This is a genomic window from Sphingomonas ginsengisoli An et al. 2013 (genome assembly GCF_009363895.1).
Taxonomy (GTDB): Bacteria; Pseudomonadota; Alphaproteobacteria; order Sphingomonadales; family Sphingomonadaceae; genus Sphingomicrobium; species Sphingomicrobium ginsengisoli.
In genome coordinates this window covers 2,871,935-2,981,504 of sequence record NZ_CP045434.1, presented here as the reverse complement: position 1 = coordinate 2,981,504, position 109,570 = coordinate 2,871,935, and the positions used below count along the sequence as shown (strand labels likewise).

Genomic DNA, 109,570 nt, shown 5'->3' with positions numbered 1-109,570 from the left:
CGAGCGACCGGCCTTCGGTCTGCGCCAGCAATTGGCCAAGGAGAATATCACCCGTCGCGCCGACGGGGCTCATGCCACGGGCTCCGCGCTGAAGCCCAATTGTTCCCGCTTCTCCGCCCGTGACAGGAAACTCGCCGCCTCAATTCGCTGCCATAGCCTCTCGCGGTCCTCGGTCAGTTCGCTGACCCGGTCGAGGTCGATCGCGAAGCCGACCGGCCCAAACCAGGCGCTCAGCCCTTCGGTGAGCGTCTCGAGAATGCGCTCCGACAAGGGGAGCACGGTCTGCCGGTAAAGTGCCCGTCCGGCCTCGCGCAGATTGGCGTAAGCCGTGTCGCCAGGCAGGCCGAGCAGGACTGGCGGCACCCCGAACGCCAGGGCGATGTCGCGGACCGCCGCTTCCTTGAGCGACACGAAGTCCATGTCGTTGGGCGACAGTCCGAGGGCCTGCCACTTTAAGCCGCCCTCCAGCAACAAGGGTCGCCCGGCGTTGATCCCACCGGCGAAATGCTGGTCGATCTGCTCGCGCAGCCGGGTCAGCTGCTCGCCGGTCAGGCTCGAGCCGTCGCCGGGATCGTAGACCATCGCGCCCGACGGCCGCGCGGCATTGTCGAGCAGCGAGCGATTCCAGCGGGTCGCCCGATTGTGAAGGCATGCGGCGCTGATCGCCGCGTCCATGCAACCCAGCCCGACATGATCATCAGTCGGGTTGAGCGCCCGCAGATGCAGGACCTGCGGCCGCGCCAGCGCGTCGCGCGCGGCATAACGCGCGGTGCGATTGGGACCGCTGCGGTAGACATAGCCAGACGGCCACCCGCGCTCGTCGAGCGTCACCGACACTTTTTCGGGCCGAAGCGGGACCAGCTCGCTCAGCCCGCGCTCGGTCGCCACGCAATAGAGGTAGGCATTGCCGTGCAGCAGCAGCTGCGTCGCCACCGTTTCCAGCAGGCGCGGCCGAAGCCCGACCTTGGCGGCCTGTTCATCCCCCTCGATCTGGTCGATCGGCAACGCCGCGACCGTCCCCGCGACCAGCCGCACCGAGCGCTGGCCGACCGGATTGCTCAGGAACACTTCGTTGATCCGGGCCTGATAGCTCCGGGGACCGACATCGTCATTCGTGCCGGCAAGCGTCGACCACGTCGGAAGCGCGGCCGGCGCAGGCGCCGACTTACGACCAAACCAGTTCATCTGGGTTCCAATATGTGAGGCGGCGGGGGCCCGCGAACCGGTCCGACCGGCTCAGTGGGTGATTCGCCCAGTGTCCATATCTTTGCCAGATGAGCGTGACGATGTCAAGCGTTTTGAACCATTGAGGTTCGTAATACTTACCATCCTGCTGGCTGACCGCCGCGCACTTGCCTTTGCCGCCCCCTTCGGCCATAGGCGCCGCGGACCGGAGTGGGGCAAGTCCCCGCGCCGATCCTCGCCTACCGAAGACAGCCGGAGGGGCGGTGCGCATGGGGCGCCCGTCAGCGATCGGCCAACATGTGAGTTTGACATGCCGCTTTACGAGCATGTGTTTCTCGCGCGGCAGGACCTGGCGCAAGCCCAGGTCGATGCCCTCGCGGAGAACGCAACCAAGATTCTGACGGACAATGGTGGTTCGGTCGTCAAGACCGAGACCTGGGGCCTGCGCGGCCTCGCCTATCGCATCGCGAAGAACCGCAAGGCGCATTATGTGCTGCTCGACGTCGACGCCCCCGCCGCGGCGGTCGCCGAGCTCGAGCGCCAGACCGGCCTCAACGAAGACGTCATCCGCTTCATGACCGTCCGCGTCGACGAGCATGAGGCCGGCCCGTCGGCGATGATGCGTCGTTCGGAGCGTGACCGTGAACGCGGCAGCGACCGTGGTGATCGCGGTGACCGTGGCGATCGCGGCCCGCGTGGCGATCGTCCCGAGCGCGCTCGCGAAGAGATGGGAGCTTAAGCCATGGCCCGTGCCTTTTTCCGCCGCCGCAAGTCGTGCCCCTTCTCGGGCAAGGACGCCCCGCGGATCGATTACAAGGACGTCCGCTTGCTCCAGGGCTTCGTCTCCGAGCGTGGCAAGATCGTCCCGAGCCGCATCACTGCGGTGAGCACCAAGAAGCAGCGTGAGCTGGCCAAGGCGATCAAGCGCGCCCGCCATCTCGGCCTGCTGCCCTACGTCGTTAAGTAAGGAGCGCGAGCGATGGAAGTTATCCTGCTCGAGCGTGTCGAGAAGCTCGGCGGCATCGGCGATGTCGTCACGGTTAAGAACGGGTTCGCCCGTAACTACCTTCTCCCGCGCAAGAAGGCGCTTCGCGCCAATGACGCCAACCGCAAGGTGTTCGAGGCGAACCGCGCCCGCATCGAGTCCGAGAATGCCGAGCGCCGCACCGGTGCCGAGGCCGCTTCGAAGGGCATCGACGGCAAGACGGTTCAGCTGATCCGCCAGGCGTCGAACACCGGCCAGCTCTACGGCTCGGTCAGCGCGCGCGACATCATCGATGCGCTCGACGCCGATGGCGCCAAGGTGAGCAAGAGCCAGATCGTGCTCGATCGTCCGATCAAGTCGATCGGGATGCACGAAGTGCGCGTCTCGCTTCACCCGGAGGTCAACGTCACCGTCAAGGTCAACGTCGCCCGTTCGCCGGAAGAGGCCGACTTGCAGGCGCAGGGCGTCGACGTGATGGCGCAGATGTTCGAACGCGACAATGCGGGCTTCACCGAGGACTATGATCCGAATGCCGAGCCCGGCGCCACCGCCGAGGTGAGCGGGGACGAGCCGGCGGCCGACACCGCCGAAGGCTGATCCGGCCCGACGCTGACAAATAGAAGCCGCCGGGCGCAGGTCCGGCGGCTTTTTCTTTATGTCGGCCGGTCGTCGGCAATCCCCCCACGTGTTGTCGCATACGGTCTTTCGGACCCGGAACGCCGGCTCGGCTTCGTGGTTGATCCTCCGACAGATGGAGGAAGCTATGGACGACAATAACCAGCAGACGGGACAGCAGGGCTTCGAGCAGAGCGACGACAACACCCGCTCGCAGAACCAGCAGCAGCCCGAGGCGCAGGAGCGCAATGCGCAGCCGATCGGCGGCAACGACAGCGGTGGCGGCACCGGCACGACGATGTCGAGCGGCAGCTCGACCGGCGACGCCGCCGATACCGGCCAGGCCTCCTATGGCAACAGTGGCCAGACCGACACCATGCAGCAGCAGGACAGCGCGACCACCGATCGCTCGAGCGACGACGGTTCGTCGAGCGGGTTCATCGGTTCGGGCGTGAGCGGCAACGACATGGGCTCATCGTCGCTCAAAAATGACGAACTTAGCTCATCGGACACCAGCCTGACCTCGTCGCTCGAGCAGCAGGACGGCTCGGACGAGCAGGACTTCCCCGCCCAGGGTCAGGGCGCGCTCGACGAGAAGTCGATGAAGCGTGACCAAGCGGCTGACGACAACAGCCAGATCTAGGCCGTCAACCGCACTCACATTCCGGCGGCGCGCCTGTCCCGGCAGGGGCGCCGCCGTTTCGTCAATCCTCAACGTAGCCGATAGAAGTCGGCCACCCGGTCGAGCGCGAGGGTCAGCACCAGCTTGCCGGCCCGCGCGGGCCATCCCAGCGCCGTCTCGGCCTCGCGCATCCCCTCGCCCGCGCACACCACCCGCCAGAGAATATCCGACAGCCCGGCCCCGGCGGCGCCGATTGCCGCGTCGAACCGCTCCTTCGCCTTGAGCTGCTGCTCGGCAGGTTCGAGCGGCTGCGACCCGCCGGCCCGCCCCGAGCCGATCGGCGCGGGATCCCAGCGCATGGTCACGCGCGGGGCCATCTGCGCCGCCTCCCAGTCGAGCCGCAACTGCTCGCCAGCATCATATTGGCGCGCCGTCAGGTGGCCGCGTGAGCGCAACCAGCCGAGCGGCGATTCGACCATGTTGACCGTCACGGTTCGCACGGGTCGCTTGCCCCGGGCGTCTCGCGCGTCGCCGGGCACCGAAACTTCCTTCATCAACCGCGCCGCCATTGAACCTGCCCTTCCGTGCTCGAGTCGCCGCTACTTGCCACAAGCGCTAATCTGTAGGACAGCAGCGAACCGATAGGGTTCGATTACAACTAATGGGGGCGGCGATGATCACGCGCATACGGCAGGTGCGGAAGGCGAAGCGGATGACGCTCGAGGACGTTGCCCGGGCATGTGTGCCGCCGACGACCCCGCAAACCATCGGCAGGCTGGAGACCGGTACGCGGACCGTCTCGATCGGCTGGCTCAACCGGATCGCGACCGCGCTCGGGGTCACTGCCGCGGACCTCGTCGACCATCCCGACCGCGCCGAGCTTGAGGTGCTCGCGCATCTGTCGGTCGACGGTGCCACCTCGCCGCGCCGCCAGGCGCAGGTCGTCCCGCCCACTCCGACTGGGAGCCAGGTCGCGATCGTGGTGACCGCCACCGTCGGCGATTATCGGTCGGGCGATGAACTATGGTGCGATCGGCTCTCGCCCGACGAATTTGGCCGCGCACTCAACCGCGACGTGCTGGTGCCCCGCCCCGCCGGCCGCTTCATCTTCGGCCGCCTGCTCGCGCGCGAAGACGGCAAATTGCACCTGCTGCCGCTCGGCTTCGGTGCCCGGCAGTCGGTCGTCGCTGACCCCGCCTGGGCAGCGCTGCCGGTCCGACTGATCCGCTCGCTGTGACAAAATCTGGTGGGCGCTGACGGGCTCGAACCGCCGACATCTTCCGTGTAAAGGAAGCGCTCTACCAACTGAGCTAAGCGCCCGCGCCCGCCTGCTGCCAGCTTCCGCCGGTGCGGGCAAGCCGCCACTCACACGACGACGGGCGCACCGACCTTGTCGAAGTAGCGACGGATCGAAGCGCTCATCGGCGGGGCCAGCTCGATGAACACCCGTCGCGCATCGTGCGGATCCTCGCGGCGGCGCAGCATCCCATTGCCGGTCATCGTCTTGATCCAGCGCAGCGCGGTGGTCGCCGGCACCGAGCATTTGACCGTGCCGGCAGGTCCGCCGCGGTCGTTCAAACGCCCTGCGGCAGGTCGCCCCCGCCCGCGAAGTCAGCCATGAACGGCGCAAGTGGCGGCGCAACGGTCCCACCCAACGCCAGGAAGCCGCGGTTCAGGAAAGCCGGCTTGCCGTACCGCAGGGGACCGCCTTCCGGAGCGTCGACCCGTCCCCCAGCCGCGACCAGGATCGCGTGGCCCGCGGCCGTATCCCATTCGCTGGTCGGGGACAGCCGGGGATAGATGTCGGCCTGACCCTCGGCGACGATGCAGAATTTAAGGCTCGATCCGACCGAGACCTGGTCGAAGTCGCGGTCGAGGCTGGCGAGATAGTCGGCGGTATTCTGCGTGAAATGAGATTTGGAGGCGACTGCCACCAAGCGCTCGGGCGCCGCGCGTACGCGGATAGCCTCGCGCTCGCCGCCTCGCCGCTGGACCCAGGCGCCCTGCCCGACGACGCCGCCGAACAGTCGCTCCTGCTCGGGTGCCAGGACGATCCCCAGCGCCGGCTCGCCACCCCGGATCAGCCCGATGTTGACCGTATAGTCGTCGCCGCCACGAACATATTCCTTGGTCCCGTCGAGCGGGTCGACGAGGAAATACTGATCGTCGTGCGCCGGAATCCGCCCCGCAGCGACCTCTTCCTCGGCGATCACCGGCACCCCCGGCGCGCAGCGGGCGAGCGCCGCAAGGATGATCCGTTCGGCGGCATGATCGGCCTCGGTGACGGGCGAGGCGTCGCCCTTGTGCGCCACTTCGAACCCGCGCCTACGGACCTCACGGATGGCGTCGCCCGCCTCCCAGACGCACGCGCACAGCGCCTCGAGCAGGGCGCCGGCTTCCACTTACTTGGGCGCCATACGGATGCCGCCATCGAGGCGGACGTGCTCGGCATTCATGTAGCCACTCTCGATCATGAACACCGCGAGCTGGGCATATTCCTCGGGCCGGCCGAGCCGCTTGGGGAAGGGCACCTGAGCGCCGAGCGCATCCTGCACCTGCGGCGGCATCATCGCTACCATCGGGGTCTTGAACACGCCCGGCAGGATCGTGTTCACCCGCACGCCCTCGTTCATCAGGTCGCGCGCGATCGGCAGGGTCATCGCCAGCACCCCGCCCTTGGACGCCGAGTAGGCCGCCTGCCCGATCTGGCCGTCCTCGGCGGCGACCGAGGCGGTGTTGATGATCACGCCCTTCTCGCCATCCTCGCCCGGCTCGGCATCGACCATGCCCGCGGCCGAGTGAGCGATGCAGCGGAAGGTGCCGATCAGGTTGATCCCGATCACCAGCTCGAACTGGTGAAGCGGATATTTCTTCACTGCCTTGGTCTCACGGTCGCGGCCGACGGTCTTCACCGCATTGGCGACACCCGCGCAATTGACCAGCACCCGCTCTTGCCCGTGCGCGGCGCGCGCCTTCTCGAAGCCGGCGGCTACGGTATCGTCGTTGGTGACGTCGACCTCGCAGAAAATGCCGCCCAGCTCGGCGGCGACCTTCTCGCCTTGCTCGGCATTGCGGTCGAAGATGGCGACCTTGGCGCCCTTGGCCGCCAGCGCCCGCGCCGTCGCCTCGCCCAGCCCCGACGCGCCGCCGGTGACCACTGCCGCAATGCCGTTGATGTTCATGTCTCTCTCCTCGTCATGCCGGACTTGATCCGGCATCCCGCTACGTTCTGCCGCCGCTTAGGGAGAAGCGGGACCCCGGATCAAGGCCGGGGTGACGGTTACTTGGCCGCCGCCTCGACCTTCGCCAGTACAGCGTCGACTTGCACCTGCTGGCCTGCCGCCACATTGAGCTCGGCAACGGTGCCGTCAAACGGCGCGAGCATCGCATGCTCCATCTTCATCGCCTCAAGCGTCAGCAACCGCTGGCCCTTGGTCACCGCCTCCCCGGCCGCGACCTCGACGCTAGTGACCTTGCCCGGCATCGGCGCAACCAGCGCGCCCGACCCTGCCGCCGCCCCGACCGAGCCGCGCGCGACGAGCGCGAACTCGTGCGCCTGTCCCTCGGCGAAGACGACCACCCGCTCCTCGTCGCGGAAGCCCGAGACCATCTCGGGCGCACCGGCCGGATCGGCCTCGACGAACTTGCCGCTTTGACCCAGCGCGACCCGCAGGCGCGGCGCAGCATTGAGGCGGAAACCGGCAAGGCCGCCCAACGGCGCATCATCCTCGTCGCGCGCCAGCGCGATCACCGCCGCGGCAGCGCGGAGGCTGTCGTCGGCCTCGCCGGTCGGAACCAGCTCGTCGAGCTTGCGCTCGATGAACCCCGTGTCGAGCTCGGCGGCGATGAAATCCTCGTCGAGCAGCGCATTGGCGAGGAAGCCGGCGTTGGTCCGGACCGGCCACACCTCGACGCTCTCGATCACCTCGGCCAGCCGGTCGATCGCCTCGTCGCGGTCCTCGCCCCAGGCGATCAGCTTGGCGATCATCGGATCGTAGAAGGGCGAGATAGTGTCGCCCTCCTCGACCCCGGTCTCGATCCGTTCGTCCTCGCCGAGGTCGAAGTGATCGAGGCGGCCGGTGCTCGGGAGGAAGCCACGCGCCGGATCCTCGGCATAGAGCCGCGCCTCGATCGCATGGCCGTCGATCGCCAATTCGTCCTGCGCTAGCGGCAGCGGCTCGCCGCCGGCGACGCGGAGCTGCCATTCGACCAGGTCCTGCCCGGTGATCTCTTCGGTGACCGGATGCTCGACCTGAAGCCGCGTGTTCATCTCCATGAACCAGATGCGATCGGCGCGCAGGCCATCCGATGCGTCGGCGATAAACTCGATCGTCCCGGCGCCCTCGTAATTCACCGCCTGCGCCGCGCGGACGGCAGCGCCGCAAACGGCGGCGCGGGTCTCCTCGTCCATGCCGGGCGCAGGTGCTTCCTCGATCACCTTCTGGTGGCGGCGCTGCAGCGAGCAGTCGCGCTCGAACAAGTGGACGACATTGCCGTGCGCGTCGCCGAACACTTGCACCTCGATGTGACGCGGCGAGAGGATGTATTTTTCGAGCAGGACGATGTCGTTGCCGAAGCTCGACGTCGCCTCGCGCTTGCAGCTGTCGAGCGCGTCGGCGAAGTCCGCAGGCGCATCGACCCGCCGCATCCCCTTGCCGCCCCCGCCGGCGACCGCCTTGATCAGCACCGGATAGCCGATCGCATCGGCCTCGGCCTTGAGCCGCTCCGGCGACTGGTCCTCGCCGAGATAGCCAGGCGTCACCGGCACACCGGCCTCGCTCATCAATTTCTTGGCGGCGTCCTTGAGCCCCATCGCGCGGATGCTCGCGGGCTTTGGCCCGACCCAGATCAGACCCGCGTCGATCACCGCCTGCGCGAAGTCGGCATTCTCCGACAGGAAACCGTAACCGGGGTGGATTGCCTCGGCTCCGGTCTCTCTGGCAGCAGCGATGATCTTCTCGCCGACCAGATAACTCTCGCGCGCCGAGCTCGGCCCGATGTGCACCGCTGCGTCCGCCATCCGCACGTGCAGCGCATCGGCATCGGCATCCGAATAGACCGCCACCGTCCGCACCCCGAGCTCACGCGCGGTGCGGATAATCCTGCAGGCGATCTCGCCCCGGTTGGCGATGAGGAGGGACTCGATCATAGCCATCACATCCGGAAGACGCCGAACTGCGGACGTTCCGGAATCGGCGCGTTCAAGCAGGCGGCGAAGGCGAGGCCGAGGACGTCGCGGGTCTGCGCGGGGTCGATGATGCCGTCGTCCCACAGGCGCGCGGTGGCGTGCCAGGGGTTGCCCTGCGCTTCGTAATCGTCGCGGATCGGCTGCTTGAAGGCTTCGGCCTGTTCGGGCGTCCAATTGTCGGCGTCGCGGTGGACGGTAGCGAGCACGCTCGCCGCCTGCTCGCCGCCCATCACGCTGATCCGGCTGTTGGGCCAGCTGAACAGGAAGCGCGGCGAGTAAGCGCGGCCGGCCATGCCATAATTGCCCGCACCGAAGCTGCCGCCGATCAGGACGGTGACCTTGGGAACGCTCGCGGTGGCGACCGCAGTGACGAGCTTGGCGCCATGCTTGGCGATCCCCTCGGCCTCATATTTGCCGCCGACCATGAAGCCGGAGATGTTCTGCAGGAACAGCAGCGGCACGCGGCGCTGGCAGGCAAGCTCGATGAAGTGCGCGCCCTTGACCGCGCTCTCGCTGAAAAGGACGCCGTTGTTGGCGAGGATCGCGACCGGCATCCCCGAGATATGCGCGAAGCCGCATACCAGCGAGGTACCGTAGAGCGGCTTGAACTCATGAAATTCCGACCCGTCGACGATGCGTGCGATCACCTCGTGCACGTCGTACGGTGCCCGCACGTCCTCGGGAATGATCGAATAAAGCTCTTCCGGGTCGAAGACCGGTTCGCGCGGCTCGCGAGTGGTCAGGACCGGCGCTTGCTCGGGCAGCGTCGAGACGATGTCGCGGACGATCGTCAGCGCATGTTCGTCATTCTCGGCAAGGTGATCGACCACGCCCGACTTGCGCGCATGGAGGTCGCCGCCGCCCAGATCCTCGGCGCTAATCACTTCGCCCGTCGCCGCCTTCACCAGCGGCGGGCCGGCGAGGAAGATAGTGCCCTGGTTGCGGACGATGACGCTCTCGTCGCTCATCGCCGGAACGTAGGCGCCGCCCGCGGTGCAGCTGCCCATGACGCAGGCGATCTGCGGGATGCCGAGCGCGCTCATGTTGGCCTGGTTGAAGAAGATGCGACCGAAGTGGTCGCGGTCGGGGAACACCTCGGCCTGATGCGGCAGGTTGGCGCCGCCTGAATCGACCAGGTAGATGCACGGCAGCCGGTTCTCCTGCGCGATCTCCTGAGCGCGGAGGTGCTTCTTGACCGTCAGCGGATAATAGGTCCCGCCCTTCACCGTCGCGTCGTTGCAGACGATCATCACCTGTCGGCCCGCGACCCGGCCAATGCCGGCGATCATCCCCGCGCCGGGCACCTCGCCATCGTAAAGGTCGTTGGCGGCAAGCTGGCCGATCTCGAGGAATGGCGAGCCGGGATCGAGCAGCCGTTCGACGCGCCCGCGCGGCAACAACTTGCCCCGGCCGACGTGACGCTCGCGGCTCTTCTCGTTGCCGCCGCGCCCGGCTTGGGCGACGTCCGCGCGCAGCTTCTCGACCAGCCCGCGATTGTGCTTCGCGCGAGCCTCGCTCTCGGCGCTGTCGAGCTGAACCTTGCTGTCGATGCGCGGGGCACTCATGCGGATATCACAGTCCGTTCGTCGAAAAGCCGTCCCGCTCGCCTAGCGACTGCGACAGGGCTTGCAAAGCAGCTCAACTGAAAGGGCCCCCATGACCGCACGCCTCCTGCTTCTCGCCGCCTCCGTCGCCGCCCTCGGCGCCTGCAGCGTCACCGGCCCCGACAACAACACGAGCAACGCCGCCGCTCCCGCCGCGGGCACCAACGCCGGGATCGCGCTCGGCTCGCTCGACAAGTCGGTGAAGCCGGGAGACGATTTCTACCAGTTCGCCAATGGCACGTGGATGAAGCAGACCGAGATCCCGGCCGACCGCTCCAGCATCGGCGGCTTCTATATCGCCGATCAGCAGCGCGAGCGGCAGACCCGTGAGATGCTCGACGCGATCCTCAAGGCCAATCCCGACGCCGGCTCGAACGAAGGCAAGATCGCGACCTTCTACAAGGCCTATGTGGACACCGGCGCGATCGATCGTGCGGGCATGGCCCCGGCCAAGGCCGACCTCGATGCGATCGCCGCCATCCAGGACAAGACCGCGCTCGCAACCGCGATCGGTAAGTCGCTGCGCGCCGACGTCGACCCGATGAACGCCACCAAATTCTCGACCGACAATCTGTTCGGCGTGTTCGTGACGCAGGGGCTGAGCACCCCGGGCCAAACCCTGCCCTATCTGCTCCAGGGCGGGCTCGGCATGCCCGAGCGCGAATATTACCTCTCGAACGACCCCAAGATGGCGGCGCTGCGTCCGCAATATCGCAACTACATCGAGACGGTGATGAAGGCCGCCGGCGCGGCCGATCCGAAGGCGTCGGCCGACCGGATCATGGCGCTCGAGACGATGATCGCGCAGGCCCACGCCACCCGCGAGGAGAGCGAGGACTTCACCAAGGGCGCGACCGTCTGGACCCGCGCCGAGCTCGAGCAGAAGGCGCCCGGGATCGATTGGGGCGCGCTGCTGAATGCCGCGCAGCTCGGCAATGCGCAAAAGTTCGATGCCTTCCACCCCGGCGCCATCCCCAAGCTGGCGGCGCTGGTCGGCTCGCAGCCGCTCGACGCGTGGAAGGACTGGCTGACCTTCCACACCTTGAACCAGCAGGCGGCGGTCCTTCCGGCCCCGATCCGCGACGCCAATTTCGCCTTCTTCGGCACCGCATTGAACGGCACGCCGAAGCAGCTCTCGCGCGACCGGCTGGCGCTGAACGCGGTCAGCGACCAGCTCGAGGATGCGGTCGGCAAGGCGTACGTCGATCGCTACTTCCCGCCCGCGGCCAAGGCCGAGGTCCAGCAGATGGTCGCCAACATCAAGGCGGCCTTCGCCAAGCGGGTGCAGGCGATCGACTGGATGGCGCCGTCGACCAAGCAGGAAGCGTTGAAGAAGGTCGAGACGATCGTCGTCGGCGTCGGCTATCCCGACAGCTGGCGCGACTATGGCTCGCTCAATCTCGGCACGAACGCCTATGACAATCTGAAGCAGACCCGGCTCGCCGAATACCGCCACCAGATCGGCAAGATCGGCAAGCCGATGGACCGCAACGAATGGTGGATGCCGCCGCAGTTGGTCAACGCGGTCAACCTGCCGGTGCAGAATGCGCTCAATTTCCCGGCGGCGATCCTGCAGAAGCCCTTCTTCGATCCGTCGGCCGACGCCGCCTTCAACTATGGCGCGATCGGTGCCGTCATCGGTCACGAGATCAGCCACAGCTTCGACAACAATGGCGCGATGTTCGACAGCACCGGCGCGATGCGCAACTGGTGGACGCCGCAGGATTTCGCGCGCTTCCAACAGGCGGGTGCGGCGCTCGCCAAGCAATATGACGGCTACGAGGCCCTCCCCGGCCTCCACGTCAACGGCAAGCTGACGCTGGGCGAGAACATCGCCGACGTCACCGGGCTCAACGCTGCCTATGACGCCTACAAAGCGTCCTTGGGCGGCAAGGCGCCGCCGGTGATCGACGGCTATTCGGGCGACCAGCGCTTCTTCCTCGCCTACGCGCAAAGCTGGGCGACCAAGATGCGGCCCGAAGCGCTGCGCGCCCGCATCGCGACCGACGGCCACGCCCCGGGCAACTTCCGCGCGCAGACGGTGCGCAACGTCGACTCCTGGTATCAGGCGTTTGGCGTCCAGCCGGGGCAGAAGCTGTTCCTCGCCCCCAACCAGCGCGTGAAAATCTGGTAACTGCCCATGGGCGAACGGATGGGCTAGCAGGTCGTCATGCCGACGATCCTGCTGCTCATCTGTTCGAACGTCTTCATGACGGTCGCCTGGTACTGGCACCTCAAGGGCGGGATGAACAAACCGCTGCTGCTAGTCATCCTGATCAGCTGGGCGATCGCCCTCATCGAATATTGCTTCGCCGTGCCGGCCAACCGCCTCGGCTACGCCAGCGGCTGGTCGGGCGCGCAGCTCAAGATCGTGCAGGAAGCGATCACGCTGACCGTGTTCGGCATCTTCATGATTCTGGTGCTCGGCGAGCCGCTCCACTGGCGGCACTTCGCGGCCTTCGCCTGCCTGATGGGCGCGGTCGCCTTTCTGTTCGCCGGCAAGTCCTAGGGCGCAGCCAGCGCCCGTTCGAGCGCCGGTCGGTCCCACCCCGCAAGGTCGGCTCCGGCAGCATGGGCCGAGGCGAAGAACTCGGCCAGCATCGCGGCCGGATCGGCGGCTGCGGCGACATCCGCATAGGGCAGCATCCATTCGCCGAACCCCTCGTCGAAGCGGCCGTGTGCGACGGGCGCGGTGCGGTAGCCAGCGGGCTCGGGATAGATATAGGCGTAGAAGAACGGCTCGGCAGCGGTGACGCCCCCGGCCCAGAAGCCACTGCTCGCGACCTCGTGGCTATAGGCCTCGCGCGCGATCCGGTCAGGCAGGCCGGGCACGCCACCCGGATGAGCGGGCGCACCACGGCCCGAAAAGACGCTCACCGCCAGGTCGAACGCGCCCCACCAGAAATGGACCGGGCTCGCCTTTCCCGCGAACGCCGCGCGGTGATGGCTGAACACCGGCAACATGGCGGCGATCGCTTCGCGAAAGCGTGCCGCCGAATCCTCATCATAGCGGCGCGGCGCATGGTCGCCGGCGAAGGCCACCGCGCCCTCGATCTCGCTCGGTGTCCCGTTGAATGTCGCGGGAAGCCCGAGCCGCGTCAGCGCGGCAACCAGCTCGCGATGGAGGCTGGCGATCGACCCCGCCGCAAGCGCCACCTCCGCCCGCGCGCCATCGCTGACCCGCACTCCGATCGCATGGCGACAAAGATCGAGCGCGAGGGTAAAGCTGCGTCCACCGCTCGCCGCGGTCGGCAGGGCGACGAAGCCCGCGCTGTCGGGCTGTAGCGCGGCGTGCCAGCCGTGGTTGACCCACGGCGCGTGGGCGACGCGGATCTTGCCGAGCATCTGCGCGGCGAGGTGGAGGATCGACAAAGTGTCGTGGTCGCGCGCGACCGTCAGTTCGGGCCAGTCGGACATGCGACTCGCCGTAGCATATCATCGTGGCTTAGGCGCCGATCAGCTCGCGCCCGATCAGCATCCGCCGCACTTCGTTGGTGCCCGCGCCGATGTCGAGCAGCTTGGCGTCGCGCATGAAGCGCTCGACCGGCCAATCCTTGGTGTAACCCGCGCCGCCGAGCGCCTGCACCGCCTCCAGCGCGACCTTCACCGCATTCTCCGAGGCGAGCAGGATCGCCCCCGCCGCATCGAACCGCGTGGTCTTGCCCGCGTCGCACGCCTTGGCGACCTGATAGACGTAGGCCCGCGCCGAATTGAGCGCGACATACATGTCGGCGATCTTTGCCTGCATCAGCTGCTGCGCACCGATCGGCTTGCCGAACTGCTTACGCTCGCGGACGTAGGGGATGACCACGTCGAGACACGCCTGCATGATGCCGAGCTGGATGCCGGCTAGCACGGTGCGCTCATAGTCGAGCCCGCTCATCAGCACCCCGACCCCGCCATTCTCGGGCCCCATGATATTCTCGGCCGGCACGAAGCAGTCGTCGAACACCAATTCACACGTCGGCGAGCCGCGCATCCCGACCTTGTCGATCTTCTGCCCGATCGAGAAACCGTCCATCCCCTTTTCGATGAGGAAGGTGGTGATGCCGCGGCTGCCTTCGTCGGGAGCCGTCTTGGCATAGACCACCAGCACGTCGGCATAGGCCCCGTTGGTGATCCAGAACTTGGTGCCGTTGAGGCGATAACCATTGCCGCTCTTGTCGGCGCGAAGCTTCATCGAGACGACGTCGGACCCCGCCCCCGCCTCGCTCATCGCCAGCGCGCCGACCTTGGTCCCGTCGATCAGGCCGGGGAGATATTTGCGCTTCTGCTCCTCGTTCGCCCAGCGGCGGACCTGGTTCACGCACAGGTTCGAATGCGCGCCGTAGCTCAACCCCACCGAGGCCGACGCCCGCGCCACTTCCTCCTGCGCAACGACATGCTCGAGATAGCCGAGCCCGAGCCCGCCCCATTCTTCCTCGACCGTGATGCCGTGCAGGCCAAGCTCGCCCATCTGCGGCCACAGCTCGATCGGGAAGCGGTCGTCGCGATCGATCTCGGCCGCGATCGGCGCGATCTTGTCGGTGGCGAAGCGCTGCGTGGAGTCGCGGATGGTCTCGGCCATCTCGCCGAGGTCGAATTCCAGGGTGGGTGCGGACATGGGCGTGGGGCTAGCAGAGCGCGCGCATCTTCCACAAGGCAGGCCGCGCGCCTATGTGCAATGCAGCAAATCCCGAGGAGCACTCCCCATGGCCACTGCCGCTGCCGATCCCGTCGTCATCCTCTCCTACGCCCGCACCCCGATGGGCGCGATGCAGGGGGCGCTGGCCGACGTGTCCGCCACCGAGCTCGGCGCGACCGCGGTCAAGGCGGCGGTCGAGCGCGCGGGCGTCGACGGCGGCGACATCGATCGCATCTACATGGGCTGCGTGCTCCCCGCCGGCCTCGGCCAGGCGCCGGCGCGGCAGGCGGCGATCAAGGCCGGGCTGCCGACCAGCGTCCAGGCGACCACCGTCAACAAGGTTTGCGGCTCGGGCATGCAGACGATGATCATGGGCTCCGAGGCGCTCGCCGCGGGCAATGCCGACGTGGTCATCGCTGGCGGCATGGAATCGATGACCAACGCGCCCTACCTGCTCAAGAAACATCGCTCGGGCGCGCGCATCGGCCACGACACCGCCTATGACCACATGTTCCTCGACGGGCTCGAGGACGCCTACGAAGAAGGCCGCGCGATGGGCACCTTCGCGCAGGATACCGCCAACGACTATCAGCTCACCCGCCAGTCGATGGACGACTATGCGATCGAGAGCCTCAGCCGCGCCAAGTCGGCGATCGACAATGGCGGCTTCGCCGACGAGATCGTCGCGGTGACGGTGAAGAGCCGCGCCGGCGAGACCGTGGTCGACAAGGACGAAGCGCCCGGCCGCGGCCGGCCGGACAAGATCCCGCAGTTGAAGCCCGCCTTCGCCAAGGACGGCACGATCACGGCCGCCACCAGCTCGTCCATCTCGGACGGCGCCGCCGCGGTGGTGCTCACCCGCGATTCGGTCGCCCGGGCGAAGGGCCTGACCCCGGTTGCCCGCATCGTCGCCACCGCCGCCCACGCCCAGGCCCCGGCCGAATTCACGATCGCCCCCATCGGCGCGATCCACAAGGTGCTCGACAAGGCCGGCTGGTCCATCGGCGACGTCGACCTGTTCGAGGTCAACGAGGCGTTCGCCTGCGTCGCCATGTTCGCGATGAAGGACCTCGGCATCGGCCACGACAAGATCAACGTCCACGGCGGCGCCACCGCGCTCGGCCACCCGATCGGCGCCAGCGGCACCCGCATCGTCGTCACGCTGCTGAACGCGCTCAAGCAGAAGGGCCTGAAGCGCGGCATCGCCAGCCTCTGCATCGGCGGCGGCGAGGCGACCGCGGTGGCGGTCGAGCTGGTCTAAACGATCAACGCGGCGGCGGGACTATTTCACCGTCTCGCCGTCGCTCACCCCCCAGATGTCGGTGAGGTGGACGAAGCCCGTCTTGTCCCCCGCGATCTTCAGCCGGCACCAGCCTGCGTCGCACTCGTCGACCCGGCCGACCACGCCCGGCTCGACCTTATACTTGAGCCGGCTACCCTCGTCGGGCTTGGCGTAGAGCGGGCGCGGCTGGGTGCCGCGGACGATGGCGGTGCGCCGGTCGCTCAGCAGTGTCACCAGCATCCAGCCGCGCACCCCGTCGGGATCCTCGACATAGCGCCAGTTGGGAAACACCTTGAGCACCCGGATCGGCAGATCGCGCCGCTGGTAAAGCCAGACGCCGGGGAAGTTGCGCCCCGGTCCGGTCCGCATCATCGCCTGCCCGCTGGCGATCGACGCCCAGTAAGGCGGGGTCTTTTCCTGAGCCGCCGCGGCCGCTGGAAGCAACGCCAGCGCCACGCCCGCCACCGCGCCGAGTTTACGCGCCCTCAACCATGACGTACGCATGGTCGCGCCATGTCGTTGCTGACGTACACCGGCCTCACCTTGTGCATCGTGCTCGCGCTGATGCTGTGCGAGCGGCGCTGGAGCGCGTCGGACGAACGCAGCGCGCTCGGCGTCAACATCATCGCCTATCTGCTGTTCATGGCCGGCGGGCTCATCCTGGTACCGCTGTTCGGCCGCCAGGTCAGCGTCCATCTCGTCGACCTTGCGACCTGGCCGTTCCTGCTCGGCCTCGCCGCCTACACGCTGCTGATGGACTTCGGAGAATTCCTCTTTCACCGCGCCCAGCACCGTTTCCCCTGGCTGTGGCGAATGCACGCGCTGCATCATTCCGACCCCAATATGAACGTCACGACCACGTCCCGCCATTATTGGGCGGAGCCGCTGATCAAGTCGCTCACCATCTGGCCGCTTTGCGTCGCTGTGGCCAGTCCCACCCCGGCGATCGTGCTGAGCTACGCGCTGATCAGCATCTACCACAACTTCGTCCACGCCAACCTGCGGGTCGATTTCGGGCGGTGGTCGTGGCTGCTCAATTGCCCGGCCTATCACCGCCGCCATCATTCGGCGCTGCCCGAGCATTTCAACTCGAATTACGCGGCGCTGTTTCCGATCTACGACGTCCTGACCGGCTCGTATCGCCGCCCGGACGGCTTCGCGCCGACCGGCCTTGAGAAGACCCCGCACGGCCTCGGCGACGTCTTCTTCTGGCCGCTGCGCACCAGCGAGCGCTGACGCCCTCGCTCAGGCGCCGGTGAGGATCCGGTCGACCAGCTGCTTCACCGTCGGCACGAAACCGTTCGAGTAGAACGGATCGCTCTTGAAGCGGAATGCCGAGTGGCCCGCGAACATGAGGTTTTGCTCGACCGGTCCGCCGTGGGCGATGTCCTGCAGCGTCTTCTGGATGCAGAAGCTGCGCGGGTCGGCCAGCCGCCCGGTCGAATTCTTCTCATTGTCGGCCCAGCTCGAGAAGCTGCACTGGCTGAGGCAGCCCATGCAATCGGCCTGGTCCTTGCGGATGAGTTTCTCTTCCTCGGGCGTGACGAACACCAGCGTGTCGTCGGGCGTCTTCATCGCATTGGTATAGCCCTGCGCGAACCACTGCCGCGCATGCTGCAGGTCGCCCTTGGTCACCCAATAATTCTTCTTGGTGCCGATGCCGACGTCGAGCTCGAAGGCGTGGTCGCCGATATGCTCCTTGGTGAAGGCGATCTGGCGCTCGCTGCGCGCCTCGAGGTTGCGCAGGAAGGGGTTGCGCACGGCCGACGAATAAAAACCGGTCGGTGAGAATTTGTGGAGGAGGACGTCGCCTTCCTCGAGCGTCATCAGCCGCTGCTTCCACTCGACCGGAATCGGGCTTTCCTGGGTCAGCAACGGCCGCGTCCCGAACTGGAACATGATCGCGCCGAGCTCGGGATTGCCGATCCAATTCTCCCACTCGTCGAGCCGCCACACGCCGCCCGCCATGACGATCGGCACGTCGTCCGAAATGCCGCCCTCGCGCATCACCGCGCGCAGCTCGGCGACGCGCGGATAGGGGTCCTGCGGCGCGCGCGGGTCCTCGGCGTTGCTGAGGCCGTTGTGCCCGCCGGCGAGCCACGGATCCTCATAGACCACGGCTGAAAGGAGATTGGCGACCTTGCTGTAGGCGCGCTTCCACAGCGCGCGGAAGGCACGGCCCGAACTGACGATCGGCAGGTAGGAGACGCCATATTCGGCGGCGATCTCGCTCAGCTTGTAGGGCATGCCGGCGCCGCAGGTGACCCCGGTGACGAGGCCCTTGGTCCGCTCGAGCACGCCGTGCAGCACGCGCTGCGCGCCGCCCATTTCCCACAGCACGTTGATGTTGATGGCGCCCTTGCCCGAAGCCATCTCATAGGCCTTGCGGACCTGCGCGACGGCGCCGTCGATCGCGTAGCGGATCAGCTCCTCATGCCGCTCGCGGCGGGTCATGCCGTTGTAGACCTGGGGCACGATCCGGCCTTCGGGATCGTAGCTGTCGGCGTTGACCGCACTTACGGTACCGATCCCGCCCGCCGCAGCCCAAGCGCCGGAGCTGGCGTGATTGGTCGCCGAAACACCCTTGCCGCCTTCCACCAGCGGCCACACTTCGCGGCCGCCGTACATGATCGGCTGAAGGCCCTTGAACAACGTTTCTCTCCTATGGGTTTGCGGGCGCTATACAGATTGTTCGCGGGTGATTGCCAGAAAAACGCAAAAGGGCCGCCGGCGGTTGCCGGCGGCCCTCTGCTACGGTTTTCAAAACCGACCGTTAGTAGCGGCAGCTGTTCCGGTCGACCGAGTTACCGACCAGCGCGCCGAGCGCACCGCCGATGATCGCACCGGTCGTGCCGCTGCCACCGCGGCGATAGCCGTAGCGGTTGTAGCCACCGCGGCCGATCTGGCTGCCGACCACCGCGCCGGCGACGCCGCCGACGATGGTTCCGGTGGTGCCACTGCAGCGATTGCCGCCGTAGTAGCTGTTCCCGTAATAACCGCGGCCATAGTTGTTGTAGCCGTAGTTGTTGTAGCCGTAGCCGCTGTAACCGTAGTTGCTGTAGCCGCGGTTGTAGCCGTAGCCGCCGTAGCTGTTCCCGTAATAGGGGTTGTACTGCGGATAATAGCCGTTGCTGTAGCCGCCGTAATAATGCGGACGGGCTTCGGCCACGCCGGGGATCGCGACGACGGCAAGGGCCGAAGCGGCGAGTAGAGCCTTCTTAAACATGGCGAACTCCTTCTTGATGCAGGATAAATGCACCAGGCGCCGTGTCGTTGCCCTGAATGTGTCGTTTGCTCAGGTTAAGGCAGCAACGCGAAGTCGAGGCCGATATCGACCGCCGGCGCCGACTGGGTGATCCGCCCCACCGAGATGAAGGTGACCCCGGTCTCGGCAATCCCGCGCACAGTCTCGAGATTGACCCCGCCCGACGCTTCGAGCGGCACGCGCTTGTTCACCAGCGCCACCGCCGCGCGCAGCGTGTCGTTGTTCATATTGTCGAGCAGCAGCCGCTGGGCCCCGGCCGCCAGCGCCGGCTCGATCTGATCGAGCCGATCGACTTCGACCTGGATCTGGAGGCCGGTGTTTGCCGCCAGCGCCCGCGCGACGGCCTGCGCGACCCCGCCGTTCACCGCGACATGATTGTCCTTGATCAGCACTCCGTCGTCGAGCCGCATCCGATGGTTTTGCGCCCCGCCCATCCGTGCCGCATATTTCTCGAGGATGCGCAGCCCCGGCACCGTCTTGCGGGTGTCGAGCAGGATCGCCCCGGTGCCTTCGATCGCGTCGACGTAACGCCGTGTCAGCGTGGCGATTCCCGACAAATGCTGGAGCGTATTCAGCGCCGATCGCTCGGCCGTCAGCATTGCCCGCGCATTGCCCTCGATCCGCATCAGCACTGCCCCGGCGTTGATCCGCTCGCCGTCATGCGCCTCGCTGGCGATCGTCACTGCCGGGTCGAGCGCGCGGAAGAAGGCTTCGGCCAGTTCAATCCCCGCCACCACGATCGGCTCGCGGCAATTCATCGTCGCGCGAAAGCGGGCGCCCGCGTCGATACACGCCGCCGAGGTGACGTCGCCGCCTTCGCCGAGGTCCTCACGAAGCGTGCGCGCGACAAAGTCGGCAAAGTCGAAATCACTGGGCAGCATCGCGCCTCGTTAGTTTCGTGCGCGCACGCTCACAAGCTCAGACCGGCGACTCGGCCTCCGCCGCCGCCTGGCTCGCCTGCCGCCAGCCATCGGCCTCGCGCACGAATTGCGTCGGCTCGGCCGCCTCGAATGCCGTGCCGGCCCAGCGCATCAGCGCCAGCGTCATCTTGCCCGCCGCGATCTCGATCACGTTGAAGCTTTGCGGCTCATCACGCACCCGGGTCGAGGTCGCAGTCCCCGCCTGCACCACCAGCGCACCGCCCGCCCGAGTGACGAGGTCGCTCGCGCGGTGCGTCGAGGCGCGATGGTTGTGCCCGGCGAGCAGCAGGTCGACCTTGACGTCGGCGATCGCGTCGAGCGCCAGTTCCTGCCGGCCGAGCGGCTTGCCGAGCACGCCCGTGTCGTCGACCGGCAGTGCGAACAGCGGATGATGCGTTACCAGCACGCGCATGTCGCTTAATGGCACGCGCCCGAACTCGTCGCGCACGAACGCAATCTGCTCGCGGTTGAGACGCCCGTCCTTGAACGTCGCCGACCGCGCGGTGTTGAGGCCCAGCACCGCCGTGTCGGCCAGCCGGTGGAACGGGCACAGAGTCTCATCGACATATTTGCGATAGCGCGTCAGCGGCGACAGGAAGCGCCGAAGCACGTCGTAAAGCGGAACGTCGTGATTGCCCGGCACCGCCAGCACGTCGTGCCCCGCATCGCGCAGCCGCACCAGGAAGCGGCAGGCCTCCTGGAACTGCTCGGTCCGCGCCCGCTGGGTAAAATCGCCGCTGATGACGACGAGGTCGGGACGCGCCTTATCGACCTCGCGCCCGACCGCGGCGACGATTCTCGGATCATGGGCTCCGAAGTGGAGGTCGGACAGGTGGACGAGACGCGCCATTGCGGTTCAACCGCCGTCATGCTGAACTTGTTTCGCCAGCCGACCCGCTTCTTGCCCGAAGCCTCGATCCTGGTCGGTGACCTCGGCGTGGCGGAAAGACGGGAGCGGCATGGATCGGACGGAAGCCAATAGCGGCACGCGCGACGTCAGCGAGCGACTGCGCTTCGACGAAGCGGCGCTGGCGCGGTGGATGGCCGAGCACGTCCCAGGCTTCGCCGGGCCGCTGACCGTTCGCCAGTTCGCCGGCGGCCAGTCCAACCCGACCTACCAGCTCGGCACGCCCGATGGCGCCTTCGTCCTCCGCCGCAAGCCGCCCGGCAAGCTGCTCCCCGGCGCACACGCCATCGACCGCGAATATCGCGTCCTCTCGGCGCTCGGCGCGCAGGGCTTCGCCGTCCCGCGGGTCTATGCGCTGTGCGAGGACGAGGGCGTCATCGGCACCGCCTTCTACGTGATGGACATGGTGCCCGGGCGGATCGTCTGGGAAGCCCGCTTTCCCGGCCTCGAGCCGGCCGACCGCGCCGCCCACTTCGACGCGATGAACGCCACCATGGCGCAGCTCCACAGCTATGATCCGGCGGCGATCGGGCTCGGCGACTATGGCCGCGCGAGCGGCTTCGTCGAACGCCAGGTCGCGCGCTGGTCGAAGCAATATCTCGGCGATGTCGAGGCCGGGCGGCTGGAGACAATGGACAAGCTGGTCGACTGGCTCGGCCAGCACCTGCCCCCCGACCGCGGCGAGAGCAGGATCGTCCACGGCGACTTCCGCTGCGACAACATGATCTTCGCCGCCGACGCGCCCCAGGTCCGCGCGGTGCTCGACTGGGAATTGTCGACGCTCGGCGATCCCGAGGCCGACTTCGTCTACCACTGCCTGATGTACCGGATGCCCGCCGGCATCTTCACCGGCCTTGCCGGCCTCGACCTTCCCGCGCTCGGCATCCCCAGCGAGGAGAATTATGTCGCCGCTTACTGCCGCCGCACCGGCCGTGCCGGCATTCCGGCCTTCGATTATCTGATCGTCTTCTCGCTGTTCCGGCTCGCCGCCATCATCCACGGTATCAAGGGCCGGCTGGTCCGCGGCAACGCGTCGAGCGCGCATGCCGAGGAATCGGTTCGCGCGCTCGAGCCGCTCGCCGATCTCGCCTGGGCGCAAGCCCGCCAGGCGCGGCTCTGACCAGCCGATGGACGCGGTCCGCCAGGGTGGTTCGTCCGATCCCCTCGCGGCCGCGTCGACCCTCGCCGACGTCGGCCGCGTCCTCAAACGGGTCCCGTTCGCCCGCGCCGCGCTGACCGGCATCCTGCTCGGCCTCGCGATATTGGTGGCGCGCTTCTCCTGGACCCTGCCGATGACCAGCTTCGGCGAGCGGGTCGCCTTCGACGTGCGCTCGCTCCAGGCGGCGCTGTACCATCCGGTTGCGCAGGACAGCCGGATCCTGCTGGTGCCCTATACGCAGGGGACGCAAGAGGCGACCGGCAAACGTTCTCCGCTCGACCGCGCGATCCTCGCCAAGGCGCTGGTCAACCTCGACAAGCTCGACGCCCGCGCGATCGGGATCGACATATTGATCGATCAGCCGCAACCCGAAGACCCGCAATTGCTCGCCGCCTTTCGCGCGCTGCACACCCCGACTTGGCTCGCCTATGCCAGCGCCGTGCACAATGGCGAGGACATGCAGCCGTGGCAGCAGGCGCGCCTCGACGCGCTGTTCGGCAGCCTGCGCGGGACCGCGGTCCACCCCGCCAGCATCCACATCGACGCCGACGGCGACAATGCCATGCGCAGCTGGCCCGACGTCGCCCCCGACCTGCCGCCCTTCCTCCCGCTGGCACTGGCCGGCACGCCCGAGGCGCGCCCCTACCAAGGCAGCATCCGCTACCGCATGCCGTCCGACCCCGAACGACAGGTGTTCCTGAGCCTGCCGATCGACCTGTTCGCCGATCCCGCCACTGCCGCCGCCATGGCCGACCAGGTCCGCGGTCGGATCGTGCTAATCGGCGGCGACCTCCCCGACACCGACCGCTTCGTCACTCCCGAGGGCCGGCTCGCCCAGTCGACCAGCGATTTCGGCCGCCAGTTCCGCGAGAACATCTCGGGGCTCGAGGTCCACGCCACCATGCTCGCGCAGTGGCTCGACGGCCGCACGCCCGCCCCGACCGGCGCGCTCGGCCTGTGGGCGCTGGCGCTGCTGGTGGTGCTGGCGGGGGCGTTCACCGCGATGCTCGACGTGCGCGGCTGGATTCTCGGGCTGGTGCTGGTCGGCCAGCTCGTCTTCTTCGTGGTCACACCTTTCTGGCTCCAGTCGATCGGCGTCGACACCCGCGACCTGCCCGCGGTGGGCTGGGTCGTCGCCTGGTTCATCGCCTTCCTCTCGACCGAGGCGGCGGTGCGTGCGCTCGGCTCCGAGCAGCGCAAATTCGCCAGCGCGGCGCTCGGCAAATATCTCCCGCGCGATATCGCTGCCCAGATCCTGCGCGATCCCGAAAAGCTCACGCTGACCGGAGAGAAGCGTCCGATCTTCGCTTTGTTCACCGACCTCGAGGGCTTCACGCGCCTGTCGCACCGCCTTCCCGCCGAGCAGGTCGCGCCACTCCTCAACGACTACCTCGACGGCATGTGCGAGATCGTACTGCGGCACGGCGGGACGATCGACAAGTTCGTCGGCGACGCCATCGTCGCTTTGTGGGGCGCCCCGATCGCGCGCGAGGACGACGGCGCCCGCACCGCAGCCGCCATGCTCGACATGGTCGCCTTCGCCCGCGAGTTCAGCAAGGAGGCGACCGACGAGGATCAGCCGCAACTCGGCCGCACCCGCGTCGGTGTTCACTACGGCGAAGCCATCGTCGGCAATTTCGGCGGCCGCGACCGCTTCCAGTACACCGCGCTGGGCGACGTGATGAACGCCGCCGCCCGGCTCGAATCGGCCAACAAGGCGCTCAAGACCTCGGGCCTGATCAGCGAGCAAGCTCGCGCATTAAGCGCCAACGACCGCTTCCGCCCGATGGGCCGGATCATCCTGTCCGGCCGCAAGACCCCGATCGAAGTGTGGGAGCCCGCCGCCAACCTCCCCGAAGACCAGCGCGCGCACCTGGCCGCGCTATGGCATCGCTTCGACAACGGCGACCTTGCCGCGCTGGCCGAGCTGCAGGCGTTAACTGTGCATTATCCAGATGATGCAGCATTCGAATTTTTCGTGTATCGGCTCGCCCAGTCCGGCCCGGGAGGGCATTTCGAGCTGCGGGAGAAATAGGGGTGAAGGTCACCAGAATCCTCCTCGGCGCGCTGTTGTTTACGGCCGCCCAGTCCGCGTTTGCCGCCATCATCGTGGTCCGCGCTGTGGGCCCGAGCGCCGGTCAATATCCGGTCGGCAAGGCCCTGCCCGACAGCGCCTCGCTGCGCCTGCGCGGGGGTGACACGGTGGTCCTGCTCGACGCCCGCGGTTCGCGCACCCTCAAAGGGCCCGGCATCTTCCCGGCCGCCGCCACCGGCAGCGCCGGCGGGGTGAGCAGCTTCAGCGCGCTGATGGCCTCGGCCAACGGGCGCCGCGGTCGGGTCGGGGCGGTCCGCCCGGCGCCCCAGCCGCGCCAGTTGTGGCAGGCGAGCAGCGACCATAGCGAGACCTTCTGCTTCACCAATCCCGCCGGCGTCCTCATTCGCCGCGAGAGCATCGCCGATCCGCGCACCATCAGCGTGACCGACCTCGCCACCGGCAAAACCGCGCCGATCCGCTTTGCCGCGGCGCAGCAGGTGGTCGAATGGCCGTCGGCAGTGCCGCTGGTCAGCGGCAACCGCTACCGGATCGGCTCGGCCGAAGCCGCGATGAAGCAGATCGGCGCCGGGACCAGCTTCGCCGATCTCGGCAGCGCGCTGGTCAAGAACGGCTGCCTTGCCCAGCTCGACGCGCTGGGCACGACGACCGCTTACGTCTCCAACTAGGCATCGCCTAGCAGCGACGCCGCCAGCGGCAGCAGCAGCTTGACGTCCATCGCCACGCCCGTCGCGCGGCGCTCGGCAACGAACGCCGCCAGCTCGGCCCGCGGAACGAGGTGGACGGTGATGTCCTCCTCGCCCGCGACGCCCCCGCCCGCCCCGATCCGGCGAACGTCGTGCGCTCGCACCAGGGTGAAGCTCTCGCTCAGCATGCCGGGCGAGGCGTGGAAGTCGCCAAGCCGCTCGACCCGCCCGGCGGTAAAACCGGTCTCCTCCTCGAGCTCGGCCATCGCCGTGCCCTCGATCGTCGCATTGGGGTGGTGATCGCCGACCAGCCCCGCCGGCAGCTCGAGGCACCGCCCGCCGACCGCGACGCGATATTGCTCGACCAGGATCAGCTGCCCGTCGGTCTCGGCGAGGATGACCACCGCGCGGATTCCGCCGACCCGGCCCGCAAACTCCCATTTGCCGCGAGTGCAGGCCTGAACGAACCGACCCTGCCACTGGATTTCGAGGGGGGCGGTAAAATCGGGGTCGGCCATGTCCTGAGCCGGTCGAAGGGTCACAGCTCGATCAATTTGTCGGGGATCTCGTTGCGGTCGTCCACCGCGCGGGGGAAATGGCCGGCAAGCACCGCGCCGACCCGCTCGACCGCCTTGATCAGCCCGTCGGCCGGTCGCCCCGCCCGGATCTCGCTCGTCAGCTCGGTCATCGCCTCGCCCCACGTCTCGGGCGTAGTCACCGCCATGATCGCTTCGTCGGCGACGATCTCCGCGCGTCGCTCGGCCACCGAGAGATAGATGAGGATGCCGGTGCGGCCGGTCGTACGCCGCTCGGCCGCCGCCTTGAACAGCGCCACCGCGCGCCGCCGCACCCGGCGGTGCTTGGTCGCCCCCGGGGTCAGCGCCAGCCGCAGCGGGCGCCAGCGCAGAATCAGCAGCGCCGCGGTGAACTTGAGCAGCGCCAACGCCATCAGGAAGAACAGGGTCTCACGCAGCGACGGCGCCCCACTCCAGTCGCTGCCAAGCAGCGCCTCGCGCCACCATAGCAGCGCGTTCGGAAAGGCCGCCGCCCACGCCAGCACCAGCGCCAGCACCACCACCGCCCATTGCAGCGCGACGTCGTGATAGGCGTCCGACTGCTCGGTCACGATGGTCACGATCTCGCCCGCGCTCGCCGCTTCGGCGGCGGTGACCGCCGCGCCGACCCGCTCACGGTCGGCCTCGCTGATCGCCAGACTCACCACGATCCGCTCGCGCCCCCGCCGCCGGTCGAGCCGCCACCGCCGCCCCAACCGCCAAAGTCGCCGCCGCCACCGCCGAAGCCGCCGCCACCGCCAAAGCCGCCGCCGCCGCCCCAACCGCCGCCGCGCGAGCCGCGGCTGAGCGCGTCGAGCCCCCACAGCACGACCCACGGACTGATCCCCCCGCCGCTGCCACGATAGGGCCGCCCGCCGAGCCGCCGAGTAAAAGACAAGAGCATGAACAGGATCACCATTCCCCAGATGATCATCGGCGCGAAGCTGTCGAACCCGGGCGAGGCCCGCTGCTGCCGCTGCTGCTGCGCGAGGGCGCCGGCGCGCTGCCGTTGCTCCTCTGGCGACAGCTGCATGAACCCCGCGATGGCGTTGACGCCCGCCTTGATCCCGCCGGAATAGTCGTTCGCCTTGAACCGCGGCGTGATCTGGTCGCGGATGATCCGCCCGGCGACAAGGTCGGTCAGGAAGCCCCCGGCGCCATAGCCGGTGGTAATCCGCACCCTCCGCTCATTGGGCGCGACGAGCAGGAGCACCCCGTCATCGGCCTCGCTCGTGCCGAGCTTCCACTCGCGGAACAGCAGCGGCGCGTAGGTGTCGATGTCCTGCCCGCCGAGACTGGTCACCGTCGCCACGGCGAGCTGGCGGCCGGTCGTCTGCTTGAGCTGGTAGAGCTGCTGGGTCAGCGCCTGCTTGTCGGCTGGCGAGAGCAGGTTCGCCTCGTCGGTCACCCATCCCGTCTGCTTGGGATAGGTCTGCGCCGCCGCCGGCACCGCGAGCAGCACCAGCAGGATGAAGGCGAACCAGCGCCGCAAAGGTGCCGTCAGCGGCACGGCCGGACGATCAGGCGCCGAAGTCGACCTTGGGCGCATTCTGGGCGCCGGCCGAGGCCTCGAACGGCACCTTGGGCTTGGCGCCGTAGAAGATCTTGGCGCCGATGGCGTCGGGGAAAGTCCGGATGGTCGTGTTATACTGGCGCACCGCCTCATTGTAGTCGCGGCGGGCGAAGTCGATCCGGTTCTCGGTCCCCTCGAGCTGGGTCTGCAGGTCGGTGAAGTTCTGCAGGCTCTTCAGTTCGGGATAGCGCTCCTGGATCATCGGCCCGAGCAGCGGCCGCACCGCCGCCGTCACCTGCGCCTGGGCGGCATCGAAATTGCGCACCTTCTGCGGATCGGACAGGTCCTGCGGGCTTAGCTGGACGCTGGTCGCCTTGGCGCGCGCCTCGCTGACCCCGATCAGCACCGTGCTCTCCTGCTTGGCGGCGGCCTTCACCGTCGAGACGAGGTTGCCGATCAGGTCCGAGCGCCGCTGATAGTCGGCTTGGAGATCGGCCCATTTGGCGTTGACCTTCTCCTCGGAGGTCGGGATCGAATTCAACCCGCAGGCCGAAAGGCTGAGCGCGGCGAGCGGCACGAAAAGTCCGAAGCGGCGAAGGGCGGTCATGATCTGGCAGTCCCCTGAAACGTCCAAGGTGCCTTAGATAGATGACACACTCGGCCGTTTCAATTGGCCGCGACCGGCCGTCCGCTGAACCCGGCCGCCTGGCGCAATGCGTCGCCGTCCATCAGCACGCCGTCGAGCACCACTTTGTCGACCTGCCGCAGCGCGCCGAGGTTCCGCTCGACATCCCCATCGACGAGGATGAGGTCCGCCGTCTTGCCCGGCGCGACCGAGCCGACGCGGCTGTCCATCCCCGTCATCCGCGCCGGAATGATGGTCGCGGTCTGCAGCGCCTCGGCGTTGGTCAGACCCGCCTTCTGATAGAGTTCGAGTTCGCGGACGAGTTCGAGCCCCGAGCCGTCGGTGCCGGCGACGATCCGTACCCCCGCCTGGTGGAGCCGGCCGACGAGGCCGACCATCTTGTCGAAGCTCTTGCGGAAGTCGTCGCGGGTGAGGTTGCCGAACAGCGGATAGCCCGAAATCTTCCAGCCGCGCGCCACCGCCGGGGGCGAGACCGGCGCGAACGGCGCATATTCGGGCGAGATGCTGGTCCCGTCCGAGATCATCAGCGGCTCCCACACCGTTAGCGTCGGATCGACGATCGTCTTGCGCTGGGCGAGTTCGGCGTAGAACGCCTTCATCGCCGGCGAATCGAGGTCGACGTCCTTGCCGTACTGCGCCGGCCCCTCGAGGCGCGCGGCGGTGTTCGCCTTGTCGACCACCGACTGCGGCATCGCCTGCATCATGATGAAGTTGATGTGCGTGACCTCGTCATAACCCGCGCGCACCGCGTCGAGCGGCCGCATTCCGGCCGGCACATGGCCGTGGACGTGCAGCCCCAGCCGATGCGCCTCGGCCGCGCCGGGCGCGATCCACGCCGGATTCATCGAGGTGTAGAATTTGGCGCCCCACAGCCCCGCCGCCTTGATCTTGCGGACTGCCGCGATGGTCTCTTCCGCCGAGCTGACCGTCAGCGCGCCCTGCGCCGCCAGCGGGTCCTTGCGGTCGATGATTACCGACACCTTGCCGTCGGGGGCGAGCAGATCGCCCGCGGCGCGGCGCTGGTAGATGCTCTGCGCGTCCTCGATCAGCGAGCCGGGGCTGCGATAATTGGTCATCCCCGTGGCGACATTCTGCAGCAGGGCGAAATCGTCGCCGCCGACATGCTGGTGCGAATCCCACAGTCCCGGCAGCAGCGTCTTGCCGCGCCCGTCGATCCGCCGCGTGCCCACCGGCACCCGCAGCGAGCCGCCGGCGCCGACGCTCGCCACCTTGCCGTTCGCCACCAGTACCGCGCGGTCGGCGAGATACCGCCCCGCCACCGAATCGAACAATTTCACATGGTCGAACAGGGTCGGCGCCGCATTCTCGCGCGCCAGGAACCGGTGAGCGATGTCGCGCACCAGCTTGGCGGTCTCGGCGTCCGCGATCGCCTTCATGCGTTCAGCATTGGCCTCATAGCCCTCAGGCAGCAGGCTGATCTGCCCAGCCGAGCCGAAGAACTTGTTGTCGGCGGTCAGCCACACCGGCCGCGGCGCGAAGCCGAAGCCGTCGCTGAAGGCGAGCTTGATCGTTTCCGGGCCCTTGGGGCCGCTGATCTGGACCGGACGCACGATCCGCAGCCGCCCCTTGCCGCCGGGCAGTAGCTCGATCCCGCGCTCACCCGCCGCCAGATAGGCCGCGGCGTCGTCGACCCCGTCGAACCACGGGCCGCCATAATTGCTGTAGCGCTTGGCGCCGAACGGGGCCGAGCCGCTGTCGACCGAGGTCTGCCAATGGGCGATCCCCGCCGGATCGACCTTGAAGCTTTCGGTCGCGTCGCCCGAATCGGTGAAGCCGCGCACCTCGACCGCCACCGGCCGCCCGTCGGGCCCAAGCGTCGCCACCTGGTCGATTTCGGTGATCCATCCGCGCAGCGACATCGACATGCGCGACGCCACCCGCCCATCGGGCAGCGTCCACACCCAGTCGTCGCCATGCTTGCCGGCCTTCGAAGAGATGGTGAAATGCCGCGCGGTGGGCGGCGGGACCAGCAACTGGTCCTTGGTGATGGTCGCCGCCGGCGCAATCGATGCACTCGCCAGCAACAGCACGCCAAGCAGCTTGTTCGTCATCGCCTCGCCCCCACCTGTTGGAAGCGAGAGTGACAGCAAACCGGCGAGGTGGAAAGTGGGAGGCTTCTGTTGCCCGGTGCCTCCCGTACCGCTGGAATCCCCTTCTGTTGCCCGGCGGGGTCCGACCGCGCTTTTGTCCTAGTAACGTCTGACCGTTAGGCCGTCAGTTACGCGGCAATCGCAAGAGCCTCGTTATCGTTGGCACTTGTGTGAAGAACGGTTTTACGGCTCGCTCACGCCGACTGGCAGCCAACCCTTTATTGCACCCGTCGATCCTGTTTCGCCCCCATCAGCAACGACGTTCTCTCGTCCGTCGCTGGTGGTGGAGGCGCCGGGGTACTGCCCCCCGGGTCCGAAGTGCCTATTCCAGAAGGCGATCTACCAGCATAGCCGGTTGCCCGGCCCTCTCTATGTAGGCGCTTGCGCGTCGTTTCTCAAGCGGACCCAGCGCTCGCGGCCCGGGAACCCTCGCGGAAGCACTGGCGTTGAGCCGCGCCAAGCGGGTAAGAACAGCCCGCTCACCAAGCATAGACACGAAGGGGAAAGTTCATGAAGAAGCTGACGTTCGCGCTGGTCGGCGCCGCCGCCCTCGCGCTCACCGCCTGCGGCGGCAAGGGCGACGACGCGCTCGCCGACAATGTGCAGGCGAACTACGACAACGCCGCCGAGAACCTCGACATGATGGCGGACAACACCGGCAACGCCGCCGTCGCCGACTCGCTCCACAACCAGGCCGATCAGCTCAAGGCCGAGGGCGATCGCAAGGCCGACGCGATCGACGATGCCGACGTCAACGCGCAGAACAGCGCTGAAGCGGCCGCCGCCGTCAACGCCATGTGATCACTCGCTTCGGCGACTGACGAAGGCCGGTCCGTTCGCGGGCCGGCCTTTTTCTTTGTTGCCAGCGCGCCTAGGTCGGCGGCGATGGCCGACGATGCGATCCCTGCGGCGACCCTGGTGGTGATGCGCGACATGGCCGATGGCCCGCCTGAACTGCTGATGGTCACCCGCACCGCCCGGATGGCCTTCGCCGCGGGCGCAATGGTCTTCCCCGGCGGCCGGATCGACGACGGCGACCGCGCGCTCGCCGCCAGTGACGAGGATGCCGCCAAGGTCGCGGCGATCCGCGAGACGATCGAGGAAACCGGCCTCTCGGTCGGCCTGCCACCCGCCGCCCCGCCCTCGCTCCAAGAGCATCTGCACGCAGGCGCGCCCTTCGCCGATCTGCTCGACCGCCACGGTCTTGCCCTCGACCTCGCCGCCCTCGTCCCGTTCGCCCGCTGGAAGCCGACCTTCAAGCACACGCGGCGGTTCGACACCCTCTTCTTCCTCGCCCGCGCGCCGGCCAATCCCCCGCCCCTTCGGCCGCAGCCGGGCGAGTGCGACGGCGCCGAGTGGCTAACCGCCGCCGCGGTAATCGCTCGGGTGGCGGCCGGCACGGCCAATGCGATCTTCCCCACCGTCCGCAATCTCGAGAGGCTCGCCCAATTCGCCTCGTTCAATGATGCCGCCGCACATGCCGCGGCACACCCGGTCGAGACGATCAGTCCGTGGATCGAGGAGGCGGAGGGCGAGCAGTGGCTGCGCATCCCCGACCACCTCGGCTATCCGGTCACCCGCGAGCGATTGAGCTCGGCCGTGCGAGGCTGATCCGCCGCCGACGCGTTGGGCGAGGATGTTGCGTGCGCTTCGCTGGTTCCTCGTCCTCACCGTCATCGGCATCGGCATCATCGAGGGCAAGGCCGCCTACGATCGCCGCCCGCAGGACTTCCCCTGGACGGCGTTCGACCTCGATCAGCCCACCGGTCGCTTCACCGCCGCCAAGATCGCCGCGCTCGGCGAGGAGCCAAGGCAGTGCCGGGCCCTGCTCGCGGCCGCCGGCGTGCGCGATCGAGCGGCGCCGGCCCGCCGGGCCGGGCCGACCTGCGGCTTCGCCGACGGGATGTTCATCCTTCCCGGCGGCGCTCGTGACAGCCGCTTGAGCCCGGCGGGGATCGTCACCAGCTGCCCGATCGCTTCTGCACTGCTGCTATGGGATCGCCGGACCCTGCAGCCCGCGGCGGCGAAACTGCTCGGCAGCCCGGTCGCGGCGATCCTTCACGCCGGCAGCTATAATTGTCGCCGGATCAACGGCGCCGAGGCCGGCGCGTGGTCCGAACATGCCACCGCCGATGCCATCGACGTGCTCGGTTTCCGGCTTGCCGATGGCCGCACCGTCTCGATCGCGCGGGATTGGCGGGGCAGCGGCCGGGAGGCGCGCTTCCTTCACGAGGTCAGGGACGGCGGCTGCGGCCTCTTCACGACCGTGCTGTCGCCCGACTATAACGCCGCGCACCGCGATCACCTTCACCTCGACACCGCCGACCGTGGGCCCGTCGGGTGGAACGCCTGCCGCTAGCCTCGCGCCGTCCAGCCAAAAGAAAAGGGACCCGCCCGGCCCCGGGCAGGTCCCTCATCGAAAAACGCCGTTCTGTTTTACGACAGGTGCTTGGACAGGTGCTTGTTCATCTCGAACATCGTGCAACGATCCTTGCCGAAGATCTTCTTCAGCTTGTCGTCGGCGACGATCTCGCGCTTGTTTTGCGGGTTCTGCAGGTTGTTCTTGCGGATGTGATCCCACACCTTCGAGACGACTTCGCTGCGCGGCAGCGGATTGCTGCCGACGATTTCCGCCAGATCCTTCGACGGAGTCACCGGGCGAGCCAGGCCGCCCCCTGCTTTACGACCAGTCCCGCTCGCTTCTTTAGCCATGAGGCCCTCCTGTTGTTCCTCTCTCGGTAGAGCGCAAAGCGGAGCGGCGTGCAATACCCTCGTCGAGGGCCGATTTTCAGGCTGCGACGAGTGGAAATGGGACGACTTTATTATCGGCATCATGGCCGATGTCCGCGCGGCCCCGGTACGGCACGCCCGAGCGCTCGCACCACTCGCGCACGATCGCTTCCTCGTCGCGCCCGAAGGGTCGGTCGTTTTCAGGGACATAGCAGCGGCCGAGCCGGATTCCCGCGCTTTTCCGGACGGCCGACGTCGCGGTCAGATGGTACATCAGCCGGTCAATCCGGTAATGCTCCTCGTCCAGTTCCTCGATCAGCAACTGAGCGCCGGTGAAATCGGGTTCGAGTTCGGTCCCGAGCAGACACGACAGCACCGTCAGGTTGAAGGCGAAGCTCGGCCCAGAGAGCGACGGCTCAAGCGCGGCCGAATCCTGCCGCACCAGCCAGTCGAGCGCGCGGCCGATCGCCGCCGCTCCGCCCGGCCGCAGCACATCCTGCGCCATCGGCCCGTGCGCCACCGCGCAGCCGCTCCGCTGCAGTCCGGCAAGCAGGAACCCGCCGTCGCTATAGCCGAGGAAGCGCTTGGCCCGCGCAACCTCGCTGACCTGCCCCATCGCCGCCCCCGCGATCCGGTTCGACCCGTAACCGCCGCGCGCGAACCACACCGCGTCAACCGCCGGATCGTCCGTCACCGCGCGCAGCGCTGCCAGCCGCTCCGCGTCGGTCCCGGCGAAGTGGCCGTCGCTGAAAAAGCATTGCGGATGGATCGCCAATTCGCAGTCGCCGCGCTCAGCGACGATCGCCGTCAACGCTTCGGCGGCCTCTCGCTTCAACGGGCAACTCGGCGCGACCAGCGCAATCCGCATGGCTTTTCCTTTGTCTTGAGCCGCCTCGCTCAATAGGGCGGCGGCCATGAGTCAATCCAGCTACTTCTTCTGCGGGGTCGGCGGCAGTGGGATGTTGCCCCTCGCCTGCATCGTCCGCGCCCAGGGTCACCGCGTCGCCGGCTCCGACCGCGCGCTCGACGCCGGGCGGCTGGCGCCCAAGTTCGACTTCCTCCGCTCGCTCGGCATCCAGCTCTTCTCCCAGGACGGTTCGGGCCTCGCCGAAGGCATGACCCTCGTCACCTCCGCGGCGGTCGAGGAGACCATCCCCGACGTCGTCCGCGCCCGCGAACTCGGCCTTCCTCACCTCACTCGTCCTCAGCTCCTCGCCCAGTTGCTCAATGCCGCGCAGCGCAGCGTCGCCGTCGGCGGGACCAGCGGCAAGTCGACCGTCACCGGGATGATCGGCTGGATCCTGTTCGCGCTAAATCGCCAGCCGACGGTGATGAACGGCGCGGTGATGAAGAATTTCATCGCCCCCGAAGCGCCCTTCGCCAGCGCGCTGGTCGGCGATCCCGAGCTGTTCGTCAGCGAGGTCGACGAGAGCGACGGCTCGATCGCGCTCTACCGGCCCGACGTCGCGGTGCTCAACAACGTCAGCCTCGACCACAAGGAAATGGACGAGCTGCGCGACCTGTTCGGCGGCTTCCTCGCCCGCGCGGCCCATGCGGTGGTCAATCTCGACGACCCCGAAGCCCGCCTCCTCGCCGAGCGGCTCGGCACTGCCATCGGCTACGGCTTCGACAGCCCGTCGGCGGCGGTCCGCGGCCGCGACCTCCAGCTCGGGCCCGACGGCTCGCGCTTCGAGGTCGAGGCCGACGGCGTCCGCTGGCCGGTCCAGCTGGCGCTGCCGGGGCGCCACAATGCGTCGAACACGCTCGCCGCGCTCGCCGCGGTGCGCGCGCTCGGCGTGCCGCTGGCCGATGCCGCCGCGGCGATCGGCCGCTTCGTGGGCCTCAAGCGTCGGTTCGAGACCGTCGGCAGCGCTGGCGGCGTCACCGTGCTCGACGATTTCGCGCACAATCCCGACAAGATCGCCGCCACCCTCGCGACCCTCGCCGCTCGGAGCGGGCGCAAGCTCATCATGTTCCAGCCGCACGGCTACGGCCCGCTGGCCAAGATGGGCGAAGAGCTTGCCGCGACCTTCGCCGACGGGCTCGGCGCCGACGACCTGTTGCTGCTCAGCGACCCGGTCTACCAGGGCGGGACGGTCGACCGCTCGCGCGGTTCAGATTGGCTGGCCGCCGCGATCAACCATGCCGGTGGCACCGCCGAGCATCTCGCGGCCCGGCCCGAGATCGCCGCGCGCCTGCTGTCCGAAGCGCGCCCCGGCGACACCATCGCTATCCTCGGCGCCCGCGACGACACGCTCAGCGAGTTCGCCGCCGAGCTGGTGCGGAACCTCACCGCGCGCAGCTGATTGGTTCAACAATGACCGTCGCCGGCTGGAAACTCGACCCTGCGGAGCGTGAGCGGCTGCTCGCCGAGCATCCCCCGCGCTACGCCCATCCCGATGCCGACCATGTCACCCTCAAGCCGTTCGGCGGCAAACCGGGTGCGGTGAAGGCAGCGATCGTCGGCCGCACTGACGACGAGCAGGGCGTCGAGGCGATGGTGGTGACCATCGACGGCAGCGTCGACCGCCCCGACGGCGGCACCTACCACATCACCTGGTCGCTCGCCGACGGCCGCCAGGCACACGAGAGCAACGATGTGCTGAAAGAGCGCGGCTGGCAGGAGCTCGACCATCCGATCCCCATCACGCTGACCCCGGCGCGGTTTTGACGTGAGCGAACCCCACCTGTTCCTCGACTGCGACGGCGTGCTGGCCGACTTCAAGGCCGGCGCGGCCAAGGCGCTAGGCATGTCGCTCGCGGCCTTCGACGCAAAGCACGGGCCCAATCGCTTCTGGCGCAAGCTGGCCCAGTTTCCCGACTTCTACGCATCCCTGCCGCTGATGCCCGACGCGATGGTGCTATTTGACGGCGTCAAGCACCTCAAGCCGACCATCCTCACCGGGATGCCGCTCGGCAATTGGGCGGCGCCGCAGAAGGTCGCCTGGGCAGCCGCGCACTTTCCCGGCGTGCCGATCATCACCTGCATGGCGCGCGACAAATATCGCCACATGACCGGGGCCGACGTGCTGGTCGACGACATGCTGCGCCACCGCGACAAATGGGAAGATGCCGGCGGCATCTTCGTCCACCACCACGATGCACGGACGAGCTTAGCCGTCCTCGCGCAAATCTATCCGTCGGTGAAGGCGCCCGCGTGAGGCCTCAGGCCGCGGCGGCAATGTCGACCTTTTCCACCCACTCGGGCCAGAACACCGGCTCGCGGTTCGACCAGCCAGGCGCGGTCGCCGCGCTCTCGCTGATCGACTGGAGCAAGGTGCGCCGGCGATCGGGGTGGAGATGCGGCAGCGCCGCGGCCGCGCAGAAGGCCGCCGGCAGCCACGGGCGGACACCCGCGCCGAGCAGCCGCTCGTAGAGGAAGCGGAACGCCGCGAAGTTCGGCAGCCGGTCCTGGCCGAGGTCGAAGGCGGCGACGGTGATCAGCGCGCCCATGAACGGATCGATGGTGTCGAGCCCGCTGTCGTCGGGCACCTGCAGCCGCAGCGCTTCGAGCTGCTTGTAGATGCAGCCCTGCGCGCGGATCGAAGCGGCTTCGCCCTCGTCGCGGGCCCAGCAGCCGAGCGCGTCGCGGCGACCGTAGGCGATGTCGAGCGAGCGGCGGATGTAGCGCTGCGTCGCCTTCGGAAAGGCGGCGAATTCCTTGATCTCGCTCAGCAACAGCGCACCGCCAGCAGGTTGGACGTTCCGCGTGCTCATCACCCCGACTCCCTTAACGCCTACGGGAAACTTGCGCAGAAGGTGGTTGCCCAATCCTTAACCACAGTCCCGATCCCCACCGATATTGAATCAGAGGGGTTGGTCTTCATCAAGGACTGATTGCACGCAGCGCTCGGGATGGCGGCGCACCGTCACTCAAATACCACGCGTCAGGAGTTCACCTTGACCGCGGCATCGGCGCGCGAGGGCTATTGGGGAAAGCCGGACGAGGGCACCGGCTCGTCGTTCTGCCCGGGCTGAGCCGCGGCCGGCGGGTCCGACGCGTCCATCGATTCGTCGCTGCCGAGGTCGACCTTGGCGTCCTGGTCGTCGGGGTTCTTGCGCAGCTTGCGCTCAAGCTCATGCTCGGGATCGCCCGACAGCACGGCCGGCGGCGTCGGGGTCTGTTCGGTGGTCATCCGCTCTTCTCCTGATTTGGCTGCCGTAACGATCCGTTGGGCATGGCCGTTCCTTCGACCAGTCGCCCGCCCGCTTCGGCAGGCGGGCAGGCGAACGTTGCGCAAGCGCCGGCGCGCGCGCAGACTATCGCACCATGAACATGCTCTCCGCCGTCGATGTCACCGGGGTCGGTCCGGTCAGGAACGATGACCGCCGCTTCGCCGATCTCGGCCGCGCCATCGTCCTCATCGTCGGCTTCTGGATTGCTTATGCGATCACCGTGATCGCCCGCGCTTTCCTCGGCGACGATCCCCTCACCGTGCTCGAGAACAAGCTCATCACCTTGTTCGCCGGCACCGTCCTTACCTTCGGCATCTATACCGCCGTTCAGCTGTTCGCGCCGGGGCCTAGCCTCGGTCGCAAGGCGGTGGTCGCCCTGCTCGGCTCGATCCTTGCCGCCGCTGCTTTGGCCACGACCCTGGTCGGCACCGAAGCCTATATGAAGAGCAGCAAGGAGGAAATGCGTTTCCAAACCCGTGAGGGGTTCATGGTCATCCAGAAGGGCGACCAGATCCGCATCGAGCGGCGCGCCGCCGATCCGGTCGTGCTGACCCCGCCGCGGATCAACGAGTTTTCCCAGCGCGACCGGCTCCGCTTCGCCGCCGACACCGCCGTCGTCTGGCTGTTCTTCTTCGTCGCCTGGAGCGCCTTCTACCTCGCCTCGGTCAGCCAGCGGCAGGCACTCGCACTATCCCGCCGCGCCGCCCAGGCCGAAAGCGCCGCCCAGTCGGCGCAGGTCCGCGCACTCCGCTATCAGGTCAATCCGCACTTCCTGTTCAACACGCTGAACAGCCTCTCCTCGCTGGTGATGACCGGACGCGCGCAGGAGGCCGAGACGATGATCCTCAAGCTCTCGACCTTTTTCCGCACCAGCCTGTCGGTGAATCCGACCGCCGACGTCACGCTGGCCGAGGAGATCGCCCTCCAGCGCCTCTACCTCGACATCGAGAAGACCCGCTTCCCGCGCCGGCTCAAGGTCGACATCGACGTGCCCGCACACCTCAGCCAGACGCTCCTGCCCGCGTTGCTCCTCCAGCCGGTGGTCGAGAATGCGATCAAGTACGGCGTCTCGGCGACCCGCGACAAGGTAACCCTGCGGATCGCCGCGACCGAGCCCGAGCCGGGCGTGATGCAAATTGAGATCACCAACAGCGGCGGGGTCGCGCTCAAGTCGCCGCGCGCGCGCGCGCAGCCCGAGAGCACCGGGGTCGGCCTCACCAACGTCTGCCAGCGCCTCGCGGTTCGCTTCGGCCAAGCTGCCTCCTGCCGATTTGGCCCCTCGGGCGAAGGCGGCTATCGAGTGATCATGACCCTGCCCATGACGTGCGACCTGGCCAAGGATGGATGAACCCTCGCTTCGCGTGCTGGTCGTCGACGACGAACCGCTCGCCACCGAACGCCTGCAACTGCTGCTCGCCCGCTGCGACGGGGTCGACCTCGTCGGCACCGCCTCGGATGGCGAGAGCGCGGTCCGGATGAGCGAAGCGCTCGAGCCGGACCTGCTGCTGCTCGACATCGCCATGCCCGGGCTCGACGGGATCGACGTCGCCCGCGCGCTCGGCGCCCGGCGGCCCTCCCCCGCGGTGGTGTTCGTCACCGCCTTCGACCAGTTCGCGGTCGCCGCCTTCGAGGTCGAGGCGGTCGACTATCTGATGAAGCCGGTCGACCCGGCCCGGCTCGAGCGCGCGCTCGGCCGCGCCCGCGACCACGTCCAGCGCCTCACCGCCGCGCCGGTGACCGACACCGCGGCAGCCACCGGCGGCCGCTACCTCGACGAGTTCTGGGCCTCGGACTTGAGCGGCCTCGTCCGCATCGCGGTCCGCGACATCGACCGCGTCTCGGCCGAGCGCGATTACATGCGTCTCCACGTCGGGCCGCGCAGCTGGCTCATCCACCACAGCATGGCCGCGCTCGAGGAAGGGCTCGACCCCGAACTGTTCGTCCGCCTGCACCGCTCGGCGATCGTCCGCCGCGACTTCATCAGCGGCTTCCTGCGCAACCCCTCGGGCCGCTGGATCGCCCGCCTTGCAGACGGGGTCGAGCAGCCGGTCGGCCGCCTCTACGCGGACAGCGTACGGGCCATCGCCGGCCGCTGATCTTGTAAGATCGGCGACCGACGCGGGGGTCCTCGGGAGGAAGGTGACGGCGCGAGGCCCTGGCTGGGATCAGCAAGGGTCCTGCCCTCGCTCCGTCATGCACAGCCCTAGCAGCCAACCGCCGCCGCCGAAGCCGGCGCTCTACCGGCCGGTGGCGGCGCTCGGCGGTTCGACCAACGGCGCTCCCTCGACGGCAGACGGCCGAGGCGCCTCGAGCGTGTTGCCCTCCGAGCGCGCAATCGCCGCAGTCACCGCCACGTCGGCGACGACATTGCCGAGCGTGCGGATGATGTCGGGGATGGTCTCCACCGCGATGAGCAGCGCCAGTGGCTCGATCGGCACCCCCATCGCCAGCGCGATCGGCGCAATCGAGGTGTAGAAGCTCAACTGCCCCGGCAGGCTCACCGCGCCAATCGACGCCAGCGCACCCACCGCGATCCCGGCGATCAGTGCCGGCAGCGGCAGCGCGATCCCGAACCAGTGCGCGACATAGACCGCCACCCCGACGTTCATCGCCGGCCCCGTCGCGCGCAGCAGCGCCACCGCCATCGGCAGCAAGATGTCGGCCTTGCCCTCGTCGACCCCCAGTCGCCGCGCGGCCTCAAGCATCGCCGGCAGCGACGCCAGCGACGAGCGGGTCGAAATGGCGACCGCTGACGGGCCGACCATCGCGCTCAGCAGCCGTCCAGGGGGCACCCGCGCCAGCACCAGCCCGACCAGGAGCGCAGCGATCGTCACCACGATCCCGAGCAAGGAGACCAGCACCACATAATGCGCCACCGCGCCGAGCGCCGAGCCGCCGGCCCCCGCGCCGACGGTGAACGCCAGCGCCAGCACCCCGGCTGGCGCCAGCCACAGCACCCAGCCGATCACCCGCAGCATCGCGTCGCCGATCGCTTGGAAAAAGGACAGCGCCACCCGCCGGTTGTCGCGCTCCACCTTCGCCAGCGCGAAGGCGAACACCACGGTGAACACCACCAGCGGCAGGATTTGGTCGTTGGCGGCGGCCGCAACCGGGTTGGTCGGGATGATCGACTTGAAGAAATCGGCGACGGTCGGAACTGCGCTCGCCGCCTGACTCTGGTCGATGCCGGCCAGCCCTGCCCGCAGCGCCGCCGCGCCCTGGGCAGGCAACGGAAACAGCTCGGTCAGCAGCTTCATCCCGAACCCGCCGACCGCCGACGAGAAGACGTAGAACACCATGAACCAGGCGATCGCCTTGGCGGTGATCCCGCCCGCGCGCGCCGCATCGGCGCTGCCGACGATGCCGTTGACCAAGAGCGCGATCACCAACGGGATGACGGTCATCCGCAGCGCGTCAAGCCACAGCCCGCCGACGAGGCTCGCGGCTTGGACCAGCGGCTCCTTCCAGCCGTCGCCCGACTTGCCGACCAGCACGCCGAGCACCAAGCCGACCAGCAGCGCGGCAAGGATCAGCCACGCCCCGCGGCTCCCACTCGCCGGCACCGGCTCGTCAGCGACGACCGCTGGCGCGTCGCTCATCGCGGCTTGCGGAACTTGTAGACGACGCGGTCGGTGTGCCCGCGGATGCTCTTGTCAAACACCAGCTTGCTGTGATCGTCCGCCGGGTTGCGCAGCAGCGCGCTCTCGGCCTCGAGTTTGAAGCCAGCTCGCTCGAAGTCGGCGCGGAGCACCGCCGGGTCGATTCGGTGAAAGGCCTCGACGCTCTGACGTGGGTCGCTCCCGGCGGCGGCGACATGGTCGACCACTCCGACAGTGCCGCCCGGCTTGATCGCCGCATAGAGCTTGGCGAGCCACGCATTCGGGTCCTGCCGCACGACGCCGCGCTGGGCATTTTCCCAATAGGTATCGTGATAGTCGAGGTTGATCAGCGCGAAATCATAGGCCGCTGCCGGCCACACCGGCGCTTCGAACGGGCTGACGATCACCGACACATTGCTCAGCTTGCCCGCGCCCTTCTGCCAGGTGTCGAGGCCGCGTTGCGTATAGAATTGGGTCGGCTCCCACACGGTCACATGGCCGCGGGGGCCGACCACGGGGGCGTCGATCTCGGCCCAATAGCCATTGAGCCCGAACAGATCGAGCATCCGCATCCCGCGCTTCACCCCGAAGAAGCTCAGCAGTTCGGCCGGCTTGCGCCCCGCGTCGAGCGCGACATTGTCGGTGCTGCGGTTGCCGGTCGCCGCCACCGCCTGCGCGATGGTCGGGGTCGGCGCGGCGGCGGCGGGCAGCGCCGGCGCGGCGAGCAAGGCGGCGGTCAGCAGCAGGCGAGTGAAGCGCATTTCGAAATCTCCCTCACGAGGACCGCTACCGCGTCGTCCCCGCTTGCACCAGCGGCGATCGTTGTTCCAGCGTTACGGCATCCGCCACCGGACGCGATAAGTATAGACGTCGCGCGCCGCCTTGCCGTCGAGCCCGATCGCCGGCTGCAGCCGCGCTCGGTCGCGGACGATCGCGCAGGTCTGCGCGTCGAGCACCGCCACCCCACTGGTCTTGGTCAGCGTGCAGTCAGCCACCTTGCCGTCCGGATTGATCAGCAGCACCGCCGCCACCTCGCCGCTCTGATCGTTGCGCACGGCGTCGCTGGGGTAATCGTCCGAGCTGAACAGGCGCACGAGCGGTCCTTTGGCGTGCGTCTTGAGCGGGTCGGCCGCACCGGACTTGTCATCATGATAATTCCAGTGCGTGGCGAGATCGCTGACGCAGCTGTCCATCACCTTCAGCATGTTGGCGAGCGGGCCCAGGTTGAAATCGAAGCCGAGCCCGAGGCCGTCGACCTTGAGGTCGCTCGCGCCCGCCGCCGCCGCCGCGGCCACATCCGTCCGGGGCAGATTGATCAGGAACATCTGCCGCTTGACCGTCACCGCCCGGAAGGTCAGCGCGTCGATCTTCCGCGGCGCTGCCCCGCCCCACGACACCGTCGCCTGCAACGGCTGTGCGACCGACGTGCCGAGCGCACCGCGGGCGATGAACAGCTGAATGACATCGCCCGTCACCGGCGCCTTGAGCAGCAGCGTCAGCGGCCTCTCCGCCGTCCCGAAATCGCGCGAGGCGGTGCATTGGGTCTCGTCGAAATCGACGATCCATTTCGAGGTCGGCTGAAGCAGCGTCGCGGCGGCAGCAGCGGTAAGCATCACAACACCGGACATTTCACTTCCCTCAAGTACGCGGGGCACCAACCTGTCGCGCGATGCCGCCGTTGGCAATCGCCGCCGCGCCTGGCCACCTCCTCACGCCAGCCGCGCCTCGAGCGCCGCCAGCCGTCGCCCGATGCCGTCGAGGAGCGCCGCCTGCCGCGCCTCCCGTTCCTCGCGGGTCCGTACGATCCGGATCGCCCGGCTGACCGGATCGAGCACGCTCTCGAGCGCCTCGCGCTCGTCCTTGCCGAGCGGGCTGCCGTCCGGCCGCGGCCCGACCAGCACCCAGCCCTCCTCGCCGGCATGATGATGCTCGATCTGGAGCGGCAGGCGAAGCGGCCAGTCGGTCATCGCCGCGCCGCGCTCGGCGACGATCCGGCCGTCCATCTCGATCGCCGCCGCCGTCGCGCGTACGCCGACGCTGACCCGCTCGAGCACGTCGTCGAGTAACTCCGCCAGGCTCGCGGTCTCGCGAAGGTCGTCGACGCTCGCCGGCAGGTCGCGCCGCAGGTGACCGAGCGCCTTGCGAAAGCGATTGTCCGCCCAATTCTGAATGCGGCTCTGCGCCGGGGTCACGACCACGGTCGCCAGCACCGCCGCGGCAATGCCGGGGACCGCCCCGCTCGACGAGCCGAAGGCGGTGTCCATGCCGATCTCGATCGCCTTGGCGAAGCCCGCGAACAGCGCCGCGAACATGAGGCCGACGACCGCATAGCCCGCCGACCGGCTGAGCGCGGCGTCGGCGTCGTAGAGGCGATAGCGCAGCAACGCGACGAGCATCCCGGCGACGATGAACAGGGTAACCAGCGACTGGGCCACACCGCCCCCGATATAGGCCCAGACAAGCTGTTGCCGCGTCAGCAGGGTCGTCTGGGCCAGCGAATTGAGGATGAACGTCGCTACCACGCTCACCGCGGCAACTCCCAGACCCAGCACCAACCAGCGCTGCTGTTGCCAGGCCGCGGTCCCGGACGGCGTCGCCCGAAACCGCGCGCGCATGGCGACCAGCACCGCCAGGAACGAGCCGATGAACGGCAGGATCGAGGCCCAGACCGGCACGCCGAGCAACGGCCCAAGGAAACTGAACAGGATCGCCGACACCATGGTCAGCGCGACCCAGCGGTTCCACGGCGGCTGAAAGCGACCATCGGGGGACAGCAACATGCCGAGCAAGAGCGCAGCCGTGGCAGCCGCACTGACATAGCCGGCCAGGTCCGACAGGCCGAGTTCGCGCCACGTAAAATACGTCAGGTTGTCGCTGGCCGCGAAGGTCGCAGTCGCCAGCGCCAGCAGCACCGCAAGTCCGTCGCGCGGCCGCCGCCAGAACAAGAGGGTCGAGGCGCTCAACAGCAGCACGTTGGCAATCCCCGCCACGGCCAGATCGATCGCAAGTCGGCTCGCCTTGGTGAGGCCCGTCCCGACATAGCTCAGCTCGATCCAGCGGTTGCTTCGTTGCAGGCGATAGGTGCGCTCGTGCCCATCGGGTCGGCGGATCGTGACCGTGGCTGGATTGGGCTGCGCCTGCAGACGTTTCGCCACCGCTTCGAGGCTGGCGTCGGCGGCGACGTGCCGACCGCCGATCGCAACGATCTCCGACCCCGCCACAATTCCCGCCCGTTCCAGTGCCGGGCGATGCGGCACCTGCAGGCGACGACCATCCCATTGCCGTAGGCCAAGGTCGGAAAACGGATTGAACACCTGGGTTTGCAGGCGATCGTTGTAATAAGGCCCGGCGAGGTTCGCCAGAATGGCGACCGTGACCAGCAGCGCCCAGATCAGCCGATAGAGGATCAATGCATGATCGCCGAGCCGCGGAAGGCGCCAGTCGCGCCCGCTGGCGCCCGTCGTCTCGGCGATTGCGTCCATGCCCACCCCCGCTGTGCCGCCGAAGAAGCCCCAAAGCGGCGACGGATTCAAGCCGGACCGGGCTCTCCGGGAATGCCGTTCATTGCGGCGCGTTTTTTCTTGGTCGCGAGCGAACTCCCGCTCCCGCCGTTCGTTGACGAGCCACAAATTTCACTAATCTGGAGAAACCTTCGATGGCCGACACCGGCACCGCCACGCTCGAGACGCTGACGACCACCCTGATCGACTCGATCAACGGCTATCGCGACGCCGCGAGCAACGCCGACTCGACCCGTTTCCAGGAACTCTTCCGGTCGATGGCCGACGACCGTAGCCAGCTGGTCGAGGACCTTCGTGCGGAAATCCGTCGCGCCGGCGGCACCCCGCCCGAGGACGGCAGCTTCCTCGGCGCGACCCACCAGCGCTTCCTCGATCTGAAGGCGGCGGTCACCGGCCGCGACGACAAGGCGATCATCAACGAGGTCGAGCGAGGCGAGGACTATCTCAAGGAGAAGTTCGAGCTGGCGCTCAAGGATGCCAACCTGCCGACCGACAGCCGGTCGGTGGTCGAGCGCGCGTACCAGTCGGTCCTCAAGGGGCACGACAAGGTGAGTAACCTCAAGCACGGAATGGAGGCCTGAATCATGAGCTTTTTCGGCAAGATCAAGGACGCCATCTTCGGTCACAAGTCGGCCGCGCCAACGCAGCAGATCCCGGCCGGCATGCCCGCCGGAACCCCTGCCTCGACCACGCCGCAGCCCCAGGGCGGCGTCGCCACGGCGCCTGCGCCGGCGCCCGCGACGCAGCAACAGGTCGATGTCGAGCAGGTCCTTCAGCAGATCGCCCAGGAAAAGGGCAATCCTGACCTCAACTACAAGACCTCGATCGTCGACCTGATGAAGTTGCTCGGGATCGATTCGAGCCTCGAGAACCGCAAGGAGTTGGCGAAGGAGCTTGGTTACACCGGCGCGCTCGACGGCAGCGCCGAGATGAACATCTGGCTGCACAAGGCGACGATGAAGCAGCTCGCGGCGAACGGCGGCAAGGTGCCGGCCTCGATGCTCGACTAACGCGTCACCAACGATGAGTGGAGAGGGCGGTGGCAGCGATGCCGCCGCCTTTTTCATGGCCGGCCCACCCGGCCCCGCGCAGCGCCGCCCCGCCTAGCCAGATGCCATTCGACCCCAACGCGAAATGGGGGCCGGCATCGCTGCCAGCCCCCACTGCGCCGAGTCTTGGATCGGCCGGTGTTCGCTTCGCGGTCGGGCCTTGGGACCCTCCCAGTTCACGATCCTTGCGTACCAGCTCAGGCGTCGCGTTCGTTTCAAGCGCCGCTTCCTCCTCGGAAGCCCTTTCCCCAACTCGTCCGGCCTGCTCCCTTGCGGAAACCGCCCTGTCGAACTGCTTCTGCCCTCGCTCGCATCCACCCTTCCTTGCGGAAGTGCTTCTCGCGGTCATCTCGCCTTGCGGCGCGCTGACTTCGTTCGGGCTGTCCTCCCCTCCTGCCGTCCGGACCTGACGCGTTGCCGCACCAGACCCATATTGCCGGAGCTTCGGACCGGACCTGGCATCTTGCGACCACCAGACCATCGCTCGTCGTTCCGCGGCCCTTCTTGGGACGATCGTTCGTCTCACCTTCCTGGTCATGTCCGAGGACCGACCGATCGAGCGAAGCGAAGAAGATCATCTCTTCCGGCGCCTCTTGCCGACAGCGCTCTCCGGAGATCCTTCGCGGGACCGACGACATCCTGGGGAAGCCTTCGTGCCCATGAATTCCACTCCGGCGCCTTCGCCGGCGGAGATCGGTTGCTAAACCCCTTCCAGTTCTTCCCTTCCCCTTGCGGGTCCGGTCCGTTCCGGCGGAGGCCGCTGCCCCCGATCACCCATTCAAGATGACCCGTTTTCCGATTCGCGCAAAACGGATTCGGAGGTGCGAAGCCTGTGGATAATGGGGATTTCGGGCTTAACAGCCCGCTTCCCGATTCGCGCTGGAAGTTGCCGTTTCGTTCCGCGCGTTCTACCTCGGGCATGTGCCCGAATCCGCCGTCACTCCGCTCGCCCAGCCCGACCCCGCCTATCTCCACGGGCTGAACGCGCCCCAGCGTGAGGCGGTGCTGACCACCGACGGCCCTGTGCTGGTGCTGGCCGGCGCCGGGACCGGCAAGACCGCCGCGCTCACTGCCCGCCTCGCCCACCTCATCGCCACCCGCCGCGCCTGGCCGAGCCAGATCCTCGCCGTCACCTTCACCAACAAGGCCGCGCGCGAGATGAAGGAGCGGGTCAGCCGGATCAGCGGCGGCGCGATCGAAGGGATGCCGTGGCTCGGCACCTTCCACTCGATCGGCGCCAAGATGCTCCGCATCCATGCCGAGCTTGCCGGCCTCCAGTCCAACTTCACCATCCTCGACACCGACGACCAGCTGCGCCTGCTCAAGCAATTGATCGTTGCCGCCGAGCTCGACGAAAAGCGCTGGCCCGCGCGCCAGCTCGCCGCCTGCATCGACCGCTGGAAGAACAAGGGGATGGTCCCCGCCGACGTCGACGCGGGCGAGAGCGAGGCCTTCGCCAGCGGCCGCGGTGGTGAGCTCTACGCCCGCTATCAGGAGCGGCTGAAAACGCTCAACGCCTGCGACTTCGGCGACCTGCTGCTCCACATGCTGACCATCTTCCGCACCCACGCGGACGTGCTCGAGCGCTACCGCGACCGCTTCCGCTACATCTTGGTCGACGAATATCAGGACACCAACGCGGTCCAGTATGAGTGGCTGAAGCTGCTCGCCGAGCCGCGCCGCAACCTGTGCTGCGTCGGCGACGACGACCAGTCGATCTATTCGTGGCGCGGCGCCGAGGTCGCCAACATCCTCCGCTTCGAGGTCGATTTCCCCGGCGCCGCGGTGATCCGGCTCGAGCAGAATTACCGCTCGACCCCGCACATCCTCGGCGCCGCCAGCGGGCTCATCGCCAACAACAGCGGCCGGCTCGGCAAGACGCTGTGGACCGAGGTCGACGTCGGCGACAAGGTCCGCGTGATCGGCGTCTGGGACGGCCCCGAGGAAGCGCGCCGGGTTGGCGAGGAGGTCGAGGCGCACCAGCGCAATGGCGGCACCCCCGACGACGTCGCCATCCTCGTCCGCGCCCAGTTCCAGACCCGCGAGTTCGAGGAACGCTTCATCGCGATTGGCCTCCCCTACCAGATCGTCGGCGGTTTCCGCTTCTACGAGCGCGCCGAGATCCGCGACGCGCTCGCCTACCTCCGCCTGATCCAGTCCCCCGCCGACGACCTCGCCTTCGAGCGGATCGTCAACACCCCCAAGCGCGGATTGGGCGACAAGGCGGTGGCGGCGATCCACCGCCACGCCCGCGCCGCCCAGCTGCCGCTACTCTTGGCGGCCGCGCAGATGCTCGATTCGGACGAGATGACCCCCCAGGCCCGCCGCAGCCTCGGCCGCTTCGTCGGGGACTTCGCCCGCTGGCGGCAGATGCACCTGTCGACCGCGACCGACGGCGCCAACCTGCCCGCCGAGACCGGCGCCAACCGCGCCGCCCCCCACGCCGAGATCGCCCGGCTCATGCTCGAGGAATCGGGCTACACTGCCATGCTCCAGGCCGAACGTTCGGCCGAGGCCGCTGGCCGGCTCGAAAACCTCGCCGAACTTGCCCGTGCGATGGAGGAATATGAAAGCCTCCCCGCCTTCCTCGAGCATGTCAGCCTGGTGATGGACAATGACGCCGCGCGTGGTGAGCCCAAGGTGACCATCATGACCATCCACGCCGCCAAGGGCCTCGAATTCCCGATGGTCTACCTCGCCGGCTGGGAAGAGGGCGTCTTCCCCTCGCAGCGCGCGATCGACGAAGGCGGACTCGCCAGCCTCGAGGAAGAACGCCGCTTGGCCTATGTCGCGATCACCCGCGCGCGGCGCAGCGCCACCATCTTCCACGCCGCCAACCGCCGCATCTACGGCCAGTGGACAAGCTCGATTCCCAGCCGCTTCATCGCCGAGCTTCCCGCCGACCATGTCGAGCAGGAAACCACCATGACCGGCGGCGAGTCGCTGTGGCGAGCCCAGTGGAGCGAACATAGCGACCCCTTCGCCCACGTCGCCCGCGCGAGCACCCGCGGTCCCGGTTTCCAGCGCGCCGCCTCCGACTTCCGCGCCCAGCTCGACGACCGCAGCGGCCGCCCGGCGCACAGCGCCCGTCCGCCGGTCGAGGTCCGCGCCAGCGCGGTCAGCCTCGGCAACAAGGGCCGCGACGACCTCTCGCTCGGCCAGCGCGTGTTCCACGGCAAGTTCGGCTACGGCACCATCGCCGTCATCGAGGGCAACAAGCTCGAGATCGATTTCGAGCACGCCGGCCGCAAGCGCGTCCTCGACAGTTTCGTCAGCCTCGGCTGACGGAACCGGCGCGGCGATGGCGCGCTCTTGAAGGCAAGCCATCCAGCCACGGAGACCGACATGCCATCCGCCACCATCTACCGCATGGTCCTGCCCGACCACGAATGCCCCTTCGGCCGCCGCGCCAAGGACTTGCTCGACGAAAACGGCTTCGACGTCGAGGAGCACATCCTGTCGAGCCGCGAAGAGGTCGAGGCCTTCAAGGAAAAGCACGGCGTCGACACCACCCCGCAGATCTGGGTCGACGGCGAGCAGGTCGGCGGCTGCAGCGACCTTGAAAAGTTCCTTAGCGCGCACGTCTGATCCGAATCAGTACTGAGCCGCATCCGGCGCCGCTCCCCTACGGTCGGGAGCGGCGCTTTTCTTTGCCTTTTCCGAGCCTACGGACCGTTTCGCCCCCGTCACTGCGGGAACAGCCGCGCACCTGCTCCGTTTCAGCTTTCAAAAGAAGTCAACTGAATTTTTGCAGGTGAGAGCAATGAAGAAGCTAGCGATCGCGCTGGCGGCGTCGGGGATGCTTGCACTCTCGATTCCGACCGCAGCCTCGGCCTCGATGGAGACCGAAGAAGCCAAGATGGAAGCCGCCAGTGCCGCCGACACGGCACGGATGGACATGATGGACACGTTCGGTCCCAAGGTGCTCAAGCCCGGCCAATATGTCTGGGCGAGCGACCTTGGCAGCGGCCCGTCGCGCGTGGTCATCAGCCTCACTGACCAGATGGCCTACGTCTATCGCGGCGACCAGTTGATCGGCGTCACCACCGTATCCAGCGGCAAGCCCGGCAAGGACACGCCGACCGGCATCTTCAACGTGCTCGAAAAGCAGCCGATGTATCGCAGCAAGAAGTACGACAATGCCGCGATGCCGTTCATGCAGCGGATCGACACCTACGGCATCGCGCTCCACGCCGGCCACAATCCGGGTGAGCCGGCCAGCCACGGCTGCGTCCGCCTGCCGAGCGCCTTCGCCGCCAAGCTCTACCAGGTCACCACCGTCGGCACCCCGGTCCTGATCGGCGCCTGATTTCTACCCCAAAGCGGCGGTGCTCCCCTTGTCGCCGCTTCCCGCCGGCGTCGCGCTCCCCCCGCGACGCCGGCTTTCGTTTGGGCGGTCGGCGCCCGCCGTTCACCGCGCGGAGCTTGACGAGGTGCCGGCTTCTGTCCTGCTCTGTCCGCATGAGCCACAGCAAACCTGTCCTCGAAGCCAGTCGCGAGCATCTCCACGAAGCGGGCGAGAGCTATCTCCAGCACCTCGCCTTCGCGTCGCTGGTCGCCGCCTTGCTCCTCGCCGCCGCGATCGCCTGCTTCATTCACGCGCTGGTGCCGGCCTTCTGCCGCCGCTCGGCGAGCCGGATCGTCGCGCTGCTGACCCGCCTGTTCGGCGAGCGCGACCGCCTTCGCGACACCGTCCGCGAGGGCTCGGGGCCGCTGGTCCTGACCATGCTGCTGCTGCTGTGCATCCCGCCGCTGGCGCTGATGATCGCTGCCGGCGGCCAAGTCCTGCTCCTGCCGCTCGCCGCCCTCTGCCTCGCGGTCCCGCTCGCTTTCCTGATCGGCAATCCCGACCTCGAACCGGTCGACTAGACCTTCACTTCGTCCATGGTCGTCAGCTTGACCTTGGGCAGCCCGTTTTTCTTGATGCCGCCCATCAGTTCGGTCTTTCGCGCCGCCAGCTCCTCACCCAAGGCATCCATGTCGACGCCATGGCGCTTGGCCTGGCTGAACATGCCGCTGAGCCAACCTTCCTCTTCCTTGATGTGGTGCGTGATCTCTTCCTTCAGCACCTTCACCTTGGCGTCGTAATAATCGTCGTCCGGACCGCCGGCAATGATTTCGGCGATCAGCACCTTGGCCGCGTCATGCTCGACATAAGCTTCCTTGAGGTCGGCTTCCTCGACCTTGCCCTCGCACGCCGGATAGAAGATTTCTTCTTCGATCTGGCTGTGGACGATGAGCTCGGCTGCGATCTGTTCGGCGAGCTTGCGCTTGCGGCCGTCCCGCACGGCGTCCTCATATTGCTCGAACAAGTCTTCCACCTTGCGGTGATCTTCCTTCAGCAGTGTGACGGCGTCGGGCATGGTGGTCTCCTCGGACTGGAGTTCCCCAACCGGCACGCGCAGACCCTTGTTCCCATGCCTTGAAGCGGGACCGTGCGTCCCGGCCGGTCAGCGGCCCCTGCTGAGACCCCCGCCGCCGCTCCGCGCCGCGACTTCGGGCGCGCCGCTGTCCTCGGTGTCGTCGGTCGGCTCGACCAGCCGGCCGCGCGTCTTGCTCAGTTCGAGCCAGTCGCGGAACGGCAGGTGATAGAGCATGTCCATCACCTCGAACTCGAGCCCGCCGGGCTGGTTGGTGTTGCTGTTCCACAGCGCCACCACGCCGCTCTTCTTGGCCGGATCGAACAGGATCAGCGAGCGGTAGCCGTTGATCCCGCCGCGGTGTCCGACGATCGTATGCCCGGCATAATCGTAGCTGCGCCAGCCGAGCCCGTAATAGGCATCGCCCAGCCGCTCGAGGAACTTGCGCATCCGCTGGCGCTCGCCCGGCGTCTTCACCAGCGGCGCGTGCAGCTCCGCCAGCACCCGCGGCGACAGCACGCTCGGCATCCCGCCCGCCTGGGCGATCATCCACAGCGCCATATCCTTGATGTTGCTGTTGACCCCGCCCGCCGAGGGCACGTCGTAGTAAGGCTCGGTCACCTCGAGCGGCCGGCGCCCGATGCTGTGCGGCCGCGCCCAGCTCGGCGAGGCCAGCAGCGCGTCGCGGGTCATGCTCGCCGAGGTCATCCCGATCGGCCCGAACAATTGCTGGATGACCGTCTGCTGGTAGGTCTTGCCGGTCGCCTTCGCGACGATGTCGCTGGCCCCGTCATAAGCGACGTTCTGGTAACTCCAGCAACTATGCGGCGCGCAGCCCAGCCCGACCGTCGCCAACTGCGCCTTGAGCATGGGCACCGAATCGCCTTCTTCCAGCTTGTTGTCGAAGCTGTGTTTGGGCAGCCCCAACCGATGGCTGAGGAGGTCGCTGACGGTGGCGCGATATTCGGCTCCGGTCGGCAGCTTGAGCCCCGGCGCGTAGGTCACCAGCGGCGCGTCGAGCTTGACCTTGCCCTGCTCGGCCAGCTTGGCGACCATCGTCGCGGCTACCCCCTTGCTGCACGAGGCCCAGCGGAACACCGTCTGCGGCGTCACCTTGTCGCCCGACCCGGCCACGGTCTCGCCATAGCCGTTCAAGAAGGTGATCCGGCCGTTCTCGACGATCCCGACCGCCAGCCCGACCATCCCGGGCTTGGTCACCAATTGCTTCAGCCGCGCGTCGATCTGCGCATAATTGACGTCCTCGCGCGCTTCAGGCGCGACCTTGGCCAGCGCCAAATTGGCCGCCGACACCGTCGCCCCGCCCTGGGCGCGCGCAGGCGTCCCGCTGTCCACCACGCGGACGCTGGCAATCGCGGCGCCGACCAGCAGCACCGCACCCGCCCCAAACAGGGTGCTCTTCTTCAGTGGACCATCCTCCCCGGAGCGCAAGCTCTTGGCGGTCAGGTGGGAGACGCTCAACGGGCCCGCCGCGCGAGTGCGGCAAAGCGATAGGTTGCAGCGACGAACGCACCCAAGCTGGCAAAGGCTCCGCTCCTGTCCTAGGAAGCCGCCATGCAGTTCCTGCGCACGACATTCTGGGTGGTGATCGCGGTCTTCCTCGCGATCCTCGGTCGCAACAACTGGTCCGACGTCACCCTGAACCTGTGGGGACCGTTCCAGGCCGACATCAAGATCCCGCTGCTGGTCCTGATCGTCTTCCTCTTGGGCTTCCTCCCGACCTTCCTCATCCTGCGCGGGCGGATCTGGGCGCTGAAGCGACGGCAGGGCGTGCCCGCCCGGCCGGTCGAGCCGATCGCCAATCCGCCCGCCGCGCCGGTCGACGGCAGCCCGACCCTATGACCAGCCCGATCTTCGTCGCGCTCGATACGCCCGACCTGTCGCGCGCGCAGCGGCTGACCTCGGCGGTCCGCGCCTCGGTCGGCGGGATCAAGCTCGGCCTCGAATTCTTCGCCGCCAACGGCCCCGGCGGGGTGCGCGGGCTGGCGGTCGAGGGGCTGCCGATCTTCCTCGACCTCAAGCTGCACGACATTCCCAACACGGTCGCCAAGGCGGTCGAGGCGCTGGCGCCGCTCAAGCCGGCGGTGCTGACCGTACACGCCGCCGGCGGCCAGGCGATGCTCGCCGCCGCCCGCGCCGCCGCGCGGCCCGAGACCAAAGTCGTCGCGGTGACCGTGCTCACCAGCCTCGACGAGAGCGATCTCGGCGCGATCGGCGTCGCCGGTGCGCCGGAGGACCAGGTCCGCCGCCTCGCCGAGCTCACCCGCGCCGCCGGCTGCGACGGCATCGTCTGCTCGGGCGCCGAAGTCGCCGCCGCGCGCAGCGTCTGGCCCGACGGCTATTTCGTGATTCCCGGTGTCCGCCCCGCCGGCGGCGAGCTGGCCGACCAGAAGCGCGTGATGACCCCCGCCGATGCGCTCGCCGCGGGCGCCTCGATGCTGGTCATCGGCCGGCCGATCACCGGCGCCGCCGACCCCGCCGCCACCGCGCGGGCGATCGCCGCTTCCCTCTAGCCCCCTCGGGCGTTAGTCCGCCGCCACCCTTTCAAACAGAGATTTCGCCCATGAGCTGGCTCACCCGCGTCCGCAACAGCATCTCCTTCCTCCCCAAGCGGCAGGCGACCGAGAATCTGTGGCACAAGTGCAAGACCTGCGGGACGATGGTCTTCATCAAGGAATGGGAAGACAACCTCTGGGTCTGCCCGCGCTGCGAGCACCATGACCGCATCCGCGCCGAGCAGCGCTTCTCGATCCTGTTCGACGAGGGGAAATACCAGCTTCTCCCCAGCCCCGAGGTGCGCGAGGATCCGCTCAAGTTCCGCGACACCAAGCGCTACGTCGACCGCCTCAAGGCCGCCCGCGCCGCGACCGACGAGCGCGACGCCCTGCTCAATGCGCGCGGCCTGATCGAGGGCCGCCTGGCGATCGTCGGGGTCCAGGACTTCGCCTTCATGGGCGGGTCGATGGGGGTGGCGGTCGGCTCGGCCTTCGTCGCCGGGGTCAAGGCCGCGCTCGAGGCGATGGCCCCCTACATCATCTTCACCGCGGCCGGCGGCGCGCGGATGCAGGAAGGCATCCTGAGTCTGATGCAGATGCCACGCACCACCGTCGCGCTGGCCGAGCTGCGCGAAGCCGGCCTCCCCTACATCGTCGTGCTGACCGACCCGACCACCGGCGGCGTCACCGCCAGCTACGCCATGCTCGGCGATGTTCAGCTCGCCGAGCCGGGTGCGCTGATCGGCTTCGCCGGCCAGCGGGTGATCGAGCAGACCATCCGCGAGAAGCTGCCCGAGGGCTTCCAGCGCGCCGAATACTTACGCGACCACGGCATGGTCGACCGGGTCGTCCCCCGCGCCGAGCTGCGCGAGACGATCGGCAAGCTCATCGCTTATCTGGCGCCGGAGCGGGAAGCCGCCTGACATGAAGGAAGTGATCCGCTCGGCGGATCCGCGGGTGGCGGCGCTGATCGCCCGCCAGGCGACCCAATATGCCGGCCGCGACCAGCTCGGCCTCGACCGCATTCGTGCGCTGCTGGACCGGCTCGGTCGCCCGCAGGACCGGCTTCCGCCGGTGTTCCACGTCGCTGGAACGAACGGCAAGGGTTCGACCTGCGCCTTCCTCCGCGCCGCGCTCGAGGCCGCCGGCCACCGCGTTCACGCCTTCACCAGCCCGCACCTCGTCCGCTACAACGAGCGCATCCGCATCGCCGGCACGCTCATCTCGGACGACGAGCTCGCCGCGCTGATGGTCCAAGCGCTCGACGCCAATGAGGATCTGAGCGCCAGCCTGTTCGAGGTGAACACCGCGGTCGCCTTCCTCGCCTTCGCCACAACCCCCGCCGACGCCTGCATCGTCGAGGTCGGGCTCGGCGGCCGGCTCGACGCGACCAACGTCATCGAGGCGCCACTGGTTTGCGGCATCGCCGGCCTCGGCATCGACCACGAGGCCTTTCTCCTCGCCGACGAACCCGGCACGCCGGCCGAGCCACTCGCCCGCATCGGCTTCGAGAAGGCCGGGATCGCCAAGCCGGGCGTGCCGCTCGTCGTCCAGCACTATCCCGCCGGCGCCACCGCGGCGGTCGCGGCGACGGCCGCCCGCGTCGGTGCGCCGTTGCTGGTCGAAGGTCACGACTGGCACCTCGACCCGACCCTGCATCCCTCGCTCCCCGGACCGCATCAGCAGCGCAACGCCAGTCTGGCGGCAGCGATGCTGCGCGCGCAGGCGCAGCTTGAGGTGTCAGACGCCGCGCTCCACCAAGGGGTCGCCACCGCCACCTGGCCCGCCCGGATGCAGAAACTCGACCCCCGCGGCCCGCTCGCGGCGGGGCGCGAGGTCTGGCTCGACGGCGCGCATAATGCGGCGGCGGCCCAAGCGCTGGCCGATGCCCTGCCCCAACCGATGCACCTCGTCCTCGGCATCCTCGCCAGCAAGCAGGCCGACGCGATCGTCCCGCTCCTCGCCCGCCACGCGCTGAACCTTACCTTCGTCCCGATCGAGGGACACGACTGCCACGATCCGCAGGCGCTCGCGGCGCGCTACGCCGGCCGGGCGACGTCAGGCCTCACTGAAGCGCTGGCGGACCTGCCCGGCCCGATCCTCATCGCCGGTTCGCTTTACCTCGCCGGCGAGGTCCTCGAGCGCAACGGCGAGCTGCCGACCTAGCGCGCCGGCTCCCCGCTTTCGCCCAGCGCCTCGGTCGCTTTGGCGCCCTCGTCGGCGGGTTGCAGCGCGCGCTCGCGGCGCTCGCGGGCGCTGACCCGGGCCCATTCGAGCAGCACGAAGGCGACCGCGATCAGCCCCGCCGTCGCGGTCCAGCGGAACACCAGAGCATAGCCATATTTGTCGAACGCCTCGCCCGCGACGCCACGCCCGAGCGAGCCGACCAGGAAGGTCAGCGACGACAGCAAAGAATATTGGACCGCGGTGAACTTCTTCGAGACGACCCCCGAGAGGTAGGCGACGAAAGCGGTCAGCGCGATGCCGGTGGCGATATTCTCGTAGCTGATCGCCATTAGCAGGCGGACGATCCGCTCGTCGGCGCCGAGCAGGCCGCCGAGCGCGGTCAGGCCGGTCACCCGCGCCACCGTGTCGATCACCGGGCCGCCATCGGCGAGGTCGGCATAGACGAGGTTGCCGAACGGGGTCACCGCCGCGCCGATTAGCACCGTCGGGAACTTGCCCAGCCGCCCGAATAGGTAGCCGCCCAGGCTGATCCCGATCATCGTCATGATGATGCCGAAGATCTTGGACGCGAACGCCACCTCGTCCTTCGTGTACTTCAGATAGTCGAGGTAGAAGGGGAAGGCGAAGCTCGACCAGATGTTGTAGCAAAGCGCGTAGGTCAGGATGAAGCCGATGATGATCAGCACGCCCCAGCCGAGCCGCCCCGACAGCTCGGCGAGCGGCGAGACCAGCGCCCCGTACATGTGATTGAGCGCGGTGCGGCCGGCGCCGGTCGCGCTGCCCGCTTCCACCTGGACCCCGCGCCCATGCGCGCGCAACCAGTTGGTCGTCGCGGCGACGATCAGCGGCACCAGCACCGTCGCGGCGATGATCCACGGCCCGATATTCTTGGTGAAGTCGGCGACCGATGGCGGCTTGGCGCCCGGCGCGACGGTCAGCATCGAGGTCATGAAATGGCCGATGGTGACGATCGCCCAGGCCCACGCCAGACTGACGATCGCCAGCGCGACCGCGCGCACCGTCGGGTTGAGCTCGCCCGCCTGTTCGAGCTGGGCGTTGAGCAGGCCCTTGGGCGGCCGCTCGGTGTCGGGCGCCTGGGTGGCGATGATCAGCACCACCAGCACCAGCGCGGCCATGATCGCATAGACCAGCCCCCAGCTCATCCGCGCCGCCAGGAACAGCGCCAGCGCGCCGCCGACGATCGAGGCGATGCGATAGCCGAACTGATAGATCGCCGAGAGCAGCTCGACCGGGACCTCCTCGTCGGCGACGTCGATCCGCCACGCGTCGACCGCAATGTCCTGCGTCGCTGAGGCGAAGCTGCCGATCACCGCGAAGATCGCGAACCAGCCGATGTTGGTCGCGGGATTGGTCAGCGCCAGTAGCGAGAAGCTCGCGATCAGCACCGCCTGGCAGAGCAGGATCCAGCTCTTGCGCCGGCCGAGCCTCGCCAGCAGCGGCAGCTCGACCCGGTCGACCAGCGGCGACCACAGGAATTTGAAGCTGTAGGTAAGGCCGATCCACGACAGCACGCCGATCGTCGCCAGGCTGATCTTGGCGTCGCCGAGCCAGGCGTTGAGCGTCCCAATCAGCAGCGCGAACGGCAGTCCCGAGGAGAAGCCGAAGGCGAGCATGATCGCCGACTTGCGCGTCGACAACGCCACCTTGAGCAGCCGCCAGCCCTTCGGCCGTGCCGGCTTGCCGTCCGCCGTCCCCGCGCTCGCCAATCCACCTCTCCCTTCGCCCAGGGTCCGACCCTAGCCGCTTGCATGGTCGGTGCAACAGGGGCACTGTCCGCTTCGATGGATGCACCGCTCCGTTCGTCGCGCCCCACCGCCGGTCAACGCGAACTGGTCGACCAGCTCGCGCGTGGCGAGGCGCTGCTCGGCTCGGGCGTGCAGCAGCTCGCCGCCGCGCTCTATACCGATCCCGACCGCTTCACCCGCGAGCAAGCCATCGTCTTCGCCCGCCAGCCGCTGCTGCTCGGCCCGTCGGCGCTGCTGCCGCGCCCGAACATGGCGGTCACCCACGACGATTATGGCGTCCCGCTGATCGTCAGCCGCGACGGCGACGGGCAGGTCCACGTCCTCGCCAACGTCTGCCGCCATCGAGGCACGCGCCTGCTCGAGACGACCGAGCCGGTCCCCGCCAGCCGGATCGTCTGCCCCTATCATGCCTGGGCCTATCGTGCCGACGGCCGCCTCGCCGCCGTGCCCCGTCCCGACTGCTTCCCCGGCCTCGACAAGGCGGAAATGCCGCTGGCGCGCTTCGCCGCGTGTGAAAGCGGCGGCCTCATCTGGTTCTCGCGCGACCCTGACGCGGACTTCGGCGGAGTCGAGGCCCTCACCCCCGACATGGAGGCGTTCGGCCTTGCCGGCTTGCACCTCTACCAGCGCCGCACCCATGAAGTCGCCGCCAACTGGAAGCTGGTGATCGACGCCTTCCTCGAAAGCTATCACGTCCAGCGGCTGCACGCGGCGACCATCGCGCCTTTCTTCGCCGACGGGATCACCGTCGCCGACCGCATCGGCCAGCACCAGCGGGCGGTGGTCGGCCGGACCGACTATCTGGCGCGGGTCGAGCGCGACGACTGGACGCAGATCCGCCGCGCGGCGACCTTCACTTACCACTTCTTCCCCAACAGCGTGATCATCGTCTCGCCCGACTACATCAACCTGCTGCTCTGCTATCCGCAGGGCGTCGGCTCGACCCGGGTCGAGGACGTCATGCTCATCCCCGAGGCGCCGCAGACCAACGAGGCCGAGGCGCACTGGCGCAAGAGCTGGGACCTGCTCGACGCCGGCACCTTCGGCGGCGAGGACTTCCGCGCCGCGGCGCTCTGTCACCAAGGGATTTCGGCGGGGCTAATCCAGCAGGTCACGCTCGGCACCCTCGAATCGGGCATCGCCGACTTCCACCGCCTGCTCGACGAGGCGGTCGACTAGGCGGGCTTCGCCGCCGCCTCGTATAGCACCATTCCGTCGATCTTCTTGGTGCGCTCGCCCGCCAGCCTTTTGTCGACCTCGCGCAGCGCGGCGCGCAGTGTCCGCTCCTGATAGGGCTTGAGCATGTAGCCGAGCGCGATTTCCTCGGCGCCTTCGGGCGGGGACGCGCTGACGAACAGTACCGGGATGCCCCGCTTGCTCGCTTCGCGCGCGACCGCATAACCGTCGCGCTTTCCCGCCAGGCTGATGTCGGTGAGAATGAGGTCGACCCCGCGCGGGTCCTCGTCCTCGTCGCCACTCGGCGGCAATTTCTCGGCTTCGGTATCGAGAACGCGGACCACGTCGGCATAAGCGTCGACCGTCGCGACCACCGTATAGCCGGCGTCGGCGACCATGGTTTCATTGTCGAACGCGACCAGCGGCTCGTCCTCGACGATGAGGATGCGCTTGACGATCCGCTTGCGCTTGCTGAACAGCACCCGGGCACCCCTAACTTCAAGGAACTTGGTCTTGCCCCCGGAACGAACGAGAGCCGCGCCTGTGCCGCAAAAGCGGGCACAGAAAAAGGGCGGCCCGTCACGGGGCGAGCCCAGCCGCAAGCCAGCCGCGCCCAGCGGCGGCCCGCAGCGCATCGCCAAGCTCCTTGCGCGGGCCGGAATCGCCTCCCGCCGCGAGATCGAGCGGATGATCGCCGAGGGCCGCATCGCGCTCGACGGACAGGTGCTGACCACCCCCGCGACCATCCTCGAAACGCTCACCGGGGTCACCGTCGACGGCAAGCCGGTCCGCCCGGCCGAAAGCGCGCGGCTGTGGCGCTTCTACAAGCCCGCCGGCTGCCTCACCGCCGCCAACGACCCCAAGGGCCGCCCGACCATCTACGACAAACTGCCGCGCGGCCTGCCCCGCGTGATGCCCGTCGGCCGCCTCGACTTCATGACCGAGGGGCTGCTGCTCCTCACCAACGACGGCGAATTGAAGCGCCAGCTCGAGCTGCCCAAGACCGGCGTCGTCCGCCGCTACCGCGCCCGCGCCTTCGGCGACGTCACCCAGGAACAGCTCGAATCCCTGAGCGAAGGGGTCGAGATCGAGGGCGTCCGCTACGGCAGCATCGACGCCAACATGGAGCGCCGCACCGGCGCCAACGTGTGGATCGAGCTCGCGCTGACCGAGGGCAAAAATCGCGAGGTCCGCCGCGTCCTCGCCTGGCTCGGGATGCAGGTCTCGCGCCTGATCCGCACCAGCTACGGCCCGCTCGCGCTCGACGAGCTCGAACCCGGCGAGGTCGCCGAGGTCCAGCGCGAAGACCTGTTCCGCTTCCGCGCCTCACTCAAATGAGGATCATCGCTGGCCGGTGGCGCGGGCGCCCATTGCTTGCACCGCCGGGCGAAATCACCCGGCCGACCGCCGACCGCATCCGCGAAACGTTGTTCAGCATGTTGACCAGCCGGCTCGGCAATTTCGCCGAGCTACGGGTCGCCGACCTCTACGCGGGCTCGGGGGCCCTAGGGCTCGAAGCACTGTCGCGCGGTGCGGCCTCGGCGCTGTTCGTCGAGACCGACGCCGCCGCCCGCAAGGTGATCGAACGCAACGCCGCGGCGCTGGGCGCAACGATCGAATTGCTCGCCACCTCCGCCGAACGACTCCCGCCGCGCCCCGCTTTCGATCTGATCCTCGCCGACCCGCCCTACGCCGATGGCGCCGGCGACAAGGTGGTGAGGGCAGTGGCGGCAGCCGGCTGGCTCGCGCCGGGCGGCTGGCTCGCGATCGAGACTGCACGCGGCCACGCGATCGCCGAAAACTCGTTTGAAACGATGGTCGAGCGCGACACCGGCCGCGCCCGTCTCACCTTGTTGCGGCGCGCGGCCTAGGCCTTTTTCGCGCCGCCGGTCACTTCCTTGAGCAGCCGGGTCCCGATCGCCGCCGCCGCCGCCTTGCCAGCAGCCTTGACCGCATTCTTGCTCTTGGCCTTGGCCGGATCGGCCTTGCCGCTCTCGGCGATCGCCGCCACCGCCGCCATCGCCCCGATCGCCAGCAGGTCGCTCACCAGCGGATGATCGAGCACCTTGGACGCCAGCGCCTCGAGGCCATGCTCGCCGCCCTTGTTCTTCTTCCCCTTGCGCTTGCCCTCACCGTCCACGCTCACGGCGACCCGGACGCCGCCCTTCGGCTCCTTGGCCTTTTTGCTCTTCTTGTCCTTGGCCATCGAAACCTCCGTCTTGCTGCCTACCGTTGGGCTCGCGCCTGGAGATAAGCGAAGAGTTGCTGCACTTCCACATCGCTGAAGTTGCTGAACGCCTTGCGGCTGGTTTCGCTCATCAGTTTGAGGTTGCGGCCATTGGGCGGCCGCCCGGTCTTCATCAGGCGGGCGAACTGCTGCCCGTCGTAGGCGCCGACGATGGTCAGGTCGGGCGACTGGATACCCGGCTCGACTTCGCGCCCGGTCAGCGCGGAGCCGTGACAGCCCGAGCAGGTCGTCATTGCCAGGTGCCGCCCCGCCGCGGTGGCCACGCCTAGGTCGGCGGCGGGATGCGCGCGATAATCGACGATCTCGGTCGGCGCCGACGGGAGCTTGCCGGTCGCCACGCCAATGCGGCCCAGCGGCCCCAGCGCCAGCGCGGGCGTTGCCGACCCGCCGCGCGGCGCCGAGCGAAGGGCAGCGATCACGTCCGACAATTCCTGGTCGGTCAGTGCCGCGGCTTCGCCCGAGGGCATGATGTAGAGCGGACGCCCGTCGTGCCCGATCCCCTGGCGCAGCGCCTGCGCCAGCTGCTGGTCGCTCGCCGTCGCCGCGAGCAAGGTCAGGTTGGGCGCATAAAGCGTAGCGACGCTCGGTTGGTCGATCATGTTGGCGCCGCGCAGGTCGCCGCCATGGCAACCGCCGCAGCCTCGCGTCCGAATGATGTGCCACCCGCGGCCCGCATCGGCACTCGCCATCAGCAACGGTTCGGGCTGCGCACTCAGCGTCTGGTGGATGGTGTGTTCGGAGACCGCATAGAGCGTCGCTGCCCCGACGATCCCCAGCCCGAGCAGGCCCGCCAGCGCGTAACCGACCCACCGCACTACCTTACGCATGACACCCCCCTGCCCCTGCCGTGAGGCAGGAATAGCGAAGTTCAGCGCTTCTTGCGACCCTGATGACGGATGTTGGCCGGCCGCCCGCGCCGTCCCATCGGCGGTCGGCGCACCCGGTCGCGGCGCGGCCCCGGTCCGCGGGCGTAGCTGCCTTCGGCAAGCTCGAAGCGCAGCGCGCCACTGACCGGATTTGCATCGGTCAGCCGGAGCTGGAGCCGCTGGCCGACCCGATAGGTCTCGCCGCTCTCTTCGCCGACCAATTGGCGGGCGTCCTCCTGGTAGCGGAAATATTCGGTCCCCAGCTCGGCCGCTGGCACCAGCCCGTCGCCGCCCAGCCCATCGACTGTGGCGAAGAAGCCGAACGGCTGCACCCCGGTGATCCGGCAGTCGATCAGCTGCCCGACATGGTCCGAAAGATAGGCCGCGACATAGCGGTCGACTGTCTCGCGCTCGGCCTCCATCGCGCGCCGCTCGAGCATCGAGATCTGCTCGCCGATCTCGGCGAAGCGCTCGACATCCTCGGCCGGCAGCGCGCCCTCGCCGAGGTTGTAGGCGCGGACCAGGCTGCGGTGGACGAGGAGGTCGGCGTAGCGACGGATCGGCGAGGTGAAGTGCGCGTAGCTGCCGAGCGAGAGCCCGAAGTGACCGAGGTTGTCGGGGGCATAGCGCGCCTGCATCTGGGTGCGGAGCAATTGCTCCATGATTTCGGGGCGAGCGTCGCTGTCGCCGATCCGCTCGATCACCCGGTTGAAGGTCGCCGGCCGCACCACCTGGCCGAGCGCGAATTCGACGTCGAGGGTCTTCAGATAGTCCTTGAGCGCGACCAGCTTTTCGCGGCTCGGGGTCTCGTGGACGCGATACATCACCGGCGCCTTCTTCGCCTCGAGCGCCTTGGCCGCCGCGACGTTGGCGGCGATCATGTAATCCTCGACCAGCCGGTGCGCGTCGAGCCGCTCGCGCGCCGCGACCGAGGCGATCCGCCCCTTCTCGTCGAGCACCACCTGCCGTTCGGGCAGATCGAGCTCCAACGGCTCGCGCCGTTCGCGTGCTGATCTCAGCGCACTCCAGCAGGCCCAGAGCGGCTTGAGGGCGCTCTCGACCAGCTCGGCGGGGACGGCGTCGCTCGCCCCGTCAATCGCCGCTTGGGCGTCTTCATAAGCGAGGTTGGCGGCGACGCGGATCAGGGCGCGGCTGAAGCGCCAGCTCTTGAGCGCGCCGTCGGCGCCGACGACCAGGTGGCAGGCGAGCGCGGCGCGGTCGGCGCCTTCCTTCAACGAGCAGATATCGCTCGACAATTCGTGGGGCAGCATCGGCACCACGCGGTCGGGGAAATAGACGCTGTTGCCGCGGCGGCGGGCCTCGCGGTCGAGGGCGCTGCCGGGGCGGACGTAATAGCTGACGTCGGCGATGGCGACGATCGCGTCCCACCCGCCATCCTCGCGCGCGCTCGCCCAGATGGCGTCGTCATGGTCGCGCGCATCGACCGGATCGATCGCCAAAATTGGCAAATGGCGGAGATCAGTCCGCCATTTGCCAAGTTCGAGCGTCGAGACCTGGCGCGCCTCGGCGACGGTCACTTCGCGAAACTCGCTCGGCAGGCCGTGCTTGTGAATCGCGATCAGACTGAAACTGCGCGGCGCGAAGGGATCGCCGAGGACGGCATCGACCCGCGCCGAGACCCGCGGCGGACGGCCCGAGGGTTCGGCGAGGACGAGGTCGCCGGTCTGGGCTTCGCCCAAGTCGCTTAGCGGCAGTTCGCGCCGCTCGCGCTTGTCGACGGGTTTCAGCCAGCGCTTGCCGTCCTCGTCCTCGTGGACGACGCCGAGGATGAGGTCGGCCGAGCGCTGCAGTTTCTTCATCAGGTGCGCGACATGACCGCGGCCGCGCTCCTCGGTGCGGGCGAGGATACGGTCGTTGAGCGCGAGCGCCGAGCGGCGGCCTTGCTGGAGGACACGGAGGCGGGGCGGCGGGCCCTCGCCCTGCCAATTGTCGGGGACCGCGACGTCACCATCGTCGACCGCGACGATCCGCAGCACGGTGACCTTGGGCACTCCGCCCGCCTTGTGGAACGCGCGGCCCGGGGCTGAATCGATCAGCCCCTCGTCGGCCATGTCCTTGAGCAGGCTCTTGAGCATGATCTTGTCATGCCCGTGGAGGCCGAAGGCGCGCGCGATCTCGCGCTTGCCCGCGGGCTGGCCGGACGAGGTGATGAAATCGAGGATCTGCTGCCGGCTCGGCAGCCCGGCCGGGAGGGGTTTGCGGGGCATTGCGCAGAAGGTGGCGGTTCGCGGCCACCGCGGCAAGCCTCGGCCCCCACGCCGTCAGTCGATACCATGCCCCAGCGCCAGATAGTCGGCCGAGCGCATCTCCTCGAGGCGGCTGACGGTGCGCTGGAATTCGAAGGCGCCGGTGCCCGCCGGGTAAAGGCCCTCGGGCTCGGCGTCGGCGGCGGCGAGGAGCTTTACCTTATGCTCGTAGAGCTCGTCGATCAGCGTGACGAAGCGCGCCGCCTCGTTGCGCATCTCGGGGCCCATCACCGGGATGCCGACGAGGATCACGGTGTGGAAGCGCCGGGCGACGGCGAGATAGTCGGCGGCGCCGCGCGCTTCGCCGCACAGGCGCTTGAAGGAAAAGACGGCGACGCCCTTGAGGCTCTTGGGGACGTGGAGCGTGCGGCCGCCGCCGACGTCGAGCTCCTCGGCGGGGACCTTGGCACGATCCTCGACGGGATAGTCGGTGAGTTGGAAGAAGGCTTGGCTCAAAGCTGCGGTGGCGGCGGGGCCGTTGGGGACGTGCCAGGTCTCGACCCCGCCCAGTCGGTCGAGCCGATAGTCGGTCGGGCCGTCAATCTCGATCACTTGCATCCGGGCCTGGATAAGGTCGATGAAGGGCAGGAACAGCTCGCGGTTGAGGCCGTCCTTGTAGAGGTCGGTCGGGGGTCGGTTGGAGGTGGTCACGACCGCGACGCCTTCGCCAAGCAGCGCGGTGAACAGGCGCGAGAGGATCATCGCGTCGGCGGTGTTGTTGATCACCATCTCGTCGAAGCAGAGGAGCTTCGCTTCGGCGGCTAGGCTCTCGGCGACCGGCGGGATCGGGTCGCCCGGGGTCTCCTCGCGGGCGCGGCGGAGGCGCTGGTGGACGTCGAGCATGAAGGCGTGGAAGTGGACGCGGCGCTTGGGCGCGACCGGGACGTGGTCGAACGCCAGGTCCATCAGCATCGACTTGCCGCGCCCGACCCCACCCCAGAGGTAGACGCCGCAGACCGGCGCGTCGGCGCGGCCGAGCAGGCGCTTCAAGAGGCCGCCGCGCGGCGCCGCGAGATCGCGCGCCAGCCGGTCGAGCGCGGCGACCGCGCGCGCCTGGTCGGGATCGGCCTTAAGTTCATGCGCCTCGAGCAGGACCTGATACGCGGCCGCGACGGGTCCGCTCATGTGCGGTCGCGCAACTTCTTGAGCGTGCCGGTGAAGCTGTAGCAGGGCTGGCCGTCCTGGCGGACAACGCCCTGAAGGAAGGCGAGGCTGCGGGTCTGGCGGATCAGCTCGACATGCGCGTCGAGCGGCTTGCCGACCTCGCCGCGGGCGAGGAAGTGGGTGGTGAGGTCGAGCGTCACGTAATGCGCCCGGGCCATGCCGGCGCAGCGCCCGCCGCCGAACAGCGCCATGTCGATAAAGCTCATCACCATCCCGCCGTGGAGCGAGCCGCCGAGATTGAGGTGCTTCTCGGTGGGGAACATCCGCACCACCGCGCGCCCCTCGCCGTCGGGGCGGAAGATCATCTTGCCGACCTGCGCGGCAAAGCTGTCGGGCGGCAGGTCGACCCAGCTGTACCAGCCGGGATGCTCGGGGTCCTCACGCGCGCCCGAGGGGCGGTTGGGCAGATCTTCGGGGGCGTCCATGGAGTGGGGTTAATCGTCGTCGTGAGCAGGTGCAACATGCGCTGAGGAGAGTGTCCTCAGCCGGTCGCCAGCGGCTCGCACAGCCCGGTCAGCGCGAGCACGCGCGCCTCGATGACCGGATCGACGGGCCTGGGGCGAATGCCGATGCCCGCGGCCTCGCCGACAATCTGTTCGTAATTGCTTTGCAGTGCCTGATCGATCGAGCGCGCCGAGAGGATCAGCCCGCGCAGTTGATTGACCTCGGGCGGCGACAGTCGCTGGGCGCCGTCGAAGGCGAAGAACTGAAACCAGACCGCGTTTTCGCGCGTGCGCAGGCTGTCATAGGCGTCGAGTGCATCGTAGATATCGCCATAGGTCAGCCGTTGATCGAGCGGCATCTGCCCGGCGATGCCGGTCGCTCCGGTCCGCCAGACGCTGGTTCGGTTGTTGGGTGGACGTGGCCGCCCGATGGTTCCGCTGGCAGCCGGCCCCGCCCCGCCGCGCCACGCCTGTTGCCAGCGATCAAGCTGATCGAGCTTGCGGTTGAGACAGGGGCTCTCGCCGATGCGGCGCCGGTAACCTGCGAGATTTTCGGCGACTTCGGCGTCGACCGCGGTGCGCAGGTCGGCGACGTCGCGGCGGCCGTGCCAGTCGTCGACCAATTGCTGGGCGCCGAGTGCGATCAGCACGCCGAACACGACGATCGCCAGTTCGGTCAGGAATTCAGGCCAGCCATGAACCGGCCGGACGCGCCACCGCATGCCTCAGTCCCCCACCCGCGCGATCTTAGCGTGGCAGGGAAGCAGGGCAATCCGCCGTTTACGCCGCGCGTTCGGCGACCAGCTTCTTGGTCTCGGCGATCGCCTTGGCCGGGTTCAGCCCCTTCGGGCAGACGTTGGCGCAGTTCATGATCGTGTGGCAGCGATAGAGGCGGAACGGGTCCTCGAGCTGGTCGAGGCGCTCGCCCGTCATCTCGTCGCGGCTGTCGGCGAGCCAGCGATAGGCCTGGAGCAGGATCGCGGGGCCGAGGAAGCGGTCGCCGTTCCACCAGTAGCTCGGGCAGCTGGTCGAGCAGCAGAAGCACAGGATGCACTCGTAGAGGCCGTTCAGTTTCTCGCGGTCCTCGGGGCTCTGCAGCCGCTCCTTGCCGCTGGGGTCGGGCGAGGCCGACTTCAGCCACGGCTCGATCGAGGCATATTGGGCGTAAAGGTGGGTGAAGTCGGGGACGAGATCCTTGACCACGTCGCAATGCGGCAGCGGGGTGATGCGAACCTCGCCCTTCACATCCTCGATCGCGGTGGTGCAGGCGAGGCCGTTCGAGCCAGCAATGTTCATCGAGCAGCTGCCGCAAATGCCTTCGCGGCACGAGCGGCGGAAGGTCAGCGTCGGGTCGACCTCATTCTTGATCTTGAGGAGGGCGTCGAGGACCATTGGCCCGGTCTCGTCGAGGTCGAGCTCATAGGTGTCGTAGCGCGGGTTCTGGCCGCTGTCGGGATCGTAGCGATAGACCTTGAACGCCTTGGTGCGCTTGGCGCCGCTGGGTGCGGGATAGCGCTTGCCCTTCTTGGAAATGACGCTGTTCTTCGGAAGCGTGAACTCGGCCATGAAATCCTCTTGTGCTTGGGGCGCGGCTTAGGCCCGCGAGGCGCGGTTGAAAAGCCCGCCGCGGGGCCAGGGTTCAGCCGCGCGGTAAGGCCGCGAGCACCGCCGCGGCGTGGCCCGGCACCTTGACCTTGCGCCAGGCCTTGAGGACCTTGCCGTCGGCGCCGATCAGGAAGGTCGCGCGCTCCATCCCCATATATTTGCGGCCGTACATCGACTTCTCGACCCAGGTGCCGAACGCCTCGCTGAGCGCGCCATCGTCGGTCGCGAGGGGGACCTTGAGGTCGTATTTGCCGATGAACTTCTCGTGGCTCTTCTCGCTGTCGCGCGAGACGCCGATGACGCGGGCACCGGCGGCGGCAAAGTCCTCGGCGAGACCGGTGAAGTCCTGCGCTTCCCGGGTGCAGCCCGAGGTGTCGTCCTTGGGGTAGAAATAGAGCACGACCGGATGCCCCGGCGCGGCGAGGTCGATGGCGTGGCCGTCGGTTGTCGTCACCGTCAGCGCGGGCGCCTGCTGTCCTTCGTCGATCATGCTCCGTCCCTCACCCTGGTCCATAATGCCGCGATCCTCTGCCGTGCCGCGGTCATCGCCGCAACCAGCGCGTCCCAGTCGGCCTGCCCGCACAGCCGGGCGAGCAGCACTTCGGTCGGCGGGGTCAGCTTGACCTGGCCGGGGGCGAGCAGCCGCAGGCAGACGAGGATCCGCGACAGCAGGCGGAGGTCGGCGTCGACCGCTGCAGCGTCGAGCAGGCCGGCCTCACCCAGCGCGGCGATCGCCACCTCGAGCCGGGGGTCGAGGCCGAGCCCGCTCGAGAGCTGGAGCGTGTGGACCGCGAATTCGAGGTCGACCAGCCCGCCGTCGCCGAGCTTCACGTCGAGCGGTCCCCACGGCGGCTTGTGCCGCGCCATGTCGGCCCGCATCACCGCCGCGTCGGCACGCACCTTGGCGGGGTCGCGCGGCCCCGAGAGCACGGCGGTGATCGCCTGGCGGAGGCGCTGCTGGGCGGGCTCCGGGCCGGTCAGCGGGCGGGCGCGGCACAGCGCCATATGCTCCCACGTCCACGCTTCGCTGCGCTGATAGGAAGTGAAGCCGGCGAGACTGACCGCGAGCATCCCCTGCTCGCCCTGCGGACGCAGCCTGGTGTCGACCTCGTAGAGCGGGCCGGCGGCGGTCGGGACGCTCAACGCCGCCACCACTCGGCGGGCGAGGCGGTTGTAATAGTCGGCGGCGGTGAGCGGCTTGGCATGCTCGCTCTGCGCGCCGTCGGGGGCGTCGTAGACGAAGATGAGATCGAGGTCGGAGGCGTGGGTCAGCGCGCGGCCGCCGAGCCGCCCGAGCGCGAGGACGACCAGCTCACCGCCCGGCATGGAGCCGTGGCTCGCTTCGAAATCGGCCTGGGCGAGCGCGGCGAGCGCGATCACCGTCCCTTCGGCGACGTCGCTATAGCCTTCAGCAATGGCGATCGGGTCGCGGTGGCCGCTGACCAGTTGCACTCCGAGCCCGAAGCGGCGCTCGCCGACCACCGCGCGGGCGCGGTCGAGCGCGGCGTCGTACGGGAGGCCGGCGACCGCGGCCGCGAGCCGTTCTGCGAACTCGGCGGCCGAAGGGGGCACGCCAAAGCTCGAGGCGTCGAGCAGCCCGTCGAGCAATTCGGGGCGGCGGCCGAGCTGCGCGGCGAGCGCGGGGGCGTGGCTGAGAATGGTCGCGAGCAGGGCGCCGAGCTCGGGTTGGGCAGCGATCAGGCGGTAGAGATTGACCCCGCTCGACAGCCGCTCGACGAGGTCGGCGAGGCGGTTGAGCGCCGCCGCCGGGTCGGGCCCTTGCGCGATCGCTTCGAGCAGCGCGGGGAGCATCGCCTCGAATGCTTCGCGCGCGGTGGCCGAGCGCAGCGAGCGCGCCTTGCCCGAGCGCCAGTCGGCGACGTGCCGGGCGGGCAGATGCGGATCGGGAAAGCCCATCCGCGCCAGCTCGTCGGTGAGCATTTGCGGGTCGTTGCTGAGCCGCCCGCCGCGATCGTCGGCGAGCGCGCCGAACAGGCGCTCGGTGGCGGTGACGTGAGGGGCGAGCCAGGCGATCAGCGCGGCGCCGTCGGCAAGGCCGTGGAGCGCCGCTACGCGATCAAGCGCTTCTCCGGAAGCGGGCAGCAGGTGGGTCTGCGCGTCGGCGATCATCTGGACCCGGTGCTCGGCGGTGCGCAGCGCGCGATAGGCGGCGGCGAGCGCTTCGGCGTCGGCGGGGTCGAGCTTGCCCGCCGCGCTTAACGCCGCCAGCGCCTCGAGCGTCGCCGGGGTGCGCAGTGCGGGTTCGCGCCCGGCGTGGATCAATTGCTGGATCTGGGCGAAGAATTCGACCTCGCGGATGCCGCCGCGGCCGCGCTTCAGGTCATAGCCGGGGCCGAGCTGCTGGCCCTGGCTGTAATGGTCGCGGATGCGGGTCGAGATGGCGCGGATCTCGTCGACCACGCCGAAGTCGAGGCTGCGCCGCCAGACGAACGGCTGGATCGCGGCGAGGAAGCTCTCGCCGAGCGCGCGGTCGCCGGCGCAGGCGCGGGCGCGGATGAAGGCGGCGCGCTCCCACGGCAACGCCGAGCTTTCATAGTAAGAGATGGCGGCGCCGATCGACAGCGCGATCGGGGTGACTTCGGGCGAGGGCCGCAGGCGGAGGTCGACGCGGACGACATAGCCATGCTCGTCGCGGCGCTGGAGCAACTCGATCAGGCGGCGGCCGTAGCGGACCGCGGCCTCGCTCGGGTCGTCGCGCCCGCGGCGGGGCAAGGTCTCGGGGTCGAACAGCAGAATGAGGTCGACGTCCGAGCTGTAGTTGAGTTCGCGGCTGCCGAGCTTGCCGAGTGCGAGCACCGTCAATCCGACGAAGGGAATGTCGGCGCCCATCCGCTCGGCGACCGCCTGGCGAAGGGCGGCGTCGATCGCGCCGTCGGCGAAGTCGGACAGGGCCGCGGTGACCGCCTCGAGCGAGAATTCTTCCGACAGGTCGCCGAGCGCGGTGGCCAGCGCGAGCCGCAGCCGCTGGCGGCGCAGGCGCTCGCCCAACGGCGCGTCGCCGGCCACCGCGAGGGCGGTGTCGACCGCCGCGGCGGCACCATTGGCGCGGAAGCTTTCGACCACGTCGGGGCAGCGGACGATCGCCTCGCCGAGGAAGGGTGAATGGGTCCGCGCCCGCTCGAGCGCGGTGTCGCGGATGCGCAACGGCGCCGTGATCTCGCCGCTCATCGGTTCATCCAATAGCTCGCTTGACGCAACCTCGGGCGTCCTACGGCGTTGAATGGGCAAATGATTTCCGAGACAGCCAAGAAGGCGTCGGGCTTACGTGAGAGCAACATGGATCGTCGGATCATTCGTGTCGAGCTCCCGCCCGCACATGCCGGAGTGACCGCCGCTTTGCGGCGCGCGTTCGCTCAGGCGTCGAACGGCGACGAGCGCCAGTTCGAGGACCTCCTCGCACGCCTCGGCTAGGGGCGACGGGGTCGACACAGCGAAACCCGGACATTCCAGTGGCGATAGCGGTGCCCGGACGGGCCGCCAAGGCGAACTGACGCGCGGACCTATTCGCGGTCGCGCGCGAGCTCGTCGACTTCGCCCATGATCTGCGACAGCGCCGAGACGTTGGGGTCGGTCTTGTGCTGGCGCCGGCTGGGCAGCTTGCCCCCCGACAGCAATTGCTCGAGCGCGACGCGGCCGCGCGCGACCCGGCTCTTGATCGTGCCGACCGCGCAGCCGCAAATCTCAGCCGCTTCTTCGTAAGCGAAGCCGCCCGCACCGACCAGGATCAGCGCCTCGCGCTGCGGCTGGGGCAAGTGCATCAGCGCGCGCTGCATGTCACCCAGCTCGACGTGACGGTCCTGGCTGGCCGGCGCGGCGAGCAGCTTTGAGGCGGTCAATTCGTCCCACTCGCCCTTGAAGCGGGCGCGGCGCATCTGGCTCAGGAACAGGTTGCGCAGGATGATGAAGGTCCACGCGCGCATGTTGGTGCCGGCCTGGAAGCGCTTGCGCGCGGCCCACGCCTTAAGCAGCGTTTCCTGGACGAGGTCGTCGGCGAGATCGCGGCTGCCCGACAGCGACCGGCCGAACGCGCGCAGGTGCGGAATGACCTGCGCGAGCTGGTCCTTGAACTCGGGATCGGAAAGCGGAATCGGCTCCGGCTTGGGAGCTTCGTCCACCTCGTCCTCGTCGATATCGTCGTGAGCGCTCAAATTCCCCCACTCGCCGCCGGCGGCGTTGTACGCATCGGGCTTAGCCGAAAAAGTCGCGCGGCCCTAGCGGCCGTAGACCCACAAGATGATGATGAAGATCAGGATTACCAGACCCAGGCCGCCGAACAGCGCGACCCGCGCGACGTGCGGCGTGGTGCCGGCACGCGCCTCGGTTCCGGTGAGATGCTCCGGCCGCTCTTCTTCCATGACGAAACTTCCCCGACGATGCGTATTCGATAAGCCAACGCAACGGTGGGAACCGGAGTTCCCTCGCGGCGGGGATTAACCCGCCGGAACGGTCGCCGCGTCGAAGAACAACGCCTGGGCGATCGCCGCCTTCACCGTGGCGCGCTGGAACGGCTTGGTGATGAGGAAGGTCGGCTCGGGGCGGGTGCCGGTCAGCAGCCGCTCGGGGAAAGCGGTGATGAAGATCACCGGCACCGCGAATTCGGCGAGGATGTCGCGAACGGCGTCGATCCCGCTCGAATCGTCGGCGAGCTGGATGTCGGCGAGCACCAGGCCCGGCGGATGGGCACGGGCCTGCGCCACCGCCTCGTCGCGAGTGACCGCCACGCCGGTGACGTTGTGGCCGAGGTCGCGGACGATGGTCTCGATATCCATCGCGATGATCGGCTCATCCTCGATGATGAGGACGTCGGCGTGGGTCTGGCGCTCGATTTCCTCCATCGCCTCGGCGACGAGATTCTCGACCTCGTCCGGGCTGGCGTTGATGAGATAGCCGGCGTCGCTCGACGAGAAGCCCTCGAGCGCGGTCAGCAGCAGCGCCTGGCGCGACAGCGGAGTGACCCGCGACAGGCGGGCCTGGGCGATGCTCTCGGCATTGCCGAGGTCGCCGGCGAAGCCGTCCTCGCCTTCCTCGATGTTGGCGGTCGACCAGATGGCGTGGAAGGTCCGGTAGAGGCCGAGCCGCGGCTCGACGTCGCGCGGGAAACTCTCGGGCGCGGCAACGATCGCCTCCAGCGTGGCGCGCACGAAGGCGTCGCCATGGGTCTGGCTGCCGGTCAGCGCGCGGGCATACCGGCGCAGGAAAGGCAGATGCGGAGCGAGTTCCTGGCCCAGCGACATATGGTGTGATCTCTCCATGATCGAAATTTGGCCCCCTATTGGAAGCCGCAACCGCAAACTGCAACCCTACGGGCGCAGCGCAAAAATCTTGCAATAGCGCCGGAACAAACCGCATTCGATTTGGTTTCCGTGGCGGGGTTAGTCGCATCTCGTTGACGAGTCGGCTGCCAGACTTCTAGGGGGGCGGCCGAGCTTTCGCTGCGCTTTCCAGACGAGGCAGAAAGCAATGCGCGCCACACCAGTGACGGCGTTACGGGGGACGAAAGGTTGAGTGCGAACAACGATGCGGACAACCGCCGTCCAACCGAGGAGCGGAACGAGATGGCCAAGAAGCGTCGTCGCGCCGATCCGCCTGGGGCTGTCGGTCGTGCGCTCAAGACCGTCTACGACAACACGCTTCGCGAGGAAGTCCCCAACGACTTCATGGACCTGCTCGGCAAGCTCAGCTGATTTGCCCCATCGCCGCGGCCTAACGAAATGACCGCGCTCATTGGCTGGTTCCGCCGCTTGCCTACCCCGGGCAAGCTGCTCATCATCCTGTCCGCCGCCATCCTTCCGCTCGGGCTTGTCCTGGCGTGGGCGGCGACCACCAGCATCAACCGCGCCAACCAGGCGCTGATCGCCGCCACCGAGGCGCGCAGCCGCGGCGCGAGCCGGGCGGTCGAGAGCCTGCTCGCGCGTAACGTGCTCGCCTTGAGGATCGCCACCACCGCAGCGCTCAGGACCCCGGGCGAGGACGCCTGCGGGCTCGCGCAGCGGTCGCTGAGCGTGTCGCCCGGCGTCGCCCGCAGCTTCGCGCTGCAGGATTCGAGCGGGCAATTGCTGTGCACGGTGGGCACGATCCAGCCGCAGGACGACGGGGTGCTGATCGAACCGGGGCGGGTCCGGCTGTGGCTCTCGCCGACCGGCAACGTGCTTTATTATCGCGTCGGCGTGCCCGGCGGGATCGGCACCGGCGCCCTGTCGCGCGAGGAATTGCGCGACGCCGCGCTAAACGCCACCGACATCCTGCGCCGGCTGACGCTGACCGACGGGCGGGCCACCGCCACGCTGATCGACGATGCGGACGCCTCGACCGAGCCACCCTCGGCGCTGCCGGCGCGCGAGGCCGACCTCCAGCTAATCGACCGCGACTGGCCGCTCGCCGGCGACCAGCTGACCGTCCACACCGCGGCCTATGTCCGGCGGATCACCGCGGGCGAGCGCGGGGTGATCCTGCTGCCGCTGTTAATGTGGATCCTCGCCACCTTGCTTAGCTGGCTGATGGTCAGCCGCTTCCTGATCCGCCCGCTCAGCCGTATGCAGCGCGCGATTGCCCGCTACGAGCCGGGCAGCGGACCGCTGATCCTGCCGCGGCTGGGCTCGGCGACCGAAATCCGCGAGCTCGGCGCCAGCTTCAGCCGGGCGATGTCGCGGATCGAGGAGTCCGAAGGCCACACCGGCGCCGCGCTCGAGGGGCAGCGCCGGCTGGTCCGCGAGGTCCATCACCGGGTCAAGAACAACCTCCAGGTGATCGCCTCGCTGCTCAACATCCACAGCCGGATGACCGCCTCCCCCGACGCGCGCGAGGCCTATGCCTCGATCGGGCGGCGGGTCGATGCGCTCGCGGTGGTCCACCGCAACCATTATGCCGAGCTGGAGGAGAGCCGCGGGATTTCGCTGCGGCCGCTGATCAGCGAATTGGCGTCGAGCCTGCGCGGCAGTGCGCCCGACCACGCCCGCCGCTTCAACATCGACCTCGAACTCGACTCGCTCAATGCGACGCAGGATTCGGCGGTGGCGCTCGCCTTCTTCACCACCGAGGTGGTCGAGTGCGCGATGCTGACCAATCCCGACGATGCGGTGCGGCTGACGCTGACGCGGATCGACGACACCAGTGCGCGCTATTCGATCGCCGCGACCATGCTCGACCCGGCGCGGGTCGAGGAGCGGCCGCAGTTCGAGCGGATCATCACCGGGCTGGCCAAGCAGCTCCGCTCGCCGCTCGAGCGCGAGCCGGGCCGCTATACCGTCATCTGCCCCGTCTTCCCGCCGCGCGATTATCTGGCGGAAGAAAAAGATGAGGCCGCGCAAAAAAATTGAGAATGGGTGGGAACCCCATTCCAAAAGCGTCGTTTTACTCTTCGGATAGTGACCTTTTGCCCCCCCGCTCTCGCTATCCGCTTACATGGGCCCGGAACCGCTTACCCTCCCCCCCCGGTAGCGCTTCCGGGCCCACTTGCGTCTGGGCTCCGCGACATTCGAACTGACGGTTGGCAAGCAGCGATGCACGCGGCGATGGCGTAGCCACGGCGGCTCGTCCTCAGGCGGCGGCGTCCGGCGTGGCCGCGGCCTTGCGGGCGGCGCGCCAGTGAGTGACCCAGATCGCCAGCAGCGCGAACTCGAACAGCAGATAGAGCGGGACCAGCAGCAGCAGCATCGACACCGCGTCGGGCGGCGTCAGCACCGCGGCGACCGCCGCCGAGATCACCACCGCGTGGCGGCGCCGGGCGGCGAGTTGCTCGCGGGTGACGATGCCCGCCCGCTCGAGGATCATCAGCAGCACCGGGGTCAGGAAGGCGACACCGAAGCCGAACAGGAAGCGGGTCACGAAGTTCAGGTAATTGCCGACGCCCGGCAGCGCCTCCTGCTGGATGCCGCCGACATTGCCGTCGAAGCCGAGCAGGAATTTCAAGGCCCACGGCATCGCCACGAAATACGCAAAGCAGGCGCCGCCGATGAAGAAGAAGGGCGTCATCAGGAGGAACGGCAGGAACGCCTTCTTCTCCTTGACGTAGAGGCCCGGCGCCACGAACCGCCAGATCTGCGTCGCGAACACCGGGAAGCAGAGCATCAGCGCGGCGAAGACGGCGACCTTCACCTCTGTGAAGAAGGCCTCGAAAATGTCGGTGTAGATGAGCTTGCCCTGCCCGGCCCGCAGCAGCGGTTGGACCAGCACCGCGAAGATCGGCTTGGCGAAATACATGCAGATGAAGAAGGCGGCGACCAAAGTCGCGAAGCTGACCAGCAGCCGGCGGCGAAGCTCGATCAGATGCTCGAGCAGCGGCTGCTTGGTGTCGTCGATGTCGTTCACGGGAGCGGCTTGCCGCTATGGTCGGGTTCGCCGAGCGGCAGCCGCGGCTCATCGGCGGACGGCTCGGCGACTGGCGGCACGGGCGCAGCCGGCGCGGGGTCGGCGGGCGGCGGCAGCGAGGTCATCACCGGGGTCGGCTGATCGGGCGGGGTCGCGGTGAGGCCCAGCGGATCGACCGGGAATTGCTTCATGATCCGCTCGTTTTCCTCGCGCCAGCGCTTCTCCATCTCCTCGAGCTCGGCCTCGCGCATGATGTTCTCGATGCCCGCGGTGAAGTGGCGGGCGTGCGCGCGGACCTTCCCCACCAGGCGACCGACGGTGCGCATGGTCGAAGGCAGTTCCTTGGGGCCGATGAAGATCAGCGCCAGGACGGCGAGGATGAGAAGCTCGCTACTGTCGACGCCGAACATCGGCGTGGCCTTGGGCGCTTAAACGCGCGGGTCTTGCGCCGGGGGCGGCGGCGGCGGGGGCGCGACCGGATCGGCGCTGCGCGGATGGGCGGTGACGTCGATCGGATGCTCGGGGCTGCCCAATCGGCTGCGGTCGCGCTGCTGCTGCTCGTAGCGGGCGCGCTGGTCGTCCTCGTCGTCGGCCATGCCGGCCTTGAAGTTCTTGAGGCCCTTGGCGACGTCGCCCATCATCGCGGAGAAGCGGTTGCCGCCGAACAGCAGCAGCACCAGCAGCGCCAACAGGAGGATGTGCCAGAAACTGAAGCCGCCCATGATCTTCGAACTCCTAATATGGGCGCTATCTAGTCGTCTTCGTCGGCGCTTTCCAGTTGGAGTTGCGAAAGGCTGAGGTCGACCGGGTCGAGCAGCCCCGCCGCCTTGAGGTCATCGATGCCGGGGAGGTCGCGGCGCGAGCCCAGCCCGAAGTGGCTGAGGAAGTCGGGCGTGGTGGCGTAGAGCAGCGGGCGGCCGGGGGTTTCGCGCCGCCCGGCAGTGCGCACCCAGCCCGCTTCCATCAGCACGTCGAGCGTGCCCTTGGAGATCTGGACCCCGCGGATCGCCTCGATCTCGGCGCGGCTGACGGGCTCGTGATAGGCGACAATCGCCAGCGTCTCGGTCGCCGCGCGGCTCAGCCGGCGCGGCTCCTCGCGGGTGCGACGGAGGAGGTGGGCGAGGTCGGGGGCGGTCTGGAAATGCCAGCGGCCGCCGCGCTCGACCAGTTGCACTCCGCGTCCGGCATAGTGATCGGCGAGCTCGGCGAGCGCGGCGGCGAGGTCCCCCTCCCCGACCTGGACCGCGATCTCGTCGGGGGTGAGCGGGGTCTCGGCGGCGAACAGCGTCGCCTCGACGGCGCGGACGAATTCGTCGTGCATCAGGCGTTGGCCGCGCGGGCGCGGACCATCAGCGGGGCGAAGGGCGCGTCCTGCTGGAGCTCGATCCGGCCGTGCTTGGCGAGCTCGAGCGTCGCCGCGAAGGAGGAGGCGAGCGCGCTGCGGCGGAAGGCGGGGTCCTGGGTGACGGGAAGGAAGCTTTCGAGCCGGCTCCATTCGAGCCGGGCGCCGACCAGCGCCGAGACCCGCTCGATCGCTTCCTCGAGCGTCAGCACCGCGCGGCGGGCGATCAGGTGGACCACCGGGGCAGCGCGGGCGCGGACCATGCCATAAGCGGCGAACAGGTCGAAGGCGCTCGCTTGCCAGGCGGCCTTGCGGACCAGCCGCAGCCCCTCGGGCGCGCCGCGGCGGAAGACGTCGCGGCCGATCCGGTCGCCGCCGAGCAAGCGCGCCCCCGCCTCGCGCATCGCATCGAGCCGCTGGAGGCGGAGGTGAAGCCGCGCGGCCAGCTCCTCGGGGCTGGGATCCTGGGTCGGGTCCTTGGGGAGCAGCAGGCAGGATTTGAGATAGGCCAGCCACGCCGCCATCACGAGATAATCGGCGGCGATCTCGAGCTTGAGCGCGCGGACGCCGTGGAGGTAAGCGAGATATTGCTCGACCAGCGCGAGGATCGAGATTTGCGCGAGGTCGACCTTCTGGGTGCGGGCGAGCGTCAGCAGGAGGTCGAGCGGCCCTTCCCACGCGCCGAGGCTGAGGGTCAGCTCATCGTCGTCGTGGAGGGGCAGCTCGGCGGTCACACCAGCGCCAGCAACTCGTCGCGCTTGGCGGTAGCGGCGGCGAGGTCGGGGCCGTCGCCGTCGAGCATCACCGCGGCCATCGCGCGGGCGAGGCGGGCGTCGGCCTCGGGGGTGAGCGCACCGACGTGGGCGGCGATGTCGAGCATCTCGTGATACTTGCCCGAGCAGTGGAGCGTGGCGTCGCAGCCGGCGGCGAGCGCGGCGGCCGAACGCTCGCCGGGACTGCCCGACAGCGCTTCCATCCCGATGTCGTCGGTCATCAGGAAGCCGCCGAAGCCGATCCGCTGGCGGATGATGCGCTCGATCACCGTCGGCGACTGGCTCGATGGGCGCTCGGCGTCCCAGGCGGTGAAGACGATGTGCGCGACCATGCCCATCGGGGCCGAGGCCAGCCGCTCGAACGGCTCGAGGTCGCTCGCCAGCGCGTCGTCGGAAGCGGTCACCACCGGCAGCTCATGGTGGCTGTCGACCAAAGCACGGCCGTGGCCGGGCATGTGCTTGACGACGCCGATGACGCCCGCGGTGGCCATCCCGTCGAGCACCGCGCGGCCGAGGGCCGACACCTGCATCGGCTCACCGCCATAGGCGCGGTCGCCGACGATGTCGGTCGCGCCGGGCTGGCGGACGTCGAGCATCGGCAGGCAGTTCACGTTGACCCCGCATTCGGCGAGCACCAGCGCGATCGCGCGGGCGTTCATCCGCGCCGCCTCGATCGCCGAGGAGGGGGCGAGCTGGTAGAGCCGGTCGAACGCCTCGCCGCTGGGGAAGGACGGCCATTCGGGCGGGCGCATCCGGGCGACGCGGCCACCCTCCTGGTCGATCAGGATCGGCAGCTCGAGCCGGCCGTGGATGGCGCGCAGCTCGTCGGTCAGCGCCTTCAGCTGCGCGCGGGTCTCGCAATTGCGGCGGAAGAGGATGTAGCCGGCCGGGTCGACGTCGGCGAAGAAGGCGCGCTCGTCGGCGGTCAGCGCCGGTCCGGCGAGCGAATAGATGGCGGCCTGCATCTAGCGAACGACGAAGCAGGCTTCGCCGGCGACCTTGAGCAGCTGGCAGGCATGGCCCGCCTCGCCCGCCGAGGGGAAGGTCGCGCGGAGCCGAAAGCCCTGCTGATAGGGGACCACCAGCTTGGTCGCGCCGGCGATCGCCGAGAAGCGGCCTGACAGCGACTTCCACGAACTCTCGGCCGCCGACCCGCTCGGATAGAAGCCGAGCTGGATGGTGCTCCCGGCCGGGCCCGAGGGCGCGGCGGGTTCGGCCTTGGCGGGCGCCTTGTCCGGTGTCTCGTCGGCCGGGGCCGGGGCCGGGGCCGCTGCCTTGGGCCGGGCGACCGGCTCCTCGGGAACGGCATTGAGGTCGAGTTGGGCGTCGGGCTGCTCGCCCGCGCTGGTGGCGTAGGCGGTGCCGCTCTCCCCGGTGATGTCGAGGCCGCCCGGATCGCTCGGCTTGACCTTGTAGGGCTTGGGATCGGCCTTGATCAGCTCTGCCGGGCCCGAGCCGTCGGCGTTGCGCCGGCCGAGCCAGAACATCGTCCCCGCAACCAGCAGCGCGGCGACCAGCACCAGCGTCAGCGCCATCAGCATCCGGCCCGCCGACAGCCGCGGCGCGTCATCCTCGTCCTCGACCGCTTCGAGCCAGGGGAAGTTCTGATCCTGCGTCGCCATTCCTAGTACACCACCACGCAACTCTGTTTCGCCGCCGTCAGGCGCTGGCATATGACAACCGACTGGGCTTGCGAAGCGGTCGCCAGCTGGACCCGGAACATCTGGGTCGAGCGGCCATCGGTCGAGCGCACCTCGAGCGGCGAGATGAGCCGCGGCTTGGTGCCGAGATAGGGCCATTTGGCGACCAGCTCCTGCCACGCGAGTTCGGCGGCCGCGCGGCTCGGATAAGCGCCGGTCTGGATAATCCGGCCGCGGACGACCGGCTGCAAGGAGACGGGGACCGGGGCGGCAGCGGCGGTGCGCTCGGTCCGGCGGCGCGGCGGGGCGCGGCGGGCGGCGATGGCGGCGCGGCGCGCGGCCTCGGCGAGCTGGCGGTCGTTGCTCGCGGCGGCGGCGCGGCGGGCGCCGGTGTCGGGGGCCTCAGTCGCGGCGCCCTCGGCCTCTTCGGCAAGTGCCTGGTTGGCGGTGTCGTCGGCGGGCTCGGCCCCGGCGCGGCGGGCCTGCGCCTCAGCCTCGGCCGACGTGTCGACCTGCGCGGTCATGCCGGGGCGCTCCTCCTGCTGCGCGACCGCATTGCCGCCGCTGCTTGGCCGCGAGCCGAGCCAGAAGGCGCCGATCGCGATCAGCGCGAACAGGGCGCCGAGCAGGAAGGCGAGCAACGGCAGGCGCAGCTTGCGCTTGGTCGCCGGTGGCGGCGGCGTGGTGCGGGGCACCTCCGTCAGCCACGGCAGCCGGTCGCCAGTCTGTCGCGCCGGCTCGGCCATCGCTACCGCAGTTCCTCCGCCGCTTCGACGCCCATCAGCTTGAGGCCCGAGCGGATGACCTGCTGGACGCCGCGCGCCAGCTCGAGCCGGGCGCGGCTCAATTCGGGCTGGTCGTCGAGGACGAACCGGCGGCCGGGATCGTCGTTGCCGCGATTCCACAGGGCGTGGAACTGCGCCGCCAGATCGTAGAGGAAAAAGGCGATCCGGTGCGGTTCGTGGGCAAGAGCGGCGGCTTCGATCACGCGCGGATATTGCGCCGCCTGACGCACCAGCGCCAGTTCTTCCGCATCGAGCAGGTCGAGATTGGCCGGACTGTCACCCGCGATCCCCGCTTCGGCTGCCTTGCGCCCGAGCGAGGCGATCCGCGCATGGGCATATTGGACGTAGAAGACGGGGTTGTCCTTGGACGCCTCGACCACCTTGGCGAAGTCGAAGTCGAGCGGGGTGTCCGCGCGCTTGGTCAGCATCATGAAGCGGACGACGTCCTTGCCGACCTCGCCCACCACGTCGGCCAACGTGACGAAATTGCCCGCCCGCTTGCTCATCTTGATGGGCTCGCCAGCGCGGAGCAGCTGGACCATCTGGACCAGCTTGACGTCGAGATCGACCTTGCCGTCGGTGAGCGCGGTGACAGCCGCCTTGATCCGCTTGACGGTGCCGGCGTGGTCGGCGCCCCAGATGTTGACGAGGTGGTCGGCGCTTTCGGCCTTCTGGAGGTGGTAGGCGGCGTCGGCGCCGAAATAGGTCCAGCTGCCGTCCGACTTCTTCATCGGGCGGTCCTGGTCGTCGCCGAACTGGGTCGAGCGGAACAGGGTCAGCTCGACCGGTTCCCACTCGTCATGCTCGTCGAGGCTCTTGGGCCGCTCGAGCTCGCCCTGGTAGACGAGGCCCTTGGCGCGGAGCATCTCCATCGCGCGTTCGGGCGCGCCGCTGGCCTGCAATTCGGCCTCGGAAGCGAATTTGGCGTGGTGGATGCCGAGCCGGGCGAGGTCGTGACGGATCAAATCCATCATCGCCGCGACGGTCTTCTGCTTGAACAGGCCCAGCCACTCGGCCTCGGGCGCATCGACATATTTGCTGCCGAACTCGGCGGCGAGCAGATGGCCGACGGGTTTCAGATAATCGCCCGGATAGAGGCCCTCGGGGATGTCGCCGATCTCGGCGCCAAGCGCCTCGCGGTAGCGCAGGTGCGCCGAGCGGGCGAGCGTGTCGACCTGGCTGCCGGCGTCGTTGACGTAATATTCGCGGGTGACCGCGAAGCCCGCCGCCTCGAGCAGGCTGGCGAGCGCGTCGCCGACCACCGCGCCGCGACAATGGCCCATGTGCATCGGTCCGGTCGGGTTGGCCGAGACATATTCGACGTTGACCCGCTCACCCTTGCCGAGGTCGCGGCGGCCGTAGGCGTCGCCCTCGCGGAGAATGGCACCCAGTTCGGCCCGCCACAGCGCGGGATCGAGGCGCAGGTTGATGAAGCCGGGGCCGGCAATCTCGACCCCGGTGACACCCGGGAGTTGCTCGAGGCGCGGCGACAGCAGCGCGGCGAGAGCGCGCGGATTGCTCCCGGCGGGCTTGGCGAGCACCATCGCGGCATTGGTGGCGAGGTCGCCGTGGCTGGCATCGCGCGGCGGTTCGACCGCCACCGCCTTGCGATTGAGGTCGACCGGCAGCTCCCCCGCGGCCGCCATGGCGTCGAGGATCTCGTTCATTTGGTCGGCGAAACGGGCAAACAAAGACATAGCCGCGGCGTCTAGCGCGCACGGCGCAGAACGTCACCTTTTTCGGTTCGTCGCGCTTGTTGCACGATGAACAGCGCGTTCCGGCACAATTCACCCTGCGAGTCGTAGGTCTTTCGTATCGCGGGGAATGTGAAGGAGATTATCATGCGTAAGTTGATCCTGCTCGGCCTGATGGCCGCTACCGCCATCCCGACCGCCGCCAGCGCCCAGTCGCGCCAGGAGATCCGTCGCGATCGCCAGGAGATCCGCCAGGATCGCCGCGAGCTGCGCCAGGACCGTCGTGAGTATAATCGCGACCGTCGCGTCGCCTACGTCGCGCCCTATGCGGGCTGGACCTATCGTCCGGTGACCGTCGGCTACCAGCTGCGTCCGGGCTTCTGGGGCAACCGTTATGTGATCAGCGACTATGGCCGCTGGAACCTCGGTCGCCCGGCCTACAACCAGCGCTGGGTGCGCTACGGCAACGACCTGGTACTGGTGAACATCCGCAACGGCCGCGTCCTGCGGGTGATCCACAACCGCTATTACTAAGAGCAGCGGAATGAAGAAGGGCCCGGGGCGAGCGATCGCCCCGGGCCCTTTCGTTTGTCCGAACGGCGAGTTTTAGCCGGCGCGGGTTTCCGCTTCGGTCTCGGTCACCACGGTGCGGCGACGGCTGCCGTCGAGGCTCCACGGGCCGGCTCCGGCGGCGGCGAGGTACAGGAAGATGAAGCAGTAGAGGATCGCCGCGTCGCCCATGTTATTGACCGGGAAGAAGTCCTTGGGCGCGTGGGCCATGAAATAAGCCACCGCCATGCAGCCCGAGGCGAGGAAGGCCGCCAGGCGGGTGAACAGGCCGAGCGCGATCAGCGCGCCGCAGATGAATTCGATCACCCCGGCGAAGGCGGCGGGATTGTTAAGCGCGAGGCCCATCCCCGCCATCTGGCCCGGCGGGAAGGAAAAGAATTTCTGCAGCCCGTGCTCGAAGAACAAGAGCCCCGCCATGATCCGCAGCAAGGCGTGCGCCGGCCCGGCAAAGCGCGACAATCCGTCCATATCCGTCTCCCCTGATGTGATACGCGGGGAGCTTGCCACCGGCGCCGGCAAAGTCCAGCGCGGCGGCCCCGGTCAGCTCAGCGCAAGCGTCTGGCGGAGCGGCGCCGAGCCGGTGTCGGGGAAGAGCACGCCCGCCATCCGCGCCGGATCCTGCCCGAAATGCTGGCCGAGCGCGGTCGCCACCAGCGCGTCGAGGTTGATCGTCGGCTTGAGGTCGCGCGCTTCGTAAAGCGCGGTGGGTGCGAGCCCCGGCCAGTCGGCGAGCACCTTGCCGCCGTTGACCGCGCCGCCGAGCAGGAAGGCGGTCGCGCCGGTGCCGTGGTCGGTCCCGCCGGTGCCATTCTCATGCGCGGTGCGGCCGAATTCGGTGGCGACCAGCACCAGCGTATTCTTCCAGTCCTCGCCGAGCCCGTCGCGGTAGGCGGCGAGCATCGCGTCGAGCCCGGTGAGCTGCGCGGTGAGGCGGCCCTTCTGCCCGGTGTGGGTGTCCCAGCCGTCGGTCTCGATCATCCCGATCCGCGCGCCGGCAGGCCCCTTCATCATCCGCGCGGCGAGCGCACCGGCGGCGGCCGCACCCTTGCCCGAGGCGAGGTCGCCGGCCTTGGTCCGCGCCTGCAGCGCCTCGTTCCACAAGGGGCCGAGCTGGGCGTCGCGGGCGTAGAGGTCGCCGACCCGGATCATCAGGTCGTCCCCTGCGGCGGGGAGGTTCGAGGGGGCGTAGGAGGCGACCCGCGCCGACCCACGCAGCGCCGGCGGGACGGTCGGCGCGAAGGCGATCGCCTGGGGATCGTCGGGCATGGTCCGCAGCAGGCGGTTCATCCACCCGTCCTGCAGCCGGTAGGGCAAGGCGCCGCCGGTCTCGAGCACGTTCTGGCCGTCGAAATGCGAGCGGTCGCGGTAGGGTGAGGCGACCGCATGGACCAGCAGCGCCTGCCGCGCCGCGGTCATCGCCGCCACCTGCTTCAGCGCCGGGTGAAGGGTGAACATGGCGTCGAGCTTGGTCCCGCCGGCGGCATCGGCGCCAAGCTCGGGCCGGAGGCTGGCGTAGCCGGGGTCGCCGGTCGGGGCGAGGATGGCGAGGCCGTCCGCCGCGCCACGCTGGATCACGAACAGGAAGCGGCGGTCGGTCGCCGCCTTGGCGAAGGCGAGGCGCGGTGCGAAGGTGGTGGCGGCGAGGCCGACCGCCCCGGTGGCGAGAAAGCTGCGGCGGTCCATGATTACCTCCTCAGGAATTCGGGCGAGACGAGCAGCAGGGCGAGGCCCGTCGCGGGGCTTTCGGCGCGGCTGATCGCGGTGGCGGTGGCGTCGGTCAGGCGCGCGCCGAGCACCTTGGGGGCGATGGCGCGGGCATCCGTGCCCTGCCCTGCCGCGCTGGCGAAGCGCTGCGCCGCCTCGACCCGGCGGACCAGTGCATCGGGACCGGCCCAGCTGGCGGCGAGATCGTCATACCCCGCCGGCGAAGTCGGCCGCCACACCGGCATGCCGAGTTCCTGGAGCAGCCCGACGGTGCGCTGTGCAGGCGGCGCCGGGACGTCGAGCGCGCGCAGGCTGGCGACCGTCCATTCCCACGGATTGCGGAATTTGGGGCGGTCGGGCTGCCACGCCTCGGGCGAGGCGATCAGCGCGCGATAGACGGTGGGGAGGTCGCCGCGGCTCTTGAGGAAGGCCTGCTCGACCCGTGCGACCACCGCCGGCGGCGGATCGTCGGCGACGAAATGGCGGGTGAGCTTGGTCGCGATGTGGCGCGCGGTGGCGGGGTGGACGGCGAGATCCATCAGCACCGCGCGGGCCTGCGCCTCGCCGTCCTCGGCGTAGCGCTTGCCGAGGATCGTCCGCGCGCCCGGCTCGTGCAGCACTTCAACGAAATTGAAATCGCCGGGCTGGCCGGTCATGAAACGCTGCACCGGGCCGCGGCCGATGCCGGCGACGTTCCAGCCGGTCAGCGCGCGCGCGAATTCGGTCACGTCGGCCTGGCTGTAGCCCGAACGGACGCCGAGCGTGTGCAACTCCATGATCTCGCGGGCGAGGTTCTCGTTGAGCCCAACATCGCGGCCGCGGCCTTGCGCGCGGAGCCCGGCCTGGCTGTGCGGCCCGACCGACTGCGCCTGATCGAGGTAGAAGAGCATTGCGGGATGCCGCTCGACCGCCAGCAACAGGTCGGCGAAACGGCCCGTCAGATTGGGGCGGATCGCGTCGAGTTCGAGCAGCCCGGCATAGCCGACCGTGTCCGCCTTGTTCGCCCCGACGGCAAAATGGTTGGCCCAGAAATGGGCCATCCGCTCGAGGAACGGCGTCGGCGTTACCAGCGACGCCTTGAGACGCGCGTCGACCGCGGACAGATAAAGCTGCCGCTGGGCCTTCTGGGCGTCCATCAGTTCGGGCGGTTTCGACGCCCGCCGGGGAGGGCGCGCGTCGGGGGTCATGCCGGTCATCGGCTCCGCCGTCATCGCGGGGCCGCTCCCCGGCGCGGTCATCGTGGCGCCCGTCATCGGGGCGGTCGTCGCCATCGCCATCGGCATGCCTTTCGGCACGCTCGCGGGCTGCAGCAGCCCCGCCTGCTTGGCGTTCCGGCGCTCGTCGCGATAGGCGATCAGCGCCTGCGCCGCCTCGGCCCCGGTCGGCGCATCGGAGAGCATGGCGAGCCTGGCGCCGAGCTGGGCTTCGACCCATCCGCGGCCATCGCCGCCGCCTTGTGACTGGTCACCGCGCGGGCCGAGCCCGAACCGGTTCTGGGCAAAGATCAGGTCGCTCATCAGCGAACGCTCCAGCAGCCAAATAACGGCGCCAAACTCCGCTTCCGAGCGTGAACCCCGACTGACTAGAAGCGGTCGGGAAGATTAACTTTGCCGCACAGTTCCTGATGGCGGCGGATGGCGAAGGGGTCGGTCATCCCGGCGACGTAATCGGCGACGTTGCGCGCCCGCGCGGTCAGATCGTCGGCCCCGCGATGCCATGCGTCGGGCAGCAGCCGCGGCTCGGCGAGGTAGGCCTGGGCGAGGTTGGCGACGACACGCTGGGCTTCGCGGCGCACCGGCTGCAGCGCGGGAGCGTTGTAGAGATTGGCGTAGAGGAATCGCTTGAGGGCGCGCTCCTCCGCAGCCAGTTCGGGCGAGAAGCCGACCAGCGCGTGGCCGGCTTGGCGGACGTCGGCGATGGTCCGAGGACCCGCCGCCGCGATCCGCCGGCGGGTCTCGTCGAGCAGGTCGCCGACCATGGTACCGATCTGGTCGCGGACCAGCGCCTTCAGCTTGCGGTCGATCGCGAGGTCGGGGTGGCGCCGCTCGATCGCTTCCCAGTGGCGGCGGACGAAGGGCTGCTCGAGCAACTGGTCGAGGCTCAGCAGCCCGGCGCGCAGCCCGTCGTCGATGTCGTGATTGTCATAGGCGATGTCGTCGCTCAGCGCGGCGACCTGCGCCTCAAGGCTCGGCCAGGAGGCGAGGTCGAGGCCGACCGTGCGGTCGACCTCAGCCAGCGCCCACTGCGGCGCGGCGACCGGGCCATTGTGCTTGGCGAGGCCTTCAAGCGCTTCCCAGCTGAGGTTGAGGCCGTCGAACTCGGGGTAAGGCGCCTCAAGGCAGGTCACCAGCCGCAGCGTGTGGCCGTTGTGGTCGAACCCGCCCCACTCCTTGAGCGCGGCGTCGAGCGCATCCTCGCCGGCATGGCCGAATGGCGGGTGGCCGAGGTCGTGGGCGAGGCAGAGAGTTTCGGTAAGGTCCTCGTTGAGGCCGAGCGCGCGGGCGATGGTGCGGCCGATCTGCGCGACCTCGATCGAGTGGGTCAGGCGGACGCGATAATGGTCACCGTCGGGGGCGACGAACACCTGGGTCTTGTGGCGGAGGCGGCGGAAGCTGACCGAGTGGACGATGCGGTCGCGGTCGCGCTGGAACAGGTCGCGGGGGCCGCGCGGGCCCTGGTCGGGTTCGGGATGGCAACGGCCGCGGGACTGGTCGGCGCGGGCGGCGAGCGCCGCGAAGGAGGTCATTGGGCGGGAAGCTTGCGGACCAATTGGCCGGGCGCGCTGGTCCAGCTGAAACTTTGGATCTGCACGCTGGAAAGGTCCTCGGCGAAGGTCTGGGCGTCCGCCGTGCTCTTGAACGGGCCGATGAGCAAGCGGGTGCGGCCGCCGTCCTCGGCGAGATAGGGGCTGATGTTCTCGAACAAGTCGCGGTTGCGGCTGGCGAGGCGGCGGAATTGCGCGGGCAGCGCGGCGGCGTCGGTGCCGCTGGCGAGCTGGAGCCAGATGCGCGGACGCGCGGTGGCGACGCCCACCGTCGGCACGGCGCTGGCGGCGACGCGCGCGGCAGGGAGCGTGGCGACGGGGATGCCGACCGGCGCGGCGGGGACCGGCGCGGGCGCTTGCGGCGTGCCGGCGCGGAGCAACTGGTCGATGTCGGCGAGGCGGTCGGCCGGGGGTCCGGCCACCACCGTGGCGATCGAGCCGCTCGGGGCCGGCGCGCCGGTGCCGGGCATCACGCCGAAGTGGACCGCGGCGATCTTGTCGGCCGGGCGGAGCGTCGACAGGCGGCGCAGGAACGGGTCCATCATGCTCCCCTGCCCCGGCAGCGCGGCGTTGACCGCGCTCACCGCCCCCGCGGTGTCGCCGGTCAACGCGAGCACGAAGGCGCGGGCGCGCAGCGCGCCGGGATCGCGGCGGGCGAGCAACGGGTCGAGCGTCGCCAACGCTTCCGAACGGCGGCCGCTGACCGCGAGGCTGAGCGCCAGCCGCCGGCGCGCTTCGTTGGGATCGGTGCCGGTGAGCGCAACGCGATAGTCCGACTGCGCCTTGGCCTGGTCGCCGAGCAGGTCGAAGGCGAGCCCGCGGTCGAGCGCGATCGCGGCCTGGCTGGCGCCCAGCCGCTGGGCGGCGGCGAAGGCCTGCATCGCGGCGGTGGGGTCCATCAGCTGGACCAGCGAGGCGCCCTGCCCGACCCGCGGCACCCAGCTCGACGTGTTGACGTCGCTGGCGCGGCCGAAGAAGCCGATCGCCGCCTCGGCGTCGCCGCTGGCAAGCGCGGCCTGGCCCGCGCCCAGGAGCGCCTGGTAGTTTCGCGGATCGCCGGCGAGGATGCGGATGTTGCGGGCGAGCGCGGCAGCCGGCGTCTCGATCTGCCCCGGCAGCGGCGCCGGGGGCGGCGGCGGCGCGTTGCCGCCGATATATTGCGCGGACGCCACTTGGGGCAGCGCCAACGCCGCCGCCCACGCCCCGAGCACGATGTTCCGGATCATTCCCACCCCGTGCCTGCGCCTAGCTTGCCCGCAGCTTGCCGATAGGGGGGCGAGCGACAGGGCGTGGTGGACGGCGGGTGAGTTGAAACGACGAACCCCGGCACAAGGCCGGGGTTCGGGTTCGATCAGCAAGGATCGCCAGCGCGGGCGTTACTGATTGTTCTGGCGGTTGAGGAAGCGCGGGATGTCGAGCGGCTCGCGGCGGATGGTCGGGGCCGGCTCTTCGTCGAGCTTGCCCGCGCCGCGCGCGATGTTGCTCATCCGCTCGAACAGCGTCCCGCTGTCGCGGACCGGCTTGGCCTTGGGGGCTTCCTCGGCCTCGGCGGTGGGCGGCGGCACCGGGGGCGCGCCGACCGGCGAGGTCAGGATGTCGTCGCTGTCGAGCAGCAGCTCGTCGGCGTCCTCGTCCTGGCCGAGCTCGAGCGGCTCGGCGGCGGCGGTCGGCGCGGGCGCCGGAGCGGCGGCTACTGGAGCGGCCGCGGTGGTGGTGGCATTGCGACCGGCACCGGGGAAGCTGAACACCTTGGTCGGGGCGGCGCTGCTGGCGGTCGTCGAGGTCGGCTTGGTCGCCTCCTCGGCCTCGATCCCGGTGGCGACCACCGAGACGCGGATCTTGCCGTCGAGGTCGTTGTTGAAGGCCGAGCCCCAGATGATGTTGGCGTCGGCGTCGACCAGTTCCTTGATGTGGCTGGCGGCCTCGTCCACCTCCATCAGGCGCATGTCCTCGCCGCCGACGATCGACACGATGACGCCCTTGGCGCCCTTCATGCTGACCCCGTCGAGCAGCGGATTGGAGATGGCCTTTTCTGCCGCTTCGATGGCGCGATTCTCGCCCGAGGCTTCGCCCGTGCCCATCATCGCCTTGCCCATCTCCCCCATCACCGCGCGGACGTCGGCGAAGTCGAGGTTGATGAGGCCAGGCATGACCATCAGGTCGGTGATCCCGCGGACGCCCTGCTGGAGCACCTCGTCGGCCATTTCGAACGCTTCCTTGAAGGTCGTGTCCGAGTTGGCGAGGCGGAACAGATTCTGGTTGGGGATGACGATCAGCGTGTCGACGTGAGTCTGCAGCTCCGCGATGCCGGCGTCGGCAGCGCGGGCGCGGCGGGCGCCCTCGAAGGCGAACGGCTTGGTCACCACGCCGACGGTCAGGATGCCCTTGTCGCGCGCGGCCTTGGCGATGACCGGCGCGGCGCCGGTGCCGGTGCCGCCGCCCATACCGGCGGCGATGAAGCACATGTGCGAACCGTCGAGCAGGCGGTCGAGTTCGTCGATGGTTTCCTCGGCAGCGGCGCGCCCGATCTCCGGCCGCGAGCCCGCCCCCAACCCTTGAGTGATCTTCGGTCCGAGCTGGACGCGGCGATCGGCCAGCGAATGGTTGAGCGCCTGCGCATCGGTGTTGGCGACGAGGAAGTCGACGCCCTGAACATCGCGGCGGATCATGTTGGCGATGGCGTTGCCGCCAGCGCCGCCGACGCCGATCACCGTGATCCGGGGACGAAGCTCATCGACGGCCGGACGGATGAAATCGATGCTCATGACGTGAAGTCCCCCAAAGGCGCTGCCTAGCGCGTTGAATGCTCGACACGAATCTATGAATCGCCCGAGTCCCGCGGGCAAGCGGAAAAGTTAACCAGTCCGACGAAAAGAAGGCGGGATGTGACCAAACGGACTCAAGCTGATTCAGAACGGCACAACCGGCCGTCTGGGTTCAGGCCGAATCGCCCTTCATCGCCGCGATCAGCCGGCTGAACATGCCCCCGCCCGCGGCCTTGCGGCGGTGCCCGGCCTGGCCGAGCGCGATGTCGCGAATGTCGCTGGGGCCGCCGTGGCCGATGAGGGCCAGCCCGACCAGGGTCGAGAAGCCCGGGCCCGAGTGGGCGTCGGGGAGGCCGGTCAATTGCTTGGGCCGGCCGACCCGCACCGCGCGGCCGAGCACGCCCTGCATGTAATCGGCGATGTTCTTGAGCTCTGCCCCGCCCCCGGTCAGCACGACCTGGCGGCCGACCGGGCCGGTGAAGCCCAGTTCCTTGAGGCTCTTCTCGATCTCGCCGGTGATCTCCTCGACCCGCTGGCGGATCACGGTCATCAGCTGCGCGCGGCTGATCCGCATCGGCTCGGCATGTTCGTCGGCACCGACGCCGCGCGCCTCGACCATCTCGTGATTGTCGCGGGGACTGGTCATCGCCGAGCCGTGGAAGCATTTCATCCGCTCGGCATCGCGGCGGCTGACTCCGAAGGCGCAGGCGATGTCGTCGGTGATATCGCGCGCGCCCAGGGGGATCGAGCGCAGCCCCACCAGCATCCCGCCGGCGTGGAGCGAGACGTTGGTGGTCTCGGCGCCCAATTCGACCAAGGCGACGCCGAGGTCGCGCTCCTCCTGGCTCAGCACCGCGAGGCCAGTCGCGACCGGCGCGGCGACGATCGCGCGGACGCCGAGGTGCGCCTGGCGGATGGTGAGGTCGACGTTGCGCAGGGGGCCGGCGTTGGCGGCGATGACGTTGATGTCGACGCCCAGTTTCTCGGCGTGGAGCCCGACCGGGTGCTTGACCCCCTGGACGTCGTCGAGCGTGTAGAGCGCGGGGTTGGCGTGGAGCACGACCTGGCCCTGGCGGTCGACCGCCTGACGCCCGGCGGCGAGCAGCTCCTCGACGTCGGATTGCTCGACCTGGTGGCCGCCGAGCAGCACCTCGACATTGGCGAGATCGCTGGTGAGGCCGCCGGCGCCGAAGCTCGCCCAGACGTCGTCGATCGACTGCGCGGCCATCCGCTCGGCCTGCTCGACCGCTTCGCGGACGGCGACCTCGCTCGCCTCCATGTCGGTGATGAAGCCGCGCTTGACCCCGCGGCTCTCGCGCTGGCCGGTGCCGAGCACGCGCAGCCGCCCGTCGGCATCGCTGGTGCAGATGAGCGCGGTGACCTTGGACGAACCGATGTCGAGCGCCCCGATCAGCGGGGTGGTCTGGGGAGCGGCCATTAGCTCGGCTGCTCGGTCGGCTTGGGGGGTGGCGGCAGGTCCTGCGGCAGGCGGACGATCATCTTGCCGGGCACGCGCAGGTCGAAGCGCTTGAACCCGCGGCCGAGGAGGCCCTGGGTGCGGTCGCGCTTGGCGAAGCGCTTAAGCGCGGTGGCGGCATCGTCGTCGCCTTCGGGGAGCGCGAGCGTCTCACCCGAGGTGAAGGCGAGGTCCCAGCGGCGGCCGCCGATCCAGGTCGCCGAGGCGAGTTGCGGTTTCAGGGTGGGCACGTCCTTCATCAATTCGCCCAGCTCGACCGAATGGCCGTTGGCGCCCTGGCCGATGATCAGCGGGAGGTCGGGCATCTTGTCGAGCGGGACCGGCGCGAGCACCACGCCCTCGGCGTCGACCAGGCTCAACTGCCCCTTGTTCTGCCACACTGCGGCGGGCTTGCGCTCGACGATGTCGATGACGAGCTGGTCGGGCAGCCGGCGCGAAACGCGGGCGTCCTTGACCCAGCCATATTGCATCAGCTGGTCGCGGATCGCGCTGGCGCTGACGAGGGCCTGCGCGGGCTTGTCGTCGCGCTCGGACAATTCGGCGGCGCGGTGGAGCTCGCCGGTAACGACCTCGTCAACGATGCGGCGGTCCATCCGTTTGAGGCCCACGATCTGGTAGCCGGCGACCGAGAAGCCGGCGGCGCCGGTCGCCTCGCCCGCGGCGTGGCCGATCTTGGCGGGGAGGTCGAGCGCGAAGCCGACCCCGACCAGCAGCGCGGTGACGAACAGGCCGAGGCCCCAGCCGGCCAATTTGCCGATCTCGCGCTTGGCCTTGGCCGAAACGGCGGCCTGGCGCGCGGGCTTGCGGCTGCCCTTGCGGGCGCCCGTCCCACCGCGCCGGACCGTTTGCGCGTTCATTGCAGCGCCTCGGCGATCAGCTGTTCGACCAGCTCGCCGTAGGAAATGCCGCGCTGGCGGGCCTGCTCGGGGACCAGGCTCAGCGGGGTCATGCCGGGCTGGGTGTTGACCTCGAGCAGGTAAACGCCGGCCTCGCCCTGCGTGTCGTCCCAGCGGAAATCCGATCGGCTGGCGCCCTTGCAGCCAAGCACCCTATGCGCGGTCAGCGCCATGTCGAGCATCGACTGGGCGATCTCGTCCGGAACCCGAGCCGGGCAGATGTGCTCGGTTAGGCCGTCGGTATATTTGCTGTCGAAATCGTAGAAGCCGACCTTGGGCTTGAGTTCGGTGACGCACAAAGCCTCGTCGCCAAGCACCGCGACGGTCAGCTCGTGGCCGGCGATGAAGGGCTCGGCGAGGAGTTCGTCGAATTCGGCCCACGGCCCCGCGACGTCGCGGCCGATCGGGCTGCCGTAATTGCCCTCGGCGGTGACGATCGCCACGCCGACCGACGAGCCTTCGTTGACGGGCTTCAGCACATAGGGCCGAGGCAACGGGTCGCCCGAGTGGAGGTCGGCGCTCTTGACCATCGTCCCCCTGGGCATCCGCACGCCGGCCGGGACGAGCAGCAGCTTGGTCAGTTCCTTGTCGATTGCGATCGCCGAGGTGGTGACGCCCGAATGGGTGTAGGGAATGCCCATCAGCTCGAGCATGCCCTGGACGGTGCCGTCCTCGCCCGGATGGCCGTGGAGCGCGTTGAAGACGACGTCGGGCTTCAATTCGTTCAGTCGCTCGGCGACGTCGCGGCCCATGTCGAGGGTGCTGACGTTCGACCAGCCGCGCTCGCGCAGGGCATCGGCGACGCCCTTGCCGCTCATCAGCGAGACTTCGCGCTCGGACGACCAGCCGCCCATCAGGACGACGACATGCTGATCGCGATTCACTCCGCCACTCCCACGCGCTCTTGTTTGGCGTCGTCGGCAAACATGCCGACCCGCTGAATTTCCCACTCTAGCTCGACCCCGCTGTGGGCTCGGACGCGGGTGCGCACGTCTTCGCCCAACTGCTCGATGTCGGCGCTGGTCGCGCTACCGAGGTTGAGGAGGAAGTTGCAATGCTTTTCCGAGACCTGCGCCCCGCCGCGGGTCAGCCCGCGGCAGCCGGCGGCGTCGATCACTTCCCACGCCTTCTTGGGCAGCGGGTTCTTGAAGGTCGAGCCGCCGGTCCGGCTGCGCAGCGGCTGCGAGGCTTCGCGGCTGGCGGCGATGCGGTCCATTTCGGCCTGGATCGCCTCGGGTTCGCCCGGCTCGCCGCGGAAGGTGGCGGAAACGACCACCGCGCCGGCCGGCAGCTCCGAATGGCGGTAGGTGTAGCCGAGGTCGGCGTTGGTCAGGGTAACAAGCTCGCCCGAGCGGAGGACGACCTCGGCTTCGATCAGCACGTCCTTTACCTCGCGGCCGTAGGCGCCGCCGTTCATCCGGACGAAGCCGCCGACGGTGCCGGGGATTGAGCGGAGGAATTCGACGCCCGTGATGCCGGCGTCGCGCGCGGTCGAGGAAACGAGGATGCCCGAGGCGCCGCCGCCGCAGCGGATGGTGACCTCGTCGAGCCGCTCGACCGTCGCGAAGGGCTTGCCGAGGCGGACGACCACGCCGGGCACGCCGCCGTCGCGGACGATCAGGTTGGAGCCGAGGCCGAGGGCCATGACGGGGACCTCTGGCGGGAGAGCGCGAAGGAAAGCCTGGAGATCGGCGACGTCGGCGGGTTCGAACAGGGTTTCGGCGGGGCCGCCGGACTTGAACCAGACGAGGGGCGCGAGGGGGGCATTGGGTTTGAGCTTGCCCCTAGCGCTTGGGATCCGCTCGTCCTGAGCGGAGCGAAGCGAAGTCGAAGGGCGCCCTTCGACTGCGGCCTGCGGCCTCCGCTCAGGACGAGCGACCTCGGTGGCCCGCTCGCTCACTTGTTGGCCCTTGCGGCGCACACCTCGTCGGCGAGCTTGGCCGCCCACTTGGTGATGTCGCCCGCGCCCATGCAGATCACCATGTCGCCCTCGGCAGCGAGGTCGCGCAATACGCCGCACAGGTCGTCGAGGTCGGCGACGGTGCGGACCATGCGGTGGCCGCGGGCGCGGATGTCGTCGGCGAGCGCGGCGGCGTCGACGCCCTCGATCGGCTGCTCGCCCGCGGCATAGACCGGCGCGACCAGCACCACGTCGGCGTCGTTGAAGGCGGCGGAGAATTCTTCCATCAGGTCGCGCAGGCGGGTGAAGCGGTGCGGCTGGACCACCGCGATCACGCGCCCTTCCGCGCTCTCGCGCGCGGCCGACAGCACCGCCCGGATCTCGACCGGGTGATGGGCGTAGTCGTCGATGATCAGCGCGCCGTCGACCTCACCGACGCGGGTGAAGCGGCGCTTGACCCCGCCGAACTGGGCGAAGCCTTTGCGGATGGCCTCGTCGCTCATCCCGAGTTCGAGCCCGACCGCGATCGCTGCCAGCGCATTCTGGACGTTGTGCCGCCCGGGCATCGGCAGACGCACCCCGTCGATCACCCGCCGCCCGCCGTCGCGCTCGAGCACCAGCGCGTCGAAGCGCGAGCCGCCGTCGGCCGCGACTACATTCTCCGCGCGCAGGTCGGCGCTGGCCGAGAAGCCGTAGGTGATGACGCGGCGGTCGCGGATGCGGCTCAAGATCGACTGCACCACCGGATGGTCGATGCACATCACGGCGAGGCCGTAGAAGGGCACGTTCTCGACGAACTCGACGAACTTGTCCTTGACCACGTCGAAGCTGCCGTAGTGGTCGAGATGCTCGGGATCGATGTTGGTGACCACCGCGATGGTCCCGTCGAGGCGGAGGAAGCTGCCGTCGCTCTCGTCGGCCTCGACCACCATCCAGTCGGACTTGCCGAGGCGGGCGTTCGAGCCATAGCTGTTGATGATGCCGCCGTTGATCACGGTCGGGTCGATTCCGCCGGCGTCGAGCATCGCCGCGATCATCGAGGTGGTGGTTGTCTTGCCGTGGGTGCCGGCGACCGCGATGGTCGACTGCATCCGCATCAGCTCGGCGAGCATCTCGGCGCGCTTGACCCGCGGCAGGCGGCGCTCGGCGGCGGCGGCGACCTCGGGATTGTCGGCCCGGATCGCGGTCGAGGTGACGACGACGGTCGCCTCGCCCAGATTGTCGGCGCTCTGCCCGATCATCACCGGGATGCCGGCCTTGCGCAGGCCTTCGGTGACGTAGCTGTCGGCGACGTCCGAGCCCTGCACCTTGTAGCCCAATTGGTGCATCACCTCGGCGATGCCCGACATGCCGATGCCGCCGATGCCGACGAAATGGATGGTGCCGATGTCGGTGCCGAACGCCTTCATGCCGCGGCTGCTCCCGCCGGCTTGAGCGAGGCCGCCGGCGCGGTCGCGGTGGCGGGGCCGACGAGCGTCGGGGCCTGCTTGTTGGCGACCCGCTCGACGAGGTCGGCGAGGTCCTGCGCGGCGCGGGGGCGGCCGACCGACAGCGCGCGGGCGGCGGCGTTGGCGAGCGCCTCGGGGTCGGCGGCGAGCGCTTCGATCTGCCGGGCGAGCATCTCGGGGGTGAAGTCGGGCTGCGGGATCATCCGCGCTCCGCCCGCCCGCGCCATCTCGCGCGCGTTGGCGGTCTGGTGGTCGTCGGTGGCGATCGGCAGCGGGATGAGGATCGCGGGGCGACCGGCGGCGGTCAGCTCGGCAATGGTCGAGGCGCCGGCGCGGCCGATGACGAGGTGCGCGTCGGACAGCTTGGCGGCCATGTCGTCGATGTAGGTGGTGAGCTCGGCCGGGATCTCGAGCACGCGATAGGCCTCGCGGACCAGCTCGATGTCGTCGGGGCGGCATTGCTGGACGATCTGCAGCCGGTGGCGGAGCGAGGTGTTGAGCGCCGCGAAGCCGCGCGGGACGACGCGGCCGAGGATGGTCGCGCCCTGGCTGCCGCCGGTGATCAATATCTTGAGCGGCGAATATTCGTCGAAGGCGGGAAACGGCTGCTCGCCCAGCCGGACGATCGCCTGGCGCACCGGATTGCCGACCAGCACGCACTTGGCCTTCTGCGAGGGCTTCAAACGCCCGATGCGCTCGTAGGCGGTGGCGATCGCTTGGGCGCCGCCGGCGAGCAGGCGGTTGACCCGGCCGAGCACCGCATTCTGTTCGTGCAGCACGGTCGGGATGCCGAGCGAGCGCGCGGCGAGCAGCGCCGGGAAAGCGGGATAGCCGCCGAAGCCGATCACCGCATCGGGCCGGCCGCGGCGATAGAGCGCCTTGGCCTCACGCCGCCCGGCGAGCACGCTCAACATGCCCCTGGCGAGCGCGATCGGGTTCCTGGTGATCCGCCCCGCCTGGAGCACCTCGACCGGCACGCCGGCGAACAGCCCCGGAATGCGACGCCCACGCTCATCGGTGATCAGCAGCACGCCATGCCCGCGCGCCTTCAACTCGGCGGCGAGCGCATGGGCCGGGATCATGTGGCCGCCGGTACCGCCGGCGGCGAGCACGAATTGCATTGGTCTTATCGGTCCCCGTTCCACGTCACCACATAGGGAGAGCGCTTCAGATACGGGTTTCGGCGCGTAAAGGCGAGCAGCAGACCCATGCCGATCGACAGCGCGAGCATCGAGCTGCCGCCGTAGCTGATGAACGGCAGGGTCATGCCCTTGGACGGCGCGAGGCGGACGTTGACCGCCATGTTGATCAGCGCCTGCAACCCGAACTGCGCGGCAAGGCCGGCGGCGGTCAGGACGGCGAAGCTGTCCTCCTCGTCGAGCAGCTTGACCAGCACGCGGGCGACGATGGCGAGGTAGATGGCGGCGATGGCGATGCAGGCGATCAGCCCGAACTCCTCGCCGATCACCGAGAAGATATAGTCGGTGTGCGGTTCGGGCAGGCCGAACTTGCGGGTGCCCCCGCCCGGCCCCATGCCGAACAGCCCGCCCGCGGTGAGCGTCCGCATCGCATTCTCGACCTGGAAATTGTCGCCCTCGCCGAACAGGAAGCCGTCGATGCGGACGGTGGCGACGGGATAGAAGAAGTAAGCGAGGACGACCCCGACCACCGCCGCCAGCCCGAGGATGCCGAGCGTGCGCAGGTTGATGCCGGCGAGCGCAAGCATCACGATCCACACCGAGCCGAAGATGATCGTCGAGCCGAAGTCGGGCTGTATCATCAGCAGCACCGCGACCATCCCGGTCAGCGCGCCCGACACCCAGAAGACGGGCAGCTTCTTGTCTTTGTCCTTGAGGCTGAGCAGCCAGGCGGTCAGCACGATGAAGAAGGGCTTGAGGAATTCCGACGGCTGGACCTGGGCGAAGCCGACACCGAGCCAGCGGCGGGCGCCGTTCACTTCCGGCCCGATCAGCGGCACGAACACCAAAGCGACGAGGCACGCGACCGCGCCGATCAGGCTCAGCCGCTTCGCTCGCTCGCGCGGCATCATCGAAATGGCGATCATCACCGGCAGCGACACCGCGATCCACACGATCTGGCGGTAGAAATAATGCAAGGGCGCGACCGAGACGGTGGCGCCCGAGTAGCGCTCGCCCGCGGCCGGGCTGGCGGCGGCGACCGCGATCAGGCCGATGCCGATCAGCACTGTGACGAGCAGGAGGAGGACGCGGTCGATCTCCCAGAACCAGCGGCCCACCGCCGAACGGTCGGCGCGACCGTAGCGATTGGGGTCAAGCAGCGGGCTCGCTTTGAGCTTCCCGGCCAGGATCGTGTTCATAGTGCCCCCACTAGCGCCTTGAAGGCGTCCCCGCGTGCTTCGAAGTCTTTAAACTGGTCAAACGACGCGCACGCCGGCGAGAGTAGAACAACCTCGCCCGCTTGTGAATCCGCCGCCGCACCTTTCACCGCATTTTCAAGCGTTTCCGACTCGGTCACCGCGACGCCACGCTCGCGCAGCAGACGGGCGAACAAAGGACCGGCCTCGCCGATGGTGTAAGCGTGGACGACATGGTCGAGATGGTTGGCGGTGTCGCCGAGGTCGTTGGTCTTGGCCTGCCCCCGACGATCCAGCGAATGTGGGGATAAGCCGCCAGCGCGGGCGCCGCCGCCTCGGCATTGGTCGCCTTGCTATCGTTGACGAAGAGGACGCCGTCGCGGTCACGGACGCGCTCACTTCGATGTGGCAAACCACGAAAGGTCTCTAGACCTGCATCGATGCGCTCTTGAGAGACGCCAAGATCGAAAGCCACGTTGCTTGCAGCAAGCGCATTGCTGGCGTTGTGTGGCCCTTTGAGGCAAGACCATTCCTTGCCACGAGATCGAATCTCGGCTGAGATTTCGGCGTTCTCATCGAAAGACCAAAGATCGTCGTAACGGTAGAATCCGACGGTTCGATAATTTCCGCGAGTCCTTCGCAAGGCTTCGCCGACGGCCGTGGCGGTCGCATTTGACGCGTCGAAGTAAGCGATGTGCTTGGACGACTGCATCTCGAACAACCGTGCCTTGCTCGCCGCATAAGCCTCAAAGCTCTCGTACCGATCGAGATGGTCGGGCGTGATGTTGAGGAGCACGGCGACGTCGCAGTCGAGGCTCTGGGTGAGGTCGATCTGGTAGCTCGACAGCTCGAGGACATAGACCCCGCCCGCCGATAGCGGCTCCTGCCCGAGGATCGGGAGACCGATGTTGCCGCCCATCGTGGTCGGCACGCCTGCGGTCTTCAGGATGTGATGGACCAGCGCGGTGGTCGTGCTCTTGCCGTTGGTGCCGGTGATCCCGACCACCTTGTGCGGCGGCAGCTCGGGGCGGGCGCGGGCGAACAGCTCGATGTCGCCGATGATCTCGATGCCGGCCTCACGGGCGCGGGCGGCGAGCGGGTGGGTGTTGAGGGGGACGCCGGGGGAGACTACGAGGGCGTCGAAGGGGGTGAGGTCGGCCTGGGTGAAGTCCGCCACGTCCAGCCCGCTCGTCCCGAGCGAAGTCGAGGGGCGTTCGTCCACCGCTCCGTCAGCGCCCCTCGACTGCGCTCGGGACCAGCGGAACTCTTGCGAGAGCGCTTCCCGCGCCTCTTCCTTCTCATCCCACGCCGTCACCCGCGCGCCGCTCGCCAGCAACGCGCGGACCGTCGCCTGCCCCGACCGCGCGAGGCCGTAGACGGCGTAGTGCTTCCCGGCCCAGGCCTGAGCCGTGATCACCGCAGCTTGAGGGTGGAAAGCCCGGCCAGCGCCAGGATGAAGGCGATGATCCAGAAGCGGATGACCACGGTCGGCTCGCTCCACCCCTTGTGCTCGAAATGGTGGTGGATGGGGGCCATCAGGAAGACGCGCTTGCCGGTCCGCTTGTAGACCGCGACCTGGATGATGACCGAGAGCGCCTCGACGACGAACAGGCCGCCGATCAGCGCCAGCACGAATTCGTGGTGGCACGCCACCGCCACCGCCCCAAGCGCGCCGCCGAGCGCGAGGCTGCCGGTGTCGCCCATGAACACCGCCGCCGGAGGCGCGTTGAACCAGAGGAAAGCGAGGCAGGCGCCGACCACCGACAGCAGCAGCACGGTCAGGTCGCCGGTCCCGAGCACATGCGGGATGCCGAGGTAGGTAGCGTATTTGGCGTTGCCGACGAGGTAGGCGATCAGCACGAAGGCGAGGCTCGCGATCACCACCGGCATCGTCGCTAGCCCGTCGAGGCCGTCTGTCAGGTTCACCGCATTGCCGAAGGCGACGATGACGAAGGCGCCGAAGGCGACGTAAAACCACGACAGGTCGGCGACCCACCCTTGCACGAACGGCAGATAGAGGTGGGTGCCCGAGTTGCGGACCATCAGCCACGTGGCAAAGCCGGCGATGATGAACTCGAGCGCGAGGCGGACCTTGCCCGGGATGCCGGCATGGTGCGCCTTCTTGACCTTGTCATAGTCGTCGAGGAACCCGATCGCGCCGAAGCCCAACGTCACCAGCAGGCACGCCCAGACATACGGGTTGGCGAGGTCCATCCACAGCAGCACCGAGGTGGTCACGCTGACCAGGATCAGCAGCCCGCCCATGGTGGGCGTGCCGCGCTTGGCGAGGTGGGTCTGCGGCCCGTCGGCGCGGATCGGCTGGCCCTTGCCCTGCCGGACGCGCAGCCAGTTGATGAACCACGGCCCGAGCACCAGCCCGATGAACAGAGCGGTGGCGGTCGCCGCGCCGGCGCGGAAGCTGATGTAGCGGATGAGGTTGAGGAGCCCGGGGAACCCCAGCGCCTCGGCGAAGACGTAAAGCATTAGGGCTTGAACCCCTTTCCGCTGGCGGTGCCTGCCACCCGCTCGACCAGCCCGGCAAGGCCGACCCCGTTGGAGGCTTTGACCAGCACCGCATCACCCGGACGGAGCCGTTCGAGCAGCGCCTCGGTCGCCGCCGCGGCGTCGGCGACGCGGGTCACCGGCAATTCGCCGACGAGCTCGCGCTCGAGCGGGGCGGTGGCCTCGCCGACGAGGATGAGTTCGTCGACCTTGTTGGTCAGCACCGGCTCAGCCAGCCCGGCGTGCTCGCGCTCGCTATGCTCGCCCAGCTCGAGCATCGTGCCGAGGACCGCCAGGCGGCGACCGGCGACCGGCTCGGCGGCGAGGTTCTTGAGCGTCGCCGCCATGCTGGCCGGATTGGCGTTGTAGCTTTCGTCGATCAGCAGCGCCTCGCCGCCGTCGAGCGCGATCTTGTGCCGCTCGCCGCGGCCCTTGATCCCGCCCATGTCGGCGAGCGCCAGGCCGCCCGCGGCGAGGTCGGCGCCGAGCGCTTCGACCGCCGCCAGCACGCCGAGGCTGTTCGATACCCAGTGATCGCCGGGCTGGGCGATGGTGTAGGTGAGTTCGGCGCCGAGCAGGCTGGCGGTGACGAGGCTGCCGCCATTGCTCGCGCGGACCGCATGGACCGCGGTGACGTCGGCGTCGCCCGAGCCGAACGTCACGACCTGACCGGCATGGCGGCGGACCGCCTTCACCAGCCGGTCGCGATAAGGCGTGTCCTCGGGCACAATGGCGATGCCGTCGGGCTCGAGCCCCTGCGCGATTTCGGCCTTGGCGTCGGCGATTGCCTCCATCGACCCCAGATTCTCGATGTGCGCGGGCGCGAGCGCGGTGATCAGGGTGACGTGGGGGCGGACGAGGCGGGTCAGCGCGGCGATCTCGCCCGAATGGTTCATCCCCATCTCGAACACGCCGAACACGCTGTCGCGCGGCATCCGGGCGAGGCTGAGCGGCACGCCGGTGTGGTTGTTATAGCTTTTGAGCGAGCGGTGGACGCGGCCCGGGTGACGGCGGGCGAGCGCGGCGGCGAGCGCTTCCTTGGTGCCGGTCTTGCCGACCGAGCCGGTGACCCCGACCACCTTGCCCTGCATCCGGGCGCGGCTGGCGACCGCCAGCGCGGTCAGCGCCGCGGCGACGTCGTCGACCAGCACGTGGGGGCCGTCGACCGGCCGGCTGACGAGCGCGCCCGCCGCGCCTTGCGCGAAGGCCTTGGCGACGAAGTCATGGCCGTCTGCGACCGTTCCCGGCATCGCCACGAACAGCCAGCCCGACTCGACCTCGCGGCTGTCGAAGGTGACGCCGGTCGCGTCGAACGGGGCGGACGCGCGTCCGCCGGTCGCGGCCTCGATCTCGGCCGAGGTCCAGAGGGGCAGTGCATCAGCCATGACGCTCGTCCTGAGCGGAGCGGAGCGAAGTCGAAGGGCGCTTCGCCACGCATACGCCCTTCGACTGCGGCCTGCGGCCTCCGCTCAGGACGAGCGGTGATGGCATCCGTTGCCTGCTCACGCCGCGCACTCGCGGGCGACGGCGGCGTCGTCGAACGGGAGCGTGCGCTCCCCGATGATCTGCACGGTTTCATGTCCCTTGCCGGCGAGCAGGATGATGTCGGCCTTGCCGGCGTCGGCGATCGCGGCGGCGATCGCTTCGCGGCGGCCACCAATCTCCCGCGCGCCCGGAGCGCCGGCAATCACCTCGGCGCGGATCTTGGCGGGGTCCTCGCTGCGCGGATTGTCGTCGGTGACAATCACCAGATCGCTGAGCCGTGCCGCAACCGCGCCCATCTCCGGCCGCTTGCCCTCGTCGCGGTCGCCGCCGGCGCCGAACACGGTGATCAGCCGGCCACCCTTCTCGGCCGCGACGTGGGGGCGCAGCGCAGCAATCGCCGCCTCAAGCGCGTCGGGAGTGTGGGCATAATCGACGTAGACCGGCGCCCCGGCGCGGGTGATGACCGCCCGCTCGAGCCGCCCGCGCACCGGACTCAATCGGCCCATGCCGGCGAAGGTGGTCGCCCAGTCGCCGCCGGTGACCAGCACCAACCCCGCCGCGGTCAACACGTTGGCCGCCTGGTAGGCGCCGATCAGCGGCAGCTTGAGCAGGTGCGGCTTGCCGGCATGGACGAGGTCGAGCTGCTGGCCGAGCGGGCTCGGGCTTTGGCGCTGGAGATCGATCAGCGTGCCGCCGGGGCCGACCGTCTCGACCTTGAGCCCGCGTCGCTTGGCGCGCAGGACGACTTCCTCGCTGCGGGGATCGCCGGTCCACACCACCGCGGCGCCGTCGGCGTCGACCACCCGCTCGAACAGCGCCATCTTGGCTTCGAAATAGGCGTCCATCGTCTGGTGGTAGTCGAGATGGTCGCGCGAGAAGTTGGTGAAGGCGGCGGCGCGGACCGGCAGCCCTTCAGTGCGATACTGGTCGAGCCCGTGGCTCGACGCCTCATAAGCGACGTGGCCGATGCCCATCGTCTTGAGGCCGCTCATATTGTGGAGGAAGGTAACGATGTCGGGGGTGGTGAGCCCGGTCTTAACCTGGTCGTCTGCGGTGGTGACGCCGAGCGTTCCGACCGAGGCCGAGCGGTGGCCGGCCATCCGCCACAACTGCCGCGCCATCTCGACGGTCGAGGTCTTGCCGTTGGTGCCGGTGACCGCGACCGTGACCTCGGGATAGGGCGCGAAGAAGCGGGCGGCGAGCAGAGCGAAGCGGCGGCGCGGTTCGGCGTCGGCGAGGTGGAGCGCGCCATCGACCCGCGCCTCGGGCCGGGCGATCACCGCGATCGCGCCGCGCTCGATCGCCGCGGGGATAAAGTCCTCGCCATTACGCACGCTGCCCTGGAAGGCGCCGAAGACGGTGCCCGGGACAACCTTGCGATGATCGATCGCGAAGCCGCTGACCTCCTGCTCGCCCGCCTCCGGCACGATGTCCGACAGCCGCATGGCGCGCTTACTTCTTCCCGTGAACGAAGGGCAGCACCTCGGCCATGTTGGCGTCGCGGTTCATGTCGGGCCGAATGCCGAGCATCGGGGCGATCCGCGCCACCGTCTTGCCGAAGGTCGGGGCCGAGTTCCAGCCGGCTGTGCGGAAGCCGAAGGTCTGCGCGGTCGCCTTGGGTTCGTCGAGCATCACCACCATTGCATAGCGCGGCTCGTCCATCGGGAACACGCCGGCGAAGCTGGTGACGTTGAGGCCGTTCTTCGAATAGCGGCCATTGACGATCTTTTCCGCGGTGCCGGTCTTGCCGCCGACGCGGTAGCCAGGCGCGTCGGCCTGCTTGCCGGTGCCCTTCATCACCACCAGCCGCAGAAGCGCGCGCATCTTGTAGCTGGTCTCTTCGGAGAAGACGCGGTGGCCGGGGGCGACGGGGTGGTTCGGCCCGACCTTGAGCAGAGTCGGCGCGTGGAAGACGCCGCCGTTGAAGAGCGTCGCATAGCCAGTGGCGAGGTGGAGCGGCGAGACCGCGATCGAGTGGCCGAAGCCGACCGTCATCACGTCGAGTGGGGTCCAGTCGCGCGGGTAGAGCGGACGCCCTTTTTCCTTGAGCTCGAACGGCATCGGATTGAGGAAGCCCATCGCTTTCAGGTAGCGCTTCTGGTCGGTTGCCCCCACCTGCGCGGCGATCTGGGCGGTACCGATGTTGGAGCTTTCCTCCATGATCTCGGCGACTGAGCAGTCGCGTCCGAACGGGTGAGTGTCGGTGATCGTGCGACCGTAGGCCTTGAGCGCCAGCGGACAGGGATAGATCTGCCCCATCGAGCGGACCTTGCCGGTCTCGAATGCCATGGCGACGGTGAACGGCTTGAAGGTCGAGCCAAGCTCCCACACGCCCTGGGTCGCGCGGTTGAAGCGCGCCTCGGGGTCGGCATTGCCGGCAACGTTGGGGTTCAATTGCGGGAGCGAGGCCATCGCCATCACTTCGCCGGTGTGGATGTCGATGATGACGCCCGCCGCGCCCAACGCCGAGAAGGTGGTCTTGGCGTCGAGCAGCTCGTGTTCGAGCGCCTGCTGAACCGAGCTATTGATCGACAGCACCAGCGGCTGGCCGCGGGTGTTGGGGTTGGTCAGCGTCTCGTCGAACGCGCGCTCCATCCCCGCCGCGCCATGGCCGTCGATATTGGTAAAGCCGAGCACGTGCGCGGCGAGGTCGGTCTGCGGGTAGAGCCGGTCGGGCTCGCGGCTCAATGCCAGGCCGGGCTCGCCGAGCGCGTTGATCTGCTCGACCAGCGCGGGCGATGCGCGGCGGCGGACGTAGATGAACGGCTTGTCCGAGCGCAGCAGCCCGAGCCAGCCGGCAGCGTCATGCTCGGGCATCAGCACCGCAAGCTTGCGGGCGAGGTCGAGCTTGTCGCCGATGACCTTGCCCGGCTGCACCGCGATGGTCCAGGCGTCGATGGTCCGCGCGAGCGGCTCGCCGTTGCGGTCGACGATGTCGCCGCGGGCCGGGACCAGCGCGGTCACCATGCCCTTGCGCCCGGCATGGTCGCCGAACGCCGCGAGGTACATCAGGCGAAGGACGATCAGCGCAACGATGCCGCCGTAGAGCAGCATCCCGAACATCAGCCGCTGGTGCATCACCGCGAGCGTCTGCCGCCGCTGGCCGACCAGGCGGAGCCGCTCGGGCCGGGCGACGAGAGCGGGGGTCGGCGCGTTCATCGGTCGGTTGCGGCTTCCTTGGACTTGGACTTGGGTGTCGACGGTCGGGCGGCGAGCGGATCGAGGCCCTTGGGCTTCGGTCGGGCCGCCGACTCCGCTACCTTGCTAGCAGCGGTTTTCGCAGGCGTCGCAGGCGCCGTGGCCCGAACCGCCGGCTTTTCCACAGTTTTCTGCGCCACGGTCGACGACCCGCCGAGGTCGCGGCGGAAGCTGGCGACGTGCATCATCTCCGACGGCGAGGCCGGCTTGGGCGCAGCGGCGACGGCGGGCGCCGCGACCGGCGCAGCGTTGCTGACCGGACCGTCATCATCCACCACTGGCGCCGACGGCTTGGGCGCCGGAGCCGAGGCCAGCACCACCGGCGCCGACGGGTCCATCGTCTTGTGCGGCGCGGCGAGGGTCGCGAGCTGGAAGCTGCCCTCGAGGAACTGGTTGGCCTTGGGCGCCGACAGCGCGAGCACCTTGACGTTCCACTGCTCGAGCTGGGCCAAACGCCCACGAGTGCCGATCTCGGTCTGAAGCAGGCGGATGTCGCGCTGCGCCAGAACGATGCGGTTCTCGGTTTCTTCGAGCGAGGCGCGCTCGGAGGCGACCTGGAGATTGACCATGTAGCAGCCGAGCGCGGTGGCGGCGATGCCGGCAACCCAGCCAACGGACTTGAAGCTCTTGAGGCTCATGCGGCGAGCTCCTCCCAGGCGGGGGCGTCGGTGCGGACGGCGCTGCGCAGCCGGGCAGACCGGGCGCGCGGATTGCGGACGAGTTCGGCCTCGCTCGGGCCGACCGGCTTGGCGACCGCGGCGAAGGTCGGCGCCGGGCCGGCGGCGACGGTCGGGCGATGGCGCGAGCCGGCCGGCGTCGCCCCGCTACGGTCACGCAGGAAGCGCTTCACGATCCGGTCCTCGAGCGAATGGAACGTCACCACCGCCAGCCGGCCGCCGGGACGCAGCACGCGCTCGGCGGCGCGCAGGCCCTGCTCGAGCTCCTCGAGCTCGGCGTTCAGGTGGATGCGGATCGCCTGGAAGGTCTTGGTCGCGGGATCGGTCTTCATCCCCGCATGGTGGCCGAGCGCCTTGTGGACCACCGCCCGCAGCTCCGACGTGCGGGTCAGCGGGCGGGCGGCGACGATCGCGCGGGCGACGGTGCGGGCGCGCGGCTCCTCGCCATAATCGCGGATAACGCGCGCGATCTCGGATTCATCGGCCTCGTTGAGGAAGTCGGCGGCGGTCTGGCCGGCCTGGCTCATCCGCATGTCGAGCGGGCCGTCCTTGGCGAAGGAGAAGCCGCGGTCGGCCTGGTCGAGCTGCATGGAGGAGACGCCGATATCGAGCGTGACGCCGTCGACCGGCGCGAGGTCACGCTCGGCCAGCGCCGCGTCCATCTGGGAAAAGCGGTCGTGGATTAGGGTCAGATTGCCGGCAGGGACGAGTGCCGGCCCGTTCGCGATCGCATCCGGATCGCGATCGAAGCCGATCACTCGTCCCGCCCCCGCCCCGAGCAAAGCGCGCGTATAGCCGCCAGCTCCGAACGTGCCGTCGACAAGCGTTTCGCCAGGAACCACGGCGAGCGCAGCGACGACTTCATCGACCAGTACCGGCACGTGGGCCTGAGCGGAGGTGGGGACAGCAATCACGCGCTGATCCCCCGCTCTTCGAGCCGGTAACGGCAGATGTCCTTCAAATCCTCCGGGATGTTGGGGTCGGCGAGGAAGGTCTGGGGGTTCCAGATCTGGAAGGTCTCACCGGTGCCGAGGAAGAGCGCGAGGTCGGCGATCCCGCCCTTGCGGCGCATCATCGGCGGCATGAGGATGCGGCCCGAACTGTCGTAGGGCACTTCCTCGCTCGCCGCGAACGCCATCAGGTTGCGCTGCTGATATTCGAGCTGCGCCTGGGGGTCGGTCTCCTGCTTCTCGAGCAGGCGTTCGAGCTTCTCGTGCTTGAGCGCCGCGTAGGCGGGATCGTAGGCGCTCAGGGCCTGGAACTGCTCGTGCTTGGCAAGGACGATGGTGCGCGAGTCGCCGCGGCGCTCGATCACGGTGCGCAGGAAGGCGGGTACGGAGACGCGCCCCTTGGCGTCTACCGCATTGAGCGCACTGCCCTGAAACAGGTGCTCCAATGCCACCGCGCAACCACTCCCGCCGCGCCGGGCAAAGCTTCCCTGTTCGCCGGATGCACGGCCTCACCGTGCGCTCCGACGCCCTGTGACCGAATGTTGGTCAGCCCCGCGCTGGGGATGTGTGTAACGCGGGTTAGCATGGGTAGCAATGGGATTTGATGGGATTTCATGGGCAATGATGCGTTTTGGCGGAATTCTGCGGCTTCAGGGGCACAGTTTGCGCCGCCCCGAGACGCGCAATCGCTGTGCGGGAAGCTGTGGATAACCTTGTGCGAAAGGGACTCAGCGGCGGCTAGCGGTTGAGCGCCCCGAGCATCGCGACCACGCCCTCCGGTCCGCCCGCGAGCCGCAGGAAATCGGCGTCGGCGACGACCAGCGCCCTTCCCTGCCCGAGCCGGCAATCGGCAGAGCGTTCGTCCACAGCGAGCTGACAGGATCCGGCGGATCGGGTCAGCCGTCCGGGGCTGTCGCTCGCGAGCGTCTGGCCGGCGACGACGAAGCGGAGCGTCGCGGTCGCGCCCGGCAGCGGCGCCTCGCTGCGCAGCCCCCAGTGGGCAAGAAGGCCGGTGTCGGCGAAGCTGGTCGGCGGTCGCTGGCGGTCGCCGAGCCGGAGCGCACTCGGCCACGTCAGCCGCGGATCGGCGAGCAGCAGCAGCCGTCCCCCGCCCCGCACCCAGGCGTCGAGCGCGACCAGCCGCTCGGCCGTCAGCGCGCGCGGCTGCGCGGCGAGCAGCAGCCCGCGCGGCGGCAGCCCCTCGGGCCCGTCGATCAATTGGACGCGGTAGGCGCCTTCCAGCGCGGTCATCACCGGCGAGGGCGGCGCGGTGAGGGTGAAACTTTCACCAAAAGCGAGCGGCAGGCCGGTGAGGAGGAAGAGTTTCGGCGGCGGCGCGACGGGCGACGCAGCGCGCTGGCAAGCGGTCGAGCCGAGCAGGAGCGACCCCGCCGCGATGGCCTTAATCACTTGGCCTTGGTTACGTTGTGGACCTGGTTCTCGTCCGGGTTCTGCCCTGGCGCGACCCCCAATTCGCTCAGCGGATCGCTGGGCGCGCTGGCGTTGACGCTGTTGGTCTCGGGCTCGCCGCTGCTGCGCACGATGGCGGTTCCCAGCAGGACGATCAGGAAGACGAGGGCGAGCCCCGTCAGGCCGTACCGGATGCGCTGCATGCTATCCAACGCCAGCTCAAATCCTCCCCCACGACCGGCCCATGACTATGCCCGTTCCGGGGGCATTGCAAACAACCCTTCATCGATCGGCCATTGACGGTTCATGCTGCAGCCGCAAAAGGCCCGAGTCATGAACCGCAACCTCCTCCTGCTCCCGATCGCCGCGGCGTTTGCCGTCGCTGGCTGCCAACAGCACACCATCGTCGACAACGGTCCGCCCGATCCGATGGCCAACCAGCTCGCCAATGCCGCGCCGGTCGAGCTGCCGCCGGCGATCACCGCCAGCAAGGTCTATCGCTGCAAGGACAACAGCCTCGTCTACATCGACTGGCTGAGCAACGGCGCCGCGCGCGTGAAGAAGAACAAGACCGATCCGGCCGGGACCGACATCGCCAAGGATTCGCCTGACCTCAAGGGCAGCGCCGACGCCGCGACGATCACCTACAAGGGTCAGTCCTGCAAGGCCTGACCGGCTCGCGCAATTCGACACTTCCACCAACCCCGGCCCTCACCGGCCGGGGTTTTGTTTTGCGCGCCATCCGCTAAGGCGCGCGCATGTCGGAGATCACCCCCCAGATCGTCGCCGAGCACGGCCTGTCGGACGAGGAATATGAGCGGCTGCTGCACGCGCTCGGGCGCACGCCCAACCTCACCGAACTCGGCATCTTCTCGGTCATGTGGTCGGAGCATTGCTCCTACAAGAGCTCGCGCATCCACCTGAAGAAGCTGCCGACCGAGGCGCCGTGGGTGATCTGCGGGCCGGGCGAGAATGCCGGGGTGATCGACATCGGCGACGGCGACGCCGCCATCTTCAAGATGGAGAGCCATAACCACCCCTCCTACATCGAGCCCTATCAGGGCGCGGCGACCGGGGTCGGGGGGATCTTGCGCGACGTCTTCACTATGGGCGCGCGGCCGGTCGCCAATCTGAACGCGCTGCGCTTCGGGCGGCCCGACCATCCCAAGATGCGCCACCTCATCAGCGGCGTGGTCCACGGGATCGGCGGCTACGGCAATTGCGTCGGCGTCCCGACGGTCGGCGGCGAGGTCAATTTCGACCCGGCCTATGACGGCAACATCCTGGTCAACGCGATGACCGTCGGCGTCGCGAAAACCGACAAGATCTTTTACTCGGCCGCCGCGGGAATCGGCAATCCGGTGGTCTATGTCGGCTCCAAGACCGGCCGCGACGGCATCCACGGCGCGACCATGGCGAGCGCCGACTTCGGCGAGGATTCGGACGAGAAGCGGCCGACCGTGCAGGTCGGCGATCCCTTCACCGAGAAACTGCTGATCGAGGCCTGCCTAGAGCTGATGGCCTCGGACGCGATCGTCGCCATCCAGGACATGGGCGCCGCCGGCCTCACCTCGTCGAGCGTCGAGATGGCGTCGAAGGGCGGGGTCGGCATCCGCCTGGTGATGGACCAGGTGCCGTGCCGCGAAGAGGGCATGACGCCCTACGAGATGATGCTGTCCGAATCGCAGGAGCGGATGCTGATGGTGCTGAAGCCCGGCCGCGAGGCCGAGGCCGAGGCGATCTTCAAGAAGTGGGAGCTGGACTTCGCGGTGATCGGCACCGTCACCGACACCGGGCGGATGGAGCTTGAGTGGCAGGGCGAGGTCGTCGCCGACATTCCGCTGGGCCCGCTCGCGGACGAGGCGCCGCTCTACGATCGCCCGCACCTCAGCCAGGATGACTATTACGCGTGGGCCAAGGTCAAGCCGCTCGGCGAGCTGCCCGAGAGCAAGGACATCGCCGGCGACCTGTTGAAGCTGATGGGCTCGCCCGCGCTCGCCAGCCGGCGCTGGATCTGGGAGCAATATGACACGCAGGTCGGCGGCGACACTGTACAGCGTCCAGGCGGCGACGCCGCGGTGGTTCGCGTCCACGGCAGCGACAAGGCGCTGGCGATGACCACCGACTGCACCCCGCGCTACTGCTTCGCCGACCCCTATGAAGGCGGCAAGCAGGCGATCGCCGAGGCCTATCGCAACCTGTCGGCGGTCGGCGCGACCCCGCTGGCGGTGACCAACTGCCTCAACTTCGCCAACCCGCAGCGGCCCGAGATCATGGCCCAGATCGTCGGCTGCCTGCAGGGGATGAGCGAAGCGTGCATCGCGCTCGACTTCCCGAT

General features: G+C 68.8%; 114 protein-coding genes, 1 tRNA gene, 1 other RNA gene and 1 pseudogene (2 of these 117 cut by a window edge). 39 read left to right on the top strand and 78 right to left on the bottom strand.

The features are described 5' to 3' along the window. Together GCU42_RS14580 and GCU42_RS14575 are read right to left on the bottom strand one after the other, a co-directional pair. Positions 1-73: the beginning of a DUF6127 family protein gene (locus GCU42_RS14580; protein WP_114228752.1), read on the bottom strand. Its footprint begins 260 nt before the window's first position; the window shows 73 of its 333 coding nt (coding positions 1-73); the start codon lies at positions 71-73; the stop codon falls past the left edge of the window. Continuing rightward, a complete protein-coding gene (locus GCU42_RS14575) occupies positions 70-1,185 on the bottom strand; it encodes a phage portal protein (RefSeq protein WP_114228751.1) in 1,116 nt (371 codons plus the stop codon). The genes GCU42_RS14580 and GCU42_RS14575 overlap by 4 nt, the downstream gene beginning before the upstream one ends. A 310-nt stretch (positions 1,186-1,495) precedes the next feature. Here GCU42_RS14575 and rpsF point away from each other — a divergent pair, with 310 nt between their 5' ends. From rpsF to GCU42_RS14555, 4 genes are all read left to right on the top strand, one after another. Continuing rightward, on the top strand, positions 1,496-1,924 hold the full coding sequence (gene rpsF, locus GCU42_RS14570; protein WP_114228750.1) for a 30S ribosomal protein S6: 429 nt from the start codon (positions 1,496-1,498) through the stop codon (positions 1,922-1,924). 3 nt (positions 1,925-1,927) lie between these two features. Continuing rightward, positions 1,928-2,152, top strand: a complete 225-nt coding sequence (gene rpsR / locus GCU42_RS14565; protein ID WP_114228749.1) for a 30S ribosomal protein S18 — start codon at positions 1,928-1,930, stop codon at positions 2,150-2,152. A 12-nt stretch (positions 2,153-2,164) separates the two neighbouring features. Continuing rightward, positions 2,165-2,767: a 50S ribosomal protein L9 gene (gene rplI / locus GCU42_RS14560; protein ID WP_114228748.1), complete on the top strand. Its 603-nt coding sequence runs from the start codon at positions 2,165-2,167 to the stop codon at positions 2,765-2,767. A 166-nt stretch (positions 2,768-2,933) separates the two neighbouring features. Then, complete coding sequence (locus GCU42_RS14555) at positions 2,934-3,428, top strand: hypothetical protein (protein ID WP_114228747.1); 495 nt, start codon at positions 2,934-2,936, stop codon at positions 3,426-3,428. Between the two features lie 68 nt (positions 3,429-3,496). On the opposite strand, the gene GCU42_RS14550 is transcribed toward GCU42_RS14555, so the two are convergent. Next, positions 3,497-3,961 (bottom strand): DUF6456 domain-containing protein, encoded by a 465-nt coding sequence (locus GCU42_RS14550; protein ID WP_240309546.1) that lies wholly within the window; start codon positions 3,959-3,961, stop codon positions 3,497-3,499. Between the two features lie 119 nt (positions 3,962-4,080). On the opposite strand from GCU42_RS14550, the gene GCU42_RS14545 reads away from it, so the two are divergent. Beyond that, a complete protein-coding gene (locus GCU42_RS14545; RefSeq protein WP_114228883.1) occupies positions 4,081-4,644 on the top strand; it encodes a helix-turn-helix domain-containing protein in 564 nt (187 codons plus the stop codon). Between the two features lie 7 nt (positions 4,645-4,651). Here the strand turns inward: GCU42_RS14545 and GCU42_RS14540 are convergent. From GCU42_RS14540 to GCU42_RS14515, 6 genes are all read right to left on the bottom strand, one after another. Next, positions 4,652-4,727 (bottom strand) — tRNA-Val (locus GCU42_RS14540). Between the two features lie 45 nt (positions 4,728-4,772). Beyond that, complete coding sequence (locus tag GCU42_RS14535; RefSeq protein ID WP_114228745.1) at positions 4,773-4,985, bottom strand: MarR family winged helix-turn-helix transcriptional regulator; 213 nt, start codon at positions 4,983-4,985, stop codon at positions 4,773-4,775. After that, positions 4,982-5,809, bottom strand: a complete 828-nt coding sequence (gene cysQ / locus GCU42_RS14530) for a 3'(2'),5'-bisphosphate nucleotidase CysQ (RefSeq protein ID WP_114228744.1) — start codon at positions 5,807-5,809, stop codon at positions 4,982-4,984. The genes GCU42_RS14535 and cysQ overlap by 4 nt, the downstream gene beginning before the upstream one ends. Further along, on the bottom strand, positions 5,810-6,589 hold the full coding sequence (locus GCU42_RS14525; protein ID WP_114228743.1) for an SDR family oxidoreductase: 780 nt from the start codon (positions 6,587-6,589) through the stop codon (positions 5,810-5,812). It lies immediately after the preceding gene. Positions 6,590-6,687: 98 nt separating this feature from the next. After that, complete coding sequence (locus GCU42_RS14520) at positions 6,688-8,556, bottom strand: acetyl/propionyl/methylcrotonyl-CoA carboxylase subunit alpha (protein WP_114228882.1); 1,869 nt, start codon at positions 8,554-8,556, stop codon at positions 6,688-6,690. A 5-nt stretch (positions 8,557-8,561) separates the two neighbouring features. Further along, positions 8,562-10,160 carry a carboxyl transferase domain-containing protein gene (locus GCU42_RS14515; RefSeq protein ID WP_114228742.1) on the bottom strand — a complete coding sequence of 533 codons (1,599 nt, stop codon included), beginning with the start codon at positions 10,158-10,160 and terminating at the stop codon, positions 8,562-8,564. A 91-nt stretch (positions 10,161-10,251) separates the two neighbouring features. Between GCU42_RS14515 and GCU42_RS14510 the strand changes: the two genes are divergently transcribed. Next, positions 10,252-12,333, top strand: coding sequence for a M13 family metallopeptidase (locus GCU42_RS14510; protein WP_114228741.1), 2,082 nt, complete (start codon positions 10,252-10,254; stop codon positions 12,331-12,333). 36 nt (positions 12,334-12,369) lie between these two features. Beyond that, a complete protein-coding gene (locus GCU42_RS14505) occupies positions 12,370-12,708 on the top strand; it encodes a DMT family protein (RefSeq protein WP_114228740.1) in 339 nt (112 codons plus the stop codon). Here GCU42_RS14505 and GCU42_RS14500 read toward each other — a convergent pair. Further along, positions 12,705-13,616, bottom strand: a complete 912-nt coding sequence (locus tag GCU42_RS14500) for a DUF5996 family protein (RefSeq protein WP_114228739.1) — start codon at positions 13,614-13,616, stop codon at positions 12,705-12,707. The two genes, GCU42_RS14505 and GCU42_RS14500, sit on opposite strands and share 4 nt — an antisense overlap. Before the next feature lie 28 nt (positions 13,617-13,644). After that, complete coding sequence (locus GCU42_RS14495) at positions 13,645-14,802, bottom strand: isovaleryl-CoA dehydrogenase (RefSeq protein ID WP_114228738.1); 1,158 nt, start codon at positions 14,800-14,802, stop codon at positions 13,645-13,647. Positions 14,803-14,890: 88 nt separating this feature from the next. Here GCU42_RS14495 and GCU42_RS14490 point away from each other — a divergent pair, with 88 nt between their 5' ends. Further along, positions 14,891-16,084, top strand: coding sequence for an acetyl-CoA C-acyltransferase (locus GCU42_RS14490; RefSeq protein WP_114228737.1), 1,194 nt, complete (start codon positions 14,891-14,893; stop codon positions 16,082-16,084). Positions 16,085-16,105: 21 nt separating this feature from the next. Here GCU42_RS14490 and GCU42_RS14485 read toward each other — a convergent pair whose 3' ends face one another. Beyond that, positions 16,106-16,609: an SH3 domain-containing protein gene (locus GCU42_RS14485; RefSeq protein ID WP_114228736.1), complete on the bottom strand. Its 504-nt coding sequence runs from the start codon at positions 16,607-16,609 to the stop codon at positions 16,106-16,108. Between the two features lie 9 nt (positions 16,610-16,618). On the opposite strand from GCU42_RS14485, the gene GCU42_RS14480 reads away from it, so the two are divergent. Then, positions 16,619-17,341, top strand: coding sequence for a sterol desaturase family protein (locus tag GCU42_RS14480; RefSeq protein WP_114228735.1), 723 nt, complete (start codon positions 16,619-16,621; stop codon positions 17,339-17,341). A 9-nt stretch (positions 17,342-17,350) separates the two neighbouring features. On the opposite strand, the gene GCU42_RS14475 is transcribed toward GCU42_RS14480, so the two are convergent. The 4 genes from GCU42_RS14475 to GCU42_RS14460 form a co-directional block, all read right to left on the bottom strand. Further along, entirely contained in the window at positions 17,351-18,757 is a 1,407-nt protein-coding gene (locus GCU42_RS14475; protein WP_114228734.1) for an NAD(P)H-dependent flavin oxidoreductase, read from the bottom strand. 121 nt (positions 18,758-18,878) lie between these two features. Next, complete coding sequence (locus tag GCU42_RS14470) at positions 18,879-19,331, bottom strand: glycine zipper 2TM domain-containing protein (protein ID WP_240309545.1); 453 nt, start codon at positions 19,329-19,331, stop codon at positions 18,879-18,881. A gap of 74 nt (positions 19,332-19,405) precedes the next feature. Then, entirely contained in the window at positions 19,406-20,251 is an 846-nt protein-coding gene (nadC, locus tag GCU42_RS14465) for a carboxylating nicotinate-nucleotide diphosphorylase (RefSeq protein WP_114228733.1), read from the bottom strand. A gap of 37 nt (positions 20,252-20,288) precedes the next feature. Further along, the gene (locus GCU42_RS14460) at positions 20,289-21,140 is read right to left on the bottom strand and encodes a metallophosphoesterase family protein (RefSeq protein WP_114228732.1); all 852 of its coding nucleotides are present in this window, start codon (positions 21,138-21,140) and stop codon (positions 20,289-20,291) included. A gap of 109 nt (positions 21,141-21,249) precedes the next feature. On the opposite strand from GCU42_RS14460, the gene GCU42_RS14455 reads away from it, so the two are divergent. Genes GCU42_RS14455 through GCU42_RS14445 form a run of 3 tightly spaced genes read left to right on the top strand, consistent with a single transcriptional unit; the run spans position 21,250 to position 25,077 of the window. After that, positions 21,250-22,317: a phosphotransferase gene (locus tag GCU42_RS14455; protein ID WP_114228731.1), complete on the top strand. Its 1,068-nt coding sequence runs from the start codon at positions 21,250-21,252 to the stop codon at positions 22,315-22,317. Then, positions 22,241-24,391, top strand: a complete 2,151-nt coding sequence (locus GCU42_RS14450) for an adenylate/guanylate cyclase domain-containing protein (protein WP_246165632.1) — start codon at positions 22,241-22,243, stop codon at positions 24,389-24,391. The genes GCU42_RS14455 and GCU42_RS14450 overlap by 77 nt, the downstream gene beginning before the upstream one ends. 2 nt (positions 24,392-24,393) lie before the next feature. Beyond that, on the top strand, positions 24,394-25,077 hold the full coding sequence (locus GCU42_RS14445; RefSeq protein WP_114228730.1) for a hypothetical protein: 684 nt from the start codon (positions 24,394-24,396) through the stop codon (positions 25,075-25,077). Here the strand turns inward: GCU42_RS14445 and GCU42_RS14440 are convergent. The 6 genes from GCU42_RS14440 to ssrA all read right to left on the bottom strand — a co-directional run bounded on the left by GCU42_RS14440 (position 25,074) and on the right by ssrA (position 30,322). Beyond that, positions 25,074-25,613: an NUDIX hydrolase gene (locus GCU42_RS14440; RefSeq protein WP_114228729.1), complete on the bottom strand. Its 540-nt coding sequence runs from the start codon at positions 25,611-25,613 to the stop codon at positions 25,074-25,076. The genes GCU42_RS14445 and GCU42_RS14440 overlap by 4 nt on opposite strands. A 20-nt stretch (positions 25,614-25,633) precedes the next feature. Then, positions 25,634-26,314, bottom strand: a complete 681-nt coding sequence (locus tag GCU42_RS14435; RefSeq protein WP_114228879.1) for a TPM domain-containing protein — start codon at positions 26,312-26,314, stop codon at positions 25,634-25,636. Then, on the bottom strand, positions 26,311-27,159 hold the full coding sequence (locus GCU42_RS14430; RefSeq protein WP_335341024.1) for a TPM domain-containing protein: 849 nt from the start codon (positions 27,157-27,159) through the stop codon (positions 26,311-26,313). Before GCU42_RS14430 ends, GCU42_RS14435 begins: the two co-directional genes overlap by 4 nt. A 10-nt stretch (positions 27,160-27,169) precedes the next feature. Beyond that, positions 27,170-27,769 carry a LemA family protein gene (locus GCU42_RS14425; protein ID WP_114228727.1) on the bottom strand — a complete coding sequence of 200 codons (600 nt, stop codon included), beginning with the start codon at positions 27,767-27,769 and terminating at the stop codon, positions 27,170-27,172. A gap of 59 nt (positions 27,770-27,828) precedes the next feature. Then, entirely contained in the window at positions 27,829-29,880 is a 2,052-nt protein-coding gene (locus tag GCU42_RS14420) for an amidohydrolase family protein (protein WP_114228726.1), read from the bottom strand. 92 nt (positions 29,881-29,972) lie between these two features. Beyond that, positions 29,973-30,322: a transfer-messenger RNA gene (gene ssrA / locus GCU42_RS14415) on the bottom strand. A gap of 107 nt (positions 30,323-30,429) precedes the next feature. Between ssrA and GCU42_RS14410 the strand changes: the two genes are divergently transcribed. The 3 genes from GCU42_RS14410 to GCU42_RS14400 all read left to right on the top strand — a co-directional run bounded on the left by GCU42_RS14410 (position 30,430) and on the right by GCU42_RS14400 (position 32,278). Next, entirely contained in the window at positions 30,430-30,720 is a 291-nt protein-coding gene (locus GCU42_RS14410) for a hypothetical protein (protein ID WP_114228725.1), read from the top strand. Positions 30,721-30,804: 84 nt separating this feature from the next. Further along, entirely contained in the window at positions 30,805-31,530 is a 726-nt protein-coding gene (locus GCU42_RS14405; protein ID WP_114228724.1) for an NUDIX domain-containing protein, read from the top strand. 25 nt (positions 31,531-31,555) lie between these two features. Further along, entirely contained in the window at positions 31,556-32,278 is a 723-nt protein-coding gene (locus tag GCU42_RS14400) for an extensin-like domain-containing protein (protein ID WP_114228723.1), read from the top strand. A gap of 77 nt (positions 32,279-32,355) precedes the next feature. On the opposite strand, the gene GCU42_RS14395 is transcribed toward GCU42_RS14400, so the two are convergent. Together GCU42_RS14395 and GCU42_RS14390 are read right to left on the bottom strand one after the other, a co-directional pair. Then, the gene (locus tag GCU42_RS14395; protein ID WP_114228722.1) at positions 32,356-32,631 is read right to left on the bottom strand and encodes an SWIB/MDM2 domain-containing protein; all 276 of its coding nucleotides are present in this window, start codon (positions 32,629-32,631) and stop codon (positions 32,356-32,358) included. A gap of 76 nt (positions 32,632-32,707) precedes the next feature. Continuing rightward, positions 32,708-33,517, bottom strand: coding sequence for an LD-carboxypeptidase (locus GCU42_RS14390; RefSeq protein WP_114228878.1), 810 nt, complete (start codon positions 33,515-33,517; stop codon positions 32,708-32,710). 46 nt (positions 33,518-33,563) lie between these two features. Here GCU42_RS14390 and GCU42_RS14385 point away from each other — a divergent pair, with 46 nt between their 5' ends. Genes GCU42_RS14385 through GCU42_RS14375 form a run of 3 tightly spaced genes read left to right on the top strand, consistent with a single transcriptional unit; the run spans position 33,564 to position 35,810 of the window. Next, positions 33,564-34,955, top strand: a complete 1,392-nt coding sequence (locus GCU42_RS14385) for a Mur ligase family protein (protein ID WP_114228721.1) — start codon at positions 33,564-33,566, stop codon at positions 34,953-34,955. Between the two features lie 11 nt (positions 34,956-34,966). Next, a complete protein-coding gene (locus GCU42_RS14380; RefSeq protein ID WP_114228720.1) occupies positions 34,967-35,320 on the top strand; it encodes a hypothetical protein in 354 nt (117 codons plus the stop codon). 1 nt (position 35,321) lies between these two features. Next, the gene (locus tag GCU42_RS14375; protein WP_240309544.1) at positions 35,322-35,810 is read left to right on the top strand and encodes a 5' nucleotidase, NT5C type; all 489 of its coding nucleotides are present in this window, start codon (positions 35,322-35,324) and stop codon (positions 35,808-35,810) included. Positions 35,811-35,814: 4 nt separating this feature from the next. On the opposite strand, the gene GCU42_RS14370 is transcribed toward GCU42_RS14375, so the two are convergent. After that, positions 35,815-36,366 (bottom strand): hypothetical protein, encoded by a 552-nt coding sequence (locus GCU42_RS14370; protein WP_114228719.1) that lies wholly within the window; start codon positions 36,364-36,366, stop codon positions 35,815-35,817. 209 nt (positions 36,367-36,575) lie between these two features. Continuing rightward, on the bottom strand, positions 36,576-36,785 hold the full coding sequence (locus GCU42_RS14365; protein ID WP_114228718.1) for a hypothetical protein: 210 nt from the start codon (positions 36,783-36,785) through the stop codon (positions 36,576-36,578). 134 nt (positions 36,786-36,919) lie between these two features. Between GCU42_RS14365 and GCU42_RS14360 the strand changes: the two genes are divergently transcribed. Both GCU42_RS14360 and GCU42_RS14355 read left to right on the top strand, forming a co-directional pair. Continuing rightward, positions 36,920-38,173, top strand: a complete 1,254-nt coding sequence (locus GCU42_RS14360) for a sensor histidine kinase (protein ID WP_114228717.1) — start codon at positions 36,920-36,922, stop codon at positions 38,171-38,173. Then, on the top strand, positions 38,166-38,921 hold the full coding sequence (locus GCU42_RS14355) for a LytR/AlgR family response regulator transcription factor (protein WP_114228716.1): 756 nt from the start codon (positions 38,166-38,168) through the stop codon (positions 38,919-38,921). Before GCU42_RS14360 ends, GCU42_RS14355 begins: the two co-directional genes overlap by 8 nt. Before the next feature lie 141 nt (positions 38,922-39,062). Here GCU42_RS14355 and GCU42_RS14350 read toward each other — a convergent pair whose 3' ends face one another. The 4 genes from GCU42_RS14350 to GCU42_RS14335 all read right to left on the bottom strand — a co-directional run bounded on the left by GCU42_RS14350 (position 39,063) and on the right by GCU42_RS14335 (position 43,906). Beyond that, complete coding sequence (locus tag GCU42_RS14350; RefSeq protein WP_114228715.1) at positions 39,063-40,424, bottom strand: dicarboxylate/amino acid:cation symporter; 1,362 nt, start codon at positions 40,422-40,424, stop codon at positions 39,063-39,065. After that, positions 40,421-41,185, bottom strand: coding sequence for a class I SAM-dependent methyltransferase (locus GCU42_RS14345; protein WP_114228714.1), 765 nt, complete (start codon positions 41,183-41,185; stop codon positions 40,421-40,423). The genes GCU42_RS14350 and GCU42_RS14345 overlap by 4 nt, the downstream gene beginning before the upstream one ends. A gap of 72 nt (positions 41,186-41,257) precedes the next feature. Further along, positions 41,258-42,052, bottom strand: a complete 795-nt coding sequence (locus GCU42_RS14340; RefSeq protein WP_114228713.1) for an energy transducer TonB — start codon at positions 42,050-42,052, stop codon at positions 41,258-41,260. 81 nt (positions 42,053-42,133) lie between these two features. Then, entirely contained in the window at positions 42,134-43,906 is a 1,773-nt protein-coding gene (locus GCU42_RS14335; protein ID WP_114228712.1) for a PDZ domain-containing protein, read from the bottom strand. Positions 43,907-44,079: 173 nt separating this feature from the next. Between GCU42_RS14335 and GCU42_RS14330 the strand changes: the two genes are divergently transcribed. From GCU42_RS14330 to GCU42_RS15280, 6 genes are all read left to right on the top strand, one after another. Further along, positions 44,080-44,526 carry a ferritin-like domain-containing protein gene (locus tag GCU42_RS14330; RefSeq protein ID WP_114228711.1) on the top strand — a complete coding sequence of 149 codons (447 nt, stop codon included), beginning with the start codon at positions 44,080-44,082 and terminating at the stop codon, positions 44,524-44,526. 3 nt (positions 44,527-44,529) lie between these two features. After that, positions 44,530-44,955: a DUF3597 domain-containing protein gene (locus GCU42_RS14325; RefSeq protein ID WP_114228710.1), complete on the top strand. Its 426-nt coding sequence runs from the start codon at positions 44,530-44,532 to the stop codon at positions 44,953-44,955. A 960-nt stretch (positions 44,956-45,915) separates the two neighbouring features. After that, positions 45,916-48,279, top strand: coding sequence for an ATP-dependent helicase (locus tag GCU42_RS14320; protein ID WP_114228709.1), 2,364 nt, complete (start codon positions 45,916-45,918; stop codon positions 48,277-48,279). A gap of 60 nt (positions 48,280-48,339) precedes the next feature. Beyond that, positions 48,340-48,582 carry a glutaredoxin family protein gene (locus GCU42_RS14315; protein ID WP_114228708.1) on the top strand — a complete coding sequence of 81 codons (243 nt, stop codon included), beginning with the start codon at positions 48,340-48,342 and terminating at the stop codon, positions 48,580-48,582. A 175-nt stretch (positions 48,583-48,757) separates the two neighbouring features. Continuing rightward, on the top strand, positions 48,758-49,303 hold the full coding sequence (locus GCU42_RS14310; RefSeq protein WP_240309543.1) for a L,D-transpeptidase family protein: 546 nt from the start codon (positions 48,758-48,760) through the stop codon (positions 49,301-49,303). A gap of 152 nt (positions 49,304-49,455) precedes the next feature. Beyond that, a complete protein-coding gene (locus GCU42_RS15280; RefSeq protein ID WP_205215018.1) occupies positions 49,456-49,863 on the top strand; it encodes a DUF6356 family protein in 408 nt (135 codons plus the stop codon). On the opposite strand, the gene GCU42_RS14300 is transcribed toward GCU42_RS15280, so the two are convergent. Then, the gene (locus GCU42_RS14300; protein WP_114228875.1) at positions 49,860-50,357 is read right to left on the bottom strand and encodes a hemerythrin domain-containing protein; all 498 of its coding nucleotides are present in this window, start codon (positions 50,355-50,357) and stop codon (positions 49,860-49,862) included. The genes GCU42_RS15280 and GCU42_RS14300 overlap by 4 nt on opposite strands. Before the next feature lie 87 nt (positions 50,358-50,444). Then, positions 50,445-51,833 (bottom strand): serine hydrolase domain-containing protein, encoded by a 1,389-nt coding sequence (locus tag GCU42_RS14295; RefSeq protein ID WP_114228707.1) that lies wholly within the window; start codon positions 51,831-51,833, stop codon positions 50,445-50,447. Positions 51,834-51,926: 93 nt separating this feature from the next. Here GCU42_RS14295 and GCU42_RS14290 point away from each other — a divergent pair, with 93 nt between their 5' ends. From GCU42_RS14290 to GCU42_RS14275, 4 genes are read left to right on the top strand one after another with little or no spacing between them, the layout of a single operon-like run. After that, the gene (locus GCU42_RS14290) at positions 51,927-52,214 is read left to right on the top strand and encodes a LapA family protein (RefSeq protein ID WP_114228706.1); all 288 of its coding nucleotides are present in this window, start codon (positions 51,927-51,929) and stop codon (positions 52,212-52,214) included. Continuing rightward, positions 52,211-52,885, top strand: coding sequence for an orotidine-5'-phosphate decarboxylase (pyrF, locus tag GCU42_RS14285; protein ID WP_114228705.1), 675 nt, complete (start codon positions 52,211-52,213; stop codon positions 52,883-52,885). The genes GCU42_RS14290 and pyrF overlap by 4 nt, the downstream gene beginning before the upstream one ends. Before the next feature lie 50 nt (positions 52,886-52,935). After that, a complete protein-coding gene (gene accD / locus GCU42_RS14280) occupies positions 52,936-53,790 on the top strand; it encodes an acetyl-CoA carboxylase, carboxyltransferase subunit beta (RefSeq protein WP_114228704.1) in 855 nt (284 codons plus the stop codon). Between the two features lies 1 nt (position 53,791). Beyond that, complete coding sequence (locus tag GCU42_RS14275; protein ID WP_114228703.1) at positions 53,792-55,033, top strand: bifunctional folylpolyglutamate synthase/dihydrofolate synthase; 1,242 nt, start codon at positions 53,792-53,794, stop codon at positions 55,031-55,033. Here the strand turns inward: GCU42_RS14275 and GCU42_RS14270 are convergent. Beyond that, complete coding sequence (locus tag GCU42_RS14270) at positions 55,030-56,781, bottom strand: AmpG family muropeptide MFS transporter (protein ID WP_240309542.1); 1,752 nt, start codon at positions 56,779-56,781, stop codon at positions 55,030-55,032. The genes GCU42_RS14275 and GCU42_RS14270 overlap by 4 nt on opposite strands. A gap of 75 nt (positions 56,782-56,856) precedes the next feature. Here GCU42_RS14270 and GCU42_RS14265 point away from each other — a divergent pair, with 75 nt between their 5' ends. Beyond that, the gene (locus GCU42_RS14265) at positions 56,857-57,999 is read left to right on the top strand and encodes an aromatic ring-hydroxylating oxygenase subunit alpha (protein ID WP_114228702.1); all 1,143 of its coding nucleotides are present in this window, start codon (positions 56,857-56,859) and stop codon (positions 57,997-57,999) included. On the opposite strand, the gene GCU42_RS14260 is transcribed toward GCU42_RS14265, so the two are convergent. Further along, positions 57,996-58,478, bottom strand: coding sequence for a response regulator (locus GCU42_RS14260; RefSeq protein WP_162789323.1), 483 nt, complete (start codon positions 58,476-58,478; stop codon positions 57,996-57,998). The genes GCU42_RS14265 and GCU42_RS14260 overlap by 4 nt on opposite strands. Here GCU42_RS14260 and GCU42_RS14255 point away from each other — a divergent pair. Both GCU42_RS14255 and rsmD read left to right on the top strand, forming a co-directional pair. Then, positions 58,435-59,334 carry a pseudouridine synthase gene (locus tag GCU42_RS14255; protein ID WP_114228700.1) on the top strand — a complete coding sequence of 300 codons (900 nt, stop codon included), beginning with the start codon at positions 58,435-58,437 and terminating at the stop codon, positions 59,332-59,334. The genes GCU42_RS14260 and GCU42_RS14255 overlap by 44 nt on opposite strands. Further along, positions 59,331-59,867, top strand: coding sequence for a 16S rRNA (guanine(966)-N(2))-methyltransferase RsmD (rsmD, locus tag GCU42_RS14250; RefSeq protein WP_114228699.1), 537 nt, complete (start codon positions 59,331-59,333; stop codon positions 59,865-59,867). The genes GCU42_RS14255 and rsmD overlap by 4 nt, the downstream gene beginning before the upstream one ends. On the opposite strand, the gene GCU42_RS14245 is transcribed toward rsmD, so the two are convergent. The 9 genes from GCU42_RS14245 to GCU42_RS14205 all read right to left on the bottom strand — a co-directional run bounded on the left by GCU42_RS14245 (position 59,864) and on the right by GCU42_RS14205 (position 69,778). Beyond that, the gene (locus GCU42_RS14245; RefSeq protein ID WP_114228698.1) at positions 59,864-60,202 is read right to left on the bottom strand and encodes a hypothetical protein; all 339 of its coding nucleotides are present in this window, start codon (positions 60,200-60,202) and stop codon (positions 59,864-59,866) included. The genes rsmD and GCU42_RS14245 overlap by 4 nt on opposite strands. A gap of 20 nt (positions 60,203-60,222) precedes the next feature. After that, on the bottom strand, positions 60,223-61,071 hold the full coding sequence (locus GCU42_RS14240; RefSeq protein WP_114228697.1) for a c-type cytochrome: 849 nt from the start codon (positions 61,069-61,071) through the stop codon (positions 60,223-60,225). Positions 61,072-61,112: 41 nt separating this feature from the next. Then, the gene (gene rnr / locus GCU42_RS14235) at positions 61,113-63,338 is read right to left on the bottom strand and encodes a ribonuclease R (RefSeq protein ID WP_114228696.1); all 2,226 of its coding nucleotides are present in this window, start codon (positions 63,336-63,338) and stop codon (positions 61,113-61,115) included. Between the two features lie 54 nt (positions 63,339-63,392). Beyond that, positions 63,393-64,502 (bottom strand): cell division protein ZapE, encoded by a 1,110-nt coding sequence (gene zapE / locus GCU42_RS14230; RefSeq protein ID WP_114228695.1) that lies wholly within the window; start codon positions 64,500-64,502, stop codon positions 63,393-63,395. Further along, complete coding sequence (locus tag GCU42_RS14225) at positions 64,499-64,966, bottom strand: PaaI family thioesterase (RefSeq protein WP_114228694.1); 468 nt, start codon at positions 64,964-64,966, stop codon at positions 64,499-64,501. The genes zapE and GCU42_RS14225 overlap by 4 nt, the downstream gene beginning before the upstream one ends. A gap of 56 nt (positions 64,967-65,022) precedes the next feature. Then, on the bottom strand, positions 65,023-65,706 hold the full coding sequence (locus tag GCU42_RS14220) for a hypothetical protein (RefSeq protein WP_114228693.1): 684 nt from the start codon (positions 65,704-65,706) through the stop codon (positions 65,023-65,025). A gap of 58 nt (positions 65,707-65,764) precedes the next feature. Continuing rightward, positions 65,765-66,550 (bottom strand): succinate dehydrogenase iron-sulfur subunit, encoded by a 786-nt coding sequence (locus GCU42_RS14215; RefSeq protein WP_114228692.1) that lies wholly within the window; start codon positions 66,548-66,550, stop codon positions 65,765-65,767. Positions 66,551-66,623: 73 nt separating this feature from the next. Continuing rightward, the gene (locus GCU42_RS14210; RefSeq protein WP_114228691.1) at positions 66,624-67,079 is read right to left on the bottom strand and encodes a peroxiredoxin; all 456 of its coding nucleotides are present in this window, start codon (positions 67,077-67,079) and stop codon (positions 66,624-66,626) included. Then, on the bottom strand, positions 67,076-69,778 hold the full coding sequence (locus GCU42_RS14205) for a bifunctional [glutamine synthetase] adenylyltransferase/[glutamine synthetase]-adenylyl-L-tyrosine phosphorylase (RefSeq protein ID WP_114228690.1): 2,703 nt from the start codon (positions 69,776-69,778) through the stop codon (positions 67,076-67,078). Before GCU42_RS14205 ends, GCU42_RS14210 begins: the two co-directional genes overlap by 4 nt. A gap of 60 nt (positions 69,779-69,838) precedes the next feature. Between GCU42_RS14205 and GCU42_RS15180 the strand changes: the two genes are divergently transcribed. After that, the gene (locus GCU42_RS15180) at positions 69,839-70,021 is read left to right on the top strand and encodes a hypothetical protein (protein ID WP_114228689.1); all 183 of its coding nucleotides are present in this window, start codon (positions 69,839-69,841) and stop codon (positions 70,019-70,021) included. Positions 70,022-70,110: 89 nt separating this feature from the next. On the opposite strand, the gene GCU42_RS14200 is transcribed toward GCU42_RS15180, so the two are convergent. The 3 genes from GCU42_RS14200 to GCU42_RS14195 all read right to left on the bottom strand — a co-directional run bounded on the left by GCU42_RS14200 (position 70,111) and on the right by GCU42_RS14195 (position 71,844). After that, entirely contained in the window at positions 70,111-70,758 is a 648-nt protein-coding gene (locus GCU42_RS14200) for a sigma-70 family RNA polymerase sigma factor (protein ID WP_114228688.1), read from the bottom strand. A 63-nt stretch (positions 70,759-70,821) separates the two neighbouring features. Continuing rightward, positions 70,822-70,965 (bottom strand): hypothetical protein, encoded by a 144-nt coding sequence (locus GCU42_RS15175; protein WP_168713125.1) that lies wholly within the window; start codon positions 70,963-70,965, stop codon positions 70,822-70,824. A gap of 75 nt (positions 70,966-71,040) precedes the next feature. Next, complete coding sequence (locus GCU42_RS14195) at positions 71,041-71,844, bottom strand: response regulator (protein ID WP_114228687.1); 804 nt, start codon at positions 71,842-71,844, stop codon at positions 71,041-71,043. Positions 71,845-72,165: 321 nt separating this feature from the next. On the opposite strand from GCU42_RS14195, the gene GCU42_RS15170 reads away from it, so the two are divergent. Together GCU42_RS15170 and GCU42_RS14190 are read left to right on the top strand one after the other, a co-directional pair. After that, positions 72,166-72,294 carry a NepR family anti-sigma factor gene (locus tag GCU42_RS15170; RefSeq protein ID WP_162789321.1) on the top strand — a complete coding sequence of 43 codons (129 nt, stop codon included), beginning with the start codon at positions 72,166-72,168 and terminating at the stop codon, positions 72,292-72,294. A 27-nt stretch (positions 72,295-72,321) separates the two neighbouring features. Next, positions 72,322-73,926, top strand: a complete 1,605-nt coding sequence (locus GCU42_RS14190; RefSeq protein WP_114228685.1) for a sensor histidine kinase — start codon at positions 72,322-72,324, stop codon at positions 73,924-73,926. A 220-nt stretch (positions 73,927-74,146) separates the two neighbouring features. Here GCU42_RS14190 and tatC read toward each other — a convergent pair whose 3' ends face one another. The 9 genes from tatC to argS are packed head-to-tail and all read right to left on the bottom strand — an operon-like array spanning position 74,147 to position 81,154. Next, the gene (gene tatC, locus GCU42_RS14185) at positions 74,147-74,917 is read right to left on the bottom strand and encodes a twin-arginine translocase subunit TatC (RefSeq protein ID WP_114228684.1); all 771 of its coding nucleotides are present in this window, start codon (positions 74,915-74,917) and stop codon (positions 74,147-74,149) included. Then, positions 74,914-75,327 (bottom strand): Sec-independent protein translocase subunit TatA/TatB, encoded by a 414-nt coding sequence (locus GCU42_RS14180; RefSeq protein ID WP_114228683.1) that lies wholly within the window; start codon positions 75,325-75,327, stop codon positions 74,914-74,916. The genes tatC and GCU42_RS14180 overlap by 4 nt, the downstream gene beginning before the upstream one ends. Positions 75,328-75,345: 18 nt before the next feature. Then, positions 75,346-75,639, bottom strand: coding sequence for a twin-arginine translocase TatA/TatE family subunit (locus GCU42_RS15585; RefSeq protein WP_114228682.1), 294 nt, complete (start codon positions 75,637-75,639; stop codon positions 75,346-75,348). Between the two features lie 29 nt (positions 75,640-75,668). Further along, positions 75,669-76,238 carry an SMC-Scp complex subunit ScpB gene (scpB, locus tag GCU42_RS14170; RefSeq protein WP_114228681.1) on the bottom strand — a complete coding sequence of 190 codons (570 nt, stop codon included), beginning with the start codon at positions 76,236-76,238 and terminating at the stop codon, positions 75,669-75,671. Then, positions 76,238-76,993, bottom strand: a complete 756-nt coding sequence (locus GCU42_RS14165) for a segregation and condensation protein A (protein WP_114228680.1) — start codon at positions 76,991-76,993, stop codon at positions 76,238-76,240. Before GCU42_RS14165 ends, scpB begins: the two co-directional genes overlap by 1 nt. After that, entirely contained in the window at positions 76,990-77,997 is a 1,008-nt protein-coding gene (gene nagZ / locus GCU42_RS14160; RefSeq protein WP_114228679.1) for a beta-N-acetylhexosaminidase, read from the bottom strand. The genes GCU42_RS14165 and nagZ overlap by 4 nt, the downstream gene beginning before the upstream one ends. Next, entirely contained in the window at positions 77,998-78,654 is a 657-nt protein-coding gene (locus GCU42_RS14155; protein ID WP_114228678.1) for an SPOR domain-containing protein, read from the bottom strand. 2 nt (positions 78,655-78,656) lie between these two features. After that, the gene (locus tag GCU42_RS14150) at positions 78,657-79,418 is read right to left on the bottom strand and encodes an SPOR domain-containing protein (RefSeq protein WP_152569597.1); all 762 of its coding nucleotides are present in this window, start codon (positions 79,416-79,418) and stop codon (positions 78,657-78,659) included. A 2-nt stretch (positions 79,419-79,420) separates the two neighbouring features. Then, a complete protein-coding gene (gene argS, locus GCU42_RS14145) occupies positions 79,421-81,154 on the bottom strand; it encodes an arginine--tRNA ligase (RefSeq protein WP_114228422.1) in 1,734 nt (577 codons plus the stop codon). A gap of 144 nt (positions 81,155-81,298) precedes the next feature. Between argS and GCU42_RS14140 the strand changes: the two genes are divergently transcribed. Beyond that, on the top strand, positions 81,299-81,685 hold the full coding sequence (locus tag GCU42_RS14140; RefSeq protein ID WP_114228423.1) for an RcnB family protein: 387 nt from the start codon (positions 81,299-81,301) through the stop codon (positions 81,683-81,685). Between the two features lie 72 nt (positions 81,686-81,757). Here GCU42_RS14140 and GCU42_RS14135 read toward each other — a convergent pair whose 3' ends face one another. The 23 genes and pseudogenes from GCU42_RS14135 to GCU42_RS14025 form a co-directional block, all read right to left on the bottom strand. Next, positions 81,758-82,189 (bottom strand): DoxX family protein, encoded by a 432-nt coding sequence (locus GCU42_RS14135; RefSeq protein WP_114228424.1) that lies wholly within the window; start codon positions 82,187-82,189, stop codon positions 81,758-81,760. Positions 82,190-82,261: 72 nt separating this feature from the next. Continuing rightward, positions 82,262-83,404, bottom strand: a complete 1,143-nt coding sequence (locus GCU42_RS14130) for a DUF1501 domain-containing protein (RefSeq protein WP_114228425.1) — start codon at positions 83,402-83,404, stop codon at positions 82,262-82,264. Between the two features lie 2 nt (positions 83,405-83,406). Next, on the bottom strand, positions 83,407-84,942 hold the full coding sequence (locus GCU42_RS14125; protein WP_114228426.1) for a DUF1800 domain-containing protein: 1,536 nt from the start codon (positions 84,940-84,942) through the stop codon (positions 83,407-83,409). Between the two features lie 65 nt (positions 84,943-85,007). Beyond that, a complete protein-coding gene (locus GCU42_RS14120) occupies positions 85,008-86,171 on the bottom strand; it encodes a deoxyguanosinetriphosphate triphosphohydrolase (RefSeq protein WP_114228427.1) in 1,164 nt (387 codons plus the stop codon). Beyond that, the gene (locus tag GCU42_RS14115) at positions 86,168-87,415 is read right to left on the bottom strand and encodes an SPOR domain-containing protein (protein WP_114228428.1); all 1,248 of its coding nucleotides are present in this window, start codon (positions 87,413-87,415) and stop codon (positions 86,168-86,170) included. Before GCU42_RS14115 ends, GCU42_RS14120 begins: the two co-directional genes overlap by 4 nt. A gap of 150 nt (positions 87,416-87,565) precedes the next feature. Then, positions 87,566-88,954 carry a cell division protein FtsZ gene (gene ftsZ / locus GCU42_RS14110; protein ID WP_114228429.1) on the bottom strand — a complete coding sequence of 463 codons (1,389 nt, stop codon included), beginning with the start codon at positions 88,952-88,954 and terminating at the stop codon, positions 87,566-87,568. 172 nt (positions 88,955-89,126) lie between these two features. After that, the gene (gene ftsA / locus GCU42_RS14105; RefSeq protein ID WP_114228430.1) at positions 89,127-90,392 is read right to left on the bottom strand and encodes a cell division protein FtsA; all 1,266 of its coding nucleotides are present in this window, start codon (positions 90,390-90,392) and stop codon (positions 89,127-89,129) included. Next, entirely contained in the window at positions 90,392-91,288 is an 897-nt protein-coding gene (locus GCU42_RS14100; protein ID WP_114228431.1) for a cell division protein FtsQ/DivIB, read from the bottom strand. The genes ftsA and GCU42_RS14100 overlap by 1 nt, the downstream gene beginning before the upstream one ends. Continuing rightward, entirely contained in the window at positions 91,285-92,181 is an 897-nt protein-coding gene (locus GCU42_RS14095) for a D-alanine--D-alanine ligase (protein WP_425505013.1), read from the bottom strand. The genes GCU42_RS14100 and GCU42_RS14095 overlap by 4 nt, the downstream gene beginning before the upstream one ends. Positions 92,182-92,207: 26 nt before the next feature. After that, the gene (gene murB, locus GCU42_RS14090; protein WP_114228643.1) at positions 92,208-93,125 is read right to left on the bottom strand and encodes a UDP-N-acetylmuramate dehydrogenase; all 918 of its coding nucleotides are present in this window, start codon (positions 93,123-93,125) and stop codon (positions 92,208-92,210) included. A 98-nt stretch (positions 93,126-93,223) separates the two neighbouring features. Further along, positions 93,224-94,636: a UDP-N-acetylmuramate--L-alanine ligase gene (gene murC / locus GCU42_RS14085; RefSeq protein WP_114228433.1), complete on the bottom strand. Its 1,413-nt coding sequence runs from the start codon at positions 94,634-94,636 to the stop codon at positions 93,224-93,226. Beyond that, positions 94,633-95,796, bottom strand: coding sequence for an undecaprenyldiphospho-muramoylpentapeptide beta-N-acetylglucosaminyltransferase (murG, locus tag GCU42_RS14080; protein WP_114228434.1), 1,164 nt, complete (start codon positions 95,794-95,796; stop codon positions 94,633-94,635). The genes murC and murG overlap by 4 nt, the downstream gene beginning before the upstream one ends. 5 nt (positions 95,797-95,801) lie before the next feature. Further along, positions 95,802-97,013, bottom strand: coding sequence for an FtsW/RodA/SpoVE family cell cycle protein (locus GCU42_RS14075; protein WP_114228435.1), 1,212 nt, complete (start codon positions 97,011-97,013; stop codon positions 95,802-95,804). Next, positions 97,010-98,427, bottom strand: a pseudogene (gene murD, locus GCU42_RS14070) (UDP-N-acetylmuramoyl-L-alanine--D-glutamate ligase). The gene GCU42_RS14075 and the pseudogene murD overlap by 4 nt, the downstream one beginning before the upstream one ends. Next, positions 98,424-99,494: a phospho-N-acetylmuramoyl-pentapeptide-transferase gene (mraY, locus tag GCU42_RS14065; RefSeq protein WP_114228437.1), complete on the bottom strand. Its 1,071-nt coding sequence runs from the start codon at positions 99,492-99,494 to the stop codon at positions 98,424-98,426. The pseudogene murD and the gene mraY overlap by 4 nt, the downstream one beginning before the upstream one ends. Then, on the bottom strand, positions 99,494-100,897 hold the full coding sequence (locus GCU42_RS14060; RefSeq protein WP_114228438.1) for a UDP-N-acetylmuramoyl-tripeptide--D-alanyl-D-alanine ligase: 1,404 nt from the start codon (positions 100,895-100,897) through the stop codon (positions 99,494-99,496). Before GCU42_RS14060 ends, mraY begins: the two co-directional genes overlap by 1 nt. Positions 100,898-101,014: 117 nt before the next feature. Further along, entirely contained in the window at positions 101,015-102,442 is a 1,428-nt protein-coding gene (locus tag GCU42_RS14055; protein ID WP_114228439.1) for a UDP-N-acetylmuramoyl-L-alanyl-D-glutamate--2,6-diaminopimelate ligase, read from the bottom strand. A gap of 7 nt (positions 102,443-102,449) precedes the next feature. Further along, a complete protein-coding gene (locus GCU42_RS14050; protein ID WP_114228440.1) occupies positions 102,450-104,156 on the bottom strand; it encodes a peptidoglycan D,D-transpeptidase FtsI family protein in 1,707 nt (568 codons plus the stop codon). Continuing rightward, entirely contained in the window at positions 104,153-104,833 is a 681-nt protein-coding gene (locus GCU42_RS14045; RefSeq protein WP_114228441.1) for a hypothetical protein, read from the bottom strand. The genes GCU42_RS14050 and GCU42_RS14045 overlap by 4 nt, the downstream gene beginning before the upstream one ends. Then, complete coding sequence (rsmH, locus tag GCU42_RS14040) at positions 104,830-105,783, bottom strand: 16S rRNA (cytosine(1402)-N(4))-methyltransferase RsmH (protein ID WP_114228644.1); 954 nt, start codon at positions 105,781-105,783, stop codon at positions 104,830-104,832. The genes GCU42_RS14045 and rsmH overlap by 4 nt, the downstream gene beginning before the upstream one ends. Continuing rightward, positions 105,783-106,268 carry a division/cell wall cluster transcriptional repressor MraZ gene (locus GCU42_RS14035; protein WP_114228442.1) on the bottom strand — a complete coding sequence of 162 codons (486 nt, stop codon included), beginning with the start codon at positions 106,266-106,268 and terminating at the stop codon, positions 105,783-105,785. Before GCU42_RS14035 ends, rsmH begins: the two co-directional genes overlap by 1 nt. A gap of 292 nt (positions 106,269-106,560) precedes the next feature. Beyond that, positions 106,561-107,232, bottom strand: coding sequence for a Gldg family protein (locus tag GCU42_RS14030; RefSeq protein ID WP_114228443.1), 672 nt, complete (start codon positions 107,230-107,232; stop codon positions 106,561-106,563). After that, the gene (locus GCU42_RS14025) at positions 107,229-107,435 is read right to left on the bottom strand and encodes a hypothetical protein (protein ID WP_114228444.1); all 207 of its coding nucleotides are present in this window, start codon (positions 107,433-107,435) and stop codon (positions 107,229-107,231) included. Before GCU42_RS14025 ends, GCU42_RS14030 begins: the two co-directional genes overlap by 4 nt. A gap of 130 nt (positions 107,436-107,565) precedes the next feature. Here GCU42_RS14025 and GCU42_RS14020 point away from each other — a divergent pair, with 130 nt between their 5' ends. Continuing rightward, a complete protein-coding gene (locus tag GCU42_RS14020; RefSeq protein WP_114228445.1) occupies positions 107,566-107,904 on the top strand; it encodes a YajG family lipoprotein in 339 nt (112 codons plus the stop codon). An 86-nt stretch (positions 107,905-107,990) separates the two neighbouring features. After that, a protein-coding gene (purL, locus tag GCU42_RS14015; protein WP_114228446.1) for a phosphoribosylformylglycinamidine synthase subunit PurL crosses the window boundary here: on the top strand, positions 107,991-109,570 show its 5' portion. 691 nt of this gene lie beyond the right edge of the window; the window shows 1,580 of its 2,271 coding nt (coding positions 1-1,580); it begins with the start codon at positions 107,991-107,993; its stop codon lies off the right edge, out of view.

Coding starts and splice junctions, on each gene's coding strand:
- GCU42_RS14575 (WP_114228751.1), bottom strand. CDS start 1,185: ATGAACTGGTTTGGTCGTAAGTCGGCGCCTGCGCCGGCCGCGCTTCCG.
- rpsF (WP_114228750.1), top strand. CDS start 1,496: ATGCCGCTTTACGAGCATGTGTTTCTCGCGCGGCAGGACCTGGCGCAA.
- rpsR (WP_114228749.1), top strand. CDS start 1,928: ATGGCCCGTGCCTTTTTCCGCCGCCGCAAGTCGTGCCCCTTCTCGGGC.
- rplI (WP_114228748.1), top strand. CDS start 2,165: ATGGAAGTTATCCTGCTCGAGCGTGTCGAGAAGCTCGGCGGCATCGGC.
- GCU42_RS14555 (WP_114228747.1), top strand. CDS start 2,934: ATGGACGACAATAACCAGCAGACGGGACAGCAGGGCTTCGAGCAGAGC.
- GCU42_RS14550 (WP_240309546.1), bottom strand. CDS start 3,961: ATGAAGGAAGTTTCGGTGCCCGGCGACGCGCGAGACGCCCGGGGCAAG.
- GCU42_RS14545 (WP_114228883.1), top strand. CDS start 4,081: ATGATCACGCGCATACGGCAGGTGCGGAAGGCGAAGCGGATGACGCTC.
- GCU42_RS14525 (WP_114228743.1), bottom strand. CDS start 6,589: ATGAACATCAACGGCATTGCGGCAGTGGTCACCGGCGGCGCGTCGGGG.
- GCU42_RS14520 (WP_114228882.1), bottom strand. CDS start 8,556: ATGATCGAGTCCCTCCTCATCGCCAACCGGGGCGAGATCGCCTGCAGG.
- GCU42_RS14515 (WP_114228742.1), bottom strand. CDS start 10,160: ATGAGTGCCCCGCGCATCGACAGCAAGGTTCAGCTCGACAGCGCCGAG.
- GCU42_RS14510 (WP_114228741.1), top strand. CDS start 10,252: ATGACCGCACGCCTCCTGCTTCTCGCCGCCTCCGTCGCCGCCCTCGGC.
- GCU42_RS14505 (WP_114228740.1), top strand. CDS start 12,370: ATGCCGACGATCCTGCTGCTCATCTGTTCGAACGTCTTCATGACGGTC.
- GCU42_RS14500 (WP_114228739.1), bottom strand. CDS start 13,616: ATGTCCGACTGGCCCGAACTGACGGTCGCGCGCGACCACGACACTTTG.
- GCU42_RS14495 (WP_114228738.1), bottom strand. CDS start 14,802: ATGTCCGCACCCACCCTGGAATTCGACCTCGGCGAGATGGCCGAGACC.
- GCU42_RS14490 (WP_114228737.1), top strand. CDS start 14,891: ATGGCCACTGCCGCTGCCGATCCCGTCGTCATCCTCTCCTACGCCCGC.
- GCU42_RS14485 (WP_114228736.1), bottom strand. CDS start 16,609: ATGCGTACGTCATGGTTGAGGGCGCGTAAACTCGGCGCGGTGGCGGGC.
- GCU42_RS14480 (WP_114228735.1), top strand. CDS start 16,619: ATGTCGTTGCTGACGTACACCGGCCTCACCTTGTGCATCGTGCTCGCG.
- GCU42_RS14470 (WP_240309545.1), bottom strand. CDS start 19,331: ATGTTTAAGAAGGCTCTACTCGCCGCTTCGGCCCTTGCCGTCGTCGCG.
- nadC (WP_114228733.1), bottom strand. CDS start 20,251: ATGCTGCCCAGTGATTTCGACTTTGCCGACTTTGTCGCGCGCACGCTT.
- GCU42_RS14460 (WP_114228732.1), bottom strand. CDS start 21,140: ATGGCGCGTCTCGTCCACCTGTCCGACCTCCACTTCGGAGCCCATGAT.
- GCU42_RS14455 (WP_114228731.1), top strand. CDS start 21,250: ATGGATCGGACGGAAGCCAATAGCGGCACGCGCGACGTCAGCGAGCGA.
- GCU42_RS14450 (WP_246165632.1), top strand. CDS start 22,241: ATGCCGAGGAATCGGTTCGCGCGCTCGAGCCGCTCGCCGATCTCGCCT.
- GCU42_RS14440 (WP_114228729.1), bottom strand. CDS start 25,613: ATGGCCGACCCCGATTTTACCGCCCCCCTCGAAATCCAGTGGCAGGGT.
- GCU42_RS14425 (WP_114228727.1), bottom strand. CDS start 27,769: ATGACCGCCCTTCGCCGCTTCGGACTTTTCGTGCCGCTCGCCGCGCTC.
- GCU42_RS14420 (WP_114228726.1), bottom strand. CDS start 29,880: ATGACGAACAAGCTGCTTGGCGTGCTGTTGCTGGCGAGTGCATCGATT.
- GCU42_RS14410 (WP_114228725.1), top strand. CDS start 30,430: ATGAAGAAGCTGACGTTCGCGCTGGTCGGCGCCGCCGCCCTCGCGCTC.
- GCU42_RS14405 (WP_114228724.1), top strand. CDS start 30,805: ATGGCCGACGATGCGATCCCTGCGGCGACCCTGGTGGTGATGCGCGAC.
- GCU42_RS14400 (WP_114228723.1), top strand. CDS start 31,556: ATGTTGCGTGCGCTTCGCTGGTTCCTCGTCCTCACCGTCATCGGCATC.
- GCU42_RS14395 (WP_114228722.1), bottom strand. CDS start 32,631: ATGGCTAAAGAAGCGAGCGGGACTGGTCGTAAAGCAGGGGGCGGCCTG.
- GCU42_RS14390 (WP_114228878.1), bottom strand. CDS start 33,517: ATGCGGATTGCGCTGGTCGCGCCGAGTTGCCCGTTGAAGCGAGAGGCC.
- GCU42_RS14385 (WP_114228721.1), top strand. CDS start 33,564: ATGAGTCAATCCAGCTACTTCTTCTGCGGGGTCGGCGGCAGTGGGATG.
- GCU42_RS14380 (WP_114228720.1), top strand. CDS start 34,967: ATGACCGTCGCCGGCTGGAAACTCGACCCTGCGGAGCGTGAGCGGCTG.
- GCU42_RS14370 (WP_114228719.1), bottom strand. CDS start 36,366: ATGAGCACGCGGAACGTCCAACCTGCTGGCGGTGCGCTGTTGCTGAGC.
- GCU42_RS14365 (WP_114228718.1), bottom strand. CDS start 36,785: ATGACCACCGAACAGACCCCGACGCCGCCGGCCGTGCTGTCGGGCGAT.
- GCU42_RS14360 (WP_114228717.1), top strand. CDS start 36,920: ATGAACATGCTCTCCGCCGTCGATGTCACCGGGGTCGGTCCGGTCAGG.
- GCU42_RS14355 (WP_114228716.1), top strand. CDS start 38,166: ATGGATGAACCCTCGCTTCGCGTGCTGGTCGTCGACGACGAACCGCTC.
- GCU42_RS14350 (WP_114228715.1), bottom strand. CDS start 40,424: ATGAGCGACGCGCCAGCGGTCGTCGCTGACGAGCCGGTGCCGGCGAGT.
- GCU42_RS14345 (WP_114228714.1), bottom strand. CDS start 41,185: ATGCGCTTCACTCGCCTGCTGCTGACCGCCGCCTTGCTCGCCGCGCCG.
- GCU42_RS14340 (WP_114228713.1), bottom strand. CDS start 42,052: ATGTCCGGTGTTGTGATGCTTACCGCTGCTGCCGCCGCGACGCTGCTT.
- GCU42_RS14335 (WP_114228712.1), bottom strand. CDS start 43,906: ATGGACGCAATCGCCGAGACGACGGGCGCCAGCGGGCGCGACTGGCGC.
- GCU42_RS14330 (WP_114228711.1), top strand. CDS start 44,080: ATGGCCGACACCGGCACCGCCACGCTCGAGACGCTGACGACCACCCTG.
- GCU42_RS14325 (WP_114228710.1), top strand. CDS start 44,530: ATGAGCTTTTTCGGCAAGATCAAGGACGCCATCTTCGGTCACAAGTCG.
- GCU42_RS14315 (WP_114228708.1), top strand. CDS start 48,340: ATGCCATCCGCCACCATCTACCGCATGGTCCTGCCCGACCACGAATGC.
- GCU42_RS14310 (WP_240309543.1), top strand. CDS start 48,758: ATGAAGAAGCTAGCGATCGCGCTGGCGGCGTCGGGGATGCTTGCACTC.
- GCU42_RS15280 (WP_205215018.1), top strand. CDS start 49,456: ATGAGCCACAGCAAACCTGTCCTCGAAGCCAGTCGCGAGCATCTCCAC.
- GCU42_RS14300 (WP_114228875.1), bottom strand. CDS start 50,357: ATGCCCGACGCCGTCACACTGCTGAAGGAAGATCACCGCAAGGTGGAA.
- GCU42_RS14290 (WP_114228706.1), top strand. CDS start 51,927: ATGCAGTTCCTGCGCACGACATTCTGGGTGGTGATCGCGGTCTTCCTC.
- pyrF (WP_114228705.1), top strand. CDS start 52,211: ATGACCAGCCCGATCTTCGTCGCGCTCGATACGCCCGACCTGTCGCGC.
- accD (WP_114228704.1), top strand. CDS start 52,936: ATGAGCTGGCTCACCCGCGTCCGCAACAGCATCTCCTTCCTCCCCAAG.
- GCU42_RS14275 (WP_114228703.1), top strand. CDS start 53,792: ATGAAGGAAGTGATCCGCTCGGCGGATCCGCGGGTGGCGGCGCTGATC.
- GCU42_RS14265 (WP_114228702.1), top strand. CDS start 56,857: ATGGATGCACCGCTCCGTTCGTCGCGCCCCACCGCCGGTCAACGCGAA.
- GCU42_RS14255 (WP_114228700.1), top strand. CDS start 58,435: ATGAGGATGCGCTTGACGATCCGCTTGCGCTTGCTGAACAGCACCCGG.
- rsmD (WP_114228699.1), top strand. CDS start 59,331: ATGAGGATCATCGCTGGCCGGTGGCGCGGGCGCCCATTGCTTGCACCG.
- GCU42_RS14245 (WP_114228698.1), bottom strand. CDS start 60,202: ATGGCCAAGGACAAGAAGAGCAAAAAGGCCAAGGAGCCGAAGGGCGGC.
- GCU42_RS14240 (WP_114228697.1), bottom strand. CDS start 61,071: ATGCGTAAGGTAGTGCGGTGGGTCGGTTACGCGCTGGCGGGCCTGCTC.
- rnr (WP_114228696.1), bottom strand. CDS start 63,338: ATGCCCCGCAAACCCCTCCCGGCCGGGCTGCCGAGCCGGCAGCAGATC.
- zapE (WP_114228695.1), bottom strand. CDS start 64,502: ATGAGCGGACCCGTCGCGGCCGCGTATCAGGTCCTGCTCGAGGCGCAT.
- GCU42_RS14225 (WP_114228694.1), bottom strand. CDS start 64,966: ATGGACGCCCCCGAAGATCTGCCCAACCGCCCCTCGGGCGCGCGTGAG.
- GCU42_RS14220 (WP_114228693.1), bottom strand. CDS start 65,706: ATGCGGTGGCGCGTCCGGCCGGTTCATGGCTGGCCTGAATTCCTGACC.
- GCU42_RS14215 (WP_114228692.1), bottom strand. CDS start 66,550: ATGGCCGAGTTCACGCTTCCGAAGAACAGCGTCATTTCCAAGAAGGGC.
- GCU42_RS14210 (WP_114228691.1), bottom strand. CDS start 67,079: ATGATCGACGAAGGACAGCAGGCGCCCGCGCTGACGGTGACGACAACC.
- GCU42_RS14205 (WP_114228690.1), bottom strand. CDS start 69,778: ATGAGCGGCGAGATCACGGCGCCGTTGCGCATCCGCGACACCGCGCTC.
- GCU42_RS15180 (WP_114228689.1), top strand. CDS start 69,839: ATGATTTCCGAGACAGCCAAGAAGGCGTCGGGCTTACGTGAGAGCAAC.
- GCU42_RS15175 (WP_168713125.1), bottom strand. CDS start 70,965: ATGGAAGAAGAGCGGCCGGAGCATCTCACCGGAACCGAGGCGCGTGCC.
- GCU42_RS14195 (WP_114228687.1), bottom strand. CDS start 71,844: ATGTCGCTGGGCCAGGAACTCGCTCCGCATCTGCCTTTCCTGCGCCGG.
- GCU42_RS15170 (WP_162789321.1), top strand. CDS start 72,166: ATGGCCAAGAAGCGTCGTCGCGCCGATCCGCCTGGGGCTGTCGGTCGT.
- GCU42_RS14190 (WP_114228685.1), top strand. CDS start 72,322: ATGACCGCGCTCATTGGCTGGTTCCGCCGCTTGCCTACCCCGGGCAAG.
- GCU42_RS14180 (WP_114228683.1), bottom strand. CDS start 75,327: ATGTTCGGCGTCGACAGTAGCGAGCTTCTCATCCTCGCCGTCCTGGCG.
- GCU42_RS15585 (WP_114228682.1), bottom strand. CDS start 75,639: ATGGGCGGCTTCAGTTTCTGGCACATCCTCCTGTTGGCGCTGCTGGTG.
- scpB (WP_114228681.1), bottom strand. CDS start 76,238: ATGCACGACGAATTCGTCCGCGCCGTCGAGGCGACGCTGTTCGCCGCC.
- nagZ (WP_114228679.1), bottom strand. CDS start 77,997: ATGCAGGCCGCCATCTATTCGCTCGCCGGACCGGCGCTGACCGCCGAC.
- GCU42_RS14155 (WP_114228678.1), bottom strand. CDS start 78,654: ATGGCGACGCAGGATCAGAACTTCCCCTGGCTCGAAGCGGTCGAGGAC.
- GCU42_RS14150 (WP_152569597.1), bottom strand. CDS start 79,418: ATGGCCGAGCCGGCGCGACAGACTGGCGACCGGCTGCCGTGGCTGACG.
- argS (WP_114228422.1), bottom strand. CDS start 81,154: ATGTCTTTGTTTGCCCGTTTCGCCGACCAAATGAACGAGATCCTCGAC.
- GCU42_RS14140 (WP_114228423.1), top strand. CDS start 81,299: ATGCGTAAGTTGATCCTGCTCGGCCTGATGGCCGCTACCGCCATCCCG.
- GCU42_RS14135 (WP_114228424.1), bottom strand. CDS start 82,189: ATGGACGGATTGTCGCGCTTTGCCGGGCCGGCGCACGCCTTGCTGCGG.
- GCU42_RS14130 (WP_114228425.1), bottom strand. CDS start 83,404: ATGGACCGCCGCAGCTTTCTCGCCACCGGGGCGGTCGGCCTCGCCGCC.
- GCU42_RS14125 (WP_114228426.1), bottom strand. CDS start 84,942: ATGAGCGACCTGATCTTTGCCCAGAACCGGTTCGGGCTCGGCCCGCGC.
- GCU42_RS14120 (WP_114228427.1), bottom strand. CDS start 86,171: ATGACCTCCTTCGCGGCGCTCGCCGCCCGCGCCGACCAGTCCCGCGGC.
- GCU42_RS14115 (WP_114228428.1), bottom strand. CDS start 87,415: ATGATCCGGAACATCGTGCTCGGGGCGTGGGCGGCGGCGTTGGCGCTG.
- ftsZ (WP_114228429.1), bottom strand. CDS start 88,954: ATGAGCATCGATTTCATCCGTCCGGCCGTCGATGAGCTTCGTCCCCGG.
- ftsA (WP_114228430.1), bottom strand. CDS start 90,392: ATGGCCGCTCCCCAGACCACCCCGCTGATCGGGGCGCTCGACATCGGT.
- GCU42_RS14100 (WP_114228431.1), bottom strand. CDS start 91,288: ATGAACGCGCAAACGGTCCGGCGCGGTGGGACGGGCGCCCGCAAGGGC.
- GCU42_RS14095 (WP_425505013.1), bottom strand. CDS start 92,181: ATGGGCGGCTGGTCGTCCGAGCGCGAAGTCTCGCTGATGAGCGGCAAG.
- murC (WP_114228433.1), bottom strand. CDS start 94,636: ATGAAGGCGTTCGGCACCGACATCGGCACCATCCATTTCGTCGGCATC.
- murG (WP_114228434.1), bottom strand. CDS start 95,796: ATGCAATTCGTGCTCGCCGCCGGCGGTACCGGCGGCCACATGATCCCG.
- GCU42_RS14075 (WP_114228435.1), bottom strand. CDS start 97,013: ATGAACACGATCCTGGCCGGGAAGCTCAAAGCGAGCCCGCTGCTTGAC.
- mraY (WP_114228437.1), bottom strand. CDS start 99,494: ATGCTTTACGTCTTCGCCGAGGCGCTGGGGTTCCCCGGGCTCCTCAAC.
- GCU42_RS14060 (WP_114228438.1), bottom strand. CDS start 100,897: ATGGCTGATGCACTGCCCCTCTGGACCTCGGCCGAGATCGAGGCCGCG.
- GCU42_RS14055 (WP_114228439.1), bottom strand. CDS start 102,442: ATGCGGCTGTCGGACATCGTGCCGGAGGCGGGCGAGCAGGAGGTCAGC.
- GCU42_RS14050 (WP_114228440.1), bottom strand. CDS start 104,156: ATGAACGCGCCGACCCCCGCTCTCGTCGCCCGGCCCGAGCGGCTCCGC.
- GCU42_RS14045 (WP_114228441.1), bottom strand. CDS start 104,833: ATGAGCCTCAAGAGCTTCAAGTCCGTTGGCTGGGTTGCCGGCATCGCC.
- GCU42_RS14025 (WP_114228444.1), bottom strand. CDS start 107,435: ATGCAGCGCATCCGGTACGGCCTGACGGGGCTCGCCCTCGTCTTCCTG.
- GCU42_RS14020 (WP_114228445.1), top strand. CDS start 107,566: ATGAACCGCAACCTCCTCCTGCTCCCGATCGCCGCGGCGTTTGCCGTC.